The following is a 98696-nucleotide window of genomic DNA, read 5'->3' as shown; positions in this document are numbered from 1 at the left end:
GCTGGTGGAGCTACCCTGATCGACGTAGACGGTATCGACTACGCTACGGTCGAGGTTGGTGGTGATGCTGGCGATGGTGGTGAAGTTGGTACCGGCCAGGCCGGTGGCGCGCTGAATGCGGTACTGGTAGGGCCCGCCCAGATCGCCGGGCCGAAGGTCGAGAGGCCGGGCCCAGCGCAGGGTGATGCGGCCCCGGGTCTCGTTGGTAGAGTCGACGGTGACCTGGGTGATGACGGGCGTCAGGCGGGGTAGTTCGAGACAGGTCTGCTGGGAAGGCAGGCTGAGTCCACCGTTGTTGACGTCGCCGGGATTGCGGGCGACGATGACGTAGGAGTAGGTAACCCCGCGTCGGAGGGCGGTGGTGTCGGTGAAGGTGGTGGTGGTGAAGGGCACACGGCCGACCTCGACAAAGCCCAACCCGGCGGGTACACCGGTTGTGCAGGTTTGTGGTTGAACGGGCGAGCAACTGCCTTCGCGTCGGTAGACGATGAGTTGGGTCGTATCGGGTCCGAGTCCGGCATCGACGATACGCCCGCAGGTGTACGCGGCCCAGTTGAGCTGAATAGCCCGCCCGCCGGCCAGGGCGCTGGCCCGTCCGCTGAGGTTGCGCACGGCGGGGGCAATGACCCGTACGTTCAGCGTCGCAAACGACACCAGCGACGTGGTGCCACGCGGTACGATATCATTGACTTTCAGGGTAATATCATACGGCTGGTTGCGAACGTGATTGCAGTTGGTCTGCCAGTAAAACGTGGCTGTGCCGGGCTGGGGGAGGGGCGTGCCGCCGTTGATAAGTCGTGCATAGTCGGGGCTGATACTCAGCCCACTTGGCAAGGGCAATCCATCGGCCGTCAGGTTCAGCGGACCACCGAAGGCTGTTATGCTGACGCGCTGCCCGTCGGGGTCGGTAGCAGTGACGGGTTGCTGAATAAGCGTTCCCGCTTCCACACAAAGCGAGGCTCCCTCGATCAGCGGCCGTCGATTGGGCTGATCGACGACCACGATCTGCATATCGCGGGTGACCTCACCGATCTTGACGCCGTTCCGCCACTCTTCCACGATAAAGGCAAAATTAAACTGACCGGCCCTGTTGGGCGCATCCCAGCAAAGTTGCCCGGTTTTGGCGTCGATGGTAAAGGTAGGGGTGCCGCCCGATTCGCTGGTCGTGCTGTAGACGGTCGGGTCCTGGTACCTGGAGATAAACTGGCTACGGCAATTGCCTGTGCTTTCTTTAGGGCGGCTCAGGCGGTAGGCCAGGCTGTCGCCGTCGGCATCATAAGCCGCCGGATTATGGCAAAATTGCTGGCCAACACGCGCCGAATCAAGGGGTGGGTTGAGCAGTACAGGCGTAGAATTCAAGCCTAGATTCGTTGCAATCGATATGGTTGTGGAAACATAGAAGCTAATGTCCTCCGAACTTCCTGGCGGTGGTAGATTAATTGTTAGATTATTCCGATTGACAATAAATGCGCCTATTGTATAGGTGCCTGGGGCGGGAAATGTATGTACGGTACGGTAAATATTGATGGAGGATGTACCACCGTTTAAGAAGCGAATCGGGAGGAGTCGGGGAACCTTTTCGGTTGAGTTGTCGCCGAAGCAGAAGTCTACTTCTCTTGTCTCGGCAGCCGCGCTTTTGCCACGTTGTTCGTCAAAATAAGCGGTCAGGGTTATCTCGTACGTAAGCGAGGTGGCCGATAGCCGGCGGGTGGTAATTTCCCCAGCGCGAACGTGCGTGGCCCGGCTGGTTATTGGTATGAATAGTAACCCGAGGAGGAGGGCTATAAGCCCATACGTGTAGAGCCGGCGCATCGTCTTAACTGGTTTTTAAGACAACGTGGCAGTGCGAAAAAGTAGCGTTAGATATAAATTATACGGTAGCTAATTTAATGCCCCCTGTCTGGCGGCTGACTCGTCGCAAAACAGGGGGCAGGATATGCAGGAGAAAGACAAGCTTTCGGTAAGTAGACTATAATAGCAGACCCGCCAGCGTGGCCGACATATAGGAAGCTAACGTGCCACAAATCAGTGCCTTGAAGCCGAGCCGGGCCAGGTCGCGCCGGCGTTGTGGTGCCAGCTCGCCGATACCACCTACCTGAATGGCAATCGAGCTGAAGTTGGCGAAGCCGCACAACGCGAAACTGACAATGGCGATCGTCTTGGGACTTAGCGTATCCTTGATTTTCACCAGGTCGAGGTAAGCGACAAACTCGTTGACCACCATCTTCGTCCCCATCAGCGAACCCGCCTGCTGGATGTCTTTGGTCGGTACGCCCATGGCCCAGGCAAAAATTGAAAACACCTTGCCGAGCAGGAAATTCAGACTCAGGAAATCGATGCCGATGATGTAAAAGCCGATGCGGAAGAGGATACTGTCGAGCAGCGCGATCAGGGCGATAAAGCCGATCAGCATGGCTACTACGTTCAGGCCAACTTTCAGGCCCTCGCTGGCACCGGCGGCAATCGCGTCGAGCAGGTTCGCGTATACTTTTTTGATTTCGACTTTAACCACGCCCTGCGTCTCCGAAGGCTGCGTTTCGGGCATCACGATCTTGCTGATAACCAAGGCTCCCGGTGCCGCCATAATGCTGGCTGCCAGCAGGTAAGGGGCTGGTACACCCAGCGAAATGTACACGGCCAGTACGCCCCCGGCGATACAGGCAAACGAACCCGTCATGCTGGCCAGCAGCTCTGAATTGGTCATGCCGTTGAGGTACGGTTTAATCATGATCTGCGCTTCGACCTGTCCGACAAACGTACTGGCGACGTTCGATAAGGCTTCGGCTCCGCTAACGCCCATCAGTCCTTTCATCGCCCGCGCCATGATGGCGACGATCCGCTGCATGATGCCGAGGTGGTAGAAAATATTGACCAGTACGGCCACGAAAATGATCGTCGGGATGACTTTGAAAAAGAAGATAAAGTTGTTGCCCGGACCGAAGGCCCGTGTCAGCACGTCGGTGCGTACCAGCGACGAAAAAACGAACTCCGCACCAACGTTGGCTTTCTGGAGCAACCGGTCGACATAGTAGCCGAGTTTTTGAAACAGGCTCTGACCGAGGTCGGTCTTGAGCACGAATATGGCTAACCCAAACTGAAGCGCCAGACCGACGCCCACGGTACGAAAATTAATTGCCTTGCGGTTGTCTGACATCGCGAACGCAATGCCAAGGATAAGAACGATGCCAATGAGCCCGGTAAAACGATCCATTCAGACGTACAAATTGCGGTTAAGACGGCGAATATACGACAAAAGGGGTAATGACTGGCTGGCTAAAGCGGGGGATAAATGGGTAAACAAATGGGGTCGCACGATCGGATAGATCGTGCGACCCCATGAAGTCTATATGGCTCATGCATTCAGCGCGTTACTGGCCTGAACGTATGCAAGAAAGCGGATTATATGTTCGCGATGGCGCGTTCCGCGTTTTCCTGATACTCGTCTTCGAGCTGGGCAACGTCGGTCGGTTTTTGCTCGGTCTCGAACAGACGGGCTTCCATGGCGTCTTTCTCCGTAACCTCGAAAAAACGCTCGTGAATATTCACCGGCTGTTCATTCTCGCCAACCTCACATTTTTTGAAGTTGCCGTCTTCCATCAGCTCGTATGCGTTGACGTTGTCGCGCAGGTTATCCTGTAGAATCAGAATAGCCTGTTGTTTTACCCGGTCGTTGGCGAGATAAAACAGCGATTCGATACGCCGGTCGAAGCTGCGAACCATTACGTCGGCACTACCCCCGTATACTTTCGGGTCACCGTTGTTGTGGAAGTAATAGACGCGGGTATGCTCCAAAAAATCACCGACGATCGACCGGACGCTGATGTTTTCGCTCAGGCCAGCCCGCTTCGGCCGCAAACAGCAGATACTTCGTACGATTAGTCGGATCGGTACACCCGCCTGCGACGCTTTGTACAGTTCGTCAATCACCTGCTTGTCTTCCAGCGAGTTGACCTTGATGCAGATACCGCTTGTCAGGCCACGCCGGGCGTGTTCGGCCTCGGTCTGTATCAGGCGAATCAGCTGATCGCGCATGTCGCGCGGGGCCGTAATCAGGTAGTTGTATTCGTTGGGCAGCGAGTGACCGGTGATAACGTTGAAGAACTCCGAGATGTCGTGTGTGTACGTCTCGTTGGTCGTCAGCAAACCAATGTCGGTGTACAGTCTCGACGTATCTTCGTTGTAGTTACCTGTCGCCATGTGGGCGTAGCGCACTACCCGGCTACCTTCGTTGCGCACCACCAGTAACAGCTTTGTGTGCGTTTTGTAGCGGCTGATGCCGTAGATCACGAAGCAGCCGGCTTTCTGTAGCCGCTGGGCTTCGCGAATGTTGTTTTCTTCGTCGAAACGGGCTTTGACCTCGAACAGTACCGATACGTGCTTGCCGTTTTCGGCGGCTTTCAGCAAGGCTTCCGTCACCCGCGACCGTTTGGCCAGTCGGTAAACCGTGATCTTGATGGCCAGTACGTTCGGATCTTCTGCCGCCTGTTCCAGCAGTTGCAGAACCGGCTCGAAGTTGTTGTACGGGTGATGCAGCAGGATGTCGCGCTGCTTGATCGTCTCGAAAATGTCGTCGTTCTTCTCGCGATTGATGCCCATCGGCTGTACCGGCGGATGCTGACTCGGCATGTCGTCTTTGAATTCCGGATTGCCGATGATCTGCCAGAGCGACGTAAAATCCAGCAGCGTGGCTGACTCAAACACGTTCAACTCATCGATTTCCCACCGCTTTTTCAGCAGGTTCATCATCCAGGAAGCGCCTTCGTTGCCGTTGCAGTCGGTCTGCACCTCAACGCGCGTCACCCGGCCCAACCGCCGATTCTTGATCTTCTGCCGGACTTCGTCGATAAAGTCGACTTCGTCGTCATCGTTTTCTTCGAGCGTAAAATCACCATTCCGCGTAATGCGAAACAGGTTGACCGACTCGATTTCGACGTTGCGATACAGTTTTTTGATATTGTGTCGGACCACCTCTTCGATGGGCAGGAACAGGACAACGTCGTCGCGTTCGAACGTCAGGAAACGGGGCAGGTTGGCGGGAATCTGTACGAAGGAGAGCCGCTGCCGACTGTCTTCGTCTTCCGGGCGCAGGCTTTGCAGATTGGCCGCTTCGTTGTTATGCGTGACCACACCGAAGATCAATACCTTGGCCAGCAGCACCGGGAACGTATGCGTGTAGTCATACAGCATCGGTGTCAGCGTGGGATAGATCGCCTTATCGAAAAAGTCGGTGGCTTCCGCCTGTTCGTCGGCCGTCAGGTTTTCGAAGTCAGTGAGCTGAAGGCCGTTCTCGACAAAATGCGGCAACAGCTCTTCGTTGAATACCTGCTGCTGATCGCGCACGAACTGTTGAGCCGCTGACAGTAACGCCTTGCGGAACGGCACTTCGCGCAGACCCGAATAATCGACCCGTTGCTTGTGGTAGTCGAGGTAGTTATACAGGCTACCCACGCGAATCATGAAAAACTCGTCGAGGTTCGAGGCAGAGATGGCCAGGAACTTTAGCCGTTCCATGATCGTCCGGTTGCGCAGCGGAGCCTGCCGCTCGCGGGCCTGATCGAGCACACGTTCGTTGAACTTAAGCCAGCTCAGGTCGCGGCTCAGGTAGTTACTCTGATCGATAACGCTGGTAACCTTCTCGCTTACTTTAACGAGTTTGTCTTTATCAGCTGGGGGCGCGGTTGTCTGGGGTTCTGAATTGCGATGCGTTAAGCGTGATACCAGGCTACCTAGCATTGTTTTGTGAAGGTGTTGTGAATAGCGCATAGAGCTATAAAGTTAACGTAACAACAAAAAGGCGGGCTTGTGGGCCCGCCTAGTGTTATCATTCGGTTAAATATCCACCCGGGCGTATTTGGCGTTCCGTTCGATAAACTCACGCCGGGGCGCGACTTCATCGCCCATCAGCGTGGAGAACACGTGATCGGCGTCGGCCGCTGATTCGATCGTGACGACCTTCAGGCTGCGCGTATCCGGGTTCATCGTGGTGCTCCAGAGCTGCTCAGCGTTCATCTCGCCAAGGCCTTTGTACCGTTGCACACTCACATTTTCTTCCCGACCAGCGCCCGCCAGCTCTTTTACAGCCGCTTCGCGTTGGGCTTCACTCCAGCAATAGCGCTCCTCCTTGCCTTTCTTGATCAGATATAGCGGGGGCTGCGCAATATAGATGTAGCCATTGTCGATCAGCGGCTTCATGTTCCGGTAGAACAGCGTCAGGATCAGCGTGCGGATGTGGCTACCGTCGACGTCGGCATCGGTCATGATGATGATCTTGTGATAGCGGAGCCGTTCCAGATTCATCACCGTTTCATCGTCCTTCTTTTCTAGCCGAATTCCCAGCGCGGTCCAGATGTTTTTGATCTCTTCGTTTTCGTAGATCTTGTGCTCCATCGCCTTTTCGACGTTCAGGATCTTACCGCGCAGGGGCAGAATGGCCTGGAACGCCCGGTTCCGACCCTGTTTGGCCGTACCACCTGCCGAGTCACCCTCTACCAGATAAAGCTCGCACTTTTCCGGGTCAGTGTCCGAACAGTCAGCCAGTTTACCCGGCAGACCGGCACCGCCCATAAAGTCCTTGCGCTCACTCATGATGCGCTTGTAGGCCTGATCGGCGGCAATCCGTGCCTGCGCCGACACGAGTACTTTCTTGACGATGCCCTGTGCCGTCTTCGGATTTTCTTCCAGCCACGTTTCCAGCAGATCGGCCATGGCCTGACTAACGGCACTGACAACCTCCTGGTTACCCAGCTTCGTTTTCGTCTGACCTTCAAACTGCGGCTCCTGCACTTTCACCGAGATAACAGCGGTCAGTCCCTTCCGAAAATCTTCCCCGCTAAACGTCACTTTACCTGCGTTTTTGGGCAGCACGTTGGGGTTTTTATCGGCGTAGTTTTTCAGCACCCGCGTCAACGCCGACCGGAAGCCCTGTACGTGTGTACCGCCTTCGTGCGTGTTGATGTTGTTGACGTACGACAGCACATTCTCACCGGCTTCGTAGTTGTACACCAGCGCCACCTGTACGGGCGTCGACCCTTTGTCCGACTCCATGTAGACTGGCTTCATATTATCGAGCGAGGGGCGGGTTTGATCGAGGTATTCTACGAACTCGATCAGACCGCCTTCCGAAAAGAAATCGTCGTACCGTACAGGCTGACCATTCTCGTCGAGTTCGCGTAGGTCATTCAGGAAAATGTGAATGCCTTTGTTGAGGAACGCCAGTTCGCGCAGGCGTCCGGCTACCGTTTCGTACTTGTATTCGGTTTCGGTGAAGATACTGCCGTCGGGCTTAAAGTGCGTCCGGGTGCCGGTGTCGGCAGCCTCGCCAATAATGCGTACGTCGTACTGTGGAATCCCGATTTTGTATTCCTGTTCGAAGATTTTTCCTTCCCGGTGTACCTCTACCCGTACGTCGGTCGACAGGGCGTTGACGCAGGATACCCCCACGCCGTGCAAACCACCGGATACTTTATACGTGTCTTTGTCGAACTTACCGCCAGCGTGCAGTACCGTCATGGCAATCTCCAGCGCTGATTTGCCCGTTTTGGTATTTATGCCGGTAGGAATTCCCCGGCCATTGTCCTGTACGGTGACGGAATTATCCGGATTGATCGTTACGGTAATGGTATCGCAGTAACCCGCCAGGGCTTCGTCAATCGAATTGTCGACTACCTCCCAGATAAGGTGATGAAGCCCCCGGATACCCACATCGCCAATGTACATCGCCGGGCGTTTGCGAACAGCTTCCAGGCCTTCCAGGACGGTGATACTGTCGGCCCCATACTCCTTTTTTGGTTCGTCCGTTGCGAGTGCGTCTGCTTCAATCAATTCGTTGGTCATATTGGCTACAGGTAATATCAGAAACTCAATGTAGCAGGCTAAAAACAGTGGTCGTTAGCGCCTATTTACAGATGGTAAAAATACAAAAAAATGTCCACTTTACCTAGTAAACTTTATCCTGAAAAGCAATGTATTTTGTATGCTTCAATTGAAATACTATGTTCGATAAAGACGATAAAACGGCCCTGTTTGCTCAGAATAACGGTTCCTGGTGCAATCCTGACGTATAGCCGTTAGGGGACCTTAAAACCCGGTGCTCGTAATGGTACGTTCTTGAAAAAATAGAATTGACTTTGGCCGGGGCCACGCAAAAAGAAAGCCGGATTTTTGAATCCGGCTTTTACGCGAAGTAAGGGGCTAATACGCTTAATCTTCGGGGTACGGAATGTACACAAAACCCGCAAAATCACCGTGTACGACGAACAGACAGGCGTATTCATCAGCTTTCTTGAAATTCTCTTTCCAAAGCTCAATGGAATCTTCACCGATCAGCTCGCGCTGTACGAATTCATCGAATAGCGACGCACGGTAGTTCCACTTGTTGCCCATCTCATCGACGCCGATCAGCAACTGCCCAATCGGAACGTCGCGCCGGGACGCGACGAAAATCGGGAAGTCGGAAAAGCCGCGCTTGCGAATCTGATACGACGCTTCCTTGAGCGTGTCGGCTACGTTGACAAAGTCCGACGATATGATGCCCATCAGTTCTTTGTTGACGTCGTACGAGTTGGCATCGTCCAGCAGGACGTTTTCGTTGCTGTGATTAATCATCAGTAGTTGGTTTACGGTATTCAGTTTACGGTTTTCTGTGGGCGACAGGCGAGTCATTGAACTGCCGTAAATCGAAAACGGAACACCGTAAACCGAAAAGTTAAAAGCGGGCGGCCAACAGCAGGTCCAGTGCTTTAAAGCGCATGTTGAACTTCTGGGCAATGTACAGGTTCGTCAGCGTGCCTTTATGCGCATAAACACCTTTCATAAACCAGCGGTTCGCGTACAGCATCTGTTCGATACCGCCCGTCGTACCAGTTTCGAGCAGGAAGGGTAAAAAGATGTTACTCAGCGCCATACTGGCCGTATACGCCACGCGGGCGGCAATATTGGGTACGCAGTAGTGAATGACGTCGTGGTGGCGGAACGTGGGGGCTTTGTGCGTCGTCATGCGGGAGGTTTCGAAGTTGCCCCCCTGATCGATCGATACGTCGATGATGACAGAATCCGGCTTCATACGGCTGACCATATCGTCGGTTACCACGATTGGACTCAGGCCATCGTCTGCCCGCATCGCCCCGATGACGACATCGGCTCGTTGAATGGCTTCCGTCAGTGTATCAGAATCGATGATGGACGTGTAGACGTGCTGGCCGACGGCGTATTTCAGGCGTTGTAGCTTGTACAGTTGCTTGTCGAACACTTTCACGTCGGAGCCCATGCCGAGGGCCGTCCGCAGGGCGTATTCGGTCACCGTACCCGCGCCCAGCATCACCACCTTGGTGGGTGGAATACCGGTGATACCGCCCAGAATGACGCCCCGGCCGTTGTCGGCGTTGCTCAGGTATTCACCCGCGATCAGCATGACCGTACTACCCGCGATCTCACTCATCGAGCGAATAACGGTCATGTTGCCAGCCTTATCCTCGATGAATTCGTAGCCGATCATCGTCAGGTTCTTGTCGTTGATCCGTTTGAAGTAATCGCGGTTCCGCGCCGGCAGGTTAAGTGCCGAAATGACCGTGCTGCCTGCCTTGATGAACTCGAATTCGGCTTCGACCAGTGGCTCGACTTTCAGAATCAGGGTAGCCTCCTCGTAGACGTCTTTGGCTGAATACGCGATACGGGCACCCGCTTCGCTGTATTCGTTGTCCGTGAACTTGGCTTTCGTGCCCGCGCCCTGCTCGACGATGACTTCGTGGCCGTGCCGAACCAGAATGGCGACCGCTTCGGGGGTCAGCGCGATGCGGCTTTCCTGCAACGACACCTCTTTGGGTAACCCAATAAGCAGGCTATGCTGGCCCTGTTTGACAGCCAGCGGTGATTCTTTCGGGTAGAGGGCCGTTTGTTGGGCCAATTCCTCAAATCCAGTCAAGATGGTGGTTGGTTTTAGCGTCTGAGGCTATACGATAATAGGCAATGGATAGACACGATGGGTGGTTAGTCAGTCACCAGTCTGGCTTCGATCGTTCGCTGATCGTCGGCACCGGCGGTAAGCTGAACCTGAAAATAACGGGCCGGCCAGAGCGACACAACGCGTTCGGGCCATTCGATGAAGCAGTAATTGCCCGAAGCAAGGTATTCTTCAATACCGATGTCGAGCGCTTCGGCTTCGTTGCGGAGCCGGTAGCAGTCGAAATGGTAAACGGGATGCCCTTCGTGGGTGGTGTATTCGTTAACGATCGAATAGGTCGGGCTTTGCACAGGAGTCAGTACGCCCAATGCCCGGCAAAGAGCTTTAATCAGCGTGGTTTTACCCGCGCCCATGTCGCCCTCGAAAAGCCATACCGGCTGCTCGCGCCCTGCGGCCAGTAACCGGTGGGCTACTGAATCGATGTCATCGAGGTGTTTAAGCTCCAGCGTCATAGGCAAACTAAATCAGCCTGCGAAGATACAAAAAAGCCAGTAGTCGACTGAGCATACGGCAAACGTTGTTAAATCTTGATGCTGCGCGCGGTGTTAATACAAAGCCCGGCTACGTCAGACGCATCCGGGCTTCTCATCTATTGGTAGTTAGCGGATTAAGACAGCTTCAGATCGTCGATAACGCGCTGTACTTTGGCTTTCAGTTGTGCGTAGGTGTCGTCAAACGCTTCCTTGCTGGCGAGTGGCTCACGAACGCTGACGTAAAACTTAATCTTCGGCTCCGTACCCGATGGGCGTGCCGACACTTTTGTCCCGTCTTCGGTGAAGAACTGTAGTACGTTCGACGACTCGATTCCCATCTTACCGGCTTCGATTGCGGTCGCGTTACCCGACGCATCCGTCCGGGTGAGCGCCTTGTAATCGTCGATGCGAACGACGGTAGAACCGGCGATTTCTTTGGGCGGGTTGGCGCGGAAGTCAGCCATCATCTGCTGAATTTCTTCGGCACCGCTCTTGCCTTTTTTGGTCAGCGACACCAGGCTTTCGTAGTAAAAGCCGTTTTCCTGGTACATCGCCATCAGCATGTCGAACAGGCTTTGGCCGTTGTTCTTGGCGTAGGCGGTCAGTTCGGCAATCATGGCGCAGGAAGCGATGGCGTCTTTGTCGCGCACGAAATCGCCGATCAGGTAACCATAGCTTTCTTCACCACCTGCGATGAACTGCTCTTTCCCTTCCAGCTCGCGAATGACTTCGGCAATGTATTTAAAGCCGGTCAGCGTGTTGTAGCAGGTCACGTTATAGCGCTGACACATCGCGTCGATCAGGTCGGTCGTTACGATGGTCTTGGCGATGAATTCTTTCCCGGTCAGCTTCCCGGCATCTTTCCAGGCGTTGAGCAGGTAATAAATAATCAGACTGGCCATCTGATTACCGTTCAGCAGCTCAAACTCGCCGTGGTGATTGCGGGCACCAGCGCCTACGCGGTCGGCGTCGGGGTCGGTAGCCATTACGAGGTCGGCGTTCAGTTCGTTGGCCAGATCGAGCGCCAGTTGCATGGCGGCCCGCTCTTCCGGGTTCGGCGATTTAACCGTCGGGAAGTTGCCATCGGGGGTTGCCTGCTGTTCTACGATGTGAACGTTGGTGAAGCCCAGCGCGTCGAGGGCGCGGGGAACCAGCGTAATACCCGTGCCATGGATAGGCGTGTAAACGATGTTCAGATCGGCCTGCTTCTTGATTACGTCCGGGTTTACCGCGTTCGACTTGATCCGTTCGATATACGGTGCGTCGATTTCTTCATCGATCTGATGAATTCGCTCGGGAACACCCTCGAATTTGATGCTGTCGATCGACGTAATTTTGTTTACCTCCGCGATGATGTTCTTGTCGTGCGGGGCAACCACCTGCCCACCATCACCCCAGTACACCTTGTAGCCATTGTACTCCGGCGGATTGTGCGACGCCGTTACGACGATCCCACTCTGACAACCCAGTTGCCGAATGGCAAACGATAGTTCGGGCGTGGGGCGCAGGCTGCTGAACAGGTATACTTTGATACCGTTGGCCGAGAAAATATCCGCAACGAGCCGGGCGAATTCGGGACTCATCCGGCGGCTGTCGTGCGCAATGGCGACGCTGATATCGTCCTGACCGGGAAACGTTGCATTGATGTAGTTACAAAGGCCCTGCGTGGCAGCCCCCACCGTGTAGCGGTTCATCCGGTTCGAACCAACCCCCAGTACCCCACGCAGACCACCCGTGCCGAATTCCAGATCGCGGTAGAACGAGTCTGTCAGCTCGGTCGTATTTCCCGCGTCGATAAGTTGTTTGATCGCCGATTTGGTATCAGCATCGTAGTTGCCGTCGAGCCATTTGTCGACGCGCTCCTGGGTAGATGGGTCTAGTGTTGTGGTCATGAATGAAACAGACTGAAAAAGGATTGTTAAGTTGAAATGAGGTAGGCTGGTAGCGTATGATCAAGGGCGCGAATAAGTCAAAAATCCGCCCGCTGTAAGGTCTTCATCTAATTCTTCCCAGTGTATGCCGTAGCCTCCCGCTACTAAGTCGAATCGATTGCGTTGGGCCGGCGTTGCCTTCTGTAGACGGGGAAACCAGGCTAGTGGACTACCTATAATTCGGCCATCGTTCAGTTCGACATAGATGTGTTCAGCATCGAACCAAACTCGTTGTGTAGTGAACTGGTCTGTAGATCGAGGGTTTGGATAGTACATGGTTAACGAGCCAAAATTACACTTCTCTATCTGTCAACCAAGCCCGTTAGTTGGAATGAGAGTGTATGGGCAGAATTACAGAATTTTGGCGATACAGACCGTGGATATTGCAACCTGATAGAATCATGAAAATCCTGTAATCCTGTCAAAACCCTACACGTACCGTTCGGTGATGTGCGCGGTCTGTTCGGTTGTTTCGAGTAGCAATGGATGCCGGGGGTCCGCCAGGCCTGCTTCCAGCTCGGCAATGGTATCGCGGAACAGCAGATAAACCGGTACCGCGATCGACTCCGTCTGATTTCTCTGGTAAACCAGCTGCGGGCGAACCGTGCCGGAGGCCGCCAGTTCGTTGTACTGCTGTTTAGCCGCCAGCCACTGATCGTCGGTTGCGCCGAAGACCACCGATTGCTCGGGCAGGGGCGTCCGCTTGCGATCGACCAGCCGCTCATCCAGCCTAAACAGTAGCTGCTTCAGGTGCGCCGTGTCTTTTCCGGTGCGAATTCGCTCCCGCAGCGACTGCCGGATCAGGTACGTCAGCGCATTGGTTAGGTTCAGGCCGATCTCCGCCATTTGTTTGAAAATCAGCGATGAGGGCGACATGCCCGGAATCGTGTTCGGGTCGTGCAGCAGCACATCGCCCGCTGGCGTTAGGAAACCGTCGATGCGGGCGTATACGTTGATGCCCAGCCGCGTAAAAACTTCCGATACGGCCAGTTGAATCTTGCGGTTGTTTTCCAGACTTGTTTCGACGGGAATCCGCTTCTTCGTCGTGCTGAGTTTATACTTCGACTCGAAGTCGAAACTCGTTACGTTATAAATCTCGGTGGGGGGGAGGGCAATCGCCGTTTGATCGTCGTCCTGAATGACGCCACACGAAAATTCCTGTCCGCTGATAAACTCCTCGAACAGTACTTCGTCTTCCGCATTGACCGACGACAGCGTAATCCGGGGCGAACCGTCAGCCAGCAACTGATCGAGCGTCTGAACAAATTCCGCCGGGTGGTTGATCCGCTGCCCCGTTTGCTCGACGACAACGGGAAAACTGATACCGGCATCGAGACTGGTCATCTGCTGTGCTAGAGCCTCTTTTTCTGTGGCCGACAGCGATTGCCATTCGCCCAGTTTCGACCAGCCATCGGGCTGAACGGTCGTTGTGAAGAAGCATTGTTCGACGGCCCGACAAAACTGTGCCAGATCGTTTTCGCGCACAATGGCTACCCCGATGCTCGACCCCTGATGAGGTGCTTTCACAACGATAGGCAGGCCCAGATGCGCCGTGAGGGACTGGAAGAACTGTGCTTTGTCGGCCTGTACGTAGGCGTCACGGTTAATCGTCGCGGTCTTTTTCTGCTGACCGTTTGCCAGCGCGATCAGTTCGTTTTGCAGGATCTTGTTGATTCCCACCGCCGACCCAGCCAGCCCCGGTCCCGTATACGGCATTTTGTACCACTCAAGCAGGCCCTGAATCGCACCGTCTTCGCAGTCGGGACCGTGCATGGCCAGAAAGACCATGTCGAAATGATCGCGGAACTGTTCCGGGCGTAGTTCAGGCAGGGCTGCGTCGATGCGGTCGACCGGGCGTGATTCGTCGTAAACGGAAAAGCCGGTTTCGTCCTGCGGCAACACGTCGCGCAGGGCGTTTCCCTGTAAAAAATCAGCGTCTACGAGCCGGAACCGCCCCCGTCCGTCGACGAATACGAGTACGGGCTCGAACAAGCCTTTATCCAGATTTGCCAGTGCCGTGCGACCACCTGCATACGAAACTTCCCGCTCACGCGCCGGACCACCGAAGAAAATGCCAATTTTCACAGAATTGAAAGCCTTTGGTACTGACGCAAAGAAACAAAAAAGCCGTCTGAGTTTAGCAGACGGCTTTTTATTAGGGTCTTATTATGGTAGCTCCTGCGGGTAACGGTGCTTCCAACACAGCGAGTAGTTGCGGTATCACTGCCCGCAAAACTGGATATGCATTCGTGTGTGTATCCAACACGATGATTGGTGTGGGGTACCGGGAAAGATTTTGCTGAAAGCGCAAATTCTTATCGCAGGTGATCAACGCGTCGAAATTGAAGTCGACCAGGAACTGGAGAATTGTTTGATCCTCGTTGCCGTGCTGCTGTAGTTCCCTTACGGTGCAAACGTAATGACCAGGTACGTCTTGCTTAAGTTTTCTGGGAACATTCTCATCAAGCAGCAGCCTCATATATGGCGTTTAGATTCGACGCAGTTAATAAACGTTCCGCAATTTTCAACGTAGTAAGAACTTGTTCTTTTGAAACGCTGGGAAAGTCATCCAGAAAGTCATCGACTGAAATACCTAATTCCAGGTGATCGAACAGGGATTGTACTGGCACGCGTGTCCCTTTAAAAACAGGCACTCCACTCATGACGGCGGGGGTGCTGCTAATCACGTCTGGAATGGCTAACATAGCTTAAAATGCCGGGGTGATATTGACCGCTTCTACTTTCGAAATCTCAGGAACTGCTCTTAGTATCGCTTCTTCAAGCCCGCCCTTGAATGTCATCGCCGACATTGGGCACGAGCCGCACGAACCCATCAGTTCGAGCCGTACGGTCCGGTCTTCAGTCACTTCCAGTACTTTCACGTTCCCTCCGTCTGCCGCCAGGTAAGGCCGCATGCTGTCGAGGGCGCGATCTATCTTTGTAATCAGTTCGTCGTTGTTGACCACCGTCTCCATTTTGTCCTGTGATTTACCGTAAATTTACAGAGCGACGGCTTCTTACGCAACCACCACTCGCTTTGTCTGTTCAACTGCGCTGTTGCGAATCGCAACCTGCTGCGCCAGCGCCTGTGCCGCCGACTGAAACGCTTCGCCGACGATCGGATCGCTGACGTTGAAAGCCGGCCGACCGTCGTCACCTGCTTCCCGAATGCTCTGCACCAGCGGAATCTGCCCCAGCATCGGTACGTCAAACTGATTGGCCAGTTGCTGTCCTCCACCTTTTCCGAAGATGAAATACTGATGGTCGGGTAGTTCCGCCGGGGTAAAGTAGGACATGTTCTCGACTACGCCCAGTACCGGTACGTTGATCTGCGGCTGCCGGAACATAGCCAGCCCTTTCACGGCGTCGGCCAAGGCTACTTTCTGGGGTGTCGTGACAATGATGGCACCCGTCACCGGTACGGTTTGCACCAGCGTAAGGTGAATATCGCCCGTACCCGGCGGCAAGTCGATCAGCAGGTAATCGAGTTCACCCCAATCCGCGTCGGAGAAAAACTGCTGCAACGCCCGTCCGGCCATCGTACCCCGCCAGATGATCGCCTGCGTCGGGTCGACAAGAAAGCCCATCGACATAATTTTGATGCCGAACTGCTGTACCGGCTCCATCCGGTTTTGCCCGTCGACCTGAAAAATACGTGGTCGAATATCTTCGGCTCCGAACATAGTTGGCATTGACGGACCGTAAATATCGGCGTCGATAATGCCCACTTTCGCGCCGGATTTGTGCAAGGCAACCGCCAGGTTAGCCGTAACCGTCGACTTGCCAACGCCACCCTTACCGGAAGCCACAGCAATGATGTTCTTGACACCGGGTAGGGTTGGCGCGTTGTTACGCGTCGACGTTACGTCGGAAGTCATGTCGACCTGAACCGTAATCTGGGGGCTAATGTGGGTGTGAATCGCGTCTTCGCACCGTTTCCGGATAACTTCCTGCAACGGACAGGCAGGGGTTGTCAGTACAACGGTGAACCGAACTGAGTCGATACCCAGCGTAATGTCGCGTACCATGTTCAGCGACACAAGATCGCGCTTCAGGTCGGGCTCTTCAACGGTACTCAACGCCTGCAAGACGGCGTCTTTATGTAATCGATAATCAGACATAGTCAGTCAAGAAAGAGGCAGTTGAGAATCAGGCGTTCTGCCTGTCGAGTTCGTCGGTACAGCCTGCCGGTATACGTGCCAAACGGCTGCGTACATCGAGCAGTTCCACCGATGTATCGACGCGATCGGCCAGTTTTTCCAGCCGGGTTACCAGTCGGGTCAGAAACTGACGGTCAGCAAGGGTATTGCCGCCATGTAACGGACGGTGAGCCAGCGCCTGCCGCACGCTTTGCCAGTCCGTAACGAAGGCGCGAAGTTCGGCATCAAAGGCGCTCTCCGCAAACTTTCCGAAGATATAGTCATGCGCCTGCGCATTCGGGTGAACCAGATCTGCTTCGTAGAACCGATAGTCGCGCAGATCGTCGATCATCAGTTCGTAAGCGGGGAAGTAGTGAATGCCATCCCGCCATATGGTCAGCTCGTGCGCCAGTAGTCGCAGCATCGACTTACTTACCTGGTTGACGGGTAACGTATCGCGCGTGTGTCGTACCGGACTTACGGTTAGTACGATATGCAGTGCAGGGTTTGCCCGGCGTATCGTCCGAACAAGTGCCATCAGTTCATCTCGCAAATGATCGACCTGATACAGATACTTATCGAATAGTGACCCCGGCATTTTGTGGCAGTTAGCGACAACTTCGCCCGATTGCCGATGTCGGTATACAACGGCTGACCCCAGCGTAAGGAAGAGATAGTTGGCTTGTCGAATGGCTTCGCCTGTCTGTGACAATGTATGAAGCAGCCGCGATTTCAGCTCGTTGCGGCTGTATGCCCAAAGCGACGAGTGAAAATCGTAATGAAACCAGATGCCGTCACGCTCCAGATACCCGTTCTCATCGGGTTCGCTGCCACACAGCGCCATCGTAATGAGTTTGTTGATGGAAATGGGGTTGAATACCGTGCCGAACGGATTGATAAGCACCGGTAGTTTTGAATCGGCTAATCGGCCTCCCATGACATCGGCGAAGCATGAGCCAATCGTAACGATGCGGCTGGTTAAACTGATCCGCCGTGGAAAGGCGTCAGGTGTTAATTCGGTACGAAACTGCATACTAAATCAACAAAAAAGCGGCTCGGTTAGGTCCGATACAGTAAAACTTTGTTGCCTATAAATGGCTGATAATTAAGTGGAAAGAAGGGTAGCTAGTGTCTGCATATTCGCCGTTTCGTCAAACAGAGACAGGGTTGAAACAGCGAAGCCATTTACCTGTTGTGCTGTCAGTATGTCCTGTCCGGTATATGTGTTGATAAGCGCATACTCGTTCGTTGCTGCATCCAGCGTGTACTGTTCGACAAGTTGCTTGCTGGGGTTAACGATCCAGTATTCAGCGATGCCGTTTGCGGCATAGTCCGTAAACTTGATGCCCCGGTCTATACGGGCCGTACCTTTCGACAATACTTCAACGATCAGATCCGGCGCAGGAAATTTCATCTGATCGGCGGTGAACTGGGCGGCTTTCTCCTGCTTCCAGAAACAAACGTCCGGTTCATAATCATTTCGTTTTAAGGTAACAAGCGCCTTCTCCGACGCAACCCGGCCGAGTTTGTTCTTGATGACAAATGAACTTAACAGGCGGTAAATATTGCCCACAGCCGTCCAGTGCCGCTCTTTTACCGGTGAGTGCATGACAACTTGGCCGTTGATGAACTCAGCCTTAACGTCCTCCTTAAGCCAGGCATAAAATTCCTGCCGCTTACGGGCTTCTTCGCGTAACGCCCGCTGCGCCTGCTCGATGAGCTGGGGCAGGTTTGGCGCTTTCATAAGTTGTTCAAGTGCAATTGTAGCCATCTGGTGTGTCGTATACCCAAAGATATAAAAAAATCGGCCGGTCTATCCGAGGGAAGACCGGCCGATTGGCTACGTCATTAGCTGGGACTATTCAGCCGCAACAACGTCGATTTTAACTTTGTGCTTCACATCCTTGTGCAGGTCAAGCGAAGCTTCGTAGGTGCCCAGGTTCTTGATGTCGTCGATCGTGATTTTCTTCCGATCGATGTCGAAACCTTTTTCGCGCAGGGCGTCAGCTACCTGCGTGTTGGTCACACGGCCGAAGATTTTGCCGCTGTCACCTGCTTTCGCGGGGATGGTCAGCGTCAGGTCGCCGATGTTGTCAGCGGTTGCCTGCGCATCGTTTTTGATCTTCTCCGCTTTGTGAGCCGCCTGACGGATGTTTTCTGCAACGATCTTTTTGTTCGAATCAGTTGCCATCATGGCGTATCCCTGCGGGATAAGGTAATTACGGCCATAACCAGGCTTCACCGTTACGGTGTCGTTCTTATAGCCCAGGCCGGCGATATCGGTTTTGAGAATGATGTCCATTTTAAGAAAGGTTTTCGGTTTTCAGTTTTCGGTTTTCAGTTTCGGTCCGCCGGAACAGAATGTCAGCAAGCCGTAAACGGTAAACCATATACCGAAAACACTATTTCAGTGAATCGCCTACGTAGGGGAGGATGGCCAGGTGACGGGCACGCTTAACGGCCTGCGCCACTTTGCGCTGGTTTTTCAGGCTGGTACCGGTCAGACGGCGGGGCAGAATTTTGCCCTGCTCGTTGAGCAGTTTCAGCAGGAAGTTACCATCCTTGTAATCGATATATTTGATACCGGCTTTCTTAAAGCGGTCGTATTTTTTGCGGGTCTCGGTTTTTGAGACAGATTCGTTTTGCAGACTCATGATTACTTAGCCTCGTTTTCGGTTTGTTTTTTCTTGCCCACCAGTCCGTTGCGCTTACGATCGTTGTAGTCAACGGCATGCTTGTCGAGCGAAATCGTCAGGTGACGGATAACGCGTTCGTCGCGGAGATACTCGGTGTTGAGTTTCTCGATGATCGTGCCGGGAGCCTTAAACTCGAAGAGTTGGTAGTAACCCGTGTTTTTGTGCTGAATCGGATAGGCCAGCTTACGCAGACCCATGTTCTCTTCGTGAACCAGTTCCGCGCCATTTTCGGTCAGCACACTACGGAACTTATCAACGGCGTCCTTCATCTGAAGATCAGATAAAACGGGAGTTAAAATGAACACCGTTTCGTAATTATTGGGAAACATTGTGTAATTGGTTTGAAATGAGGGCGCAAAGGTACGAAAAAGTTATAGAGTTGTAAAGTCCTGTAGTTATAAAGTTGGCTGTCGCAAGCAACATCGGTGCTAGCCAACTCTATAACCCAAAAACTTTACAACTCTACGACTGTAAAACTCTACAACTTCGTAACGCCAGCCTATCGTACCGTAAATTCGCCCTCGCCGATGCGGAAGCCTTCGCAGTAGATCTCAACAACGTGCTTGCCTACGTTGAAGCGTTGGGCACCCCGATCATATAGGAAGGTAACGTCTTGTCGGTTGTTAGTGAACGTAAACGGCTGCTTGGCGGTGTAAATCATACCCTGTCCATTGTAAGTAAACTCGCCGGACCCCGTAGCCATATCGGAAATGACGGCACCGCTCGGGTCCAGGATGCGCATGTACAGTTCTTTCTCGTTCTGCTGGGCCAATCCGTTCGGGGCCAGTTTTACGGCTACTTTGATTTTTTCGATACGCTTGGCCTTATAGCTGCCGCCGTCTTTCTCTTTGCCGCGCCGGTTGATAGCGTCGATCGTAATGGATTCGGCCCGGAGGGCAGCCGCTATCGTTACCTTCTCGTTGAGTTCCCGATTGCGGGCTGAGTAGGAAGACACCGAATCGTTCAGACTTTGCCGCTCGGTACGCAACGTGTTGTTTTCCGTGCTAAGTGAATCGTTCTTAGCTACCAGAATACCGTTCTCTTCTTTAAGCCGGGCAATCTCCTGGTCTTTCTGGGCTAGCAGCGACTGGTAGTTTTTGATCTTCTGATCGTATTTCTTGCTGCTGAAGCTGGTCAGGTTGCGCAGTTCGCGCTTGTCGATTTCGAGTTGTGCCTTAACCTTCATGAGCGAGTCAACACTGCCACCCAGCCGCTGAATCTCGGCGATCTTGGCGTCCAGCTCATTGGAAATCGAATCAAGCCGGGTTTTTACCGTTAGCACTTCTTCCGTTTTTGCGGCAATCGTGGCGTCTTTGTTCTTGTTGAGCTGATGTTCCTGGTAATAGAAGTAAAGCAGCAGCACGTTTAGCGCAGCGAGTACGAGTAGCGCCACCAACAGGTAACTACGGCTGTTATTCGTCTGATTACGAGGTCTTGATTCCATGACAGGGGCGTTAGAATTAGTAGTAAAGATGTCGACACCAACAACGTCGCAGGCGTGATTCATTATTGCCGTATGGCTGATAATGTGCCTTAGCGGGCCAAAAACTACAGGATTCTGCGTAGTTCTCAAACCTATCTTTGCACAATATTAACGAATGGCTACGGCCGTATCCACTGAAAAACGACCATGATTGCAGAGCGTATTCAGGTAATTGAGCAGAAAATAAAGGGCCGCGCCCGACTGATTGCCGTCACGAAAACGAAGCCCGTAGCGATGTTACAGGAGGCTTATGAGGCTGGTGCGCGGCTATTTGGCGAGAATAAAGTGCAGGAGATGGCGGAGAAACAACCGCAACTGCCCGGCGACATTGACTGGCATCTGATCGGACACCTGCAAAGTAATAAGGTGAAATACATCGCGCCCTTTGTCAGCCTGATTCATTCGATTGATAGCCTCAAACTGCTACAGGAAGTAAACAAGCAGGCGCTGAAAAACGGCCGCGTTATCGACTGTCTGTTGCAGATTCACGTCGCTGATGAAGAAACCAAATTCGGCATGCTGGCTGAAGAAGCAGAAGCGCTGCTCCGGTCGGAGACGCTCAACGACTTACAAAACGTTCGTATCGTTGGCCTGATGGGTCTGGCGACAAATACCGACGATGAGGAGCAGATTCGTCGGGAGTTCCGTGGGTTAAAGCAACTGTTCGACAAGCTAGCCACCATACAAACAGCGCAGGTTCAGTTTAGCGAGTTATCGATGGGCATGAGTGGCGATTACGAAATCGCGGTTGAAGAGGGTAGTACCCTGGTCCGGGTAGGGAGCGCCATTTTTGGGGCGCGGTAGTCGGAACTGTGATTTTTGTGATTTTTGTGATTTCACTGATTTCAAAAAATCACACTTCATCAGCGTAATCAAATAAATCATAGTTCAAGACTAAATCACAGTTCAAGACAAATCACGATGAAATTTTTTATTCAGGCAGGGGCTATTTTAGGGTTAGTAGGTGTAGGGTTGGGTGCGTTCGGCGCACACGCGCTGCGGACTATGCTGGAATCGACGGGGCGGGCAGCTACGTTCGAGACGGCGGTCAAGTATCAGTTTTACCACGCCCTGGCATTGGTGCTGGTAGGCGTATTGATGCAACTGGTGGGGAACAATCCGGCCGCTGTCCGGCTGTTGGGCTGGGCAGGCTACTCATTTCTGGGGGGCGTTCTGATTTTCTCGGGTTCGCTTTACGTGCTGTGCTTTACCGGTATCACGTGGCTCGGCGCGATAACGCCACTTGGCGGAGTCGCTATGATTGCGGGCTGGGCGTTGCTATTCTGGGCGTTTTCGTAAAAAAAACAAGACGGACGCGTTACGTCAGATGCTGTCTTTCGTCCGAAAGGCCCAAAACCCAAGCAAAGCATGTACAGTCAAACCGACACCTACCAAATCATACTCTGTGTTGTAACATTAGGCGTAACGCTCACGGCCGGATTTCTAATGGGAATTCTGACGAGCGAGCAGTGGACCCGAAAAACGCGCCCGCAGAAAGTACGATCGCGCTTCTTGTAATACAGCCAATACGCTCATTATTCAACTGTTACATCAGGCCTGGCCGCATCCCCGCAGTCAGGCCTGACTTGTTTTACCGGTGTACATGCAGCAGGCAACTATCCTTACTTTTTCGTATCTTTGCTGCCTGATTCTGAGAATAATGCAAACGAATATACAGGCTGAAACCGCTCGTCGGCGGACGTTCGCCATCATCAGCCACCCTGACGCCGGTAAGACCACACTCACCGAAAAACTGCTGCTCTTCGGGGGCGCCATCCAGACGGCCGGGGCCGTGAAGTCAAACAAGATCAAGAAAACCGCCACGTCCGATTTCATGGAAATCGAGAAGCAGCGCGGTATCTCGGTCGCTACGTCGGTAATGACGTTCGAGTACAGCGATCTGAAAATAAACATTCTCGATACACCGGGCCACAAAGATTTCGCGGAAGATACGTATCGGACACTGACGGCTGTCGATAGTGTCATTCTGGTTATCGACTGCGTGAAAGGCGTTGAGGAACAGACCGAACGCCTGATGGAAGTATGCCGGATGCGTGATACGCCGGTTATTATTTTTATCAATAAGCTGGACCGCGAAGGGCAAAATCCCTTCGATCTGCTTGACGAACTGGAAGAGAAACTAAACATCCGTGTGCGGCCGATGACCTGGCCCGTCAATATGGGGTCTGACTTCAAAGGCGTCTACAGCCTGATCGAGAAAAAATTATATTTCTTCAAAGTCAACAAAACCAAAGTAGAAGACGATGTCCTGCCCATCGAACTGACTGATAGCCTACTGGATCAGAAAGTGGGTGCGCGTGATGCGGCTCAGCTCCGGGAAGACGTCGAACTGATCGAAGGGGTTTACGATGCGTTCGACCGGCAGGCTTATCTCGATGGTAAACTGGCCCCTGTGTTCTTTGGGTCGGCGGTCAATAATTTCGGCGTGAAGGAATTGCTGGAAGGTTTCTGCTCGATCTCGCCCGAGCCGATTGCCCGCCCGACCGACAAGCGGGAAGTGCTGCCGGAAGAAAAAAACTTCAGCGGTTTTGTCTTTAAAATTCACGCAAACCTCGACCCACGTCACCGCGACCGGATCGCCTTTTTGCGCATCTGCTCGGGCGTATTCGAGCGGGGTAAATTTTACCACCATACCCGGCTCGACAAGAACGTGCGCTTTGCCTCGCCGTTCAGCTTTATGGCCGACAGCAAAAGCGTCGTTGAAGAAGGATTTCCCGGCGATGTCGTGGGTTTGTATGATACCGGCACGTTCAAAATTGGCGATACGCTGACGGAAGGGGAGGAGTTACAGTTTCAGGGAATTCCGAGCTTTTCGCCGGAGATTTTTAAAGAGCTGATTAACCTCGACCCCATGAAGTCGAAGCAACTCGATAAAGGAATTCAGCAGCTGACTGACGAGGGTGTAGCGCAGCTGTTCACGCTGGAAATCGGTAATCGGAAAATCGTCGGTACGGTGGGCGAACTCCAATTTGAAGTCATTCAATACCGGCTCGAAAATGAGTACGGTGCCAAGTGCCGCTGGGTGGGTCTGAACTACACGAAAGCCTGCTGGATTACGTCGGATAATCCTGCCAAGCTGGCCGAATTCATTCGCCTGAAAGGCACTCAGATTGCGTACGACAAAGATAATCGACCGGTGTTCCTGGCTGAATCGGACTGGATGCTGCGCATGAATCAGCAGAATAACCCGGACGTACAGTTTCACCTGACGTCGGAGTTCGACGTGGCGGTCTAACCAGCGCCGGATATTCCCCGCTAATTTTCAAACCACTGGCAACGAGTGGCGTTATCATAGCAACGAACCTAAATCGCTCGCTATGAAAACGCCACTCTTTTCGTTTGCACTCTCGCTGCTGATCGGCTCAGCCGTGTTAGCCCAACAACCCACAAAGAAAAATAAATCGACCAGTAAAGCCGGTGGAACGATGTCGCAGATGGACGCTAAACGATCGAGCCAATCGGAATCAAACGCGCACGATGGACTGCCCGCCGGTACTGGCACGACAATGGAACAGACACAGGCTGCCAAAATGCCAACCCAGCCAACGACTACCGACGCACGCAGCAGCACGATGACTGGCCCCACTTCAGTGAAGGCGCGGATGAAAAATGTAAAGGGGGGCAACTAACGGAGTTTAATAAGCCTTTAACAACTTTTTAGCGATCATGTAGTTGTGGTTAATAATTACAAAATCAAACCACGTACACTCATGAAAAAAGTAATGCTTGCTCTTGTCGCTGTTGTCGCTATGTCCAGCGTTTCGCTTGCCCAGGACGATGCGAAAAAGGCGCACAAAGAAATGAAGAAAGAAGCTAAAGAAATGAAAAAGGAAGCTAAACGCGCTGGTGATGATACCAAAGCTGAAGCAGCCAAGGATATGAAAAAAATGCACAAAGAGATGAAGAAAGATGCCAAGAAAATGGACAAGTAATTTTTCTTCTCTGTAGCAAAAAGGCTTGCCAACAATGGCAAGCCTTTTTGCTTTTTATACGCACGTGCCTACAAACTTGTCAGTGCTGCGTCGTTGAATCGGTAGATATTCAAATTTGGTTCCAGATCCGCCAGCGATACTTTAGTATCGGTTAGTTGGCCGTTTGACAGGTCGTATACCCAGCCGTGAACTTTTATGTCCTGGCTTTCGAACAGCCGCTTTTGTACGAACGACAGTTTCATCACGTTCAGGCACTGTTCACGCACGTTTAATTCAACAAGTCGACGGTGCCGTTCTTCCGAATCCTCGATAGCGTCAAGCTCGTCGCGGTGGATACGGTACACGTCCTGAATATTGCGAAGCCAGGTATTCATGTACCCGTAATCATCGTGTGAAACCGATGCTTTCACACCACCACAACCGTAGTGACCACACACGATAACGTGCTTTACACGCAGGCTCTCGACAGCGTATTGAAGTACGGCCAGCGAACTGATGTCATTGTTTGGTACCAGGTTGGCGATATTCCGGTGAATGAATACGTCGCCGGGTTTGATACCCATAAAAGCGTCTGGCGACACCCGGCTGTCTGAGCAACCGATATACAGGAAGTCAGGTGCCTGGTTTTTGGCCATTTCAGAGAAGTAAGTCGGGTCGATGTCCAACTGCTTCTGTACCCATTCCTTGTTGTGACTAAACACTTTGTCGTATAAGCTCATAAAGTTTCCTTTGTTTTAACGCAAAATTAATGAGTTCCTTTGTCTAGACGGTTCATATGCTCCAGTCAACACCGAATTCGTTCGTTAATGGTCCTGCCTGTCAATGCTCGGGCAGTGCTGTAACGTCACGGGTGCTGACCAGGGCGGATGTCGCCGACGTATCTGCGGCTACCCTGTTTGGCAGGCAAACGCGAAACGTAGTTCCCTGACCGAGTGTCGACTCCACATCAATCGTTCCCTGGTGAATGTTGATAATTCGTTTTGTCAGTGCCAGCCCGATACCGTGTCCGCTGACGGTCATGGTTGAATCGGACCGATAAAAGGGTTCGAAAATATTGGGTAAATCCTGCGGTGGAATACCATACCCCTGATCGCTGACGGTAATCTGAACCTGTTGGGGCTGGAACGCAAGGCGCACCGTAACGGCATGGCTGGGCGAATATTTACAACCGTTCTCCATCAGATTCAGAAAAGCAGTCTGCAACAGCGATTCGTCGCCCATCACAACCAGGTCGTCTTCCTGATTTGGCAGGTCATCGAAATCGATATCGATCTGATAGTCCGATTTTTTGTGAATAAGCTGGCTTTGCGCCTGCCACAGCAACTCGTCCAGTCGAACCGGGTATTTAGGAAGCAGATTCGGAAAACCAGTGTTTGCCCGCGCCAGTTCAAGCAAACCATTGACCAGCCGGATCATGTTTTTTACTTCGTCAAGCAGCGCATCGAACGCGGTCTCATAGTCGGTGGTCGAGCGCGTCTGAAGTCGGGTAACCTCGATCTGCCCCATCATCACCGTCAGTGGGGTACGCAGTTCGTGCGATGCGTGTGAGACAAAGCTCTTCTGCGAGACGAATGCTTTTTCCAGTCGATCGAGCAGTTCATTGAACGTACCCGCCAGATCTGCCAGTTCGTCGCGCTGCCGCCCGACATGAAGTCGTTTGTGAATGTTCGTTGCCGAGATCGTATTGGCCTGATCAATCAGTTCGGCGACGGGGCGCAGTGCGTCGGAAGCAAACAGGTAACCGGCAATGGCGACGATGAACAGGCAGAGTAACCAGCCGAAGAGCAGTATAGTCCGCAGACGCTCCAGCTTGGAAAACCCGTACCGATCATAAGCCGAAGCCACCGACACCAACACCCGTTTACTCGCGCTGACATACCGGACGCCAATCGTCTCGCGGTCACCCTGCCGAATGTAAGGCGTCTGCCCCGCCGACACGTGCCGAAGAAAGGAAGGCGTTACCGGATACCGTCCCGACACTTTACCCAGGCTGAACAGTACCCGACCCTGTTGATCGTAGATGGTGATCTGTTCGTCGGCCAGGACGGGTAAGTCCCCCGCCGGTATATCGCCCACGTCGTCGCGCAGCCTGACCGTTGTTATCGCCCGTTCCACGAGTCGCTTCTGAAACTCCTGTTCCCGAAACTGATTATATAGGTAATAGACAGACACTGAGAACAGCATCAGAATCGAGCCAACGAGCAAGCCAAATAAGAGCGTCAGTCGAATGCGAATGGTCATGAGCCGAGCCGTAACATACCCCAGAGCGAACAGCCCTGATGCTATTCGTCTTTAAGCATGTACCCCATGCCAATTACGGTATGAATAAGCTTCTGCGGAAAGTCTTTGTCGATTTTCTTTCGCAGGAAGTTTACGTAAACGTCGATGACGTTGGTACCGGTATCGAAGTGGATATCCCAGACTTTCTCGGCAATGTCGATGCGCGACACCACGCGGCCCCGGTTACGCATGAGGTACTCCAGCAAACCGAATTCTTTGGCGGTAAGCTCAATGCGACGGTTGTCGCGCCGGGCCACTTTCTCGTTCAGGTCCAGTTCGAGGTCGGCTACTTTCAGTACGTTGGCCTGAATTCCGTTCTCGGTGCTCCGTTTCGTCAGCGCCCGCAGTCGAGCCATTAGCTCGCGAAACTCGAAGGGTTTTACCAGATAGTCGTCGGCACCCGATTCAAAGCCAGTCAGTTTATCGTCGACTGAACCCATTGCTGTCAGCATCAATACCGGCGTCTGATTTTTCTCCTGCCGGATTGCCTGCACTACGTCGAAGCCGTTTAGTTTGGGCAGATTCACGTCCAGTACAATCACATCGTAGGAATTGCTGAGCGCCATGTTACGGCCCATCTGACCGTCGTAGGCAACATCAACCTGACAGGATTGTTCCTCCAAACCTTTCTTAACAAATGACGCCAGCTTTGGCTCGTCTTCTACAACCAGTATTTTCATAATTCGCTACAAACAAAAAGTGGGGGGATATTACTAAGAACGCGCCAGTGCGCACTAGGTTTCAGGACTTTTTTAACTTTATTTTAAAAAGTAATCATCCATTCATATCATCCAGCTAACTGTATGTGACCCATTACAGACAAAAAAGCCGCTCCGAAATTCGGGGCGGCTTTCCGCTTCTATCCACACCATTTCGAGAAAACAAGCCAGATCGGCTCGTAATCCCGATTGTTCAACCTTCCCTTTGTAAAGGATTAATTGATAAACTAGACAACGCAAACTTAAGTTCAATGTGTAACAAAAGTTTATAGGAGCTGTTACGCCACCATGTCTGTTCAAGCAATCCATACTATAACGCTCCGGAACCTAAAGAACGTGTGTAGCACCGACTTATAATTCCAGAAATTTATGCCGGTAGAAAACGTAAAATATCAGCGGGAAAATAAAAAGCGTGAGCAGCGTTGCCGTAACCAGCCCACCAATGACAACGATAGCCAGGGGCCGGGCAGTCTCTGAACCGATACCGTGCGACATGGCTGCCGGAATCAGGCCAATACCGGCCATCATGGCGGTCATCACCACCGGTCGAATGCGCGAAACAACACCCTGTCGGATCGATTCACTGAGGGATAGCCGGTTGTGCAGGTTCTTTTTAAAGACCGAAATAAGGATGACGCCGTTTTGAATACAGATACCGAACAGAGCAATAAAACCAATACCGGCCGAGATGCTGAAGTTGACACCGGTCAGTAGTAAGGCTGCAATGCCACCAATGATCGCGAATGGTACGTTGACCAGTACCAGCCCGGCATCTTTCACGTTCCCAAACAGGACGAACAGAATAAAAAAGATAGCCAGCAAACTGATCGGGACCACCTGTTCGAGTCGTAGTGTAGCCCGCTGCTGATTCTCGAAGTCGCCTGCCCATTTGATCGTATAGCCGGGGGGAAGTTTTACGTTGTCCCGGACGTTTTGCTGGGCTTCGGCCACCGCTCCGCCCATATCACGCCCCCGAACGGAAAACTTCACCGCGCCGTAGCGTTGCCCGCCTTCCCGGAAAATCAGCACTGGGCCCGTCTGCGTATAGACCGTCGCGATCTCTTTGATCGGAATCATCGAGTTGTTTTGGGTGGGCACCATCAGGCGGCTGATCTGCTGCTCATTCGACCGGAAGGGTTGATCATAGCGGATGCGGAGATCGAACTTGCGCTCGCCCTCGTAAATCTGCGTCGCTGCTTTACCGCCGATCGCCATCTCGATTACGGCTTCGGCATCTGCTTTATCGACGCCATACCGGGCCAGCTTGCGTTCATCGAGTTCGATACGCATTTCGGGTTGGCCCGTCGTGCGGATCACACCCAGGTCAGCAATGCCCTGCACGCGGGCCAGCTGCTTCTGAACGTCGTAAGCTTTGCTTTCCAGAATCGATTGGTCGGGCCCATAAATTTTTACGGCAATCGAACCTTTTACGCCGGACACAGCCTCTTCCACGTTGTCCATAATGGGTTGCGAGAAGCCAAAATTAACGCCCGGAAATATGCGCAGCTTTTGCTGCATCTTCTCCACGAGTTCTTCTTTGGTGAGCTTACTTTTCCATTCGTCCTGCGGATAAATATCAACCAGGAATTCGATGTTGTAAAAGCCCGTTGGATCGGTGCCGTCGTTGGGGCGGCCGGTTTGTGAGATGACGCCCCGTACTTCGGGAAACTCCTGAAAAATGTGCCGCATCTGAATCGTTTCCTGCACCGATTCCGGCAAGGAAATACTCATCGGCATGGTGGCCCGTACGTATATGGAGCCTTCGTTCAGTTCGGGAAGAAATTCCGTACCCAGCAGCGGAAAGCCCGCTAGTCCGATCAGGACAATAACCGCCGTCGTAATCAGGCTGATACGTCGGTGCGAAAAGGTAAAGGCGAAAATGCGGGTCGCGTATTTCGTGATGAACGCAACGAAAGGATTGTGCTTTTCGCGGACATTTTTCTGGAGCAGAATACTGGCCAGGACGGGGACAAGCGTAAGCGTAAACAGCAGGGCTCCCAGCAGTGCAAAACCCAGTGTCCAGGCCAGCGGAGAGAATAGCTTACCTTCGACTTTCTGAAACGAGAAAATCGGAACCAGGCACGTGATGATGATGAGCTTGGAGAAGAAAATCGCTTTCCCCATCTCGGTACCCGTACGGCGTAGCAGCCCCATCTTGGCCAGCCGGTTGAATCGTGCCATACCGACCCGATGCGCCAATTCATCCATGGTGACGAAAATACCTTCGACCATCACAACGGCCCCGTCGACGATAATCCCAAAGTCGATGGCACCCATGCTGAGTAGGTTGGCCGACATGCCTTTCAGCCGCAGGCAGATAAACGCAAACAGCAGTGCCAGTGGAATGACAATCGACACCGTGAGCGTGGTGCGCCAGTCGGCCATGAACAGAAAGACGATGACCGTTACGAAGACGATACCTTCGATCAGGTTATGCGTGACCGTGTGCGTCGAAAAGTTGATCAGCGTCTCACGGTTATAGAACGTGTCGATCTGTACGTCGCCGGGCAGAATCTGCTCGTTCAGGTCGTTGATTTTTGTCTTGACGCGCTGAATGACTTCACCGGGATTCTCCCCCTTTCGCATGATTACGATGCACTCAACGACATCGTCAACCGGGCCACGTCCGGCCTGCCCCAGTCTCGGTAGAGCCGATTCCGATACGTGCGCGACGTTACCGACCATAATGGGTGTGCCATTGATGGTCTTGATGGTGATACTCTCGATATCGCGCTGATTTCGCAACAGGCCGATACCCCGCACGACGTATGACTGCGCGTTTTTATTGATGACATCGCCCCCGACGTTGACGTTTGACGAGGAAACCGCTTTGTACAGTTCGAGTGGCGTAATATCGTAATCGATCAGCCGGCGCGGGTCGAGCGATATTTCGTAGGTTTTCACTTCTCCGCCGAAACTAACGACTTCGGCGACCCCCGGAACGCCCTTCAATTGTCGTTCGATAACCCAGTCCTGTATCGTCTTCAGTTCGCGTGGACTACGGGTGGGCGAACGTAGCGTATACCGGAAAATCTCGCCCGTCGGTCCGTACGGAGGCTGTACGTCGGGGCGTATCCCTTCCGGCAACTCAATGCTGTTCAGGAGGTTGTTTACCTGTTGCCGGGCAAAGGTGTCGTCGACGCCATCATCGAAGATAATCTTGACGACCGACAGGCCGAACAGCGACGTCGAGCGAATGTCCGTTCGGCGCTGAACCGGATTCAGGCCGATTTCGATGGGTATCGTCACAAATTTCTCAACCTCTTCAGCCGACCGACCCGGCCATTGCGTGATGAGGGTGATTTGTGTGTTGGTGACGTCCGGGAAAGCCTCAATCGGCGTGTCGCGGTAACTGATAACCCCCGCTACCACGGCCAGAAACGTCAGGAAGAAAATGAAAAATTTATTCTTGAGCGAAAAGGACAGAATGCCTTTGATAAACTTGTTCATGCACGGTGGGTGAGAAGCAACTAGTTGCCCAGCGCGTTGTAGATCAACAGCTGATTGCGACTGACGACCCGGTCGCCGGGTGATAAGCCAGCCGTCAGGTACGTTTTATCACCGATGGTTCGGTATAAACTCACCTCCCGCACAATGGGATTGTTCTGCCGGTCAACGGCAACGACGTAGTTCCGATTCTTGTCGAAGACCACCGCGCGGGCTGGTATCGTGACACGCTCATCCTTACCCGCGTAGGTAACATTGACGTTGGCGAACATTTCGGGCTTCAGCCGATAATCTGCGTTGTCGAGCGTGACCCGGACTTTCATCGTCTTGCTGGCCGCATCGAGCACGTTGAATATCTTGTCGATGTGCCCTTTGAAGGCTTTGTCGGGGTAGGAGATGGTCGTAATCAGTGCCCGATCACCCTCGTGGACATGAGATAGGTCTGATTCGTAAACATTAGCCAGTACCCAGACCCGATCGAGATTGGAAATGGTGAAGAGATTTTCGGGATCATCGGACCGAAGTTCCATTCCGGCCGACGCCGATTTCTCGACGATAAAGCCGCTCATGGGGGCCTTGACGACGTAGGAAGAACCGCTACCGCCCAGAATTCGACGCCGTTCGGCCACGCGGTTTACTTCGCCCTTGGCTGCCTGTAACTGCTCACGACTGGCAACCATATCCCGATCAGAGCTGAACCCAGCTTTATTCATCCCCTCCGTCACCTGCATGTTCTTCTGAGCAACGGCCAGTTCACCTCGGGCCGTCACGGTAGCCTGCTCCAGGTCGGCCAGGTCACCAGACCGGATCACCGCCAGCACTTGTCCTTTTCGAACGTAATCACCCAGGTCCACTTTAAGCGCTTCAATGTGACCACCGACAAGCGGGAAAACCTTGACGACCTGATCCTGATTGAACGTTACTTTACCCGTAAGGCTGAGTTCATTGTTCGTCCGCTCCAATCGGGCAGTGTCAAGCGTTGCTGCTTTAAGCAGATTGATGTGATTGGTAGACCGTTTGGCAACGTGTTCTGGCTTTTCTGATGAGCCACAACTTCCCAGAAAAGTAGTAAGTAGTGAAAGGCAGAGCAGTTTGCCAACGGTATAGCCGACGGCTTTGTTGCGGGACCAGGTGGGATTGCAGACTGAAAGAGCAAAACTAGATGGCATCGAAGAATTAGTTGATCGTGGTGAAATAGACCACTTACAAATGTGACATCCCGTTGTTAAATATTACTTAAACAAGAATTAAAAGAATGTTAAAGCTCAATAAAGCAGCAGAGCCCGTTGACAGTCGTCAACGGGCTCTGCTGCTTTATTGAATCAGCTTGTTACTAGCTGGCTTTGAACGAGTTTCTTGCGTCGTCTACGCCTTCTTTCGCGCTGTCGGCAAGGTCATCTACCTTTGAATTGAACGTCGACTTTCCGCGCTCGAACTCTGACTTCGCTTCGTTCTTTGCAGTATCGAACTGCGACTTGGTTTGATCGACGTATTGGTTAACCTGCGTCTTCGCCTGATCAGCGTACTGGTTGACCTGGCTCTTCACCTGCTCATAACCTTCTTTCGCCTGAGCCACGCCCTTTTCCCATTGGTCTTTCAGGCCTTCGCTACGTTTGTTTGCCTCATCGACCAGCTTTTCGCGCGTCTCTTTGCCGCTACGTGGTGCCGTCAATAAGCCGATGACGACGCCCGTTATGATGCCTGTGAAGAAATCTCTTGTGCTTCTCATGATTGCTATTGTTTATCCGTTTTGCGGTTGTACTAGAATTTGGCTTTGCGTTTTACTTCGTCAGCGATGTCTTTCGACTTCGAACTCGCCTGATCGACGAAATCATCGTACTGACTTCTGATGCTGTCCAGACCAGACTGAAGCTGATCCTGCAGGTCGCTGAACAGTGAATCGGTTTCTGACGAAATCCGCTTGCGCGTTTTCTTTCCGCTCTCAGGAGCCAACAAAACACCGACAATAGCACCTACTGCCAAACCAACCAAAATTCCGGGTAACGCTCTCATTTCTCTGTTAATTTAGTGAGTGAACAAATACGGTTTTCACAGAGAGAATACCATACCAACGCAATTTTGTTAGATTAAATGATTGATATATAGAAAATTATAGTTGCATGTGCTGACGTTCGTTTACGGAATGATTGAGTAAAAATTTCCCCAGAATACCCTAACAATTCCTCACTGTGTCGATTTACAGGGCTGATTCGGCAGCAGTCGTTGATTGGCAGGGTACAAATAAAAATCCCTGCGCTCAAACTGGCGCAGGGATTCCGTACCCACCGTAACTTGTACTTAACCTAAAATCGTTATACCAGAGTGAACATTATGTTCTCTAACCGGCTATTTATGTTTGTCTTAAAGACAAGGAAACCTCTTTTCAAACTAACACGTCCGTGAATCGGATGTGTTGTGGCGATGACTACCAGCAGAACGCTTATCGACTACCGATGCTGAAACTATTAAGCCGTGTAAGTGCTGAGCTAACAGTATGCAACCGCGTAAAGAAGGTTTCCCATAACGTTCGTTCGAGTAAATCAGAATTGCCTCTTTCTATGTGCTGAAGTAGAAAAATGTGTGCCAGAAGCTGCATTAGCTATTGATACACAGTTTTATAAACGCAGGTCGCTGTAAATGAGTGTTTAAACAAACATATATGAAAAGAGCTGCGTATAGCCATTGGCGTTTGTTTAGCCTGTGTGTGTAGAAAATTTTCTACAACTGTAGAAAAGTCGTGGAAAATTGACACGGTATATACGTAAGATAATGCCCACACAGGCACCACTAAGAAGCCAGGGCCCGGTGTAAGCAATACGATTTTCCCTTTGGCACTATTTCCATATCCTTTTTTGGCCGTTTGAGTCATTAGATGACAAATTCGGCATAGAATTGTATGCGTTTGATGCAAGCGGGTTGACTGCTATACTACAATGGTACAAATGACGACGCGATATAATACCGGTTTTCAGCCCGGAATAGCCCCTGCAAAAGTGAATACAGTCTCCTCGAAGCGTGTACTGATTATTGATGACGAATCGGATATATGCCTGCTACTTTCGGGATTGCTGCGTAAATTAGGGTACATACCTACCTGTGCGCAGTACATCGAAGAAGGTCGCCAATGCTTACTTTCTCAACAGTATGACGCCATCTTTCTTGACCTCAACCTCCCCGACGGACTGGGCTTCGACCTATTACCGCTTATCCGGGAAGATCAGGTAAATGCACGGGTCATTATGATTAGTGCATTCGACGGACAGGCGGAACGGCGTCGGGCTGTCGACCAGGGAGCCGACTTTTTTGTGGGAAAACCGTTCACCCGTCTGTCAGTAGAGAAGGCCTTGCAAAGCACTCAGGTTTAAGTATCTTTGTTGAACAAGGAAAACGAACCAACCGCTTGTGGAAGCACCTTCCTTAACCTGTTACCGGCCTCAAAACCGGAAGGCCTTACTTCATGGAAAAAATTCTGATCGTTGACGATAATCATGATATCTGTCTGTTGCTCGAGCGATTTCTGAGCAAACAGGGATACAAAACGGCATCAGTTCAGCGGGGAGAAGATGGTCTGGCCTTATTACGAAAAGAAACCTTTGAACTAGTTATTTGTGATTTCAAGCTGCCTGATATCGACGGGCTGGAAATGCTTCGTCGAATAAAGGTGCTGAATCCGGCCACGGCCGTTATCATCATAACGGGCTATTCAGACGTTCGTATTGCCGTACAGAGTGTGAAGCATGGCGCGTATGATTACGTAACCAAACCGCTCTATCCAGACGAAATCCTGCTGACAATAAAAAGCGCCCTGGAACGGCGTGCCAAAACCCTCAAGCAGCAAACGACGGAGGGACCCGCTACCGCGCGACCTACTGCGACAAAGCCAGCTACGGGCAAAGTTGCCACCACCTCGGATGGAAAGCGGTTTATCTTCGGAAAAAGCCGCGTAGCCGACCAACTGCAAAAACACATTGATCTGATTGCCCCGACCGATATGTCGGTCATCATTACGGGTGAGACAGGAACCGGTAAAGAATTCGTTGCCAACGCCATCCACCTGCGCAGCAAGCGGGCTGATAAACCATTTGTCGCCATCGACTGTGGTGCGTTGAGTAAAGACCTGGCGGGCAGCGAGCTGTTCGGACACGTGAAGGGGGCCTTTACCGGAGCAATGTCCGACAAAGCCGGTAGCTTCGAATACGCAAACGGAGGAACGCTGTTTCTGGACGAAATCGGCAACCTGTCGTACGACAATCAGATCAAACTGCTGCGCGTATTACAGGAGCGAAAGATCCGCCGGATCGGTTCGAACCAAGATATCGCTGTCGACGTCAGGATTATTGCTGCTACCAACGAAGACCTGCGCGATGCGGTCCGGCAGGGCCGCTTCCGGGAGGATATTTACCACCGGATCGATGAGTTTGAGATTCACCTGTCACCGCTGCGCGACCGGAAGGCCGATATCATGATCTTTGCCGATCATTTTCTCGAACTGGCTAACCGGCAACTGGAAAAACAGATTGCTGGTTTCGACGAGGGGGCTCGGGAGAAATTGAAAGACTACTACTGGCATGGCAACCTGCGAGAACTTCAGAACGTGATCAAGCGATCAGTGCTGCTGACGCAGGGAGACATGATCGAAATGGACGTGCTGCCCCGGGAAATTGTGTCCCCGCAGTACCTTACGGTTGAGGATGCCGTGCCCAGTGCGCAGATCAGTGCTGAGCCGCTTCGGACCGGTGCGCCGGCAAACGGACAGGCCGGCGCTAACCTGAAATCCGTGTCGGAGAATGCCGAACGGGCCGCTATCCTGCGTGTTCTGGAAAAAACAGGCTACAACAAAACGAAGGCCGCTGAAGTGTTGAACATTGATCGGAAAACGCTGTACAACAAACTCAAAGCGTACGATATTCATCTGTAGCATACAATCGACCCCATAACGCACAAGGCCCGGTTCATCGCCGGGCCTTGTGCGTTATGGGGTCAGTCTGACTAGTTGATGCTGAAGCCAACGGATAACATACCCACCGAGTTTTTAGCATTGCCAAGCAGGGTAGATGCCGCACCACTGTTTGCGATTTTTTGCAGGCCCTGCCCGTAGCGGGCACCAATGAATGCTTTGCCGAAATAGAAGTTTATACCACCGGCAAGACCGTAGTCAAACCGATTGAAGTTATCCGCGTTGATGGCAGCTGTTCCTGTTCCAAACGAACCATTCGAATTCACGTTCGAATTGACCAGGTAGGCGGCATATGGACCCGCTTGTAACTCAACGGCTTGCCCTAGTTTAAACGTCAGCAGTACGGGCAACTCGGCGTAGTTGAGTCTAAACGTGTTGCGACCATTGAGACCAAGCACGTTGTAATCGGCAGATGCGCCTTTCGTTGTGTACAATAATTCAGGCTGAATGGCTAGAAATTCGCCCAGTGGTGCCTGAGCAAATACACCGAGGTTAAAGCCGATTCGTTCGTTCTTATTGGTTACTCCCTGATTATCATAAAATAGTGAACTGGCGTTTAAACCACCTTTCAAACCAATGCGAGCTGTACTCTGTGCGGCAACCTGTGAATTAGTGAAGAAAAGGGTGCCTGCGGTAAACAGCGTTGTAGCGATCAGTTTAGCTGAAAATTTCATAGTATTAGTGAATTGATGCATAGAAAACACGTTTCTACAATTCGCTCAGTGTTCGTAATATCATGCCATAGTAAGCGGAACTGGTTTTGCCAGAGCTGATGACCTGTAAATCAATTCAGTGTCAGAAAAAGTAGAATTGTAGCTTCTCTTTTATACTGCGGATTCAGCTCCACAACTTGGGGAACAACACAGTCAGTAAAACGAAAAATGGGCGTGCTTGAATAGCTTTCGTTTGTGCCGCTGGAATCAACGAAACACTTCGATGGGGGAGCAATTCGAATTCATCTGTACGCTTAACTGGAATTAATAGGTAGCACTTGCGATAGTCCGGTGTATTCCCGTTATTTTTGAAACAGGATTGGTTGCGGAATCGCATCCATCGTTGCCACGCGATCGCGCATCTGAGGTGGAAATGGATGCTTAGCACCGTTTATCAATTGTGCACAGCCACCACGCCCGTAGCAATACTTAGCTGAAGTTTATGGACCGTAAAGTGACAACAATTCTGATTGCCGACGACGACCAGGACGATCGCATGTTTCTCGAACAGGCGATGCGTAAATGCGGCTATTCGCAGAGCATCCACTTTGTCGATGACGGGGAAGAATTGATGAATTACCTCTACCGGCGGGGTAATTACACAGAAGACAATGCGCCCTGGCCCAGCTTGCTCATCCTTGATCTGAATATGCCCAGAAAGAACGGCTTTCAGGCTTTGAAAGAGATTAAGGATGATTTATCGCTGCGACGGTTGCCAGTGATCGTTATGACGACGTCGACGGCCGATGAGGACGTGGTTAAATCGTACAATCTGGGCGTAAATTCGTTTGTTACGAAGCCGTTTCATTTCAGTAAGCTAGTCGAAATGATCGGGGCGCTGAAAATGTACTGGATGGATATTGTAAAACTGCCTTAGCGCAGGATCTGACCTGATTGCTATTATCCTATGATGAGTAACGATTCGCTGCTTGATGCGCCGGTAAAACAAAACAAGATTAACGTACTGCTGGTCGAAGACGACGAAGACGATTACATGCTTACGCGGGCGCTGGTATCGTCGCGTGAGAATGCCAACATCCGACTCGACTGGGTCGATAGTTATGAACGGGCTATCGACATGATTATGACAGGTAAACACGACGTTTACCTGGTCGATTACCGCCTGGGGCCGCATACCGGCATTAATCTGATTCAGGAAGCAACACAGATGGGGTGCCGGGCACCCATGATTCTGCTGACTGGTCAGGACGATCTTACGGTCGATCAGTCGGCGCTGGAAATGGGGGCGGCTGATTACCTGGTGAAAGGTCGCATCGACGCGCAGTTGCTGGGCCGCAGCATCCGGTACGCACTCCGACAGGCCAGCGTACTGTCGGAAGTTGCCGATAAGGAAAACAAATACCGCTCGCTCTTCGAACGGTCGATCGACGCCATTTTTGTAATCGATCATGACCTTCGGTTTCAGGATGCCAATTCATCCGTCGAGCGGCTGTTGGGGTACACACGGGAACAGCTGTGCGGTATGAACCCGGCCCGTCTGTTTGCCGATCTGAACTGCCTGCGTGAACTGCGCTTTAACGTGCGCGAACACGGACAGATTAAGGATTTCGAAGCCATTCTGCTGACACGGGAAGGGCGAAAACGAATCTGTCAGTTGTCGATCTGGGCCGTGGACGATAGCCGGGGGCAACCCGAGTGGTTTCAGGGAATTGTACGCGACATCACCGAACAGAAAAAGGCGCAGCAGGACCTGATCCTGGCCGAGAAACTGAGCATGACGGGTAAAATTGCCCGAAGCATCGCGCACGAAGTACGCAATCCCCTGACGAACCTGAGTCTGGCGCTCGAACAGCTTAAAGACGAGCTGGAAGTAGATAATGAATACGTAACCATGTTTACCGATATCATCGGTCGCAACGTCGACCGGATAGGGCAACTGATTACGGAGATGCTCAATTCATCGAAACCGCGCGAACCGGAGCGTCGTCGGCAGGATTTCAATGAAGTCGTTCGCTCGACAGTAATGATGGTCAACGACCGTATCAAGCTGAAACGGATGCGGCTTGAGACGGATTACGTAGCCGGCGATTGCCAAACGCTGATCGACCGGGAGCAGATCAAGACGGCTATCCTCAACCTGCTGGTTAACGCTGTCGAAGCTATGGAAGAAGGCAAAGGCGTGTTGCAGGTGCGGACGGATTGTTCGGCTGACAAAGTATACGTGCAGATTACCGACAATGGTGGGGGAATCAGTCCTACGGTTCGGCAACGGCTGTTCGACCCGTTTTTTACCGGCAAATCAGGCGGTATGGGGCTTGGACTGACAGCAACGCAGAATATAGTCGGGAGTCACAAAGGATCGATCGAGGTGGAAAGTGAAGTAGGGCGGGGAACAACTTTCCGGCTTTCATTTCCCAAGTAGACCGGATCGCGTCACAAGAAGAGTCAGTCTACAAGGCTGACTCTTTTTTTGTGGAAAAATTCCTTGCTGAGTGAGTATTTTCTTACACACTGGTTCCGTTGATTTACGAAAAATGTATTAAGCAAATAATTTAATTTGCGCTGTATTTATTGACAATGTATTGATTTATAGGTGGTTGCTACCGCATATGAGTAGTGACTTGCTACCTAGCTACTATGTGGCACAAAAATCGAACACGATAGGTCAAACAAAGTATAAGTACGATTATGTGGACCCCAACTCACTTCCCGGCTGCTATGCGATCGCTTAATGCAACGACGCGGGCAAAGGCAATAGAACTTGCCAACCAACTGATTGGGCAGGGGTACACAGATAAAAACGAGATAATTCAGCACAGCGTATCGGAAGCCCGGCGCTGGGCGCGCGAGCATGCACAACGAAATGAACGCGTGTTCGTCTCTTCTCATTCCCAACGTACGTTCTGATGGCAAACGCGCAGTTGACATGCGACAAGGCGTTAACTGCCTGTGCCAGTGAGTGTCGTACAGTCGCTTACGAGCATTGTCGGGATGTTGACCATCGCAGCGAACTAATCATACTCAGTTTGGATTGCGCCGACTTGTGTCGGCAAACGTCGATGCTTTGGCGCAGCAAATCAGAAAAAACAAAGGCGATTGCTTTACAGTGCGTGGAAGCATGCGACCAACTAATCCGCCACTTGACGGATGATACAAGTGACTACGCGCACCGGCTGTCTGATTGCTGCCTGAAAGCCAAACGGTGTTGCAGCGAAATTGCAGCGCAGCCCTGGGTTAGTAGTCATTCGATCAGCTACCCGACAGCGACCGTTTGTTACGGAATAACACTACCCGCCAGCATTTATCGGGCGTAAGCCAAACAAGACCGCTTCTCGCCTGTTTTGTTGAATACACCAAGTTGATACTACACGTTATGAGCACGATTGCACAAGACCCAAAATCAATTGAGAAAGTTCTCGATCTCATCAAGGATATTCACGTTGCCATGATGACCACTGTCGACGAACAGCAAAACCTGGTTAGTCGCCCAATGGCCCTGATTCACGCGAGCGCCGATGGGTCGTTATGGTTTTTCACTAAGAAGTCATCGCCCAAAGTCGATCAGATTGAGGAAAACGACAGCCGTGTGAATATCGCATTCGCTGACACCGACAATTCGACCTACGTATCTGTATCGGGTACGGCATCGGAAGTCGATGACCGGGCAAAAATCGAGGAGTATTGGACCGAGGAAGCAAAACCTTGGTTTCCGGCGGGGAAGGAAGATCCCGAACTGGTGCTGCTGAAAGTGACTACCGAAATGGCCGAGTACTGGGACGCTAACTCAAGCCGCATCGTCCGGTTGTTCCAGATGGTTACCGGTGCCATCACCGGGACACCCCCGAAGATGGGCGAAAACGAAAAAGTATATAACTAAGTACCCCCAATGAAGAGTAAGGCAGGAGTTGCGCAGGTGGCTCCTGCCTTATTCGTTTATAGACCCCTATATGATTGTCAAACAGAGTGATACCGGTTGGCTGATTATCAATCAACCCGCACATGGACTACTGGCGTTTAGTCTGGCGTTGCAGTGGAGCGAATCGAAGCGCCCTGACTTCTGGCCTGAAACGCTGATTGCGCTAACCGAGCACGACGACGGCCAACCTGCCTGGGACGGACAAAACCACCTGACGGCTGCCGGTACACCGCTGGATTTCAAGATTCTGGCGTATTCCGCTGAGCAATGCCGTAATCTGATTGGGGTGGCGCTTCAGAAAAGCCGCTGGAACGCGCTGATGGCGTCGATGCACACGACATTCTTGTACGAGGAAAAACGCGGGACGGACAAAGAACTGGATGAGTTCCTGAATCAGCAGGCCGACAATCAGGAGAAGTGGCGTAAGCAGTACAAAGCAACGAAGAAAGCGGCTCAGTATGGCTACGACTTTGTGCAATGGTGCGATGCGCTATCGCTGATACTATGTCAGCAGTTGGTGCCGATGAACGGTCGGCGGCTGGAAATCAGCGTTGGTCCCGATGGTGTTCCGTACTACATTGCGCAACGGGATGATAGTACGTTAAACGTTGATCCCTGGCCGTTCGCGACGGATTCATTTACCGTGTACGTTGAAGCCTTCGCTGTTGCTCAGGTCGTGTTTACATCCGATGATGAGTTGTATCGGGCAATTCAGGACGCGCCGGTGCAGCGTTGCGAGTGGACGTTTAAACGCTGATGGCTGAACGGAGGTAGATGTTTGCAGGGTATAAAACGACTGGCCGCTGATAGTACCAGCGGCCAGTCGTTTTATGAAAAAATGGGCCCGTTGACAGCGACTTAGCTCAGGCTAAGCAGCACCGACGAACGGGACGGAATTACGTACTCATGACCGCCCAGCACGGGGTTCCACTCCGGATTGAACTCGCCCGTCGAGGTATCGACAACAACCTTCCAGTTTGACTTCTTACGGCCTATTTTGGGCAGCATAAACGGAATGTCCTCCCAATAGGCGTTCAACACCCAGATCAACTGCTCGTCGCCGACTTCCTGGCCGTCTTCCGTTTGCTCGTCAACCCGTACACCGTCGATGAACAGGGCCACGCAGCGGGTATCCGGATTTTGCAGGTCGTGTTCGTTCATTTCTGAGCCGTCCGGGCGCAGGAACGAAATCTGTTCGTTACCGTAGAATTTGCGACGACTTAGCAGCGGCATCTGTTGACGCAGGGCGGTCAACTGACTGGTGAAGTCGAACAGGGCCTGCTGTTTCTCATTCCAATCCCAGCTCATCCAGCTGATCTCGCTGTCTTGATTATATCCGTTGTTGTTGCCGTGTTGTGTACGGCCGCACTCATCACCCATAACAATCATCGGCGTTCCCTGACTCAGCAACAGTGTCGAGAGGAAATTGCGCTTCTGACGTTCACGAAGTTCGTTGACGGCCGGGTCGTCGGTTGGCCCTTCGGCGCCACAGTTCCAGCTCATATTATCGTTTGAGCCGTCGTTATTGTCTTCGCCGTTTGCTTCGTTGTGCTTTTCGTTGTAGCTGACAAGATCGTTCAGCGTAAAGCCGTCGTGCGCCGTAATGAGGTTGACACTGTTGGCCGGCGAGCGACCGTCGGATGCGTACAAATCGGGGCTACCCAGCATACGCAGCGTCACCTCGTTGGCCTTGCCTTCGTCACCTTTCCAGAACGCCCGGAAGGTGTCGCGGAATTTACCGTTCCATTCCGACCACTGTACCGGGAAGCCACCTACGTTGTACGATTCGATGTCCCAGGGTTCAGCGATAAGCTTCACGCGCGCCAGAATCGGGTCCTGCGCGACGGTATCAAGGAACGAGGAAATACGGCCGGCTTCTTCGTCGTCGCGCGTCAGCGTAGCGGCCAGGTCAAACCGGAATCCATCGACGTGCATTTCCGTCACCCAGTACCGCAGACTGTCCATTACCAGTTGCAATGTCCGTGGCTGAGTCAGGTCAAACGTATTACCCGTGCCGGTGAAGTCCCGATAGTACTCGGGTTTCTCACTCATCTGCCGGTAATACACTTTGTTGTCGATACCCTGGAACGACAGGGTAGGGCCGAGGTGGTTGCCTTCCGCCGTGTGGTTGTAGACAACGTCCAGAATGACTTCGATGCCGGCTTTGTGCAGATCTTTTACCATCTGCTTGAACTCCGTAACCTGCTGACCAGCCATCCCCGACGAGGAATACGTGTTTTGCGGTGCGAAGAAACCGATGCTGTTGTATCCCCAATAGCTTTCGTTCGTGAACTGATGAACGGGTAGCAGTTCAACCGCTGTGACGCCGAGCTTATTCAGATAGTCGGTGCTCTCGGGCGTACCCAGGGCCGCATACGTCCCCCGGATCGACTTATCGATGGTGGGGTGGAGGTGCGTGAAGCCTTTCACGTGCATTTCGTAAATCACCGAGCGATGCAGTGGGGTGTCAGGGGCCTTGTCGTCTTCCCAATCGAAGGTTGGATCGACAACTACGCACTTGGCCATGCCGGGACCGCTGTCTTCGGTGCTCATAACGAGGTGACGATCGTCGGCCTTGTGCTTGTAATCATAACCCAGGCGGCTGTTGTCGTCGTTGATCGGCGCATTGATAGCTTTCGCGTATGGGTCGAGCAGCAGCTTGTTCGGGTTGAAGAAATCACCTTCCTGTGGGTTGTACGGCCCTTCGACACGGAAACCGTATAACTGACCTGGCTGTAGGCCGTCGACGTAAACGTGGTATACCAGCTCGGTATACTCCATCATCGGGATACGGGCTATTTCCTTGTCGGGTTTAGCGGTGTCGTACAGGCACAGATAAGCACCGGTACCGTGTTCGCTGAACAGAGCGAAGTTTACGCCTTCGCCGTCGTACGTAGCACCAAGTGGATATGATTTACCGGGTTTTGTTGAGTAGTCTTGAGCCGCCTTTGGCTCGGCATGTCCAGCCATGTTAATCAGGTATGCGTTGTGAATGAATGTACCAATAGATAGCGTTTGAACCTGCTGAGAAAGTGTAATGTTTAGCGCGGTGCTGAAAAAGAAATCGCTGCTTCAACCAGGTCGAAGCAGCGATTCACTAGAAAAAGCCCACCCCCAACCGGAGGTGGCTTTCCGATCCCACCATTCACTACACTGTCATTGCCAGACGGGCCATCGACGCGTGGGCGCTATCGATGCTCTGCTTCTGGCGCAGCAGCAACTCGCGGGTGCTGGCTGCCAGATCGGTTTCCTGCAACACGTTGTTGTAAGTGTCCAGCGCTTCTTTATCGCCACGCTGGCACTCTTCTACGGTTGCTTTATCATCGTTCGATGTAAATACTGTTTTCAGGTTGATCCAGGCCCGGTGCAGATCGGCCGTGAAGCTGGTACCACCGTCGGGTTCGCCACCGAGTGCCCGGATTTCGCGGTCAAGTTCCGTAGCGAATTCGCCCCGCTGTTGGGCTTGCTTGCTAAGCAGGCTTTGCAGCTCGCTTTCTTTTACGTTTTTAGCCGCTTCCTGATAGCCTTCTTCAGAATCGTGGCTGATGGTCAACAGACGGTTAAGCTGATCGAGGATTTCACCCCGTGTTTCTTTGACATTCATGACGTTGAACTATTTAAGTTTAAAAAAAGTGAGTGTGTTCTGGTGCAACCGAATGTAGACACGCTGCTTTAGTAACTGGCTGTGGCAGTCAATTGTCTAATAAATCGCTAGAATTAATTCTCTAATTTACCATCTTTCGCGTCCCGTTGCATCTTTTTATTGGCAAAAACGGCAATGTCGACCCGACGGTTTTTCCGACGGCCCGCTTCGGTTGAATTATCGGCAACTGGTTGTTCTTCACCGTATCCGATTTCGTCGACCCGACCCGACGACACGCTCTGTGCCTGCAAGTAATCTCCCACCGCTTTCGCACGCTCACGCGATAGTTTCAGGTTGTAATCGTCCGGACCGGTTGCGTCAGCATGCCCCTCGATACGGATATCCGTGTCGGGGTATTTGTTCAGGGTCTGGGCGAACTCGGTGAGCTGGCGCTTTGTCTCGGGCTTCAATGCGTACGAGTTGACGTCGAACAGAATATCCGAGCCAAATGTGATCTTGATCCCTTCGCCGACACGCTCTACTTGAGCGTTGGGTAACTCGCGCTTCATTTCCTCTGCCTGCTTGTCCATCCGCCGACCGATAATCGCACCGGCGGCACCGCCGACTGTAGCACCGATAATTGCGCCGATGGCCGTGTTGCCCGTTTTACGGCCGATAATACCGCCTACTAGCGCACCACCACCGGCACCCACTGCGCCACCTTTCTGCGTCTTGTTCATCGGTTTGCCCGACTTACAGCTTGTTAGTACGTTTCCCGACAGCATGCTGACGGCCATCAGTACCAAAAAGGGTTTTGCATACATTGACTTCATGTTCATTTTCATGTGATATGAATGGTTAATCCGTGACCTGATCGGCCAAACCTTATACCAGTATAGAGTATAGTAGACGGTAGTGGGTTTAATAGTTGGCAGTAAGTGGTTGTAAGTCAGTGGCTTGTTAATATGAAAGAATTGTGAGGGCACGTTGATAGCCGTTTCTGTACGAGAATCAGCAAGTAGCCGGTGGGAAGTGAGAGACCTAATTTGTGGAACATGCTCCACACTGAATCGAGTGCGTAACGGAAAACAAACGAATTGAGTAGGTGTAGCGTTAATTGTGTACAATCACAACTCAGTCTACCGCTTTTCCAGATGCGTTTTTTTAAGACAAGTGTACTGTTGCTGCTAATGAGCAGCCTGTTGCTGCTGGCTCCCAGTAGTTGTAAAATGGCGGGTGGGGGCGACGCTGTCACGCCGAACGTGCCCAACACACTCGTTAGCAGTACCCTGATCGGCCAATTCACAACCGACCAGCTACGCAGCCGATTTACGGGGACTAACGTCGCGTTTCAGCTATTCATACGCTATCCGATCAGCGTATACCGTATAACGTACACAACAACCAACACCGACGGTAAGTCGATCACGGCGTCGGGGGCGCTGCTGATCCCAACGGTAAATGCCGGTACGAGTGTCCCCATGCTTAGCATTCAGCACGGAACAATTACCAGCGACGACGGGGCACCGTCGAATTACCAGTCGGGCAGTGAAGCATACACCTTCGGGTCGGTGTTTGCTTCGCAGGGTTATATCATCGCAGCCCCCGATTACATTGGCTACGGTGCCTCGAAAAACGTACCGCATACGTATGAGCACCGCAGCGGACTGGCCACGGCTTCGCTCGACATGCTCCGGGCCGCCCGCCAGGTTCTGACGAGTCAGAACGCCAACTGGGACAAACGATTGATGATTGCCGGCTATTCGGAGGGTGGCTATGCGACGCTGGCATTGCAGAAGAAAATTGAAGAAGAAACGGGGTCGGAGTTCAACCTGGTCGCGTCGAGTTGTGGGGCCGGGGCCTATGACAAACCGGCGTTTATGAAGCAGATTCTAAACAACACGACCAGTACGGACCCCAGTATCAGTCGGCTGTATTTGTGGGTGTTGCTGACCTACGACCGGATTTACAATTTGAACCGTCCGGCTACGTATTATTTCAAGGAACCGTATGCAACGCGGATTGCGGCCAGTGGCTACACGGCCAACCTTGGCGGACTAAGTTTCAATCAGGTCGTGACGGACAGCTTTAAGCAGGCCATCAACAACGGCACGGATACCGACTTCCTGAAGGCCGTGCAGGACAACGACATTCACGACTGGAAACCCCGTACCAACACACGGCTATACCACGGCGATGCCGACGACACGGTGCTGTTTTTGAACTCGCAGAATGCATACGATGCCATGCGGGCGCGCGGTGCAACCAACGTGCAACTGATCCGACTCAGCGGAGCCAATCATGCGACGGGTATTCTGGGGTATATCACTGGTACGTACGATTTCTTTAACTCGCTTCAATAACTTACGAAGGCAAACGACTGGCTGTCGGGCGACCAGCTTGGCACGTTGATCGTTCCCTGACCACCGGTAAAACGGGCCAATTCGCGGAGTTGGCCCGTTTTTACGTTCATGAGCCGCAGCATCACAGCCTTGTCGGCGGGATGATTCGAGCCCTGATCGACCAGGTAGCTGATGAACACCAGCCATTTTCCGTCGGGGGAGGGGTGGGCAAACCAGTTGGCGTAAGCGTCGTTAGTCAGCTGTTTGGGCTGCGAACCATCGGCCTGCATCCGCCAGAGCTGCATCCGGCCCGACCGCATCGAGTTGAAATAAATATAGGTGCCATCAGGCGAATACTCAGGACCGTCGTCGAGGCCCGGCGAGTGGGTCAGGCGAGTTTCGGGGCTACCCGTGCTGGCAATCGTGTAAATCTCGAAATCGGTTTTGCCTGCCGATTCGGTCTGTCGTTCGCCAACGAAGGCCAGCGTTTTTCCGTCGGGCGATACGCCGTGCCAGTAGGCGTGACCGACGGCCGGGTCGGTCAACTGCCGGGGCTGACCGCCGGTCAGGGGCAGCGTCATTACGGTTGAGGTGCTGCCTTTCCCGGCCGTGTTTTTAACGTTGTTGCTGATGATGATCGTTTTGCCGTCGGGTGTCAGACCGTGGTCATTGTTGCAGGCCGTCGCCGAACCGGTGTTGATCGTTGTTTTTAGCCCGTCGCTGATACGAACGCTATAAAGTAGTCCTTCCTGATTGATGATGAGCCGACCGTCGCGGGTCCAGTTGGGCGCTTCGAACCGAACACTGTCCTGCCGCACCACCCGACGGCTATTCGTAGCCAGATCGTAAATTTCCAGTCGACTAACGACTGGTTTCTGCGCGAATGCCGCTACCGACAGACCGGTAAGCAAACAGGCAGTTGCGAAATTTATCCGGCGGAATGTTGAGTGAGTAGACATAAGGCTGAGCAGGAGCGTTGTACAGCCGCAAAAGCCAGTCGATGCTTCTTTATACCGGTGTAGCGTGGATGTGGACCCGCGCTACGCGGTGGTACACGTCCAGGCTACATATGATGCTGACGATCTACGGGTGCGGGTCCATGTGCCCTTCACCCCAACTATGTCAGGAGGATACTCGATTGGGCGCTTCGCGCCCTCCAGACGTGGACGTCTAGGCTACACTATTTCACCGTAACAATCGTGTACGCTGCCTGATTGGCCTGCCGGACGCGCCGACCGACCCGCGTCTGGAAACGGTCGTCGTCGTGGATGAGCAGTAACCGGTCCTTGTCGAGGAAGGTCAGATCTTCGGCTTTGTGGTTAAAATGCAGCGGCTCACCGTTGACGGTACGAATCAGGCGAAACGGTTTGTTGGCAAACAGGTCATTTTTTGAAATAACCCACAAATACGCGTCAACCTGCCCCTTGATTTCCAGCGAGGTTAGCAGCCAGAAACAACGCCGGGCGGGGTCATATTCCAGACTCGACAGACCCAGCGGACGGGGTAGCTTTTCGTCAGCCGTTTCGGGTTTGAAATCGGCCACGACTTTCCAGTCGTTCTTCAGTTGAATCCGATCGCCGGCAACGGTGTACGATACCGCGACGATTTTGTCGACATGGCGGAAGTTGTCGAATGCCTTCCCGGCTTCCCGAACGCCGAATAGCAGTTTCGTCTCTGTCGCGGCCAAACCTTCGATCTTGAAATAGGGTAGCGAACCGGGGTATTCATCGTCGGCCAGAGCCGCAGCCAATGGTTTCCGCAGCGACACTGACGTACGGTCTGAATTGCCCAGCGATAATACGCGCGGGTGCTGCTCGTCGCCTTTACGCCAGTACAGAATCGTGTTGTAACTGTCCCAGCCGCCGTCCGGTTTGACGCGGTCGAAGGCCGTACTCAGCAACACAAATTTCTGGTCGGGTATCTGGGCAAAGTCTTCATATTTCGTCGCGTTGCTGAATGGCTGTTGCGGTTTGTACTCCGGCAATCGGGTCGAGTCGTCCAGCGTTGCCAGCGACTTCGTAAAAACCGGCGACTGGCCGGCAGGCATGTCTTTGTCGTTGGCGAAGAAAAGGTTGGAACCATCGAACCAGACCGCCGACGTTTCGCACCAGACCGGCTTCCCGCCAACTGCTGTACCGGGGGCGAAACAGGTTAGCAGCCCTTCCTGCGTGATTGCTCCCGCCGTGGGTAGCTTACGTGAAAAGGGGAGGTGGATGCGTTGACAGGCTACTGTCAGCAGCAGCAATGAAAGGGCAGTGAAACGGGTATACTGTGTCGTCATGGTTAGGTGTCGTGCTGTAAAAGCGAATGCCCGAAAATAAAGACAAACCCGATGGAGACAGCCGGGTTTGTTGTTGAGCGGGTACGTACTCGTATGAGGGGTCTTTATCGACGTAAAACGAAGCCAACCCCGTGGACGTTCTCGATGCGGATGGACGAATCGGTAGCCAGGCGTTTGCGCAGGCGGGAAATGAATACGTCCAGGCTGCGGCCCATAAAATAATCGTCGTCGCCCCAGACGGCCCGCAACATGTCGTCGCGCCGGATCAGCAGGTTGGGCCGGTCCAGCAGGTAAGCCAGTGTGGCGGCTTCCCGGTGGGTCAGTACCTGTGGTTGCCCATTGACCGATAGCGTCAGGTTGTCCCGGTCCAGCCAGGTACCGACCGGTACGGCGGGTGTCTGGCTGATGATCGTACGACGGAGAAAGACGTTGATCTTGAGAATCAGTTCGTCGATACTAAACGGCTTGGGCAGGTAGTCGTCAGCGCCGAGCCGCAAACCTTCCAGCCGGTCATCGCGGTCGGTCAGCGCACTGAGAAACAAAATCGGAATCTGCGTGTTGACGGCCCGTATCTGACGGGCCAGGGTAAAACCATCGGTTTGGGGCAGCATCACGTCGAGCAGGCACAGGTCGAAGGGCTGCGACTGAAACATAGCCCAGCCCGTTGGGCCGCTGGTACAGTGCGTGACCTGAAAGGGTACGTTTTCCAGCGTGTCGCGCACGACGAATCCCAGGTTAATATCGTCTTCGACAAACAGGATGCGGGCGGGACTCATACGGATAGCCGGAAAAAGCGTGAACCAGCCGGTGCCTGCTGGTATACCGAGAACGTGCTGCCCAGCCCCGGCGTACTGACAAGCCGGATGTGCCAGCCATGCGCGCTGATGACCTGCCGAACGTAATACAGCCCCAGCCCAAAACCGCTGGCCTGCTGCGTACGGCCCGACGGTACCCGAAAAAACTGCTGAAAAACGGCTTTCTGGTGAGCCGGTGCAATGCCGATTCCGTTGTCGCGCACCGACCAGACAAGGCCCGTTTTATCCTGTCGTGTCGCCAAGGTCACGCACGGCTGTTCGGTGCAGTACTTCAGCGCGTTGTCGATCAGGTTGTTCAGGGTTGTTTCGAGATGATACCGGTCCGTTTGAATACGAGCGTCCGGTGCCTGTAGATCGAGCCGGACGTGCGGAGCGTAGCGTTGGGCGGCTACCGTCATTAGCTCGTGCAGGTCGACATGCGTTAGCGCCATGGTAAGCCCCTGCCTTCGGGAACGGGCCAACTGTAAGACCGCGTGAATCTGCCGCTGTAAACGCTGACTTTCCTGACTGACGATCTGCGCGTACTGGTTGAGCCGGGCCGGCTGCTGACTGATGCTGTCTGACGCAAGCACGTCCGCAGCAATGCGAATAGTGGCTACGGGTGTTTGTAGCTCGTGCGTAATGTTGTTGATAAAATCGCGCTGTATTTCGGTCAGGCGTCGCTGTTTCAGCACGATCACCAGCGTATAGCCAAAGAAAATGACCAGCAGCAGTACCGCCCCCGTCGACCAGAAAAGACCCGTTAACTGACCCGCTATGAAACCCGACTGACTGGGGAATCGGATGCCGAAGTAATAGGTGTAGCGGGGGAATTTTGGCAGGTTGCGGGATTGGTGGGTCGAACTACTCAGACTGACATACGCCCCGTACATCATCCGGTCGGTTTCACAGTCGTAGATGCCGTATTCGTAATCGGTGAACAGCTTGTGCCGTTGCAATGACTGATCGATCAGTACTTCCAGGCTGTTGGGGTTGATCGGCGCATCCGTATTGACGATGAAGTAATCCGGCGATAACTGCGTGACGGCGTAGCGTTTGAGCGTAAACTGATTTTGCCGTGCAACCTCATTCGCCACTTCCTGTAAGGCAATGAACGCTGACTGCCGGAACTGTCGCTCCCGCAGGGCGTAGGCGTTGCGCAGCCATATCGCCTGCACGAGCAGAATACCGATGATGGACAAAACAGACAGGACAACCAGGATACGAATCAATCGGCGGGACATGGTGAATAGCGGTCAATTACCCAGCCGTAAAATACGCACTATTTATAGCTCCGCTCAATGGGCGAAAGGTCCGTTAACAACTCATTAACAAACGTTAGGCAGCCATTAACAGGCCTGGGCTGATTTGTCGAATAGGTTTGTCAGGTCGTTCGGGTGAACGATTTTCTACATCTTAAAACCAGTCTGTTTATGAAACGTATCCTGCTTGTTGCCCTGCCGTGTGTACTGTTGCTATCTGTTGCGATGACGCACACAACGGCTCTGTTCAACTGGAGTAAGACCAGCCACGATTTTGGCCGAATCGCGCAGAACAAACCAGTTACCGCCCGCTTTGCGTTTGTCAACAAGGGTGAACTGCCGCTAATAATCAGTTCGGCGAAAGGGTCCTGCGGCTGCACTGGTGTCGACTACCCCAAGGCGGCTGTGCTACCGGGACAATCGGGCGAGATAACGGCTACCTTTAACGCGGGTGTAGCGGGTGCGTTCAGCAAAAGCGTCACGGTCGAGTCGAATGCCGAAACGGGTGTGCAGATGCTATCGATCAAAGGCGAAGTGGTCGCGGAGCCGGTAGTGGCCCACTAGTATTGATGAACAAGCAAACGGGGCAGCGATCACTCCCTGCCCCGTTTAATTTACTTCCCGTCGAGTTCGTATTTCATTTCGCCCCGATCCTTCTCTACGGCCGTGCGCCCTTCTTTCATCCAGAGCGGCATGGGCGCATCTTTCAGATAGTAATCGAAGAACTGGTACAGGCGAACGCTCAGGTCTTTGGCGTTGTGACGCTGGGTCAGGTTGTGGCCTTCACCGTTGTACACCAGCATCCAGACGGGTTTATTCAACCGGCGGAGGGCCGAGTAAAACTCGATTCCCTGGTACCAGGGAACGGCCCCGTCGGCGTCATTGTGCGTCATCATCAGGGGCGTTTCGACCCGGTTGGCGTAGAACAACGGCGAGTTTTCGATGTAGTTCATGGGCCGATCCCAGAGTGTACCACCGATTCGGCTCTGCGTTTTTTCGTACTGAAACTGCCGCACGATTCCCGTTTCCCAGCGGATACCACCGTAAGCCGAGGTCATGTTGGCAACGGGTGCACCAGCTTCAGCCGCGCGGAACAGGTTGGTGCGGGTGATGAGGTAAGCCGTCTGGTAACCACCCCAGCTTTGCCCCTGAACACCCAGCCGGTCGCGGTCGACAAAGCCCCGATCGATCAGGCTCAACACGCCCGGTACGATACAATCGTAGGCGTTCGGTCCCGGCTGTCCGGTGGTGTAGACGATATCCGGCACGAAGACGAGGTAGCCGTTCGACACGCAGTACGGTATGTTGATGGTCGAGCGACTGGGCGACGGCGCGCGGTAGTCGTTCAGCGTTTCGGCATTGCGTTCGTAGAAGTACGTCAGCATGGGGTACTTTTTCTTGGCCGGGCCGCCGTTGCGGTCGAACCCTTCCGGTTTGAAGAGCAGTCCTTCCAGCGGTACGCCGTTCGTACCCATCCACTTTACCAGCTCGACCGAGCCCCAGCGGATGCTGTCCTGCTGCGGGTTGGTGCGGGTCAGCTGTACGGGCGAAGTCAATGTGGTGTCGGTGCGGAACAGGTTGGTCGATTCCTGAAAGTTGCCCCGATAGAAGGTCATCGTGCTGGCATTCTTCGCTTTGTTAAGTCCGAAGTACCGGTGGTTGCTATGGGTCAGCGTGGTCGGCTCGCTGGCAGTCAGTCCGTTTTTACTTTTCAGAATTCCCGTCGATTTATCGCTTTCCCAGATACCGGTCAGGAATAGTTCGGTTTTTGGGTCAATGGCTTTTTCGGGCGCAAACCGGCCCGGTGTGTCGTCGTTGTCGAGTTCGGCGTAGCGCAGCCGGACACGGTTTTTGCGGCCCCAGCCCGCCGTCAGGTTCAGCGGCTTTTCCCGGCCCGCCGGATCGATCTGCCAGATGTCATAACGATCGTACAGCCAGACATGCCTGTCGTCTTTAGTCCAGCCCGCCGATCCATACGCACCGGGCAGATTCGGTGTGTCGTGCTCTTCGTCGAAGAATTTGTTGGGTAGGCCTTTCGTCAGGTCGATGCGCTTGTTGGCAGCAATGTCCCAGGCGCGCCAGAGGGAGTCGCGCTCGTCGAACCAGTAGGCATACTTGCCACCCGGCGACAGCTTGGGCTGCGATGCCATCGCGTCATTGGCAATACGCTTTTTCTCGCCCGTCTGCGCGTCGATCAGGTACAGATCCGTATGGCCGGGGTCCCACGATGCCTGTACCTGGTATGGCAGGTCGCTCAGGCCCAGCAGGTAGCGGGCGTTGACTTTGGGATCGAACGAAACCGTAGGTACTTCGCGGCTGGCAAGCGGAATGGTTTTGCCCGTGGGTAAGTCGAACACCGTCAGGAAGCCGCGTTCTTTTTCTTCCTTGAGCCGCTTCTGTTGCATGGGTTGCAGCCGCGTGTCGGTCCAGCTCCAGATGTCCATCTTCACCTTCTCATCGTCGGGCGTCAGCGTATCCTTGGTTGGCTTAGGCGCAATGGGCGAGGTCGAGAAGTACAGCCGTTTGCCGTCGTCGGAAAATTTCGGCTCGCGGTACTCGTTTACCGACCAGCCTTTGGGCAACGCTTTCGTCGTCGTATCGGCCAGTATGCGGAAGGGCGCTTCGAGCGGAGTCATCTTCGCCCGCTTGCCTTTCGAAGGCGTGGCCGGCTGAAGATTTTTGTAGTACAGCGTAAACACTTTCACGTCGGAACCGGCACTGTCGGCCGAGGCCATCCACGCCAGTTGCTGTCCCGTCTTGTCGACCGTCAGCCCTTTGTAAATCTTACGGGTCGAACTCGTGTCGACCAGCGTCGTCTGCCCGGTTGCGGGCGAGAACATAAAGACGCCGGGAACGGGTGCGTCGCCGGTTTTGAGCGAGTCGCTGGCGGAATCTTTACTGTAGAAGATCACCCGGCCATTGTCGGCAACGGCTACGCCCGACACATAACGGGTGGTTCGGCGAGTGCCATCGGCCATATTGAGCAGGACCAGATCGTCGCCTTTAGGTTTGCGCGTGCTTTTTCGGGCCGTCGCCGTTGTCGATACGGGCGGCAGCGGATTCAGCGTGTCTTTCGTGTCCCGGCGTGGTGTCGGCCGGGCCGATGCTGATTCGCGTCCTGCCTTCTCGTCTTTACGCTCTTGCAACACCGCCACCCAGTTGCCGGCGTCCTTGCCCAGCGTAAACGACTTCACGTTGGGTAGTTTGGTGGTTTTACCCGTCGACAGGTTCAGGACAACCATACTATCGCGGGGTAGTTCGTCGGCTTTCTTCTTTTTCAGCTTCGCCTTGCGCGTGTCGGCATACGGTGCCTTTAGACGCATCACCAGAAACTGATTGTCGGGTGTAAACTGCGCCATGTAACCCCGTGCGAAGGTATACTTAGGGGTAGCCTGCCCCGCCGGTGTTACCTCCAGCCGACCATCGCCTTCCTGGACATCGATCTGGTAGGCGATCCAGCGGCCGTCGTTCGAGATTTTCTCTGCCCGAACGCTTTGCCAGCGATCGTAGTCAGACGCGTTGAGTGGCCGTTTCTGCGCTGTGACAAAAAGGGGAACCAACAGCAGGGCCAATAGAAGTCGTTGCATGAAGCGAATTCGGGTTAATGGGACGAAACAACCCGAAGCTACGAAAAAAGCCGCTTTTTGCCGGCGATTTGTTGCTGAATAGCCGGAATGACCGCCCGAATCTATGGTTCGTGCGGGCGAATCCGAGCTGGTTTATTCGGCGTGGCCGATCGCTCACCCTCGTACCAGTTCGGCTACACCAACGCCGGAGTCGGCTGCTCCGTAGTAGACCCAGATGCGACCGTCGGGCCAGCGTACCCAGCCGTTGGCAAAGACAACGTTGGGAAAAAAGCCTTCTTTCTCCCAGGGCAACTCGGGAAATAGCAGCGGGTGTTGTGAGCGATCGAGTACCACCGATGGATCGTCTTTATCGAGGAGGGCGAGTGCTAATGAATAGGCGTGTGTCGGGTCGGCACCATGGTAACAGACGAGCCAGCCTTCGTCGGTCAATAGCGGTTCGGAACCGGCCCCAATCTTACCACCTTCCCATTCGTAGCGGGCATCGACCAGACCACGCCCGCCAAACAGGAACTGGTGATTGCCCCAGTGAACACCGTCGGACGACTGCGCCAGCCATACCGAGGGCTTACCAATGTCGGATACCATCGGTCGATGCAGCAGGTAATACAACCCGTTGATACGTTGCGGAAATAAGGCTACGTCTTTGTTGGGTGGGGGAAGAATCATGCCGACTCGTTCGACGGTCTTGAAGTCGGTCGTGACGGCCAGCCCAACGCCGGGTCCATGCTCCGATACGGCCGTGTAGGTTATCCAGTACTTACCATCCAGCAGTGTAATCCGGGCATCTTCAATACCGAACGACTCATCCATCCGGGTCGGGAATAGAAATGGCTGATCGTCGATCGTGAAGTGAATGCCATCGGTGCTGCGAGCCAGGCGGAGGTGGCTCAGCGACGTTAGGTACACTTTCCCATCGAGCGTAATGACACGCGGATCATACGGCTGTTCGGGTTCGGGGAAGTGTTTTACAGTCAGTGTCGGCACGCCGTCGTGTTCTTCCAGCAGCGGTACGTTAATGTAGCCCTGCGTTGCCAGGGGCGCTTCGGCGACCCGCAGCAGCATAATTACTTCATTATTAACCAGGCACGTGGCCGGGTTGAATGCGCCAAGGACCTCGAAGCCTGCTACGGCCGGACGAACATCGCTTGTTTTTATGATTGGCTGGTCGGAAAGTCGGCGAAGTTTATAGTTTTGCATAGTAGTTAGTGCCTTCAGAACAGCGAAAAGTGCCGCTCAGTCAACGGAAACGTTGATTTGTAAACCAAAAACACCACTTGGAGTTTAATCTGCCGGGCCGTCTGCCTTACTTCCCCATTGCTGCTGGGTAAATTGCAGCGTACTTTCAATTATAACGAATCTGTTTAGCCATGAGAAACCAGCCTGCGTTTGACCGGGACGAAGACGTGCTGATGATGAACCCCGATCCAGAGACTGCCGCTTTCGAGGACGATGATGACGACGATTTCGATGGAGGTGCCGAGTTCGACGAACTTGGTTCAGGCGCTACCAGCGGTTACGGTGAAGATGACCTGGCCGATATCGAAGACGAAGAATTCGATGAAAGCGATCTGGAGGACGATCTGGATGATGACATCGACGACGATCTGGACGACGACGATAGCCTGTAGTGTACGGTCGAAACCGAACATCTGTCTGGTTTCGGTGTTTATTGGTTAATTAACGCAACAGCATTATGACACCCGAGGAAAAAGACGCTACGGAAGTAGAAAAGGTAGCCCCTGCATCGACAAACGATGGGCCGGACGGCACGGCACCTGATTCTGAAACACAATCGTCGGCTGCCAGTCAGGACGGCGATCGCACCGCTCCCGGCGGTTCCCGTGCGCCAAACGATCCGGCCGAAGGTGCTTAATCAGCCGTCACAAGCAAGAAACCCCGACCCTTCTCCCGACCAGGAGAGGGGTTTTGTTTTTAGGTACAACTGATTCGATGGACAGATTCGGCGAAGCGTGTCTACCTTGCGCCCAAAACCAACCATCATACGTATGAAAGTGATTAATGTACTGACCATGCTGTGCCTGCTACTGAGCTTTGTTTCAGCCGCGCAGGCCCAAACGACGACTGACGAACTGGTGAAGGAATGGGAGCGGGCCAGGGCGTACACTAAAGAATACCTGGATACGATGCCGGAGTCGGGCTATGGCCTGAAACCGACGCCCGACATGCGTTCCTTTGCCGATCAGATGCTCCACCTGACCGATGGTAACTACGGTATGGGTGCTGCGGCTACCGGTGTCAAAAGTCCGTATGGTATGGGTGAACTGGAAAAATCGACGACCGATAAGTCGAAGGCCAACGTAACAAAGGTTGTGCTGGCAGGCTACGATTTCGTCATCGATGGCATCAAAAAGATGACCCCGGCTCAACTGGCAGAACCCATAAAACTGTTCGGCCGCTTCGACATGACGCGGGGCATGGCCCTAGCCAAAGTGTTTGAACACCAGACCCACCACCGTGGACAGACAACCGTTTACCTCCGGTTGGCAGGCGTCAAACCACCACAGGAAAAGTTGTTCTAATCAAAGAAGGCGGCTACCAAATTAATTCGGTAGCCGCCTTCTTTGATATGGTAGCTGATCGTTACTCGTTCAGAACTGACAATAGTGTCTGACACTTCATTTCGGTCTCCTGCCATTCGCGCTCGGGAACCGAATCTTCAGTCAAGCCAGCACCCGCGTAGAGCGTTGCCAGTTTCCCCTCCAGTTTCATACAGCGCAGGTGCACAAATAAATGGCTGGCAGGACCGTCCTCACTCATCGGACAGTTGACAGGGCCAATGAAGCCCGCATACAGTTCGCGGTCGTGCGGTTCGTGCTGCTGAATAAAATCCATCGCTTTATCGCGGGGGGTGCCGCAAACGGCTGACGTCGGGTGTAGCAGCCGCAGCATGACCGTGCTCAACTGCGGGTAATGCACGGCCTGCGTATCGATGGTAAAGCAGGTGCTGAGGTGCATCAGGTTACCGGCAATGATCGTTTTTGGCCCTACTTCAAGGTATTCGCGTAGCCGGATTTTCTTGAAGCATTCGATAATGTATCGACACACCATCGCCTGTTCTTCAATCTCTTTCTGCGACCACATGGCTTCAGCCGGACGCTTGGGCGTACCATCAGGAAAGGTAGCTGACTGTGTTCCGGCCAGCGCCATCGTCTCGAAAATACCATCGGCCCGCTGGCTGATGAGCCGTTCGGGTGTTGCGCTCAACCAGATCTGACCAAGTTCAGGAATCGACACGGCCGAGACAAACGCAGTCGGGTATTTAACGCACAAACGATCAAACAAAGCAACGGCGTCCGGGACGTCGGCGAAATCGACCTGCTTCGTGCGCGACAGCACTACCTTCCGTAAACTACCCTGCTGCATGGCGTCGATTGCCTGCGTAACACCGTCGACATACGCAGCGTGCTGGGTGTCGGGGCGAACCGTCACGCGCGACGGAGCGGGGGTAGGGCGGAGGGGTGGGTGAGCTAATGATTGCTGAAAGGCGTGCGATGGCTGCGTCGTATAGTTTACCCGCGCCGGTCCGTCATCGGGAAAAATTGCCTGCACGTCGGCTCGTATAAACAGTGAGCGGGCGGGCTTGTCTGGCCCTTCATCCTGACTGTCGAACCGACTGACGACAAAACCGGCGGGCAGCTCATCCAGGTCGACAACAACGCGGGGTAGGGTCTCTTCGAACGAAACGATGCTATGTTTTTCACGCTGATTCGGTAACCGCCAGAGCGCAGCGGGCATACCCAGACTGCGGGCAGTTTCCCAAAGATCAACGGCGGTGGGCCGACTCGTTACGGTTGTATCGGTGGTTACGTCTACGTGCATGCTAAACAGCCGCCATTAGTAGACGGCCGATAGTGTAACAGCATGTATCGCATTTTTGTGCGGAAACAAGTCATTTCTTATGACTGTCCTTTACCGTTTGTTAAGTACTGTTCTGCTAACTCATAGAACTGGTGAGCGTGTTGGAGGAGTTGTATCGCTGTATCATCTGAAATGGTTGACTCAAAATCGTAGTCGCCCAGTTGGCGTAAGTTATAGGCGTCGCTAACCCACTTGGCCGTGACGATTAAACAGATCGTAGAATCATTGCTGCGCTCCTTTATGAGTTTTAGTGTGCGTGTTTTCAGAAAAGAATAGCGCGCATAAACAATAATACATACCATAGTAGGCGCGGTTGACTGCGGCTGTAACACGGCCATCAGCAAAGTTAAAATCGGCGTCTGAAAGCGAATCTGCTGCTTCTTCCAGGGCGAGTTGTGATTCGTGGACGGGGCTCATATCAGATACGGATACCTTCTGTGCGTATTGCTTGATAAACCGGGAAGGCTGATTGCTGGAGTTTGTTCGACGAAACGGGTAATATCGATACCGCAACGTGGTGCCGGATTCCGATTTCAGTACTGAATGGTGTGATACGTAGAATCTCCGCCGACGCAGAGAACGCGTCATCCTGTAGCACCACAGCAAAATCGACGTCAGATTCGTCGTGGAATGTATTCCGGGCGTAAGAGCCGAACAGGATCAGGTCGCTGAATCGGGGGCCATACAATTGCCGAAGAGCCAGCTTCAATTCATGACCAACTGTTGACGCAAGTACATTCATAGCCAAACTAGTTCAGACAAACATACGACATTTACGCACTGATAATCGCCACCGTCAGGCGGCTGATGCAGACCAGTTTACCTTGTTCGTCGGTGATGCGTATATCCCAGACGTGTGTGGTGCGACCGGTGTGAATCGGCGTGCAGCGGCCATACACCCATCCCGACCGGACAGCCCGCAGGTGGTTGGCATTGACTTCGAGTCCGACGGCCCGCTGCCTGGCCGGATCGTCGAGCAGCATCCATGACGCCACACTGCCTAGCGACTCCGCCAGCACCACGGAAGCCCCGCCGTGCAGGATGCCGAACGGCTGATGCGTACGCCCATCGACGGGCATGCGGGCCGTCAGATAGCCCTCACCAGCTTCGGTAAATTCAATGCCCAGGTGCTTGGTAATTGTGTCGATGTCGGCAAACTGAAGGCGACTTAAGTCAAAGCCTGTTTTCATAAAGGCGGGTTTTTGCGTAATTTCGTCTCCTGATTCCAGGATTGACAAATCTACAGGCTTGCAGCAAAAAACGATCTACCTGATTCGCCACGGCGAAACCGATTTCAACCGCCGGGGCGTGGTACAGGGCAGTGGCGTCGACTCCGACCTCAACGACATGGGCCGGGCGCAGGCACAGGCTTTTTTTCAGGCCTACCAGCACGTACCCTTCGAGAAGATATACGTGTCGGGCCTGAAACGGACCTACCAGACCGCCGAGCCGTTTATCAACCTGGGCATTCCCTACGAAAAACTGACGGGGCTGAATGAGATCAGCTGGGGCATCATGGAAGGCCGCGCGCCGGGAAATACCGACGACGAGTACTACCGGAGCCTGACCGATGCCTGGTCGTCGGGTAACACGGCCCGCACGACCGAGGGCGGAGAAAGCCCGGAGCAGGTTGTTGTCCGGCAACGCGAAGCAATGGACGTTATTCTGTCGCACCCTGACGAAAATCCCATTCTGATTGCCATGCACGGCCGGGCCATTCGGATACTGCTTTGCTGGCTGACAGGCCGTCCGCTGTCGGATATGGATCAGTTTGAACACAGCAACCTGTGCCTGTACCTGCTTCAGTATAACTACGAGACAAAAACGTTTACCGTCGAACTGGCCAACGATACCGCGCATCTGCTGTCGCTGGCCCTGGTCTGATCGGTTTCCTCCCTTTGACGTATTTACCCTTTCCTCCCCCTATATTTCCATTACTGTAAAAATGCCGGGTGTACGGTTCGATCGTTGTACATTCGCCTTTAGACTGGAAAACAGGAGCGTGTAGAAATGGGTATGTCGAAGCGAAAAATATACTGGACTTGTCAGATTTTTGGGTGGACACTCCTGATTCTGGTGGAGTATCTGGCCTATCTGTTCCAGGATGGTTTCGACCCAAATGCCCTGTACCTGGCCATTGCCAATATCGGACTGGGTATCTCCCTTACGCACCTGTACCGGCTGATGATCCGGCGGCTCAACTGGGTTCGGTTGCCGTTTCTGCAACTGGCACCCCGCGTGTTGCTGTCCGTGTTTGTACTGGCGCTCATCATGACCGCCGTCAACCTGCCCATCGACCGGATTATCGTTCCCACCTATTTCGCCGATGAACCCTGGATTGTGATGGGCTACATCATGACCTGGGGGAAAACCATGCTGGCGTGGGTCCTGAGCTATACCGTCTACCATTATGTGGAACGGACGCGCGACGCTGAAATCGAACAGATTCTGCTGAAAACGAGCATTCGGGATACCGAAGCAAAAGTCTTACGCTCGCAGCTGAACCCGCATTTTATGTTCAACGCGCTCAACAGCATCCGGGCGCTGGTCTACGAAAATCCCACCAAAGCGCAGCAAAGCATTACGCAGTTGTCGAATCTACTGCGTAATTCGCTGCTGGCCGACCGGCGTAAAACCGTTGAGCTGCGTGAAGAAATCAAGACCGTCGAAGATTACCTGTCATTGGAAAAGGTGCGGTACGAAGAGCGGTTGCAGTCGCATATCGAGCTGGACCCGCGTACGCTGTTCTGGCAGGTACCGCCGATGATGTTACAGACACTGGTCGAGAATGCAATCAAGCATGGCGTGTCGAAGGGCGTCAGCGGGGGCTTCGTCGACGTAACGTCGCGGCTCGATGACGAGAAACTTCACCTCTCGATTCGAAACACCGGCGTGCTGGGCGATAAGGAAGCGTCGGGCGGCTTCGGTCTGGCAAATACAGCACAGCGACTCGACCTGCTCTACGGTCCCGAAGCGACGTTTACCATCGGGCAGGAGGACGACACGACTGTCCGGGCCGATATTATCATTCCCATTCAATCCGATACCATCTTCCGCCGGCGGGAGGCCGCACTCCGGTGACCGGTTTTCGGTGCACAGTTTACAGAAGCCGACTTCCTTTAAACCGTATACTGTAAACCGGAAACAGAAACCTCAAACCAATCCTTATGAAAACACTTATCGTTGATGATGAACGGCTGGCGCGTAACGAACTGCGTCGATTGCTGGAAAATTTCCCTAAAATTCAGATTGTTGGTGAAGCGGCCAATGCCGACGAAGCCCTGCCGATGATTGACGAACTGGAGCCTGAACTGCTCTTTCTGGATATACAGATGCCCGGCAAAAACGGGTTCGAGTTGTTACAGTCTATCGAGGGAAAAGCGCCGGAAGTCATTTTTACGACGGCTTACGACGAATACGCGATCAAAGCTTTTGAGTTCAATGCGCTCGATTACCTGCTCAAGCCCGTCGAGCTGGCGCGGCTGTCGGAAGCGATTCACCGGGTTGAAGAAGAGCAGCACGCAACCGAGCCAAGCACATCGGCGGGTCAGTCGAGTGGGCATAAACTGCTCGGTGAAAACGATCAGGTGTTCGTAAAAGACGGCGAAAAATGCTGGTTTGTGAAGCTGGGGAAAGTGCGGCTGTTCGAGTCGATGGGTAACTATGTCCGGCTCTATTTCGACGATCAGAAACCGCTGGTACTGAAATCGCTGAACGCCCTGGAAGATCGGCTCGACCCGGTTACGTTCTTCCGGGCCAACCGGAAACATATCATTAATCTGCAATGGATCGAGAAGATCGAACCCTGGTTTAGCGGTGGTTTGCTGGTAACCCTACGCGGAGGAGATAAGATCGAAATTAGCCGACGGCAGGCGATTCGGTTCAAAGATTTATTAAGTTTGTAAAGAGGGCGGTCAGCGTACAGTCTGGCGAATCGATCGGTCCCTCAGCTCGCTATGCGGTACCGACAGCACGAGTTCGGATCGCTTCTTACCGTCAGTATGATTACGCTCTTCCGCCTGCTACCAGGCTGTTTCCTCTTTTTAGTTGCCTGCACGAATACACCCTCGGGACCACCTCAACTCAAACGCGAGCAGTATACGCTCGACAGTCCGTACCCTTGTGATACAACCACCAACAAGGGGATTGACGTGTCGGTGTCGTATTTTCAGCTGGTCGACGAGTCGGACGCGGGTCGGCGCATCAACGATAGTTTACAGCGGCTCAGTGCGGGCAGCGTGACAAGCTGGCTCGACAGTGCCGCGCTGGCGGGTAACCCCGACGCCCGTACGAATCTGGCAAAAGCAGGACAGCTGTTTCTGGCTGATTACAAACAGGTCGTTTCTGAACTGGACGGTATGGGCGGCTGCTGGGATCTTGAAACCAAGCTCGATACGCTGTATACCAGCCCGAAGGTGATGACGGTGCAACTGGACAACTACGCCTACACGGGCGGGGCGCACCCGAATTCCAACACCACGTTCATGAACTTCGACCGACGGACCGGTAATACGCTGACCCTGAACGATATGGTGTCGGATACGACCGCGTTACTGAAAATCGTGGAGCGGGCCTTCCGCAAAGAGCAGGGCCTGCTTCCCCAACACAATCTCGAAGAACGCGGCTACTTCCTGCGCGACGGTAAATTTTTCCTGCCTGCCAATGTCGGCATCGACCGGAAAGGACTGACGTTCTACTACAACCCATATGAGATAGCAGCCTATGCACTGGGCCCTATCGAAATAACAGTTCCCTACGAGCAGCTAAACGGCATTCTCCGCACGGGCTGGCGATAAGATCGGGTGAGTGGACCTGAGTGTCAATAAGTGAATCGATCAACGTCGATAGTACTAGTTGCAAGATTCTGAACCAGGCATCTACCGGTGGTGATGAAACAACCATACCGACGGATACAGGTAAGCAAGTACAACGTATACGCAAGCCGGCTTATGAACCCTATGTAAATCAGGCCATCCATGACCATTGACGAATTTCGCACATCGCTGTTACAGGCACAGCCCCCCGCCAACGTGTCGCCCCTGCTTCGGGCACTCTGGCACGACGCCAACGAACAGTGGGAAGAAGCCCATAACATTGCCCAAGCGCGGGAAGGGGAGGCTAATCACGACCGGTTGCACGCTTACCTGCACCGCAAAGAGGGCGACGACTGGAATGCTGGCTATTGGTACCGCCGGGCCAAAACCCCCGTATTTACCGGTTCGCTCGACGACGAATGGCTTGCGTTGGCGAAGCAGTGGTTGAAGGGGTAGAAGAAAGAAAACAGATAAGAGAAGCAAGAGGTAAGACACAGAAGTAAAGATGCTGGTGCAAACCGTCTTTCTCCTTGTGTCTTACCTCTTGCTTCTCAAGTCAAAAAAAAGGCCACTCCCGGTTGAGAGTGGCCATCGTCTGTCGATGAAAAAGTAATGCTATAATCAGGCTAACTCCGCTTCGCGGGTCAGCACGGAATTTACGTCGGTGAGGGGCAGGCCAAACGCTTCGGCTACGCCCTGGTACAGCACTTTGCCTTCGACCACGTTCAGACCCAGGCGCAGGTCCATATTGTCGCGGCAGGCCTGCTGCCAGCCTTTGTTGGCCAGTTGCAGCGCGTAGGGAAGCGTCGCGTTGGTCAGCGCCACCGTGCTCGTATAGGGTACCGCACCCGGCATGTTGGCGACACAGTAGTGGACGACATCGTCGATGATGAATGTCGGATCTTCGTGCGTCGTTGGGTGACAGGTTTCGATACAGCCGCCCTGATCGACAGCTACGTCAACCAGTACCGTACCCGCCCGCATCAGTTTCAGCATGTCGCGGGTGATGAGGTGAGGGGCTTTCGCACCCGGAATCAGTACTGCCCCGATAATCAGGTCACTCACCTTGATCATTTCCCGGATGTTGTACTCGTTCGACATCATTGTCTGCACGTTTGGCGGCATGATGTCCGACAGGTAGCGCAGCCGCGCCAGGCTTACGTCCATGATCGTCACGTGCGCGCCCAGACCAGCGGCCATCTTAGCGGCCTGTGTACCTACGATACCACCGCCGAGTATAAGTACGTTGCCTGGTTTTACGCCCGGCACGCCACCCAGCAGGATACCCCGGCCTTTCAGCGGTTTCTCCAGGTATTTAGCGCCTTCCTGCACCGCCATCCGGCCGGCTACTTCCGACATCGGCACGAGCAGCGGCAGGCTGCGGTCGGGCCGCTCAACGGTTTCGTAGGCCAGACAAACCGCTCCTTTTGCCAGCATTGCCCGCGTCAGTTCTTCCGACGACGCAAAGTGGAAATAGGTAAACAGCAACTGGTTTTCCTTGATGAGATCGTATTCCTGCGCAATCGGCTCCTTCACCTTCATGATCATCTCGGCGATTCCGTAGACCTCCTCGATGGTTGGTAACATCTGCGCACCGGCTGCGATGTATTCCGCATCCTCAAAACCGCTGCTCACACCGGCATTCACCTGTACATAGACGGTATGACCGTGCTTACGTAGTTCAGTGACGCCAGCAGGCGTTAACGCCACGCGGTTTTCGTTATTTTTTATCTCCTTGGGAACGCCGATAACCATGATGGTGGGCCGATTGGGGGTTGGTGACTTCTAACAGTACAAAAGTAGGTTGACTGTATTTATTTTCTAGCTACTGCCTTATTTTTGGGAAATACGTCTTATTGTTGCCTGTTTAAGAGGAATTATTCCCAATTGCTGGCTAATAATAGAGCGATCACCGTAAAATATCCCGCAACGTATGATTGACCGCATTGATCGGCAAATTCTGGACCTGCTTCAGCAGAACGCCCGCCTAACCATTCAGGAGATTGGTCAGCAGATAAATCTGTCGAAAACGCCCGTGCACGAACGCATCCGACGCCTTGAACGCGACGGTGTTATCGACCGGTATGTAACGATTCTGAACCGGAAGAAAATCGACAGTTCGTTGCTGGCCTATTGTCAGGTAACGCTCGACAAACAAACCCGCGACAGTTTCGAAACCTACGAAGCGGCTGTTCATATGTTGCCGAACGTGCTGGAGTGTAATCGCGTATCGGGCACGTTCGATTACTTGATCAAGATGGTAGCTCGTAACATGGACGACTATAACGATTTCTACCAGGAGCAGTTGTCGGTTATTCCCGGTACACTCCACATCAGTAGTTTTTTCGTCATCGCCGAAATCAAAAACTCGACTGTCGTTCCGGTTAATATGTAGCCCAGACCGCTTGGTCTGGAGGCCGACGAGCCAATTGTGTAACGCGGATACTTTGTTGGACGCTGCCGCGTCCTCCAGACCAAGTGGTCTGAGCTACACCGCAATTACCTCGCCGTGGGTTTGCTGCATCACCTGCCGCAGGGCCGGGCGCACGACGGAAAAAGCCGTCAGGGCCAGTTCAGACACCAGCGGACTACCGAACAGCTTCTGGATGCTACGACCTACCCACAATCGTCGGCCGAACTGCGCTGACCAATCGCGTTGGTAAGTCGTTTCCATCGCCTGACGCGATAACTGGCCGGCTAGAAAGGCACTGGTCAGTCGGCTGGCAAGCCGGGCTCCGTGAATGGCCATCGCCATACCGTTACCGCACAGGGGCGTAATCAGTCCGGCCGAATCGCCGGCCATCAGCATATGGTTTTCGACGGCCTTTTTGGGTGCGAACGAAATCTCGTTGATGACTTCTGGCTTGGCGTAGAGATGAACCGCGTCGGACAGGGCGGCTTTCAGATGCGGGTTCTGGTAAAGAATGGCCCGTTCCATCGCCGGAATGTTGCCGTGTTGCCGCAGGTTCCGGCGCGTTGTCAGGTAGCAGATGCAATACGCGTCATCTTCTATGGCCGACATGCCGCAGTAGCCATCCGAAAAGTTGTGCAGGGCAATCTGGTTGCGCGGGAAGTCCATCCGAACGTGGTATTTGATGCCCACATACGGCGACGGTTTCTGCATAAACGCCCGGCCAAGCGTTTTATCCAGCCGCGATCGTTTACCGAAGGCTCCAATTGCCTGTCGACACTGAACGGCACGTCCGTCACTGAGTGTCACGGTAAACTGGTTGTTTTGATAGCGAATATCATCGACGGCAAGGCCGGTCACAAAACGAACGCCCGCCTGCTGACCCAGCCCATACAGCGTATGGTCGAGCCGGTACCGGCTAAGGCCAAAACCACCCAGGTCGAGTGGGGCCGCTATCTGCCGACCCGACGGTGACGAGACGACAAACTCATTGATTTTAACAGCGCCAAGTGCCGCCAGATCGACGCCCAGCGATTCGAGGTATGGCCGTACTTCGTTGGAAATGTATTCGCCACAGACGCGGTGAAAAGGATACGTTTTTCGCTCAACCAGTGTTACCGCGTGCCCGGCCCGCGCTAGTTCAAGGGCTGCTACCAGGCCTGCCAGGCCACCGCCGACCACAACTACGTCTGCATCTATCATGTCCAGTTAAGGTTAGTAAAGTAGGCTATCAATCGGCTGATTTGCTCTATGCATAGGACAAGCGAGTAAGGCCTTTGGTTTTCTGAAAAGCGGTTTACATTTGCCATATGACTTATGATATGATTGACTTACAGGATCGCTGGCAGAAAAATTACGCCACCTACACGGCGGACTATCAGACTGGTCGAACGTCCTACATCGACCGGTTACCGCCCCAGACGGCTGTTCAATTATCGGTATACCAGATTCTGGATATGCTGCACAAGCGGTTGGGCAACGATACGCTTCGCCGGGCCCTCGATCCGCAGCAAACCATTGCCAGTCCTGTGAGTAATCAGCCCGACAGCACGTGGCTGAAGAAAAGTAACATGGTCGGTATCAACGTGCGAACGATTGGCTCGTTCTGGCGCGTGATCGGCTACACGCTGACGCTACCGGCTCACCACGACAGTATCCACCTGCTGCCGATCTGGGAGCCGGGCGTTGTCGGGAGTTTATATGGCATGGTAAGCTGGCAGATTAATCCCGAATTTTTCGACGTCGATCTGGCGCGGTACGTACCGGGGCTCGATACCGTAGAGAAGCAGTTACGGGCGGTCGTCAATCTGCTGCACGCGATGGGGCGCACGGTAGGCATGGACGTCATCCCGCACACCGATCGCTTTTCCGAGATGGTGCTGGCCAACCCATCGCTGTTTGAGTGGGTTCGGCGGGATGGCGATACACTGGCCGACCACAGCAGCTTCGTATACCGATACGTGGAGGAGTCGATCTGGCAGTTTCTCCGGTCGGCCGGGGCCGCCGATGGGTCGCCGATTTCGTTTGCACGGGAGGATTTCTTTTCAACCGATCTGGCGATGATGTCCAACGAACAGCGGTCACAGATTCTGTTTGGTTATCCGCATGATTACGGTGGACGACTATACCGGCGCATTCAGCTGATCCGGCATTTGACCAGCCAGGGTTTCGAGACGCTGCCGATGACGATGGCACCCCCGTATCGCGGTATTCACATCGACGCCGACGACTTTACGGTCGATGAATACGGGCAAACCTGGTATCAATACGCCTTCGACAAACCCGAAGCCATGTCGCGCGTATTCGGACCGCTGGCCCGCTATCGGTTCTACGAGTCGAAAAACGACAACCAGGACTGGGAACTGGATTTCGACAAGCCGAATCAGCCCGCCTGGACATACATTTGCCAGAAGGTGGCCGACTGCCAGAAAGCGTATAATTTCGATTTTATGCGGGGCGACATGGCCCATGTGCAGATGCGTCCGCAGGGTGCCCCGATCGACCTGACCGGTGACCTGGGCTACTACGATCCGCTGCGGGCCATCAAGCACTATGTGCAGCAGGCGGGCGTGCCGTACTTCGGTTTCTTCGCCGAAACGTTTCTGGCTCCGCCGGGCGTGATGGGCTACGGCGATGAAAACGATCACCTCGACGCGATCGACGCTGACTCGACACTGGGTGATTTGCAATCGATGGTCGTGACCGACCCCGAATTTAGTCAGCAGTTGAACCGGTACTATCAGCTGCTGAAGACGCGCCGGTTTGCCCCTAACTTTACGGTCATCACGGCCGATAAAGACGATCCCCGTTTCGACGAGTTTTACCGCACAGGAAACTTGTTTCGCTACTTCACCGCCTTATTTCTCACGGACATGCCCAGCTACATCGGGCTTGGCTTCGAAGTGCGGAATCTGCACCTGGAGCGGGGTGCCAATGAAGAGTATTCCAAACTATATGTATTTCAGATCGGCGACGACCGGCAACCGGACAAGGTTACGCATGGGCCGTTTGAGTGGGGACAGAATGCCGCGCAGTTCGAAGCCATCAGCCGGATACGCGCCTTCGCCGAACTGATCTGGCCCGCTATCGTCGGGCAAGCTACCCAATGGCTGATTGGTCCCGACCGGCAAACGAACGTACTGGCCTGGACGCACGTCGCGCCAACGGGCTATACCTTCGCGGTGGCGCTATCGGGTGAACTGCCTGCCTTTATTCCCGGCCTGGAGCCTGTTGGGAACGTCGTCTTCGAAGAGGTTGGTTGCCGAATCTGGCGTCAGGGCGAAACTGACTAATAACCAGCTTTTTTTACCGTATAATCAAAAAAAATAGCTAGCAATCCGGTAAAGGTATAGACTGCAAAAAAGTGTAGCTTTGGTAGCCCAAAGTCATTAGTGTGACTGGGCTGCCAACTACCCAACTATAAAAAATGAACATGGTCTCGAATGCACTGGCCCACCGCGCGCGCATGCTGGCTATCTGGCTATTTGCAATCGGACTCACGGGTATCCTGCTGGGTTACCAGACAACCCTACTGGTCGACCTGACGCCCAGTCAGCCGGAGGAACTGATGCTTTGGTTGACCAGCCGGGCCATGCTGGTGCTGACGATAGTGTGCGGCTATCTGGGGGCCCGTAGTTATCAGCGGCTACTCAAAAGCCGACCCGCACACGCCAATAGTATTGTCTGGTGCTGGTTGATTGTGCTGAGCGTAATGGCCATCGCATATTATCTGCTGACGGGCGATACCACTCTATTGAGTCTGACCATTGCCGGGACGTTATTAATTGCAATGGTAACTGTGCGAGCCCGCTGGGTGCTGCTACTGATCGCGTTGCTGGTGCTGAACGTTCCCGGTCAGCTTGGTCGATGGATACAGGCTAACCGGAACTACCCCATGCCTGTCTCCGAGCAGGTGAACGTGTATGAGACCAAGCACCGAACACTTCGCCATAAACGGTCCGTGGCTGCGCAGTACTGGCTCGACAGCGAGTACAAAGCGCTGGTTCGCTATTACGCGTCGGTATGGCCGGAGCAGTGGCTGGAACAAAGTAGTCGCTGGCTGGTGCTGATGGGTTCCGTACTGCTGGGGACGGGGCTGTGGCGCTGGCAACGACTGATTGTTCGGATGCTGAACACGCTACTGGTGAGTTTGTTAGGGTTATGTATCCTGACGACATTTCTGGAGCTTACCTCGGGTCGGGTGTATTCGGCGACGCTACAGCGGTATGCCGACAGCTACCGCTACCCCGGCTATTACGTATTCGACGTTCCCGACGCTTTGTACCTGACCGTGGCTGATCTGTCCTGTTTGAGTATGGCCCTGCTGGCAAGCACAGGTTTCTGGCTGGTTGTTCGCCTGCCGATGCCCCGATGGTTGCCCGTACGTCGCCCGGCGTTGTAGTCGACGAACAGGTAGCTGGCCACAGATACGCGTTGAACGGATTCGCATATCACTACCACGACGAATTCATCGTAAGTTTGCGACTGGTCATGCGTTGCCAGCCCACATATGAAGCACTGTTACGGTATCCTGTTGTTTGCAGGTTTGATAGTCACACAACTGGCCTGCCAGTCGAAAAAGCAGGAGAGTACACAGACGGCTGACTCGGTAGCTGTCACAAATAAAGTCGACCCGGCTACCGACTATGTACCCGAGCCGATGCCGCCCCAACTGGCCAATCTGGGGCTAACCCGCGACAGCCACTGGCGGGGTATTAATCTCGGCGACCCGTTTACCGCCGTGGCCGAACATGAGCCTGAGAAGCCATTTGAGCAGGATACCAATCATGTCGGCTACACCGTCGAATTCAAGAATCTGGAATCGGCAGACATGCTGTATTACCGGAAAAACGACAAGGTGTCGGGTATCGACGTCGACTTGTTTCTAAACAGTAAGCCTTCCGTAACGACCTATCAGCAGGAACTGACGCCTTATTTCACAACCCGGTACGGGCAGCCAAAGACCGCCGATGGAACAACGACCTGGACAGGTGCCGATGGCGCACAGGTGACGCTCAAAGATGTCTCGAAAGGAAAAGATTACGGCTTAAAGATCCGGTTTCGACCACTCTCACCAGTGCAGTAGCATACGAAGTACTTGATTCGTTACCGAAGCAAAGTAAGATGAGCAGTTGGAAAAGACTATTCGGTTGTTTCATTAATCAATTCCAGATACGTTTCTAGCTCGCCAGCTGTCAACGTTTCCTTTTCCGACTTGTCATAAAGTGCCAATAGGTAAACAGCGTCCTGAGTGATCTTAACGAAAGTGATTACCCGAGCACCACCTGACTTACCTTGTTTCTTGCTGGCAATGGCCATGCGTACTTTGTAACATCCTTTGCCGATGGCAGTGCCCTGCGTAGGGTCGAGCTGCAATGAATCGAATAAAGTCCGTAGGTCTGTTTTCAACGATGGGTACTTCTTAGCCAGTCGTTTGGCCTGCCGATCAAAGGTCGGCAGGCGCTTGATCTCATAACTCATCGAGCAGCGAGTAGGCATCAGCGGCCTGCGTTTTTCCGGCTAGCACGTCGTTCAGTTCGTCAATAGACTCTCCAAATTCAGCCAGAAACAGGGCCTTTTCATTCGAGGCTCCCGCAGGCAGGGGCGTAGCCTTGAGAAAGGTCAGGTTGCGGACCAGTTTCATGACGAAGCTGAACTGGTCGTCTGGAATGTCGAGGACGATTTTCATAAGAGCAAGATACGGCGTTTTAGGAATTTTCAGCTCAGTCACGCCCTGATCGGCCTGAGTGTAAATGTAAGCTTTACTTTTCCGTTGGTTGTATGCTAAACAGGCGAACTGTGCAGCTACCGACGGCTAAATGTCATCTTTAGCACTTCGGCAGCTCGATAGGGCCGCAATGAAAATCGGGTCACCACCGAACCTGCCCATCGCCGATGACGATCCATTTCTCGGTGACCAGTTTTTCGAGCGCAAACGGGCCACGGGCGTGCAGTTTCTGCGTCGATATGCCGATCTCCGCACCTAATCCGAATACACCGCCATCCGTAAAACGGGTCGATGCGTTGGCGTAAACGGCGGCTGCATCGACTTCCCGCAGAAACTGGTCGATCAATGGCTGACGTTGCGATAAAATGGCTTCCGAGTGCCGCGACGAATACACCTGAATGTGCGAAAGCGCTTCCTCGATACCCGATACAACCTTTACGGCACATTTATAATCCAGAAACTCCCGGCCAAAATCGTTGGGTTGCGCGTGCTGTAATTGCGCGTAACCTGCCTGCTTGAAAATGGCGTATGACGATTCGTCAGCAAACACCTCGACGTTCCATTTCTGGAAATCATCGACCAGCATGGGCAAAAACCGGGCAGCAATCGTTTCGTCGACCAGCACACAGTCGAGGCTATTACAGACTGACGGCCGCGATACTCGACCGTTGACGACAATCGCTACAGCCTTATCCAGATCGGCCGACGCTTCGACGTAGGCGTGACAGACACCCGCGCCGGTTTCAATCGTTGGTACGAGTGAATGTTGGCGAACATACTGAATGAGCGCATCGGACCCACGTGGAATGATAATGTCGACGTAGCGGGTTGCCGTGAGCAGTTCCGCGACTACGGCCCGGTCGGGGGGGAGGAGCGTAACGGCGGCTGTCGGCACATCGAACTCCGTCAGTACCGATTGAATCAGACCGACGAGATACCGATTGGATGAATCCGCTTCTTTGCCGCCTTTGAGCACGCAGGCATTACCCGACCGCAGGCAGAGCGATGCTACGTCGATCGTCACGTTGGGGCGGGCTTCGTAAATCACCCCTACAACGCCCAGCGGCACCGCAATCTTTTTAAGTTGTAGCCCCTGCTCAATTGTCCGGTCGATCAGCACTTCCCCCGCCGGGTCGGGCAACACGGCTACATCGCGCAGACTGGCAGCCAGGCCGTCGATACGCGCATCCGTGAGTTTGAGCCGGTCGTATTTCGGGTCGGACGGAGGCATCCGGTCGAGGTCGTGCTGATTCTCGGCCAGTACGGTGGTTTTGTGCTGGATCAGTACATCGGCAATCCGGTTGAGTAGTCCGGTTTTACGGCTTGGGCTAAGCCGCCGAACGGCCGCAGCGGCCTGTTGTGTTGCCTGTAGGAGTGGGGTTATGGACGTCATGGTTTGGTGGGTTGATTCAGGTATCGGCTGATGTAGTCCAAAACTTCCGTCAGCGTAATGTTATGACTGTCACCTACCGTTTCAGGCGTTGACCGGTAATCGTGCAGGTGGTGCGGGAACGTGGTAATCTGACGGTGATGCGGTGCATTATCCCAGCGCATGATTGCCCGATTGTCCATTGTTTGCCAATGGAACGAATAGTTTCTGACACCCCGAAGGATACGTTCGTGCGTAAACAAGGCAGATTGATCTGTGAGTGTGATACGTAATTTTAGTAGAAAATCCAGATCAGACGGGACGTATTCCAGAACGGTGAACGAGCTGACGATTGACTGATCGAACAGCAAGTCAGGTAGCAAATTAGTCATGCAAATGATGTAGCCGTAATGAGGACGGTGTCAGTGAGTTAGGCTTCCATCTGAATGTTACCCAGCTTTATTTCGCGAATCGTCTCGTTTACGTGAGCAAGAAATTCGACATAGGCTCCCCAGTCTATATAATCATCCCACTCTTCGAAAACTTCCTGATCAGTTGTTTCAATATGCTGTTCAAATTCGCTGTATGGTTTACCGTATTTTTTTTCGAAGTGGTTAATTTTTTCTTCGTACTGATTTTTTTTTGCCATACAGTCAATCAGCATCCATTGCTGTACGGCCTGTTTGCTTACCTGTACCATAATCGGCGCATTTACTGGTGATTCTTTATCGTCACAAAAGTACAATATCGCTGGCGTTGGCAACGTCAACGTTTTGTTGGTTAAGCTGTTGCTGAAGCTGCTCCGACGAGATACGGGTGCGGGCAACCGCTACGGGCGTCTGCTGCTCGTCCAGAATCTCGACCATCTCGCCAGCCGCAAACTCGCCGAGTATCGATCGGACGCCCACTGCCAGCAGGCTCCGGCGCTGCGTCAGGGCACGTACGGCCCCGGCATCGACCTGAATTCGGCCCACGACCAGCGAGCCACTCGCCAGCCAGCGGTTACGGGCGCTCAGGGCACTGGCGCTGGGCGGAAAGGCTGTTCCCGTTTCACCCAGTAAGGCCCGGCGCAGGCTGTCAGGTTCGTTCAACCCGAAAATAACGACCCGGATACCCATACGCGTGGCCAGCTTGGCAAACGTCAGTTTCGAGGCCATGCCCCCCAGTCCCAACGATGACTTGTCGGTCCGTACCACCCCGAATATGCGCTCATCGAACTGCTCTACGCGCCGGATAATCTGGTTGTTGGCGTCGAGCAGCCCGCCAACGGACGTACAGAGCATCAGCACCTCAGCACCGAAGCCAACGGCAATGAGCGTGGCCAGTTCGTCGTTGTCGGAGAATTTCAATTCGCGACTGCTGACAACGTCGTTCTCGTTGGCAATCGGAATCAGCTCATTGGCCCACAGTTCTTCGTAGGTCTGCTTGAGTTGCAGAAACTGGTCGCGGTTGGCGAAGTGCTGCCGTTCGCACAGGCTTTGGGCAATGTGAATACCGTAGATGGCAAAAAAACGCGAATACTGATTCAGTAACAGCAGATTCCCGACGGCGGCAGCGGCCTTGCGCTGGGTAATGTCGCCCCGATAGTCGCGAATACGGGCTTTCCCGGCACCCACCGCGCCCGACGATACCAGCACAATGCGGTAGTGTGGATGTAAGGTAGCAACCTGCCGGGCAATGTCGACCATGACCGGTTCATTGGGTTCACCAGACGGTTTTGTAATGGAGGCCGTGCCGAATTTAAGCACGAGAACGGGCTTACTCATGCCCGCAAAGATACAGCATCCGGCGTCAGCTGGTCGGACGGTCGCGAAACAGATGTTCGACAATTGGCTCGGTAAAGCGGGCTTTCTTGCGCAGGGCCGCTTTCAGCAGCTTGTGATAATCGGCTTTGGGTATTTCGATAGCCCCATATCGCCGTACATTGTCATTGATAAACTGCGTGTCGAGCAGTTCGAACCGCTGCTGCCGCAAGGTCATAATCAGGTAATGAAACGCCACCTTCGACGCGTCGCTGACGCGGTGGAACATCGATTCTCCGAAGAAGGCTGCCCCCAGCGACACACCGTACAAACCACCGACCAGTTCGTCGTTCTGGTACGTCTCGACGCTATGCGCCAGTCCCATTCGGTGCAGGTCGGTATAGGCTTGAACGATCTCATCTGAAATCCAGGTGCTGTCATCGGGCGAGCGGGGGAAGGAGCAGTACCGCATTACCTGCTCAAATTTCGTGTTGAGCCGAATCTCGAACCGGTTCTGGTTCAGCACGGGGCGCAGCGAGCGGGCGGGTTTGTAGGTGTCGATGGGAATGATGGCACGCGGATCGGGCGCGTACCAGTAGAGTGTATTGTCAGCGTCAGCCATCGGAAAGATACCGTTGATATACCCGTAAATCAGTTCGTCGGCTGTCAGTTTGCTCATCATCGCACGGAATACACCTTGCTGACAAATATTATAAAAAAAAGGCGACTTTCCTTCGTCTGTACGGTGCAAGTTTGTTGCCAGTTGACTAATAGTCAGATCGAGAAACCCGTCAAAGTACGTGCGCCTGTTGCAGCTGTTCGATAAACGGTTTCTTTATACGTTATCAGACTGCGGGTAGAAAGCCAGTCGGTAACGCGACACGTTCTGGCGTAACTGGTGTTTGTGAAACGTAATTAAACCAAACCCTTTGCCCCCTGTCGAACGTTTACCACGAAACGATTCACGCAAACCATGAAAAAAGTACTTGTCCTGAGCCTGCTGGCTCTACCACTGCTGCTGGCCAGCTGCGGTATCAATAAACAGATTTCGCAGGCTAAAACCCTTGGCGATTGCCGCTATAGCATTCTTTCCGCCGACAGTATTTACCTGTCAGGCATCGACGTACAAAAGCTGCGCAAGATCGAAGACCTCGACCCCGTGAAGTATCCCCGACTGGCCGCCGGACTGTTGACCCGCAACATACCGCTTGATGCCCGGCTAAACTTGCAAATCGTAAACCCGACCAATAAGCTGGCGGGTATCAATCAGCTGGAATACAAAGTGCTGCTGGCCGGACGGGAACTGTTCAACGGTTTTCTGAATCAGCGAATTGAAGTACAGCCGGGTGGTGGACGAACAGTGGTGCCGGTGCGGCTCAACACCAACGCCTACCAACTACTCACCGACGCGCAAACCCGCGATGCCTTCACGCAACTGGTGCAGAACCTGGCCGGTTCGCCCGATACCAAACCCTCAAAGCTGACTATCCGGATCAAGCCGACGCTGGACCTGGGCAGCAAGCAAATCAACTACCCCGGCTACATCACGATCGATCAGGATGTAACGAACAAGATACTGACGGGGCGCTAGATCGCTGAACGCAGCTTGCCCTCACTGAGCAATGCTATGGGTAATAAACAAGGAGCCCCGGCTTTTACAGCCGGGGCTTTTTTAGGCTCATACCGTTCCTTAACCGATTCACTATGCGCCAATTTTTTTCCGTTTGCTTGCTGCTGAGTATGGCCACACCCATGCTGGCGCAGAACCGTATTCAACTCACCCATGCCGAAGCGGACAAACGTGTCAGCGTGACCGTCGATGGAAAACCGTTCACGGCCTACATCTACCCCGGTCCCGACGTGCTGAAAAAACCGGTGCTGTACCCCATTCAGTCGGCAGGGGGGCACTTTATTACGCGGGGCTGGCCACTCGATCCCCGGCCCGGCGAACGCGTCGATCACCCGCACCACGTTGGCATGTGGTTCAACTACGGCGACGTCAATGGGCATGACTTCTGGAACAATTCGATCGACATCGGACCGGAGCACAAGGGGCCGTTCGGTACCATCGTACATACGGGCGTCAAGTCGATGAAGAGCGGCAAAGACAAAGCAGAACTAACAGTTACGGCCGATTGGCTCGACAAAGACGGGAAGCGGATGCTGGAAGAAACAACGACCTACGTCTTCCGGGGGGATGCTGCCAGTCGTACAATCGACCGCATAACAACGCTGAAAGCCGACGGTAAGGATGTGCTGTTCAAAGACAATAAAGAAGGCATGATTGCGCTACGGATGGCCCGGCAACTGGAGCAACCCTCGACGAAGCCGGAACTCTTCACGGATGCACAGGGCGTTCAAACAAAAGTGCCGGTGATGAACAACGAAGGGGTAACGGGTATGTACCGGAGCAGCGAAGGCGTGACGGGCGATGCCGTTTGGGGAACGCGTGGCAACTGGATGAGTCTCTCGGGAACCGTCGAGGGCGAGCCAATTTCGGTCGTCTTGTTCGACCACCCCAAAAACGTTGACTATCCGACGTATTGGCACGCCCGTGGCTACGGCTTGTTTGCGGCTAATCCGCTTGGTCGGTCGGTGTTGAGCAGTGGTAAAGAGCCCGCGTTGAATTACACGCTCCCGGCGGGCAAGTCCGTCACCTTCCGCCACCGCCTGCTGATTCAGTCTGGCAACGTTGATGAGACTGCTGTAACCAAACAGGTTGCCGAGTTCTCCCGGTGATGCTTTATTGGCGATTGGATCAAAAAGTCAAAACCCGGCTACGGTTTAAGTAGCCGGGTTTTGACTTTTTCGGGGAAACCAGTCACGTCGGTCAGGCGTAGTTGGCCAGTGGATTCCCCGGATTTATTCAATTCAGGTTTAATTTAGACAAACCAGTGCCGACCGATAAACGCGGGCGTTCTGTGCGTCCTGCCAGTGGCGTAGCGTCAGGCTTTCGTCAAGTGCCCGCCCCAATTCCGTGTCGATCTGCCGCAGCAGGAAAAACAGTTGGTGAACGTGCTGCCACTGCCGGGCCAGAATCTGCGCGTCGGCGGTGGCCTGTGTCGGCTGATGAACACTCTGTGTAAGCTGACGAAGGCTCATTTTCAGGTGATACCGCAAAATCGTCAGCCGACCCGCCATGCGCGTTTCTGCCGGGAAGCGTTCCAGGTGAGAAATGCTCCGCCCAAGCATGTTATTGCGTTGCTGAAGCTGATCCGAGACAACCATCCAGGCATGCTCGGCTTTCATTGACTCATAACTAACGTTTTTCATGGTCATTGTACAGTACGGATTATAGACGAATATACAATTTATGTCTGAAAAATTGGGCCAATACGAAAAATTGTAAAATTTTAATTTGTTGATTAGCTGTTGTTCCAATGGTTAGAGTATGTCGGAGGGCGTGGGTTTAATCGGAGGCCGCTAGTATGTAGGCTAACCTGGCCCGCTATCGGCTAATCGGTGGAAGGGCAATCATATAGCGGTGGCGGTAAAAAATGTAACTTGCGGTATGGACCCGATTTATAAGGTGCTGATTGTCTGCACCAGCCACACGCAATACCCGCTGCGTTCGCAAAAAACAGGACTCTGGCTGAGTGAGGTAACTCACTTCTGCGATGAAATGGCTGACCGGAACTTGCCCTATGACCTGGCTAGTCCGGAAGGGGGCGTGGTTTCTATTGACGAAAAAAGTGTCGACCGGCGCGACACCACTAACGAAAAGTGGACGCACAACCCAACGTTTCAGACCAAACTGGCTAACTCAATCCGCCTGAATGACGTCGATCCGAGTCAATACCAGATTCTGTACCTGGCGGGCGGGCATGGCAGCATGTGGGATTTCCCCCAAAATGAAGCACTACAGGCTATCGTCCGGCAGATTTATGAGCGGGGGGGGATGGTCGCGGCCGTGGGGCACGGGGTTAGCGGCTTGTTAAACGTAACCCTGTCCGACGGAACGGCGCTGATTAGCAATCGGCAGCTTACTGGGTTTTCCAATGTGGAGGAAAAAATAGCCCGACTCGACGATCAGGTGCCGTTTCTGCTGGAAGACAAGCTACGGGAAAAGAACTGCCTGTATAGCAAGGGCCTGATTCCGTTCCTGTCCCATATCGAAGTCGATGACCGGCTCGTGACCGGTCAAAATCCGCTATCGGCCCGCAAAGTAGGGCGGAAGGTGCTGGAGGAGATGTATGAAAAATAGGTTTACGGTGATTGACGCGTCTTGTGTAGCCTGGACCTCCAGGTCCGGGTGGCCGTCAGGCCAACTCCTGTAAGCGGCAGCTATTTGGCCGCTACGCGTCCACCCGGACCTGGAGGTCCAGGCTACACCTCGCGTCAACCACCGTAAACCGAACCTTACATCGCTACATGCGGAAATACTTCGCGCAGGGTAAGTAGCTGCTGATCTTTATCGGAAACGAGCGGGTCTTTGACGCCCCAGTCGATGTTCAGGTCGGGATCGTTCCAGATAATGCCCGACTCCGACGCTTTGTTGTACACGTTCGTACACTTATACGTAAAAATGCTGTCTTCGAGGGCTACGAAACCGTGTCCGAAGCCTTCAGGAATGTAGGCCATATTGGCCAGCTTGGCATCCAGCAGGAATGTTTCGTACTGGCCGAACGTAGGCGAGTCGGGGCGCAGGTCGACGGCGATGTCGAGCACCTGACCGCTGGACACCCGAACCAGTTTGCCTTGCGCGAAAGGCTCAGTCTGCATGTGTAGCCCCCGTAGTACCCCTTTTACCGAGAAAGACTGGTTGTCCTGCACGAAATCCATCGGCAGGCCGAGCGACGCAAACAACGGCTTGTTGTACGACTCGAAAAAGTAACCGCGTTCGTCTTCAAATACGCGGGGAATCAGTTCAATCAGGCCATCGATGGCGGTGTGCCGAACTTGCATAGTGGAAAAATGTACGTGACCTACGAGTTTGATAAAAATGATGTTACCGGACAAAACTACGAAAAAGTGCGCAGGCCATGCCTGACCGTCTACCTTTGCGGAATATTTACACCCCGATCCGTTGCCCACTGCCCATGACATTTGACGAACTGAGCCATCAGATTTTCAAAAAGCAATCCTACCTGTGCGTCGGTCTTGATACCGATCCGCGCAAACTGCCCGCCCATCTGCTGTCCGAACCCGATCCGGTGTTCGCGTTCAACAAAGCAATTATTGATGCCACCGCCGACGTTGCCGTGGCTTACAAGCCAAATATTGCGTTCTACGAAGCGCAGGGACCGAAAGGGTGGGAAAGCCTGCAAAAAACACTCGACTACATCCCCGCCGATTGTTTCACGATCGCCGATGCTAAGCGCGGAGATATTGGCAACACGTCGGGACTGTATGCCCGCGCCTTTTTCGACCCATCGGCCACCGGACTTGACTTCGATTCAGTAACGGTTGCGCCTTACATGGGCCACGATTCCGTAACGCCTTTTCTCGATTACCCCGGTAAATGGGTGATCCTGCTGGCCCTGACGTCCAATGCGGGCAGCGCCGACTTCCAGCGGTTGCCTACCGACCCCGACGGTACGAATGAACTGTTCGAGACGGTTATTCAGACGGCCAAAACCTGGGCCGACGCCGACCGGCTGATGTTTGTCGTTGGCGCGACACAGGCGGAGGTGTTCGGACGAATCCGGGCTATCGCGCCGGAGCATTTCCTGCTCGTGCCAGGCGTTGGAGCACAGGGGGGGAGTCTGGCCGACGTGTCGCGGTGTGGCCTGACCAAAGCGGGTGGACTGCTGGTCAATGCCTCGCGGAGCATTCTCTACGCGTCGGACGGACCTGATTTTGCCGATCGGGCGCGGGCGGAAGCACAGGCACTACAGGCTGAAATGGCGACTTACCTGAAAGCGTATACTTCCTGAGATGGACGATCCGATAATCAGTACTGCGACGGTAGCTGACGTTTCCGAGTTGAATCAGCTGGTCAACAGTGCGTACCGGGGCGATAGCTCACGACAGGGCTGGACAACCGAAGCCGACTTGCTCAGTGGGCTTCGCACAACGGAAGCCGATCTGTACGAATCGCTGGCAAATCCGCAGGCTCAGATCCTGACCTACCGCGCTGCAGGGCGGCTGCTGGGCTGCGTTTATTTGGAGCGAAAGGAAGCGGAACTATACATGGGTATGCTGACGGTGTCGCCCGACCATCAGACGGGCGGCATCGGTAAACGTCTGCTGGTGGCCGCTGAAGAAATGGCTAAGGGCTTTGGCTGTCAGATGATTACCATGACAGTCATTTCGCAACGCCACGAACTGATTGCATGGTATGAACGGCGCGGCTACCGGTCGACGGGCGTAACAAAACCGTTTCCGGACGACCCACGATTCGGCGTTCCTGCACAGCCGCTGACATTCGTCGTTATGGCAAAATCAATGGGTGAAGGACAGCCGCGATAATCATTTACGCCAAACAAACCGTCAGGCAGATGAGTTAATCTGGCTCGATTGATCAAGCATGTTGACTAAACCATACACAACGTTTGCTGTCTTAGTCACGTTACAATGTTTAACCTAATCGAGATAAGACCATGAAAACGATTCAAGTTTCTGCCGTACTTGTGCTGCTCACCATCCTGACCCTCGCCCAGTCTGTGCAGGCGCAGAACCGCCGTCGCTGGAGTCCGCAGGCTAAAGGAACCGCTATCGGAGCCGGGATTGGTGGCGCTGCCGGCGCTATTATCAATAAACGTAACCGGCTGGTCGGTGGTCTGATCGGCGGTGCCGTTGGTGGCGCTGCCGGGTACGCTATCGGCAAAAGCAAGGACAATAAAAACAAACGAGAAGCGGCTCGTATTGCAGCCGCGAATCGAGCTGCTGAGGAGCAGCGCTCGCGCGAAGCCGCAGCCAATGCAGCTGCCGAACGCGAACGCATTGCCGCCCGTGAAAAACCCAAGCACGGCCTCGGGGCAGTGTCGACCGTACCGGTGGCCGTTGCTGCCGCAGCTGCTGCGCCGATGGCATTAGCGTCGTCGACGGAAGTGATTGCTGCATCATTCCTGCCTAATCCCGCTTACGGTCAGCCGAATACGCCGTACGCGTCGTCGCAGTACCTCCGCCGGAGCTGGTAATTTCTTTTAGGTTTCAGGTTTATTGTTCAGGGTTTAAGGTCGCGCTTGAGGGCCATCGTTATACCTTGGACAGTAAAGCTGAGACCAAGCTTCACCATTCAATCAACACGGTTATGAAAACGATGATTTATACGCTGCTTGTTGGCGCTGCCTTGACAGGTTGTAACAAGCAGGAAGAATCCGCAAATGTGCAGTCGCTGAATCAGCAGTTTATAAGTGCCTGGAATAGCAAAGACGCCGGTAAGGTGACCGGAATGCTGGCCGACGACGTCGACTTCGTTCAAGGCGAAGTGCACTACAAAGGCAAATCTGAGGTGACCGAGAAATGGGTCAACGCGACGATGCCCACGACGAAAAGTTTGAAAACCAGCGTAATCAGTTCGGTAAACGACACGCAGACCGCCTACGAAGCGGGGACGTTTTCGGTCGACGTTTTACCACAGGCTGCCGGGGAGAAAGCCGGTTACGGTGAGGGGAACTATATGCTGCTCTGGAAAAAAGCAGCCGACGGAATCTGGAAACTCAGTTACGCGCAATTGGAAGATCTACCCGTACAGGTCAAGCAGTAAGGTCGACCAACGACCAAACGATGGCTACCAGTCAGGTTGCGCCCGTGCGTGACCTGATTGGTAGCCATTTCTGCATTTATAGCTCTGCATTGTCGTGCTCCCCGCGCACGATCTCAACGGCACGGTCAATAAGATCGTCGTCGACTCCGTCGATCATCAGGTTGTCGTTGGCTATATCGCTGACGATCGTGATCGCTGCAAGATTGATGTTGGGGTCTAGCTGGAGAAATGCGTCTCGAAACTGCTGTTCGATCTGACGATCCTGTATTTTGTTGGCTTCGTCTTCCAACTGACGGCCAATGTTTTCGTGGCTAATGTCTTGGTTCATGTCGAAAAAAGCCGTCTTGATTAGTAGTATCTGCTCGGACAGCCGGTTAAGAGTGAAAAAGATGGACTTTACGAACGGCTAAAGTAAGGGACCAGGCTTCGCGAAAAAAGCCGCTTACCTATTTTTTGCTGGGCTCACGAAGAAGCCGCGACGCAATACAGGGTCAGGGGGCTGGATTTGCCAGGGCCCAAACCGTTTGAAAGAGTAGCGTCGCTCGCTTCCGTAACACGTCATACCGGATACGTTTGGCGGTATCGGTAGGCCGGTGGTAGTCGCTGTGCGAGCCGTTAGTGAAAAAAAGAACCGGGATACCAAGTCGGGCAAAGCTGTACTGATCGGAACGACGGAAGAACTGTTCGGGATCATCGTCCGTGTTGTAACCTCCCCGATTCAAGATCAATTGTACCGTTTGTGCATTGACCTGTTCCACCGTTTTTTTCAGGCTACTCCCGTTGGCGTCTGTCAATACGTAGCAATAATCTGGTGCTCGTTTGTGGTCATCGTCAACCCGCCCGACCATATCCGCATTGAGTGCGCAGACGAATTGAGTCAGTGAAGCCGGCGGATGGGCGACAAAATAAGCCGACCCCAGCAGCCCGTCTTCCTCACCGGAAAACAGCACGAACAGCACCGTGCGCCGACTACGTAGTCCCTTTCGGGCCAGGCTGTCGAAAACGGCGGCTACACCCAGCACAGCCGCTGTTCCCGACGCGTTGTCGTCCGCACCATGATAAACCAATCCGCCGGAGGCTCCTACGTGATCGTAATGCGCCGATACGACGATAATCTCCTTTTTTAGATCAAGGCCGGGCAGAAGCCCCCCCAGATTGATGCCGAACAATGCACGACTGCTATCCTGATGTGATAAGGGGCCGTCGGCTAGTTCGGCCTGCCGATAGCTGGTACTGTTACCAGGCAGGCTACCGAACGTGGCTACATTCGTAAAGACAATGGGGAATGTTTGCCGGTATGAGGTTCGAACGGAATCCAGCTTGAAAACGGGCGTCAGATGACTTGCGCGCAACGCACGCTGGCAATAAGCGGCTGCCCGACGCTGCCCGATTGTACCGGTTCGACGGCCTTGCAAGCTATCGGCTGCCAGATTGTAGACATGCGCTCGCAGCAGTGAATCCGAAACGACAAGCTCACGTACGACTGGCTGGGATAGGCAAGTGGGAAGATCAACGACAAGGCTGCACAGTACAAGCCATAAAAAGCGACCGACGAAACAGGGCATGACGCGCAGACTGGGTAATTGGTTTGCAAAATAGGGCCTGAGCCCGTACATTTGGCTTAGTTTTAGGACAATCCGTAGGGTGTGTCGGCTAAAACTGAGCAAGTGGGTCCCGTAGCTCAGCTGGATAGAGCATCTGCCTTCTAAGCAGACGGTCAAGCGTTCGAATCGCTTCGGGGTCACAACGCCTAACTAGCTGTCAATCAGCTGACAAAGACTGCCCTCGTGGCCTTAACCGACTGACCAACCTGTACTACGGGTCTGTCATGGGTCGGTTTTTGGCTACGAGGGTCTTGCTTTATCTGCTCTGATTGTTAGTAAACGGTCATCTTTAGAACAACCAGTTTCCCGGTAAATTTGCTATCTTTGGTATAGAAATCCCAGCGGGACCTCTACTTCTTCTTTATTTTTCGGGTAGCTCTACCCCTTTTTTGGGACTCCATCCGGCCCGGATTCTGTCCCCGTCCTTTCTTCTTCACGGCCCTGCCAGCTCTTGACTGGTCTTTTTCTGCTATTTCCTGATGGCTCATATTGCCTATGCTCCTGGTGAACAGGTAGCTGATCTGACGATTCTGTCAGTCGAACTCCGGTATCCCAAATCCGGTAAGAGTAAATCTCCCAAAGTCTTCTACCACTGCCAGTGTATCTGTGGAAAACAACTGGAAACCGAAACCTACCGACTCCGTAACGGCCTACTGCTTTCCTGTGGCTGTAATGGGAAGAACCCGCCCAGAACCGATCGGCAGAAGCTCTACGACGTCTGGAAAGAAATGAAACGGCGGTGTTACAACCCCGGAAACAAGGATTACGGCCGGTATGGGGGTAAGGGAATTACCGTGGCCGAGGAATGGCATACGTTCGACACATTCTACCAGGATATGCTGCCGGGCTACGGGGAGAATCTGCAGATCGACCGGCGGGACTCCAAGGGTCCCTACAGCAGAGAAAACTGCCGCTGGGTTACCCGGTCTCAGAACCAGTGGAATACGACTCCTCGGAAAGCCGGTAACTCCAAATACCTGGGGGTTAACCTGGCTCATACGGGGAAAGGCTGGCGGGCCGCTATTTCTCACGAGGGAAAACGGTATATCCTACCGACTCAGCCGACTGAGAAGCTGGCTGCCATTGCCTACGATACTAAATGTCTGGAACTTCGGGGTGAGTTTGCCCAGTTGAACCGGGATCGATTCCCTGAAGACTTCAATCAAGCTGCTTAATGGTAGCCAACTTTAAACAGGGAGACTGGGTAATCTGTATTAATACTATAGGTTATTCCAGTCTCCTGGAAAACGGTAAATCCTACCAGGTTAAAGCAATACATGGTTACACATTTCAAATGTGTGAACTTAAAGGAGTAAGGGGAGAATTTACTGTCAATCGATTTCAACCCGAACATCCGTTCCAGACTAAGATCCGAGAAGCTAAAGCTAAACTTGAAAGACGTGATAAAGGAAAATGACTGGGTAATCTGTCGGGATAATTCTGATAGGGAAGAGGAGCTGGAAATGGATAAAATATATCAGGTTTCAGCTGTATTTTACGACGGAGAAAAACTGACAATAACCGGTAATCCCGAACTTTTCTGGTCTACCCGATTCGAACCACTCGATCTCTTCCGAGCCAAAATACTAACCACCAAATTACAACATGAAGCATGACTTTAAAGTAGGGGATTGGATTGTTTGTATTAGAAATCAGGGTCAAGAGGAAAATTTAACAATTGGTAAACTTTACAAAGTATACGGAATATCTGCTTATGGTAATCCAATTGTTATAGAAAACAGTGATATGGGTATGAGTTATATCCGATTTGAAAAAGAGGATCCCTTCCAGACTAAAGTTCGTCAGATCCGGGACGCTAACTTATCCAAACCATGAATCATCCGTTTGCCGTTGGAGACTGGGTAGTAGTTCTGGATGATATAACCCATCTCGATAAGGTTTTCAAGCAACTGACCAAAGGAGAAAGGTACCAGATATTGGATACCGATTTCGACGGTACTTACAACTGGGTAAAGTTGAATTTCACTACTGAAGAAAGACGTTGTTATTCACCTTGGATGTATACCAACTACTTTGAAAAAGAACACCCGTTTTTAACCAAAATCCGAACCATAAAAGAGCAACATGAGATCTGACTTTCAGGTAGGAGACTGGGTGTTCATTAAGCCGGGAGCTATTAACGAGGTATTTGTTGCCAAGCCTTACAAAATAATATACCGTGGTTTACATGCTGTACAAGTTAAAGGGTTGGAACGGTGGCTTATTCCTATGAAATACCTGACAAAGGAACACCCATTCCAAACCAAGGTCCGGCTAACCCGGGACCAACTATTACCTAAACCTGAAGCCGATGAATGACGAATTTAAAATAGGGGATTGGGTTCGAGTTACTAAGTCGGTTGATGATCCAAAGTTTGATAATAACCGTTCGTATCAGATTGCTCGATTGGGCTGGGCTTTTGTGAAGCTGTCTGGTTTGGAATGGCTTTACTTCCCCTATGAAAATCTGGTCAGAGAGAATCCTTTTTTAACAAAAATTAGAGAAGCTCGTAATAAGATGCCTGCTAAACCACCAACCGATGAACCATCAATTTAAACCGGGAGACTGGGTTCAGTGTGTGAACGTAGATGCCGAATTCTGTAATTCAACCATTCTGGAAGTAGGGGATATTTTTCAGATAACAGAGGTATCAGTTCTTGGTAACATAAGAGGTAGTCGAACCAAAAATAACGAAATAGTGGATGATCCATATTTATTCTGGATAAACCCTGTCTGTTTTATTCCCGTTGACCCGTTCCAAATCAAAGTAAAACAAATCAAGGATGAACTCGACAAATCCCTTCAAGCCCGGTGATTACGTGGTTTGTATTGATCCGGCTTATGGACTAGAGTACGGGAAGATTTATAAGGTTGAAGGTGTAAACGTCCGAACTCCCGGAATAGTAGATCTAGTAGGTATTTTTCAGGGTTTAGATGAATCCAGACTTCAATTGGTAGATCCCTTCCAACTAAAGGTTTATCAACTAGCAAAACAACATGCAACAATTGAACGTAGGTGACTGGGTTGTGTGTGTTGACTATGATCGAGCCGACCAACTATTAATTGAAAATAAGCTCTACAAAATCCGGGATGTCAGGGATGACAATTGGATAAAGGTTTACGGTGTAGATTATACTCCGGTAACTAGAACAGGTTTTATAAGCTGTGGACGGTTTAAACCAGTAGATTCATTCCAGTTAAAGGTACTACAGGCAAAACAGCAACTCGATGAACAGCTTTAAACCAGGAGATTGGGTTATAAGACAGCGGGAACCAAGAAAAGAATCGTTGAAAGAATTGTTTGACCTGCTTCAAGTGACTATTGGTTCGTGTCATCAGGTTGTTTGGTCAGACGGGAATTTTATTCGGGTTAAGAATCAATCTATAATCTTAGCTGCTGAGCTATTTGATAAGATTGACCCTTTTCAACTCAAAGTTTTACAAGCCAAACAACTACTCGACAATGGATAATCTGTTTTACGTACCCGCCGAACGAATTCTGTTCTGGATTACTGGGTATACAGCTTTCAACAATACCAGTAACCTAGCCGATAAAGTACGGTCGTTACTATCGGTAGGTGAGAAGTTTAGCCGGGGTGTTGGCGGAGATCTGGAACAGGTCAAAACCGATCTGATTACCAAATCCAGCCGGTATAAACACATGCAGGTATTCTGGCTGGAAGGAGCGGAGAATCACCCGGATGCTTTTGAATTGAACGGACACTGGACAATGTGGGAATGGATCGAGAATTAAAAGTCGGAGATTGGGTTATTTGTATTGAAAACGACAGTGTTGACCTGTTTATACGTATTGGAAGTCGGTACCAGGTTAGTATTGAAGAAGACGGCTATGTCCAATTACATGCCCCTACTACAGACCCTTGTCAGGGACACTGGTTTCGTAACAGTCGTTTCCAACGGGAAGATCCTTTTCAAACCAAAGTCAGAGAAGCCTATGAACGAATTAAAACCGGGGGATAAAGTACAGTTGCTGGATTTGTCTGACACAGATTTGCTAAAAATGGGAGCTGTTTTAAGCCAGATCTATACGGTAAAAGAAGTTACCGGACAGGGTTGGTTTTTACGAATTGAAGAATTGAAAAATAAAAGGGGTTGGAATACCATACTTGATAGTAAATGCTTCAAGCTAGTCGATCCGTTTCAGCTTAAAGTGTATCAGCTCTACCAGGAAAATAATAACGCCAATGGAGGACTTTAAAGTAGGAGATCGGGTTCAGGTGATTAGTTTGGATGATCCGGATCTGAATAATACAGTTGCTAAAGTAGGAGATATTTACACGGTACAAATGGCTGGTGTTGACTTGATTATATTGAAGGATTTGAAAAACCAGTCAATTGGTTCTCCAGCTTATTACAAAAAATGTTTCAGACTCGTTGATCCCTTCCAGGAAAAAGTCCTGGAAGCTCTGGCTAAACTCAATCAAACCAATGTACAAACTTGATCAAGTTCGTTCCGGAGGACAGTCAGGAATCGATACGATCGGAATCAGTGTAGCCAAGGCTTTGGGTTTCAAAACCGGGGGAACAGCTCCCAAAGGTTTTCGGACTGAATTTGGACCAAACCCACTCCTGGGTACCGTATTTGGACTGGTTGAATCGAATTCCCCGGACTATCCACCCCGGACCCGGCAGAACATCATCGACTCCGACGGAACCCTGTTACTGGGAGATTTGAACAGCCAGGGATCAAAGTTGACTACCCGGTTAGCCAAACAACTTAGTAAACCATTGTTCTCCGGTAGTCTGGGTTATATCGACGTCTGGGAAGTACTGGACTGGCTTCAGGCTAACAACATCCGGGTTCTGAATGTAGCTGGTAACCGGGAAACCAAACTGACTCCCGCTGAAATGGACGGATACACCCAATTCTTAACTGATCTATTCACCCAATGTACAAACTAACCCCTGAAAACCTTGTTCAGATCATGAGCCATGTGGACCACGTATCGGTTCAGTGGTGGCTTACCTTCGGTCTGGAACGAACCTTCTCCGATCAGCTTTACCTAGAATACTTCCTGCCCCGGAAGAACCTGGAACCCTGGGAGCGGATCAAAAGTGATTATCTCAAGTTAAACTGTATCAACTGTGGCTGATTTTGTAGTAGACCCAAAAGACCCCAAATATCTGGGTATTCCTAACATCAACTTTTCGTTGATCGATGATTCCCAGGATCTTTCTAAAGCTCGTCTGAGAAAGTACCAGAACCAGCGGATTAAACGGGGCTACGATGATACCGAAGCCTGGGATCTGGGACTAACTGTTGCCAAGTTTGTTCTACCCCGGCTGAAAACCTACAAAAAAAACAGTCATGTTTTCTTCCATGAACTCGGAGAGGAAGGAACCGAAAAACTACTGGACCACATGATTGAAGCGATGAAGCTGGTTATCAGCCGGGATTCCAGAGATCATGATGTCCTGGCCGACGAATACATGCAGGAAGGACTGTATCTGTTTGCCAAGTATTGGGTCCGGCTTTGGGACTAATTTTGATTTCTCCGGTGAATCCCCGTATCTTTGGACTCTTCACCAGTGAACCGGTATCCTGCCTTTCTCCCCCTGGAGATACGCCCCGTCGATCCGGTCTCCCTTACATTTGTTCCTGCTTTGCTGTACCCTGCTGCTCCAGCTGGTAAGTCCGTTTGATTCAGCCGTTCGGCTCGTTCAATCTCACCCGGCTATCCGCTACAAAGCCCTTACCGTAGCCCAGATGATTCATGAATCGGCCAACGGTCGATCCCGGTTATTCCGAAGACATCTGAACCCCTATGGTTTCATCCACGGAGCCTATTCGGATTACCGGGCCGGTAAATGGGCCGGCTATCGCTCGGTTGAATCATCTGTCAGTCATTTTGCCCGCTGGCAGCAAACCGTTATCCGTAAACACCGTCTCACCTCTTATTCCCGTTATTCCCATTGGATTTACCAAACCTACGCCCGGGATCCCCGGTACAGACAGAAACTGGCCCGGTTACTGAAACAGCCGGCAAACCAAAAAAACACAGCCCCTACAAATCGGCCGGTCCCTACAAACGGCCCCCGATTGACCGTTCGATTCCCAAAGAACCCAAAAAGGAATACCCCAGACACGAACCTGGCTCGGAAGCCTACTTCCGTACCCAGCGGGAGAAATTTTTGGACAAGCCCCGGACCTGGATTAACCCAGTTACCCTTAAATCCACCGAAGCCGTCTGGAAGCCCGTCGAGTTCACCCGGTTTAGTCACGCTATGTCCACTACGCTTGACCGCATCTTCGGTCGGGCTACCCGTGTCTCGGTTGCCGCTCCGGAAGATCTGAAGGAACTGGTCAGTCTGTTCGGTCAGATCAACCGGCCGACCCGGATGAGTTTGGTTCAGCTCTTTGAAAAAGGAGATCTGGCTTTCTACGGTCAGCAGACGGCTACCCAGAACACCCTGCAAGCCGGCGTCTGGCTGAACAACCGGTTTATCGGAGTCGAGCTGACGTATGACCACTGAAGAAAACAAACGGCTGGCTAAACTGGTCAAAGCCAAATTCGAGGGAAAATACATTCTCCACGGAGATGGACTTCACGATGACTCCGAAGCTTTTGATGTTTGGAGTGTAACCCCTGAACCAAAAACAAAACTAGTTTGGTCTACCGGTGAACCTGTAGTAGAGCCAATCATTTTTAAACGGTTTTGGATACCAGGCTCAAAATCTAAAGCTAAAGCATTAAGCGAAATTTTCGGCTCCGGTTCTTTTTCAAGTGTGATGAGAGACTGTGAGTTCAGTAATTCACCCAACAATCCTTTCCTAAAATCATGACCGTCACCTCACCAGCCGGGCTTCATCATCCAGGACAACTGGCCCGGGATTATCCCCAGCAGCTTCGGGATTACGAAGATCGTCGATCACTGACACTTCAGTTCTCGACGGCTATCTCGGTAGCCAATCCGAACCGGAATCAGTTCATGGTCGATCTGGCTAAGCTGCTGGCTGCTTATGAAGCCCGTTACTAACGGCAGGCTTTTTCTCTACCTGCTGTTCTATGGTCTGCTGTTGACGGTCTTCCACTACCTATGGCCGTAATCGATTACAATCCAACTATTTGCCTGGTCCACTGGGTCAAATTACCCCTCGACCATTACGCTTCCATCTGGATCAAGGATATTGATCTGACCACCCGGGAACTAACCTACAAGGTTCTTTCCCCCATGGGTGACACGCTTGAACCCCCGACCCGATCGGGCTGGACCTACCTGGGTGATACCGTGATCCTGAAAACCGTCCAGATTCCCCAGGAGTACCTTTCGACGGCTCTTCGTATTCTTTCCCCTGACGAACCCCTTCTTCAATGAACCTGTACTGGTTATTTTATTTGTTCTCGGTTGCCGACCGGTTGAATACCCTGTTTAAAGCCTTGGTAATTATATCAACCATTGGTTTGGTAGTGCTATCCCTGGTCCTACTATTCACTGATGACTACTCCAAATACAAAAGCCGTGGAGAAGGTACTTTGGAAGGCTGGTTTGCCAATACTCTGTTCTGGCAGCGATCCCTGCTGTTTCTTTGTCCCATCTTCTGGCTCCTGTTTATTGGAACCCCAACCCGGAAGGAAGCAGTCCTGATCGTGACCGGTGGTTATATCGGTTCTTTTATCCAGTCGGATTCCAATGCCCGGGCCTTGCCGGCCGATATTACCCGGTTTCTCCGGGTCCAGATTCAGCAGGCAGCCCGGGAAGCTGAACTGGGTGATCTGCTGGGTAATGCTACTCAGGCTAAAAAGGATTCATTACTGGCCCTTCCCAAGGAACAGCTGGTCAAACAACTCCTGGAATCGAAATAAATACACCCTTTAACCCTCAATTCGTATGTATTCACCCGAGATTGAAGCAATCCACCATGCTTTTCGTACGGCTGGTGACACGTTACTGGCTGAAAGCCAATTACTGATTGACGGGGTGGACCCGCAAAAAGTTGACAAAGTGACTCGACTGCAAAAGCTGGGATTCACGTCCAGTTCTCAGGTTGTTGATAGTCAGCAAGAACTGGAAAAACGGGAAAAGGCCGTTAAACAGGCCCGGATTATCCAGGATTATTCACTCCGATACCCAAATCAAAAATTTATCACAAAAGCCCAGGTTGAACAGATCTGTGAAAAGTATAAGCTGGTTTGTGGTCCCATCAAACAGTACACGGGTTTTGTGCCAGAGAAAAATCTGAAAGAAATCGAATCATTTCGATTGAATCGTACTGATGAACCTACTTTTTATCAGATTGATGAAGTCGGTACTCGTAGAGGAGCTAATATGAAAAAGTTGGTGGCTTATCTAAACAAAATCAATCATTTGATTGAACACGACGAGTTGGGAATAGGTAGTTATGATCTGACCAAGTATGGTTCAGGGTCGTACGGGAGCCATTACGTATTAGAACGTCTCCTAAAAGACCGAATCAATACTGAGCTTGGTGATCACGATTTAGTTCAGACTGTACGGTATTCGTCAGTTAATGCTCAATTCCAGATTTGTGCTCCTAGTAAAGACTTCAAACAGGAAAACACCAAAAAGACCGGGTTTTTTCTCAGTTTGATTCAACCTAAAGCTGTCATCCAGGAAATACTCGATCCCGTTGTACTCCAGCCAGTCAAAGGGGGTTATCTCGTACTGACAGCCTGGGGACCGGAAGCCAGTGATCCGATTGTCGTCAATCAGAAATTCAATTAATGGTAGTCGGTGAAATCATCCGGCTCTACCGGATCTACAAGGGCTACGTAGCCTACCACGAACTGCTGGACGAATCTCCTACTATCCGGCTCGAACAACTCCTGCTGCTGACTAACCAGATGGGACCTGCTGAGCAGGAGATTTACCTGAATCATTCCGTCCACCTGCCTGATCTGCTACTACCTGTAGTAAACGTATAGACCATACCGTTAGCTATGAAATACATTAGCTCACAAACGGATTTAGCCCGGCCGGTCCTTCCTCTGTCCACGTTAAGCGAGTTGATCGGCCGGGATGAGTTGTTTGCCGATCTGGAGGCCGACGGACTCGATCCCTACCGGCTATATCCGTACCTGCTTGGTATTTACGATCGGCAGGAGTATTACATCGTGGATCTGACCAGTTATTCAGAAACCGAAATCCAGCAGGCTCTGGAACCACTCCTGGGAGCCCGTTGGGTGTTTCACAACGTCAACTACGACTGGAAACTGCTGGCCTGTCGGTATCGAACTGCTCTATCCCGGATCTGGTGTACGATGCTGTCTTCTCAGGTGCTCTACAATGGCATGGATCTCAGCCACAGTCTGGATGCCTGTCTGGAACGACATTTCGGGGTAAAACTGGATAAGTCTGGTCGGTCTTCATTTATTAACCGGGATAAAGCTAAGCCCATCGAAGACGGAGAGATTGAATACCTGGTAAATGATTTACGGTATTTACCGGATCTGTACGACCGGCACCGGGAACGGGCGGAAAAGTGGAAGCTGATAGCCTGTATCGAACTAGAGAACCAGTACTTGCCCATCATCAGTCAGGTAGAACTGGAAGGTATCCGGTTGGACCGGGAAAAGTGGTTGGTTGCCAGTCAGGAGTTTGCCCGTCAAGCCGATGAAGCACTGACCCAGCTCCGGGGAGAAGTCGAACGGCTAAGCAATCTGTTTCCGGATCTGTTGGGAAGTGAAATCAGTCTGAAGCCCAAAAAGCGGGGAAAATACGAAGCCGAAAGTCAGCTGAATCTATTCTCGGAAACCGTCCTGCGGGAAACCATCTCGGAAAGCCGGGTTATCGAGAAGTTCAACGTGAACTCCACCCAGCAGATTCAGGCCATTTACAACCGATGCGGAGCTCCCCAGATTACTCAGACTGGTGAAGACCTCCTGCAACAGTATCTGATCGATAACCCGAACTCGGAACTTCGACGGTTCACGGAACTACTACTACAGTATCGGGGTATGGCCAAACTGGTATCGACCTACGGAGAGAACTTTTTTGCCTTCATCAATCCAGTAACAGGTCGGATTCATACCAGTTATTCCCAGTGTTTTACCGACACCGGACGATTGTCTTCGGGCTCACCAAATCTTCAAAATATCCCGAATCTGGATGAACTCCGGAGCTGTTTTGTCCCGGACTCAGAAGATTACGTGTTCGTCGACTGTGACTTTTCGGGTCAGGAACTTCGACTGGCCGCTTCTAATTCCCAGGATCCCATGCTGATGGCTTCCTTTACCGACGGGCTGGATTTACACTCCTACCTGGCTCAGGGTAGTTACCGGATTATTACGGGTAATCCGAATCTGATCGTGTCCAAGTCGGAAAACAAGAAGTATCGGAATGACCACAAGCCGGTTCTGTTCGGAGTTCTTTATGGGGCGGGTCCGGGTAGTATTGCTGGTACCTTGAATATTGACATGCCCACAGCCAAAAGGGTCTACCAGAACATTCTCAACAGTCTGCCCGAGCTAAGCCGTTACCAGCAGGGGATTAAGCAGCAAGGGGTACGAACCAAATCGGTTCGGGATGGTACCAAGTACAACCGGGTCAAGTGGTTTAACCAGCACGTCAAAAAGCTCAAGGAAGACCACCAGATCGAGCGGCAGGCCTGTAATTTTCCGATTCAGGCTGGGGCAGCCAGTATGGCTAAAGAAGCCGGTATCGAGCTAGATCGGTATTTCCGAACCAATAACCTGGATTGTAAAATTAAACTTCAGGTACACGACGAATACCTGGTTCAGATTCCCAAGGCTCAACCCGAACTGGGCCTGGAAATCAAGCGGATTATGGAAGAAGTCGGCTCCCGGTATTTAATCGGTATCCGCATGGAATCGGAGCTCATGACGGCTCCTTGCTGGGCACATTGACCCCTTTCATCATGCTACATCTGGTTGTGTTTCTGTACTGGCTAGCGGGCCGGTACCGGGTTATACTTTGTTACGGGCTCAGTCTGACGCTGGGTTACAAGCTGCTGGAGAACTGGTTAACCGGTGACTGGCTGCATTTTCTGGCCTGGATTTTCTTCGGCTTGATCTGTCTGATCGTCCAGCTCTACTGGGCCTTTCCGACCCTGACCGGTATCCGGTTCTTTCCCCACCGACGGGGACTTGGTTTTTCGGTCATTTCCGATACCTACCAGCGATCCCCGGCGGCTTACGGACTGCAGATCGGCTGGTTTCACTGGATCATTGAATTCTACTATCTATGAATTACCGAAGTCTGTTTCAACTGATTTACCTGATGTTTCTCATTGGTGGAACGGTTTACCTGATCTATTGGAAAGATGCTTCTCCGTGGATCTGGATCATTACGTTTCTGCTGATGCCAAGTTCGGATTCAAAAGACTGATTATGAAGTACAAAGTAATGAAGGGTAGTCAGGCGTATACTGACTTGACCCACATCAAAGACCGAATCCACCAATCCGATGAAGTCAGTAAACAACTGGTCGATGAACTGGGAGCCACTGAATGGCTGAACGGTGGATTTTCGTATCTGACCGGTGGAATGCTGGGGATTCGGTTTTCTAGTCAACCGGACGGGTGGAAACCGGTGTATACCAGTAAACACCAGAACTGTTTCTTTCCCAAAAAACTTAAGAAAAATGAAGCTTTGCTGACCCGGATCGAAGCGATTCCCAAAGTAACTATCTGGGAGTTGAATCAGGCTGTCGGTTACCAGCACCAGACCATTGGAGACCGGTTTATTGCTACCGTCGGGGTAACCTGGGGTACGGATTATCACCTGTTATCGGTGAAAGAAGACTGTGAATACACCCCGCTGGACGGTATGGAAGAAATCACGGTATCTGAATTTAACCGGCTAAAAGAAAAACTACACCATGACGTACAAGCTTAATTTAACAATCGGTGATTTCTCGGATGATGGTCACGGAAAAACCCAGCAAGTTTACCTGTCTAGTAATTACGACCGGGATTATGTCCGGGCGGCCATGTGGAAAGCACTGGATAAACAGGGACTAACTGAATTTCCCTGTACAGACTACGAAGACAATCTGCTCAGTCAGGAACAACTCCGTCAGCTGGGAATCGACAAACCACTCGAAGCCTATGAATCCATCTACTTAACCGTCGATGATGGTAAACTAGAGATGGATTCAGAATCGATTACCAACCTGTTCATCGACTTTATTCAAACTCACAGCCCGGAGATTCAGCTTACCGTCATCAAGGACGACTCAGAACCTATTTTCTTCTGTGGTCCGGATCAGAACGGTCGGCGTAGTCTTGGTCTTGGCTACGGTCTTTTCTATTAAGATTCATGAGCATTAAAACCACCCATCTGGTTACCCGGGAGTTTGCTATTGCGGCTATCAAGAAAACCAAGTACCGCAATCCCGAAAAGGTCAAACAACTGAAGGACGGTAGGAAACTCCGGGATATACCAAATGTTGACCTTGAATATATTCTGGAGAAGGCTATCCATAATGGATTCTACAATTTTTCAATTGTTGATCCAGAGTACTTCGAAGCAAATAAAAATCAACCTGTAGTCAAAGGTTCGGTTTGTGATTACTTTCCAGGGTATCCGTACCTGGACGACCTAGATCGTTTACCTGAGTTCAACGATGCTGACTAGCTCATTCCAAGAAGTAGACGGCAACCTGATCACTATGGCTCTGGCGGGTGAATTTGACGTTATCGCTCACGGTTGTAACTGTCAATGTGTACAGGGATCGGGTATAGCCAGACAAATGAATTATCAGTTCGGGACCAATAACCCAGCTAATTTTTCTTTGGAAGCTATTCAGTACAAGGGAGCCATTGACAAGCTGGGTCGAGTTCAGGTCCATCATATTCCTACGTACGGAAGAGAACGGGGTTTGTGGGTGTGTAACCTGTATACCCAGTACAACTACGGGGCAACTGCTGTTCAACTGGATTACGAGGCTCTAACTCTTTGTCTTCGTAAACTAAACCGACTCTACAAAGGCAAATACTTGGGATTACCCCTTATCGGGGGCGGACTGGCTGGTGGAGATCGCGACCGAATCAAACAGATTATGAAAGCTGAACTGACGGATTGTCACGTAACTCTTGTCCACTACAAACCATGACCAAACATTTTGTTGAATACCTGTATCCCGGTTCATTCTTTTCTGAATCGATAATTGAAGAAGTCCTAGTCCGGGACATTTTTCTACCGGTAAAAACCAATGGTTACCTGGGAGAACCTTTTGGCTACCGATTCTACGACCAGACGATTGTCAATACCAGTACTGAAACCTTAACGGGTAGTAAACAGAACGTGTCGGGTACGTACTATTTCGGTAAAACCTACAGCCAGGATGAGGTAAAATTGGTTGGTGGTACGGATATCCTGGTCGATAACATGCGGATGAACCGGTGGGAAAAAGTAGTTAAGACTAACCGGGGAAACTTCCAGCCGTTTGATTCAACCAAAGACTTTATCGTTCCGTCATGACGGCCAATGAACTTTATCAGTACCCGGTTGAATCAGAAAGCAAAGACCTGAATGATCTCCGGGGTTGTTACTATAACCATATTCCCGAGATTGATCAGTTCTGGAATTACCTGGACCAGGATGTGCTGGACAAAAACGACCGGGTTGTCATTAAAACCCTGAAATTTTTCAACTTCGACGGCCGCCGGTACTGGCAGCTGGCTACTGTCTGGTATCAGAATCAACCGGTAATGGTTATTCAGAATGCCGGCCGGGAAGGGGATGATCACGCCCGGCGGTTCATTACCAATCCAGAGCTGTACCGGGAAATGATCCTCTTTATCTATTCCCTGTTGCCGCTGACAATCCAGGATACCACCAACGATCTGATCGATCCAACAGTTGATAACCCGGCTCTGACATCGTTTTACCACAATACTTTAACCGGTCACTTTGAACGATTCTGATTATGACTGTTGAACAACTGACTACCGAACTGGAAACGGCCGGTAGTCTCACTCCTTTTCTGGCCAGCTTTCCGGCTGATACAGCCATTCTGATTGCCAATCCGTACGAGTCCAAGGACGGGAAACCCTATCTCAGGGTATCCCTGCTGGATCCGGACATCTTCACGGGTCGCTACCGGTATAATCAGGCTGGAGACATCGAGTTTGGTATGCACCCGGAATCACTGACCGATCAGGCCCGGGCCGAAGGCTGCTCGGAATCTGACGTTTTTGCCGACGGAAAACCCTGTCTGATCTTTTTTCCCAAACCACCGAATGCCATTTACCCAATCTCAACTGGAGAAAGCCAGCCCTCTATTGACCACCGTAGAATCAATGAATAACCCGGTTACCAAGGGTGATCTGGTTCGAATTGTTGATGATGTTGACGTCTGTAGTAACGAAGATTACCTGGGCCGATCCGGGGTTGTTATGCAGGTTGTAGAAGGTCTGGAAGCTCCGGATGACCAGCAGTACCAGGTAGCTTTTTCCGATGGTCACCGGCAACTGTTTTACCGGGAAGAATTAAGCCTGCGAACTACTGATTAAACTAAATGTTGAATCAATCATGAATTTTTGGGAATATTTAAAAACAGGACCAATTTATTACCTGGGCTTGTTTTTTGTTTGGTTCTGTTATCAGTATTGGGCCTTCCAAAGTACGTTTGGAAAACGTAAACCTTAATATCAAATGCTTGAAAGTCCACAAACCAGGCAAATGCCTGATGATACTTACCTTAAAATGATCAATGTGATTAAAGAGGTAGGTGATGAACGAAAGAGACAGTTTGTTAAGTGGGGAGACCAAAGTTTTCGTACTCAAACGGATTGGGTAGCTATAGCTGGAGAAGAGTTTGGTGAGGTGGCAAAGGAAGTAGTTGACTACTTTTTAGGTAACCAATATCCAACTATCGAACAGGCAAAGAGGCTTCGTAATGAATGGTTACAATTAGCTGCTGTAGCGGTTCAAGCCATAGAAATGCTGGATCGAGTAAAAATAGAAAAACCCTTTTTTGGTAAGTGATAACTGTACCGACCGCCTAAAGGCGGTGGCTTCACTAAAATTCGGCTAAAGCCGACTAAAGCAATATGGAACTCATAGAATATCAACGG

At 52.4% G+C, this 98696-nt stretch carries 120 protein-coding genes, 1 tRNA gene and 1 pseudogene; 67 read left to right on the top strand and 55 right to left on the bottom strand.

Annotated elements, in window-relative coordinates:
• The 20 genes and pseudogenes from CLV58_RS20135 to CLV58_RS20040 all read right to left on the bottom strand — a co-directional run.
• Positions 1-1359: pseudogene (locus CLV58_RS20135) on the bottom strand (gliding motility-associated C-terminal domain-containing protein); the annotation flags it as partial.
• 610 nt (positions 1360-1969) lie between these two features.
• Positions 1970-3211, bottom strand: a complete 1242-nt coding sequence (locus tag CLV58_RS20130) for a NupC/NupG family nucleoside CNT transporter (RefSeq protein ID WP_106139630.1) — start codon at positions 3209-3211, stop codon at positions 1970-1972.
• A 188-nt stretch (positions 3212-3399) separates the two neighbouring features.
• Positions 3400-5763, bottom strand: a complete 2364-nt coding sequence (ppk1, locus tag CLV58_RS20125; RefSeq protein WP_106139629.1) for a polyphosphate kinase 1 — start codon at positions 5761-5763, stop codon at positions 3400-3402.
• Positions 5764-5829: 66 nt separating this feature from the next.
• The gene (gyrB, locus tag CLV58_RS20120) at positions 5830-7833 is read right to left on the bottom strand and encodes a DNA topoisomerase (ATP-hydrolyzing) subunit B (protein WP_106139628.1); all 2004 of its coding nucleotides are present in this window, start codon (positions 7831-7833) and stop codon (positions 5830-5832) included.
• A 366-nt stretch (positions 7834-8199) separates the two neighbouring features.
• Positions 8200-8604, bottom strand: coding sequence for a hypothetical protein (locus CLV58_RS20115; RefSeq protein WP_106139635.1), 405 nt, complete (start codon positions 8602-8604; stop codon positions 8200-8202).
• 100 nt (positions 8605-8704) lie between these two features.
• Positions 8705-9919, bottom strand: coding sequence for an alanine dehydrogenase (locus CLV58_RS20110; RefSeq protein WP_106139627.1), 1215 nt, complete (start codon positions 9917-9919; stop codon positions 8705-8707).
• Positions 9920-9984: 65 nt separating this feature from the next.
• Entirely contained in the window at positions 9985-10410 is a 426-nt protein-coding gene (gene tsaE / locus CLV58_RS20105; protein ID WP_106139626.1) for a tRNA (adenosine(37)-N6)-threonylcarbamoyltransferase complex ATPase subunit type 1 TsaE, read from the bottom strand.
• Positions 10411-10565: 155 nt separating this feature from the next.
• Positions 10566-12323, bottom strand: a complete 1758-nt coding sequence (locus tag CLV58_RS20100; protein ID WP_106139625.1) for a phospho-sugar mutase — start codon at positions 12321-12323, stop codon at positions 10566-10568.
• 60 nt (positions 12324-12383) lie between these two features.
• Positions 12384-12638 carry a DUF2442 domain-containing protein gene (locus CLV58_RS20095; protein WP_106139624.1) on the bottom strand — a complete coding sequence of 85 codons (255 nt, stop codon included), beginning with the start codon at positions 12636-12638 and terminating at the stop codon, positions 12384-12386.
• A gap of 153 nt (positions 12639-12791) precedes the next feature.
• Positions 12792-14447 carry a D-alanine--D-alanine ligase family protein gene (locus CLV58_RS20090; RefSeq protein WP_106139623.1) on the bottom strand — a complete coding sequence of 552 codons (1656 nt, stop codon included), beginning with the start codon at positions 14445-14447 and terminating at the stop codon, positions 12792-12794.
• 70 nt (positions 14448-14517) lie between these two features.
• On the bottom strand, positions 14518-14841 hold the full coding sequence (locus CLV58_RS29210) for a DUF5615 family PIN-like protein (protein ID WP_106139622.1): 324 nt from the start codon (positions 14839-14841) through the stop codon (positions 14518-14520).
• On the bottom strand, positions 14825-15067 hold the full coding sequence (locus tag CLV58_RS20080; RefSeq protein WP_106139621.1) for a DUF433 domain-containing protein: 243 nt from the start codon (positions 15065-15067) through the stop codon (positions 14825-14827). The genes CLV58_RS29210 and CLV58_RS20080 overlap by 17 nt, the downstream gene beginning before the upstream one ends.
• Before the next feature lie 3 nt (positions 15068-15070).
• Complete coding sequence (locus tag CLV58_RS20075) at positions 15071-15337, bottom strand: NifU family protein (protein WP_106139620.1); 267 nt, start codon at positions 15335-15337, stop codon at positions 15071-15073.
• A 42-nt stretch (positions 15338-15379) separates the two neighbouring features.
• On the bottom strand, positions 15380-16483 hold the full coding sequence (locus CLV58_RS20070) for an Mrp/NBP35 family ATP-binding protein (RefSeq protein WP_106139619.1): 1104 nt from the start codon (positions 16481-16483) through the stop codon (positions 15380-15382).
• A 28-nt stretch (positions 16484-16511) separates the two neighbouring features.
• Positions 16512-17534: a GSCFA domain-containing protein gene (locus tag CLV58_RS20065; RefSeq protein WP_106139618.1), complete on the bottom strand. Its 1023-nt coding sequence runs from the start codon at positions 17532-17534 to the stop codon at positions 16512-16514.
• 72 nt (positions 17535-17606) lie between these two features.
• Positions 17607-18245 (bottom strand): Uma2 family endonuclease, encoded by a 639-nt coding sequence (locus tag CLV58_RS20060; protein WP_245882393.1) that lies wholly within the window; start codon positions 18243-18245, stop codon positions 17607-17609.
• Between the two features lie 114 nt (positions 18246-18359).
• The gene (gene rplI, locus CLV58_RS20055; protein WP_106139616.1) at positions 18360-18803 is read right to left on the bottom strand and encodes a 50S ribosomal protein L9; all 444 of its coding nucleotides are present in this window, start codon (positions 18801-18803) and stop codon (positions 18360-18362) included.
• A gap of 100 nt (positions 18804-18903) precedes the next feature.
• Positions 18904-19155 carry a 30S ribosomal protein S18 gene (gene rpsR, locus CLV58_RS20050; protein ID WP_106139615.1) on the bottom strand — a complete coding sequence of 84 codons (252 nt, stop codon included), beginning with the start codon at positions 19153-19155 and terminating at the stop codon, positions 18904-18906.
• A 2-nt stretch (positions 19156-19157) separates the two neighbouring features.
• Positions 19158-19526, bottom strand: coding sequence for a 30S ribosomal protein S6 (gene rpsF / locus CLV58_RS20045; RefSeq protein ID WP_106139614.1), 369 nt, complete (start codon positions 19524-19526; stop codon positions 19158-19160).
• A gap of 170 nt (positions 19527-19696) precedes the next feature.
• The gene (locus CLV58_RS20040) at positions 19697-20641 is read right to left on the bottom strand and encodes a hypothetical protein (RefSeq protein ID WP_106139613.1); all 945 of its coding nucleotides are present in this window, start codon (positions 20639-20641) and stop codon (positions 19697-19699) included.
• Positions 20642-20827: 186 nt separating this feature from the next.
• Between CLV58_RS20040 and CLV58_RS20035 the strand changes: the two genes are divergently transcribed.
• The 5 genes from CLV58_RS20035 (at position 20828) to CLV58_RS20015 (ending at position 24633) form a co-directional block, all read left to right on the top strand.
• A complete protein-coding gene (locus CLV58_RS20035; RefSeq protein WP_106139612.1) occupies positions 20828-21484 on the top strand; it encodes a YggS family pyridoxal phosphate-dependent enzyme in 657 nt (218 codons plus the stop codon).
• A 117-nt stretch (positions 21485-21601) separates the two neighbouring features.
• Positions 21602-21979, top strand: coding sequence for a DUF423 domain-containing protein (locus CLV58_RS20030; protein ID WP_106139611.1), 378 nt, complete (start codon positions 21602-21604; stop codon positions 21977-21979).
• Positions 21980-22340: 361 nt separating this feature from the next.
• Entirely contained in the window at positions 22341-23936 is a 1596-nt protein-coding gene (locus CLV58_RS20025; RefSeq protein WP_106139610.1) for a peptide chain release factor 3, read from the top strand.
• Positions 23937-24018: 82 nt separating this feature from the next.
• Positions 24019-24330 carry a hypothetical protein gene (locus CLV58_RS20020; protein WP_106139609.1) on the top strand — a complete coding sequence of 104 codons (312 nt, stop codon included), beginning with the start codon at positions 24019-24021 and terminating at the stop codon, positions 24328-24330.
• An 81-nt stretch (positions 24331-24411) separates the two neighbouring features.
• Positions 24412-24633 (top strand): hypothetical protein, encoded by a 222-nt coding sequence (locus CLV58_RS20015; RefSeq protein WP_106139608.1) that lies wholly within the window; start codon positions 24412-24414, stop codon positions 24631-24633.
• Between the two features lie 68 nt (positions 24634-24701).
• Here the strand turns inward: CLV58_RS20015 and CLV58_RS20010 are convergent, their stop codons facing one another.
• The 7 genes from CLV58_RS20010 to CLV58_RS19980 all read right to left on the bottom strand — a co-directional run bounded on the left by CLV58_RS20010 (position 24702) and on the right by CLV58_RS19980 (position 33092).
• A complete protein-coding gene (locus CLV58_RS20010) occupies positions 24702-25352 on the bottom strand; it encodes a carbonic anhydrase (RefSeq protein WP_106139607.1) in 651 nt (216 codons plus the stop codon).
• A 100-nt stretch (positions 25353-25452) separates the two neighbouring features.
• Positions 25453-26874, bottom strand: coding sequence for a sensor histidine kinase (locus CLV58_RS20005; protein WP_106139606.1), 1422 nt, complete (start codon positions 26872-26874; stop codon positions 25453-25455).
• Between the two features lie 41 nt (positions 26875-26915).
• Positions 26916-27593, bottom strand: a complete 678-nt coding sequence (locus CLV58_RS20000; RefSeq protein ID WP_106139605.1) for a response regulator — start codon at positions 27591-27593, stop codon at positions 26916-26918.
• 390 nt (positions 27594-27983) lie between these two features.
• The gene (locus CLV58_RS19995; protein WP_106139604.1) at positions 27984-31082 is read right to left on the bottom strand and encodes an efflux RND transporter permease subunit; all 3099 of its coding nucleotides are present in this window, start codon (positions 31080-31082) and stop codon (positions 27984-27986) included.
• 20 nt (positions 31083-31102) lie between these two features.
• Positions 31103-32248, bottom strand: coding sequence for an efflux RND transporter periplasmic adaptor subunit (locus CLV58_RS19990; RefSeq protein ID WP_106139603.1), 1146 nt, complete (start codon positions 32246-32248; stop codon positions 31103-31105).
• 164 nt (positions 32249-32412) lie between these two features.
• The gene (locus tag CLV58_RS19985) at positions 32413-32808 is read right to left on the bottom strand and encodes a YtxH domain-containing protein (RefSeq protein WP_106139602.1); all 396 of its coding nucleotides are present in this window, start codon (positions 32806-32808) and stop codon (positions 32413-32415) included.
• Positions 32809-32840: 32 nt separating this feature from the next.
• A complete protein-coding gene (locus CLV58_RS19980; RefSeq protein ID WP_106139601.1) occupies positions 32841-33092 on the bottom strand; it encodes a YtxH domain-containing protein in 252 nt (83 codons plus the stop codon).
• Between the two features lie 980 nt (positions 33093-34072).
• On the opposite strand from CLV58_RS19980, the gene CLV58_RS19975 reads away from it, so the two are divergent.
• A complete protein-coding gene (locus CLV58_RS19975; RefSeq protein ID WP_106139634.1) occupies positions 34073-34444 on the top strand; it encodes a response regulator transcription factor in 372 nt (123 codons plus the stop codon).
• A 92-nt stretch (positions 34445-34536) separates the two neighbouring features.
• Entirely contained in the window at positions 34537-35997 is a 1461-nt protein-coding gene (locus tag CLV58_RS19970) for a sigma-54-dependent transcriptional regulator (protein WP_106139600.1), read from the top strand.
• Between the two features lie 71 nt (positions 35998-36068).
• Here CLV58_RS19970 and CLV58_RS19965 read toward each other — a convergent pair whose 3' ends face one another.
• On the bottom strand, positions 36069-36710 hold the full coding sequence (locus tag CLV58_RS19965) for a porin family protein (RefSeq protein WP_106139599.1): 642 nt from the start codon (positions 36708-36710) through the stop codon (positions 36069-36071).
• A gap of 481 nt (positions 36711-37191) precedes the next feature.
• Between CLV58_RS19965 and CLV58_RS19960 the strand changes: the two genes are divergently transcribed.
• The 6 genes from CLV58_RS19960 to CLV58_RS19940 all read left to right on the top strand — a co-directional run bounded on the left by CLV58_RS19960 (position 37192) and on the right by CLV58_RS19940 (position 41383).
• Complete coding sequence (locus CLV58_RS19960; RefSeq protein WP_106139598.1) at positions 37192-37626, top strand: response regulator; 435 nt, start codon at positions 37192-37194, stop codon at positions 37624-37626.
• Between the two features lie 30 nt (positions 37627-37656).
• Positions 37657-39132, top strand: coding sequence for a hybrid sensor histidine kinase/response regulator (locus tag CLV58_RS19955; protein ID WP_106139597.1), 1476 nt, complete (start codon positions 37657-37659; stop codon positions 39130-39132).
• A gap of 296 nt (positions 39133-39428) precedes the next feature.
• Positions 39429-39617, top strand: coding sequence for a hypothetical protein (locus tag CLV58_RS19950; protein ID WP_245882392.1), 189 nt, complete (start codon positions 39429-39431; stop codon positions 39615-39617).
• Complete coding sequence (locus CLV58_RS29350) at positions 39617-40024, top strand: four-helix bundle copper-binding protein (RefSeq protein WP_483881773.1); 408 nt, start codon at positions 39617-39619, stop codon at positions 40022-40024. Before CLV58_RS19950 ends, CLV58_RS29350 begins: the two co-directional genes overlap by 1 nt.
• A 59-nt stretch (positions 40025-40083) precedes the next feature.
• A complete protein-coding gene (locus tag CLV58_RS19945) occupies positions 40084-40587 on the top strand; it encodes a pyridoxamine 5'-phosphate oxidase family protein (RefSeq protein WP_106139595.1) in 504 nt (167 codons plus the stop codon).
• Positions 40588-40657: 70 nt separating this feature from the next.
• Positions 40658-41383 carry a DUF3891 family protein gene (locus CLV58_RS19940; RefSeq protein ID WP_106139594.1) on the top strand — a complete coding sequence of 242 codons (726 nt, stop codon included), beginning with the start codon at positions 40658-40660 and terminating at the stop codon, positions 41381-41383.
• A 101-nt stretch (positions 41384-41484) separates the two neighbouring features.
• Here CLV58_RS19940 and glgX read toward each other — a convergent pair whose 3' ends face one another.
• The 3 genes from glgX to CLV58_RS19925 all read right to left on the bottom strand — a co-directional run bounded on the left by glgX (position 41485) and on the right by CLV58_RS19925 (position 45054).
• Positions 41485-43596 (bottom strand): glycogen debranching protein GlgX, encoded by a 2112-nt coding sequence (gene glgX / locus CLV58_RS19935; protein WP_106139593.1) that lies wholly within the window; start codon positions 43594-43596, stop codon positions 41485-41487.
• 178 nt (positions 43597-43774) lie between these two features.
• Positions 43775-44230: a ferritin-like domain-containing protein gene (locus tag CLV58_RS19930; RefSeq protein ID WP_106139592.1), complete on the bottom strand. Its 456-nt coding sequence runs from the start codon at positions 44228-44230 to the stop codon at positions 43775-43777.
• A 113-nt stretch (positions 44231-44343) separates the two neighbouring features.
• A complete protein-coding gene (locus CLV58_RS19925; RefSeq protein ID WP_106139591.1) occupies positions 44344-45054 on the bottom strand; it encodes a YiaD family glycine zipper/OmpA-like lipoprotein in 711 nt (236 codons plus the stop codon).
• 309 nt (positions 45055-45363) lie between these two features.
• On the opposite strand from CLV58_RS19925, the gene CLV58_RS19920 reads away from it, so the two are divergent.
• Complete coding sequence (locus CLV58_RS19920) at positions 45364-46572, top strand: alpha/beta hydrolase family protein (protein WP_106139590.1); 1209 nt, start codon at positions 45364-45366, stop codon at positions 46570-46572.
• Here the strand turns inward: CLV58_RS19920 and CLV58_RS19915 are convergent.
• From CLV58_RS19915 to CLV58_RS19900, 4 genes are all read right to left on the bottom strand, one after another.
• Positions 46566-47510, bottom strand: a complete 945-nt coding sequence (locus CLV58_RS19915; protein WP_106139589.1) for a TolB family protein — start codon at positions 47508-47510, stop codon at positions 46566-46568. The genes CLV58_RS19920 and CLV58_RS19915 overlap by 7 nt on opposite strands.
• A gap of 221 nt (positions 47511-47731) precedes the next feature.
• Positions 47732-48832, bottom strand: a complete 1101-nt coding sequence (locus CLV58_RS19910; RefSeq protein ID WP_106139588.1) for a hypothetical protein — start codon at positions 48830-48832, stop codon at positions 47732-47734.
• 104 nt (positions 48833-48936) lie between these two features.
• Positions 48937-49608: a response regulator transcription factor gene (locus CLV58_RS19905; RefSeq protein WP_106139587.1), complete on the bottom strand. Its 672-nt coding sequence runs from the start codon at positions 49606-49608 to the stop codon at positions 48937-48939.
• Positions 49605-50870, bottom strand: a complete 1266-nt coding sequence (locus tag CLV58_RS19900) for a sensor histidine kinase (protein WP_106139586.1) — start codon at positions 50868-50870, stop codon at positions 49605-49607. Before CLV58_RS19900 ends, CLV58_RS19905 begins: the two co-directional genes overlap by 4 nt.
• A 189-nt stretch (positions 50871-51059) precedes the next feature.
• Here CLV58_RS19900 and CLV58_RS19895 point away from each other — a divergent pair, with 189 nt between their 5' ends.
• A complete protein-coding gene (locus tag CLV58_RS19895) occupies positions 51060-51452 on the top strand; it encodes a DUF1573 domain-containing protein (RefSeq protein ID WP_106139585.1) in 393 nt (130 codons plus the stop codon).
• Positions 51453-51502: 50 nt separating this feature from the next.
• Here the strand turns inward: CLV58_RS19895 and CLV58_RS19890 are convergent, their stop codons facing one another.
• Positions 51503-54475 (bottom strand): S9 family peptidase, encoded by a 2973-nt coding sequence (locus CLV58_RS19890; RefSeq protein WP_106139584.1) that lies wholly within the window; start codon positions 54473-54475, stop codon positions 51503-51505.
• Positions 54476-54628: 153 nt separating this feature from the next.
• Positions 54629-55672, bottom strand: coding sequence for a glycoside hydrolase family 130 protein (locus CLV58_RS19885; protein WP_106139583.1), 1044 nt, complete (start codon positions 55670-55672; stop codon positions 54629-54631).
• 170 nt (positions 55673-55842) lie between these two features.
• On the opposite strand from CLV58_RS19885, the gene CLV58_RS19880 reads away from it, so the two are divergent.
• The 3 genes from CLV58_RS19880 (at position 55843) to CLV58_RS19870 (ending at position 57015) form a co-directional block, all read left to right on the top strand.
• Positions 55843-56103, top strand: coding sequence for an adhesin (locus CLV58_RS19880; protein WP_106139582.1), 261 nt, complete (start codon positions 55843-55845; stop codon positions 56101-56103).
• A 65-nt stretch (positions 56104-56168) separates the two neighbouring features.
• Positions 56169-56348, top strand: coding sequence for a hypothetical protein (locus tag CLV58_RS19875; protein ID WP_106139581.1), 180 nt, complete (start codon positions 56169-56171; stop codon positions 56346-56348).
• A gap of 133 nt (positions 56349-56481) precedes the next feature.
• Positions 56482-57015 (top strand): DinB family protein, encoded by a 534-nt coding sequence (locus tag CLV58_RS19870; RefSeq protein ID WP_106139580.1) that lies wholly within the window; start codon positions 56482-56484, stop codon positions 57013-57015.
• Between the two features lie 61 nt (positions 57016-57076).
• Here CLV58_RS19870 and CLV58_RS19865 read toward each other — a convergent pair whose 3' ends face one another.
• The 4 genes from CLV58_RS19865 to CLV58_RS19850 form a co-directional block, all read right to left on the bottom strand.
• Positions 57077-58315, bottom strand: coding sequence for a chorismate-binding protein (locus tag CLV58_RS19865; protein WP_106139579.1), 1239 nt, complete (start codon positions 58313-58315; stop codon positions 57077-57079).
• Positions 58316-58576: 261 nt separating this feature from the next.
• Entirely contained in the window at positions 58577-58771 is a 195-nt protein-coding gene (locus CLV58_RS28460) for a HEPN domain-containing protein (RefSeq protein WP_170108748.1), read from the bottom strand.
• Between the two features lies 1 nt (position 58772).
• Positions 58773-59096, bottom strand: coding sequence for a nucleotidyltransferase domain-containing protein (locus CLV58_RS19855; protein WP_106139577.1), 324 nt, complete (start codon positions 59094-59096; stop codon positions 58773-58775).
• Positions 59097-59127: 31 nt separating this feature from the next.
• A complete protein-coding gene (locus CLV58_RS19850) occupies positions 59128-59544 on the bottom strand; it encodes a hotdog fold thioesterase (protein ID WP_106139576.1) in 417 nt (138 codons plus the stop codon).
• A gap of 58 nt (positions 59545-59602) precedes the next feature.
• Here CLV58_RS19850 and CLV58_RS19845 point away from each other — a divergent pair, with 58 nt between their 5' ends.
• The 5 genes from CLV58_RS19845 (at position 59603) to CLV58_RS19825 (ending at position 63624) form a co-directional block, all read left to right on the top strand.
• On the top strand, positions 59603-60238 hold the full coding sequence (locus tag CLV58_RS19845; RefSeq protein ID WP_106139575.1) for a histidine phosphatase family protein: 636 nt from the start codon (positions 59603-59605) through the stop codon (positions 60236-60238).
• Positions 60239-60370: 132 nt separating this feature from the next.
• Positions 60371-61435, top strand: a complete 1065-nt coding sequence (locus CLV58_RS19840) for a sensor histidine kinase (RefSeq protein ID WP_106139633.1) — start codon at positions 60371-60373, stop codon at positions 61433-61435.
• An 86-nt stretch (positions 61436-61521) separates the two neighbouring features.
• Positions 61522-62259 (top strand): LytR/AlgR family response regulator transcription factor, encoded by a 738-nt coding sequence (locus CLV58_RS19835; RefSeq protein WP_106139574.1) that lies wholly within the window; start codon positions 61522-61524, stop codon positions 62257-62259.
• Between the two features lie 51 nt (positions 62260-62310).
• The gene (locus tag CLV58_RS19830; RefSeq protein WP_245882391.1) at positions 62311-63150 is read left to right on the top strand and encodes a DUF3298 and DUF4163 domain-containing protein; all 840 of its coding nucleotides are present in this window, start codon (positions 62311-62313) and stop codon (positions 63148-63150) included.
• Between the two features lie 180 nt (positions 63151-63330).
• Complete coding sequence (locus CLV58_RS19825; RefSeq protein ID WP_106139573.1) at positions 63331-63624, top strand: hypothetical protein; 294 nt, start codon at positions 63331-63333, stop codon at positions 63622-63624.
• A gap of 165 nt (positions 63625-63789) precedes the next feature.
• Here CLV58_RS19825 and ald read toward each other — a convergent pair whose 3' ends face one another.
• A complete protein-coding gene (gene ald / locus CLV58_RS19820; RefSeq protein WP_106139572.1) occupies positions 63790-64923 on the bottom strand; it encodes an alanine dehydrogenase in 1134 nt (377 codons plus the stop codon).
• A 178-nt stretch (positions 64924-65101) separates the two neighbouring features.
• Here ald and CLV58_RS19815 point away from each other — a divergent pair, with 178 nt between their 5' ends.
• Positions 65102-65563, top strand: a complete 462-nt coding sequence (locus tag CLV58_RS19815) for an Lrp/AsnC family transcriptional regulator (protein WP_106139571.1) — start codon at positions 65102-65104, stop codon at positions 65561-65563.
• Between the two features lie 93 nt (positions 65564-65656).
• Here CLV58_RS19815 and CLV58_RS19810 read toward each other — a convergent pair whose 3' ends face one another.
• The gene (locus tag CLV58_RS19810) at positions 65657-66781 is read right to left on the bottom strand and encodes an NAD(P)/FAD-dependent oxidoreductase (protein ID WP_106139570.1); all 1125 of its coding nucleotides are present in this window, start codon (positions 66779-66781) and stop codon (positions 65657-65659) included.
• Between the two features lie 107 nt (positions 66782-66888).
• On the opposite strand from CLV58_RS19810, the gene CLV58_RS19805 reads away from it, so the two are divergent.
• From CLV58_RS19805 to CLV58_RS19795, 3 genes are all read left to right on the top strand, one after another.
• Positions 66889-68871 carry an alpha-amylase family protein gene (locus tag CLV58_RS19805; protein ID WP_106139569.1) on the top strand — a complete coding sequence of 661 codons (1983 nt, stop codon included), beginning with the start codon at positions 66889-66891 and terminating at the stop codon, positions 68869-68871.
• A 134-nt stretch (positions 68872-69005) separates the two neighbouring features.
• Positions 69006-69980, top strand: a complete 975-nt coding sequence (locus tag CLV58_RS19800; protein WP_106139568.1) for a hypothetical protein — start codon at positions 69006-69008, stop codon at positions 69978-69980.
• Between the two features lie 108 nt (positions 69981-70088).
• Positions 70089-70664 (top strand): hypothetical protein, encoded by a 576-nt coding sequence (locus CLV58_RS19795; RefSeq protein ID WP_106139567.1) that lies wholly within the window; start codon positions 70089-70091, stop codon positions 70662-70664.
• 56 nt (positions 70665-70720) lie between these two features.
• Here CLV58_RS19795 and CLV58_RS19790 read toward each other — a convergent pair whose 3' ends face one another.
• The 7 genes from CLV58_RS19790 to aat form a co-directional block, all read right to left on the bottom strand.
• Positions 70721-71059 (bottom strand): type II toxin-antitoxin system RelE/ParE family toxin, encoded by a 339-nt coding sequence (locus tag CLV58_RS19790; RefSeq protein ID WP_106139566.1) that lies wholly within the window; start codon positions 71057-71059, stop codon positions 70721-70723.
• Positions 71049-71267: a hypothetical protein gene (locus CLV58_RS19785; RefSeq protein ID WP_106139565.1), complete on the bottom strand. Its 219-nt coding sequence runs from the start codon at positions 71265-71267 to the stop codon at positions 71049-71051. The genes CLV58_RS19790 and CLV58_RS19785 overlap by 11 nt, the downstream gene beginning before the upstream one ends.
• A gap of 181 nt (positions 71268-71448) precedes the next feature.
• Positions 71449-72699 (bottom strand): glutamate-5-semialdehyde dehydrogenase, encoded by a 1251-nt coding sequence (locus CLV58_RS19780; RefSeq protein WP_106139564.1) that lies wholly within the window; start codon positions 72697-72699, stop codon positions 71449-71451.
• Positions 72696-73067 (bottom strand): toxin-antitoxin system TumE family protein, encoded by a 372-nt coding sequence (locus CLV58_RS19775; protein WP_106139563.1) that lies wholly within the window; start codon positions 73065-73067, stop codon positions 72696-72698. Before CLV58_RS19775 ends, CLV58_RS19780 begins: the two co-directional genes overlap by 4 nt.
• Positions 73068-73105: 38 nt before the next feature.
• The gene (locus CLV58_RS19770) at positions 73106-73438 is read right to left on the bottom strand and encodes a hypothetical protein (RefSeq protein WP_245882389.1); all 333 of its coding nucleotides are present in this window, start codon (positions 73436-73438) and stop codon (positions 73106-73108) included.
• Positions 73407-74441 carry a glutamate 5-kinase gene (gene proB / locus CLV58_RS19765; protein ID WP_106139561.1) on the bottom strand — a complete coding sequence of 345 codons (1035 nt, stop codon included), beginning with the start codon at positions 74439-74441 and terminating at the stop codon, positions 73407-73409. Before proB ends, CLV58_RS19770 begins: the two co-directional genes overlap by 32 nt.
• Before the next feature lie 25 nt (positions 74442-74466).
• Positions 74467-75096, bottom strand: a complete 630-nt coding sequence (aat, locus tag CLV58_RS19760; RefSeq protein ID WP_106139560.1) for a leucyl/phenylalanyl-tRNA--protein transferase — start codon at positions 75094-75096, stop codon at positions 74467-74469.
• Between the two features lie 294 nt (positions 75097-75390).
• Here aat and CLV58_RS19755 point away from each other — a divergent pair, with 294 nt between their 5' ends.
• Entirely contained in the window at positions 75391-76008 is a 618-nt protein-coding gene (locus CLV58_RS19755; RefSeq protein ID WP_106139559.1) for an LEA/WHy family protein, read from the top strand.
• A 113-nt stretch (positions 76009-76121) separates the two neighbouring features.
• Positions 76122-77156 carry a DUF6807 domain-containing protein gene (locus CLV58_RS19750; protein ID WP_106139558.1) on the top strand — a complete coding sequence of 345 codons (1035 nt, stop codon included), beginning with the start codon at positions 76122-76124 and terminating at the stop codon, positions 77154-77156.
• 138 nt (positions 77157-77294) lie between these two features.
• Here the strand turns inward: CLV58_RS19750 and CLV58_RS19745 are convergent, their stop codons facing one another.
• Positions 77295-77690, bottom strand: coding sequence for a hypothetical protein (locus CLV58_RS19745; protein WP_106139631.1), 396 nt, complete (start codon positions 77688-77690; stop codon positions 77295-77297).
• Between the two features lie 238 nt (positions 77691-77928).
• Here CLV58_RS19745 and CLV58_RS19740 point away from each other — a divergent pair, with 238 nt between their 5' ends.
• Entirely contained in the window at positions 77929-78621 is a 693-nt protein-coding gene (locus tag CLV58_RS19740) for a type 1 glutamine amidotransferase domain-containing protein (RefSeq protein ID WP_106139557.1), read from the top strand.
• A 155-nt stretch (positions 78622-78776) separates the two neighbouring features.
• Here CLV58_RS19740 and rfbC read toward each other — a convergent pair whose 3' ends face one another.
• Entirely contained in the window at positions 78777-79322 is a 546-nt protein-coding gene (rfbC, locus tag CLV58_RS19735; protein WP_106139556.1) for a dTDP-4-dehydrorhamnose 3,5-epimerase, read from the bottom strand.
• A 134-nt stretch (positions 79323-79456) separates the two neighbouring features.
• Here rfbC and pyrF point away from each other — a divergent pair, with 134 nt between their 5' ends.
• The 4 genes from pyrF to CLV58_RS19715 all read left to right on the top strand — a co-directional run bounded on the left by pyrF (position 79457) and on the right by CLV58_RS19715 (position 82068).
• Complete coding sequence (gene pyrF / locus CLV58_RS19730; protein ID WP_106139555.1) at positions 79457-80293, top strand: orotidine-5'-phosphate decarboxylase; 837 nt, start codon at positions 79457-79459, stop codon at positions 80291-80293.
• Position 80294: 1 nt separating this feature from the next.
• Positions 80295-80828, top strand: coding sequence for a GNAT family N-acetyltransferase (locus tag CLV58_RS19725; protein ID WP_106139554.1), 534 nt, complete (start codon positions 80295-80297; stop codon positions 80826-80828).
• Positions 80829-80959: 131 nt separating this feature from the next.
• Positions 80960-81499 (top strand): YMGG-like glycine zipper-containing protein, encoded by a 540-nt coding sequence (locus CLV58_RS19720; protein WP_106139553.1) that lies wholly within the window; start codon positions 80960-80962, stop codon positions 81497-81499.
• 113 nt (positions 81500-81612) lie between these two features.
• Entirely contained in the window at positions 81613-82068 is a 456-nt protein-coding gene (locus tag CLV58_RS19715) for a YybH family protein (RefSeq protein ID WP_106139552.1), read from the top strand.
• 76 nt (positions 82069-82144) lie between these two features.
• Here CLV58_RS19715 and CLV58_RS19710 read toward each other — a convergent pair whose 3' ends face one another.
• Together CLV58_RS19710 and CLV58_RS19705 are read right to left on the bottom strand one after the other, a co-directional pair.
• The gene (locus tag CLV58_RS19710; protein WP_106139551.1) at positions 82145-82396 is read right to left on the bottom strand and encodes a hypothetical protein; all 252 of its coding nucleotides are present in this window, start codon (positions 82394-82396) and stop codon (positions 82145-82147) included.
• Positions 82397-82559: 163 nt separating this feature from the next.
• Positions 82560-83633 (bottom strand): M28 family peptidase, encoded by a 1074-nt coding sequence (locus CLV58_RS19705; protein WP_170108747.1) that lies wholly within the window; start codon positions 83631-83633, stop codon positions 82560-82562.
• 105 nt (positions 83634-83738) lie between these two features.
• Between CLV58_RS19705 and CLV58_RS19700 the strand changes: the two genes are divergently transcribed.
• The 32 genes from CLV58_RS19700 (at position 83739) to CLV58_RS19550 (ending at position 97927) form a co-directional block, all read left to right on the top strand.
• Positions 83739-83812: transfer RNA gene (locus CLV58_RS19700), tRNA-Arg, on the top strand.
• A gap of 339 nt (positions 83813-84151) precedes the next feature.
• The gene (locus CLV58_RS19695; RefSeq protein WP_106139549.1) at positions 84152-84847 is read left to right on the top strand and encodes an AP2/ERF family transcription factor; all 696 of its coding nucleotides are present in this window, start codon (positions 84152-84154) and stop codon (positions 84845-84847) included.
• 430 nt (positions 84848-85277) lie between these two features.
• On the top strand, positions 85278-85508 hold the full coding sequence (locus CLV58_RS19685) for a hypothetical protein (protein WP_106139547.1): 231 nt from the start codon (positions 85278-85280) through the stop codon (positions 85506-85508).
• Positions 85505-85768 (top strand): hypothetical protein, encoded by a 264-nt coding sequence (locus CLV58_RS19680; protein WP_106139546.1) that lies wholly within the window; start codon positions 85505-85507, stop codon positions 85766-85768. The genes CLV58_RS19685 and CLV58_RS19680 overlap by 4 nt, the downstream gene beginning before the upstream one ends.
• Before the next feature lie 215 nt (positions 85769-85983).
• Positions 85984-86229: a hypothetical protein gene (locus CLV58_RS28110; protein ID WP_146141489.1), complete on the top strand. Its 246-nt coding sequence runs from the start codon at positions 85984-85986 to the stop codon at positions 86227-86229.
• Positions 86213-86488 carry a hypothetical protein gene (locus tag CLV58_RS19670; protein WP_106139544.1) on the top strand — a complete coding sequence of 92 codons (276 nt, stop codon included), beginning with the start codon at positions 86213-86215 and terminating at the stop codon, positions 86486-86488. Before CLV58_RS28110 ends, CLV58_RS19670 begins: the two co-directional genes overlap by 17 nt.
• Positions 86489-86670: 182 nt before the next feature.
• Complete coding sequence (locus tag CLV58_RS19665) at positions 86671-86916, top strand: hypothetical protein (protein WP_106139543.1); 246 nt, start codon at positions 86671-86673, stop codon at positions 86914-86916.
• Positions 86903-87145, top strand: coding sequence for a hypothetical protein (locus CLV58_RS19660; RefSeq protein WP_106139542.1), 243 nt, complete (start codon positions 86903-86905; stop codon positions 87143-87145). The genes CLV58_RS19665 and CLV58_RS19660 overlap by 14 nt, the downstream gene beginning before the upstream one ends.
• On the top strand, positions 87138-87428 hold the full coding sequence (locus CLV58_RS19655) for a hypothetical protein (protein WP_106139541.1): 291 nt from the start codon (positions 87138-87140) through the stop codon (positions 87426-87428). The genes CLV58_RS19660 and CLV58_RS19655 overlap by 8 nt, the downstream gene beginning before the upstream one ends.
• 201 nt (positions 87429-87629) lie before the next feature.
• Positions 87630-87893: a hypothetical protein gene (locus tag CLV58_RS28105; RefSeq protein WP_146141488.1), complete on the top strand. Its 264-nt coding sequence runs from the start codon at positions 87630-87632 to the stop codon at positions 87891-87893.
• The gene (locus CLV58_RS19645; protein ID WP_106139539.1) at positions 87880-88137 is read left to right on the top strand and encodes a hypothetical protein; all 258 of its coding nucleotides are present in this window, start codon (positions 87880-87882) and stop codon (positions 88135-88137) included. Before CLV58_RS28105 ends, CLV58_RS19645 begins: the two co-directional genes overlap by 14 nt.
• Positions 88124-88597 carry a YpsA SLOG family protein gene (locus tag CLV58_RS19640; RefSeq protein WP_106139538.1) on the top strand — a complete coding sequence of 158 codons (474 nt, stop codon included), beginning with the start codon at positions 88124-88126 and terminating at the stop codon, positions 88595-88597. The genes CLV58_RS19645 and CLV58_RS19640 overlap by 14 nt, the downstream gene beginning before the upstream one ends.
• Positions 88585-88788 carry a hypothetical protein gene (locus tag CLV58_RS19635; protein WP_106139537.1) on the top strand — a complete coding sequence of 68 codons (204 nt, stop codon included), beginning with the start codon at positions 88585-88587 and terminating at the stop codon, positions 88786-88788. Before CLV58_RS19640 ends, CLV58_RS19635 begins: the two co-directional genes overlap by 13 nt.
• The gene (locus tag CLV58_RS19630) at positions 88781-89179 is read left to right on the top strand and encodes a hypothetical protein (RefSeq protein ID WP_106139536.1); all 399 of its coding nucleotides are present in this window, start codon (positions 88781-88783) and stop codon (positions 89177-89179) included. Before CLV58_RS19635 ends, CLV58_RS19630 begins: the two co-directional genes overlap by 8 nt.
• 109 nt (positions 89180-89288) lie before the next feature.
• Positions 89289-89990 carry a glucosaminidase domain-containing protein gene (locus tag CLV58_RS29205; protein WP_106139535.1) on the top strand — a complete coding sequence of 234 codons (702 nt, stop codon included), beginning with the start codon at positions 89289-89291 and terminating at the stop codon, positions 89988-89990.
• A complete protein-coding gene (locus tag CLV58_RS28100) occupies positions 89921-90169 on the top strand; it encodes a hypothetical protein (protein ID WP_146141486.1) in 249 nt (82 codons plus the stop codon). Before CLV58_RS29205 ends, CLV58_RS28100 begins: the two co-directional genes overlap by 70 nt.
• Positions 90159-90479 carry a hypothetical protein gene (locus CLV58_RS19620; RefSeq protein WP_106139534.1) on the top strand — a complete coding sequence of 107 codons (321 nt, stop codon included), beginning with the start codon at positions 90159-90161 and terminating at the stop codon, positions 90477-90479. The genes CLV58_RS28100 and CLV58_RS19620 overlap by 11 nt, the downstream gene beginning before the upstream one ends.
• Complete coding sequence (locus tag CLV58_RS19615; protein ID WP_106139533.1) at positions 90476-90673, top strand: hypothetical protein; 198 nt, start codon at positions 90476-90478, stop codon at positions 90671-90673. The genes CLV58_RS19620 and CLV58_RS19615 overlap by 4 nt, the downstream gene beginning before the upstream one ends.
• Before the next feature lie 60 nt (positions 90674-90733).
• Positions 90734-91012 carry a hypothetical protein gene (locus CLV58_RS19610; protein WP_106139532.1) on the top strand — a complete coding sequence of 93 codons (279 nt, stop codon included), beginning with the start codon at positions 90734-90736 and terminating at the stop codon, positions 91010-91012.
• The gene (locus CLV58_RS19605; protein ID WP_106139531.1) at positions 91009-91500 is read left to right on the top strand and encodes a hypothetical protein; all 492 of its coding nucleotides are present in this window, start codon (positions 91009-91011) and stop codon (positions 91498-91500) included. Before CLV58_RS19610 ends, CLV58_RS19605 begins: the two co-directional genes overlap by 4 nt.
• A 25-nt stretch (positions 91501-91525) precedes the next feature.
• Positions 91526-92380 (top strand): hypothetical protein, encoded by an 855-nt coding sequence (locus CLV58_RS19600; RefSeq protein ID WP_106139530.1) that lies wholly within the window; start codon positions 91526-91528, stop codon positions 92378-92380.
• Entirely contained in the window at positions 92380-92580 is a 201-nt protein-coding gene (locus CLV58_RS19595) for a hypothetical protein (protein WP_106139529.1), read from the top strand. Before CLV58_RS19600 ends, CLV58_RS19595 begins: the two co-directional genes overlap by 1 nt.
• Positions 92581-92595: 15 nt before the next feature.
• Entirely contained in the window at positions 92596-94521 is a 1926-nt protein-coding gene (locus tag CLV58_RS19590) for a DNA polymerase (RefSeq protein ID WP_106139528.1), read from the top strand.
• An 11-nt stretch (positions 94522-94532) separates the two neighbouring features.
• Positions 94533-94862 (top strand): hypothetical protein, encoded by a 330-nt coding sequence (locus CLV58_RS19585; protein WP_146141484.1) that lies wholly within the window; start codon positions 94533-94535, stop codon positions 94860-94862.
• Positions 94859-95002: a hypothetical protein gene (locus CLV58_RS28455; protein ID WP_170108746.1), complete on the top strand. Its 144-nt coding sequence runs from the start codon at positions 94859-94861 to the stop codon at positions 95000-95002. The genes CLV58_RS19585 and CLV58_RS28455 overlap by 4 nt, the downstream gene beginning before the upstream one ends.
• A 2-nt stretch (positions 95003-95004) precedes the next feature.
• A complete protein-coding gene (locus CLV58_RS19580; RefSeq protein WP_106139526.1) occupies positions 95005-95511 on the top strand; it encodes a hypothetical protein in 507 nt (168 codons plus the stop codon).
• Positions 95495-95929, top strand: a complete 435-nt coding sequence (locus tag CLV58_RS19575; protein ID WP_106139525.1) for a hypothetical protein — start codon at positions 95495-95497, stop codon at positions 95927-95929. Before CLV58_RS19580 ends, CLV58_RS19575 begins: the two co-directional genes overlap by 17 nt.
• 5 nt (positions 95930-95934) lie before the next feature.
• On the top strand, positions 95935-96252 hold the full coding sequence (locus tag CLV58_RS19570; RefSeq protein WP_106139524.1) for a hypothetical protein: 318 nt from the start codon (positions 95935-95937) through the stop codon (positions 96250-96252).
• Complete coding sequence (locus tag CLV58_RS28670; RefSeq protein WP_106139523.1) at positions 96242-96730, top strand: macro domain-containing protein; 489 nt, start codon at positions 96242-96244, stop codon at positions 96728-96730. The genes CLV58_RS19570 and CLV58_RS28670 overlap by 11 nt, the downstream gene beginning before the upstream one ends.
• Positions 96727-97098, top strand: a complete 372-nt coding sequence (locus CLV58_RS19560) for a hypothetical protein (protein WP_106139522.1) — start codon at positions 96727-96729, stop codon at positions 97096-97098. Before CLV58_RS28670 ends, CLV58_RS19560 begins: the two co-directional genes overlap by 4 nt.
• A complete protein-coding gene (locus CLV58_RS19555) occupies positions 97095-97544 on the top strand; it encodes a hypothetical protein (RefSeq protein ID WP_106139521.1) in 450 nt (149 codons plus the stop codon). Before CLV58_RS19560 ends, CLV58_RS19555 begins: the two co-directional genes overlap by 4 nt.
• Before the next feature lie 2 nt (positions 97545-97546).
• Positions 97547-97927, top strand: coding sequence for a hypothetical protein (locus CLV58_RS19550; RefSeq protein WP_106139520.1), 381 nt, complete (start codon positions 97547-97549; stop codon positions 97925-97927).
• On the opposite strand, the gene CLV58_RS28450 is transcribed toward CLV58_RS19550, so the two are convergent.
• Complete coding sequence (locus CLV58_RS28450; protein WP_170108745.1) at positions 97917-98084, bottom strand: hypothetical protein; 168 nt, start codon at positions 98082-98084, stop codon at positions 97917-97919. The genes CLV58_RS19550 and CLV58_RS28450 overlap by 11 nt on opposite strands.
• 190 nt (positions 98085-98274) lie before the next feature.
• Here CLV58_RS28450 and CLV58_RS19545 point away from each other — a divergent pair, with 190 nt between their 5' ends.
• On the top strand, positions 98275-98607 hold the full coding sequence (locus CLV58_RS19545) for a nucleoside triphosphate pyrophosphohydrolase family protein (RefSeq protein WP_146141483.1): 333 nt from the start codon (positions 98275-98277) through the stop codon (positions 98605-98607).
• The last annotated feature ends 89 nt before the right edge of the window (positions 98608-98696 follow it).

It is taken from the genome of Spirosoma oryzae (assembly GCF_003002825.1).
GTDB lineage: Bacteria > Bacteroidota > Bacteroidia > Cytophagales > Spirosomataceae > Spirosoma > Spirosoma oryzae.
Note: the sequence above shows the minus strand (reverse complement) of the source record. Positions and strands in the feature narration are given on the sequence as shown.

Coding starts and splice junctions, on each gene's coding strand:
- CLV58_RS20130 (WP_106139630.1), bottom strand. CDS start 3,211: ATGGATCGTTTTACCGGGCTCATTGGCATCGTTCTTATCCTTGGCATT.
- ppk1 (WP_106139629.1), bottom strand. CDS start 5,763: ATGCGCTATTCACAACACCTTCACAAAACAATGCTAGGTAGCCTGGTA.
- gyrB (WP_106139628.1), bottom strand. CDS start 7,833: ATGACCAACGAATTGATTGAAGCAGACGCACTCGCAACGGACGAACCA.
- CLV58_RS20115 (WP_106139635.1), bottom strand. CDS start 8,604: ATGATTAATCACAGCAACGAAAACGTCCTGCTGGACGATGCCAACTCG.
- tsaE (WP_106139626.1), bottom strand. CDS start 10,410: ATGACGCTGGAGCTTAAACACCTCGATGACATCGATTCAGTAGCCCAC.
- CLV58_RS20100 (WP_106139625.1), bottom strand. CDS start 12,323: ATGACCACAACACTAGACCCATCTACCCAGGAGCGCGTCGACAAATGG.
- CLV58_RS20095 (WP_106139624.1), bottom strand. CDS start 12,638: ATGTACTATCCAAACCCTCGATCTACAGACCAGTTCACTACACAACGA.
- CLV58_RS29210 (WP_106139622.1), bottom strand. CDS start 14,841: ATGAGGCTGCTGCTTGATGAGAATGTTCCCAGAAAACTTAAGCAAGAC.
- CLV58_RS20080 (WP_106139621.1), bottom strand. CDS start 15,067: ATGTTAGCCATTCCAGACGTGATTAGCAGCACCCCCGCCGTCATGAGT.
- CLV58_RS20075 (WP_106139620.1), bottom strand. CDS start 15,337: ATGGAGACGGTGGTCAACAACGACGAACTGATTACAAAGATAGATCGC.
- CLV58_RS20070 (WP_106139619.1), bottom strand. CDS start 16,483: ATGTCTGATTATCGATTACATAAAGACGCCGTCTTGCAGGCGTTGAGT.
- CLV58_RS20065 (WP_106139618.1), bottom strand. CDS start 17,534: ATGCAGTTTCGTACCGAATTAACACCTGACGCCTTTCCACGGCGGATC.
- CLV58_RS20060 (WP_245882393.1), bottom strand. CDS start 18,245: ATGAAAGCGCCAAACCTGCCCCAGCTCATCGAGCAGGCGCAGCGGGCG.
- rplI (WP_106139616.1), bottom strand. CDS start 18,803: ATGGACATCATTCTCAAAACCGATATCGCCGGCCTGGGCTATAAGAAC.
- rpsR (WP_106139615.1), bottom strand. CDS start 19,155: ATGAGTCTGCAAAACGAATCTGTCTCAAAAACCGAGACCCGCAAAAAA.
- rpsF (WP_106139614.1), bottom strand. CDS start 19,526: ATGTTTCCCAATAATTACGAAACGGTGTTCATTTTAACTCCCGTTTTA.
- CLV58_RS20040 (WP_106139613.1), bottom strand. CDS start 20,641: ATGGAATCAAGACCTCGTAATCAGACGAATAACAGCCGTAGTTACCTG.
- CLV58_RS20035 (WP_106139612.1), top strand. CDS start 20,828: ATGATTGCAGAGCGTATTCAGGTAATTGAGCAGAAAATAAAGGGCCGC.
- CLV58_RS20030 (WP_106139611.1), top strand. CDS start 21,602: ATGAAATTTTTTATTCAGGCAGGGGCTATTTTAGGGTTAGTAGGTGTA.
- CLV58_RS20025 (WP_106139610.1), top strand. CDS start 22,341: ATGCAAACGAATATACAGGCTGAAACCGCTCGTCGGCGGACGTTCGCC.
- CLV58_RS20020 (WP_106139609.1), top strand. CDS start 24,019: ATGAAAACGCCACTCTTTTCGTTTGCACTCTCGCTGCTGATCGGCTCA.
- CLV58_RS20015 (WP_106139608.1), top strand. CDS start 24,412: ATGAAAAAAGTAATGCTTGCTCTTGTCGCTGTTGTCGCTATGTCCAGC.
- CLV58_RS20010 (WP_106139607.1), bottom strand. CDS start 25,352: ATGAGCTTATACGACAAAGTGTTTAGTCACAACAAGGAATGGGTACAG.
- CLV58_RS20005 (WP_106139606.1), bottom strand. CDS start 26,874: ATGACCATTCGCATTCGACTGACGCTCTTATTTGGCTTGCTCGTTGGC.
- CLV58_RS20000 (WP_106139605.1), bottom strand. CDS start 27,593: ATGAAAATACTGGTTGTAGAAGACGAGCCAAAGCTGGCGTCATTTGTT.
- CLV58_RS19995 (WP_106139604.1), bottom strand. CDS start 31,082: ATGAACAAGTTTATCAAAGGCATTCTGTCCTTTTCGCTCAAGAATAAA.
- CLV58_RS19990 (WP_106139603.1), bottom strand. CDS start 32,248: ATGCCATCTAGTTTTGCTCTTTCAGTCTGCAATCCCACCTGGTCCCGC.
- CLV58_RS19985 (WP_106139602.1), bottom strand. CDS start 32,808: ATGAGAAGCACAAGAGATTTCTTCACAGGCATCATAACGGGCGTCGTC.
- CLV58_RS19980 (WP_106139601.1), bottom strand. CDS start 33,092: ATGAGAGCGTTACCCGGAATTTTGGTTGGTTTGGCAGTAGGTGCTATT.
- CLV58_RS19970 (WP_106139600.1), top strand. CDS start 34,537: ATGGAAAAAATTCTGATCGTTGACGATAATCATGATATCTGTCTGTTG.
- CLV58_RS19965 (WP_106139599.1), bottom strand. CDS start 36,710: ATGAAATTTTCAGCTAAACTGATCGCTACAACGCTGTTTACCGCAGGC.
- CLV58_RS19960 (WP_106139598.1), top strand. CDS start 37,192: ATGGACCGTAAAGTGACAACAATTCTGATTGCCGACGACGACCAGGAC.
- CLV58_RS19955 (WP_106139597.1), top strand. CDS start 37,657: ATGATGAGTAACGATTCGCTGCTTGATGCGCCGGTAAAACAAAACAAG.
- CLV58_RS19950 (WP_245882392.1), top strand. CDS start 39,429: ATGCGATCGCTTAATGCAACGACGCGGGCAAAGGCAATAGAACTTGCC.
- CLV58_RS29350 (WP_483881773.1), top strand. CDS start 39,617: ATGGCAAACGCGCAGTTGACATGCGACAAGGCGTTAACTGCCTGTGCC.
- CLV58_RS19945 (WP_106139595.1), top strand. CDS start 40,084: ATGAGCACGATTGCACAAGACCCAAAATCAATTGAGAAAGTTCTCGAT.
- CLV58_RS19940 (WP_106139594.1), top strand. CDS start 40,658: ATGATTGTCAAACAGAGTGATACCGGTTGGCTGATTATCAATCAACCC.
- glgX (WP_106139593.1), bottom strand. CDS start 43,596: ATGGCTGGACATGCCGAGCCAAAGGCGGCTCAAGACTACTCAACAAAA.
- CLV58_RS19930 (WP_106139592.1), bottom strand. CDS start 44,230: ATGAATGTCAAAGAAACACGGGGTGAAATCCTCGATCAGCTTAACCGT.
- CLV58_RS19925 (WP_106139591.1), bottom strand. CDS start 45,054: ATGAAAATGAACATGAAGTCAATGTATGCAAAACCCTTTTTGGTACTG.
- CLV58_RS19920 (WP_106139590.1), top strand. CDS start 45,364: ATGCGTTTTTTTAAGACAAGTGTACTGTTGCTGCTAATGAGCAGCCTG.
- CLV58_RS19915 (WP_106139589.1), bottom strand. CDS start 47,510: ATGTCTACTCACTCAACATTCCGCCGGATAAATTTCGCAACTGCCTGT.
- CLV58_RS19910 (WP_106139588.1), bottom strand. CDS start 48,832: ATGACGACACAGTATACCCGTTTCACTGCCCTTTCATTGCTGCTGCTG.
- CLV58_RS19905 (WP_106139587.1), bottom strand. CDS start 49,608: ATGAGTCCCGCCCGCATCCTGTTTGTCGAAGACGATATTAACCTGGGA.
- CLV58_RS19900 (WP_106139586.1), bottom strand. CDS start 50,870: ATGTCCCGCCGATTGATTCGTATCCTGGTTGTCCTGTCTGTTTTGTCC.
- CLV58_RS19895 (WP_106139585.1), top strand. CDS start 51,060: ATGAAACGTATCCTGCTTGTTGCCCTGCCGTGTGTACTGTTGCTATCT.
- CLV58_RS19890 (WP_106139584.1), bottom strand. CDS start 54,475: ATGCAACGACTTCTATTGGCCCTGCTGTTGGTTCCCCTTTTTGTCACA.
- CLV58_RS19885 (WP_106139583.1), bottom strand. CDS start 55,672: ATGCAAAACTATAAACTTCGCCGACTTTCCGACCAGCCAATCATAAAA.
- CLV58_RS19880 (WP_106139582.1), top strand. CDS start 55,843: ATGAGAAACCAGCCTGCGTTTGACCGGGACGAAGACGTGCTGATGATG.
- CLV58_RS19875 (WP_106139581.1), top strand. CDS start 56,169: ATGACACCCGAGGAAAAAGACGCTACGGAAGTAGAAAAGGTAGCCCCT.
- CLV58_RS19870 (WP_106139580.1), top strand. CDS start 56,482: ATGAAAGTGATTAATGTACTGACCATGCTGTGCCTGCTACTGAGCTTT.
- CLV58_RS19865 (WP_106139579.1), bottom strand. CDS start 58,315: ATGCACGTAGACGTAACCACCGATACAACCGTAACGAGTCGGCCCACC.
- CLV58_RS28460 (WP_170108748.1), bottom strand. CDS start 58,771: ATGAGCCCCGTCCACGAATCACAACTCGCCCTGGAAGAAGCAGCAGAT.
- CLV58_RS19855 (WP_106139577.1), bottom strand. CDS start 59,096: ATGAATGTACTTGCGTCAACAGTTGGTCATGAATTGAAGCTGGCTCTT.
- CLV58_RS19850 (WP_106139576.1), bottom strand. CDS start 59,544: ATGAAAACAGGCTTTGACTTAAGTCGCCTTCAGTTTGCCGACATCGAC.
- CLV58_RS19840 (WP_106139633.1), top strand. CDS start 60,371: ATGTCGAAGCGAAAAATATACTGGACTTGTCAGATTTTTGGGTGGACA.
- CLV58_RS19835 (WP_106139574.1), top strand. CDS start 61,522: ATGAAAACACTTATCGTTGATGATGAACGGCTGGCGCGTAACGAACTG.
- CLV58_RS19830 (WP_245882391.1), top strand. CDS start 62,311: ATGCGGTACCGACAGCACGAGTTCGGATCGCTTCTTACCGTCAGTATG.
- CLV58_RS19825 (WP_106139573.1), top strand. CDS start 63,331: ATGACCATTGACGAATTTCGCACATCGCTGTTACAGGCACAGCCCCCC.
- ald (WP_106139572.1), bottom strand. CDS start 64,923: ATGGTTATCGGCGTTCCCAAGGAGATAAAAAATAACGAAAACCGCGTG.
- CLV58_RS19815 (WP_106139571.1), top strand. CDS start 65,102: ATGATTGACCGCATTGATCGGCAAATTCTGGACCTGCTTCAGCAGAAC.
- CLV58_RS19810 (WP_106139570.1), bottom strand. CDS start 66,781: ATGATAGATGCAGACGTAGTTGTGGTCGGCGGTGGCCTGGCAGGCCTG.
- CLV58_RS19805 (WP_106139569.1), top strand. CDS start 66,889: ATGACTTATGATATGATTGACTTACAGGATCGCTGGCAGAAAAATTAC.
- CLV58_RS19800 (WP_106139568.1), top strand. CDS start 69,006: ATGAACATGGTCTCGAATGCACTGGCCCACCGCGCGCGCATGCTGGCT.
- CLV58_RS19795 (WP_106139567.1), top strand. CDS start 70,089: ATGAAGCACTGTTACGGTATCCTGTTGTTTGCAGGTTTGATAGTCACA.
- CLV58_RS19790 (WP_106139566.1), bottom strand. CDS start 71,059: ATGAGTTATGAGATCAAGCGCCTGCCGACCTTTGATCGGCAGGCCAAA.
- CLV58_RS19785 (WP_106139565.1), bottom strand. CDS start 71,267: ATGAAAATCGTCCTCGACATTCCAGACGACCAGTTCAGCTTCGTCATG.
- CLV58_RS19780 (WP_106139564.1), bottom strand. CDS start 72,699: ATGACGTCCATAACCCCACTCCTACAGGCAACACAACAGGCCGCTGCG.
- CLV58_RS19775 (WP_106139563.1), bottom strand. CDS start 73,067: ATGACTAATTTGCTACCTGACTTGCTGTTCGATCAGTCAATCGTCAGC.
- proB (WP_106139561.1), bottom strand. CDS start 74,441: ATGAGTAAGCCCGTTCTCGTGCTTAAATTCGGCACGGCCTCCATTACA.
- aat (WP_106139560.1), bottom strand. CDS start 75,096: ATGAGCAAACTGACAGCCGACGAACTGATTTACGGGTATATCAACGGT.
- CLV58_RS19755 (WP_106139559.1), top strand. CDS start 75,391: ATGAAAAAAGTACTTGTCCTGAGCCTGCTGGCTCTACCACTGCTGCTG.
- CLV58_RS19750 (WP_106139558.1), top strand. CDS start 76,122: ATGCGCCAATTTTTTTCCGTTTGCTTGCTGCTGAGTATGGCCACACCC.
- CLV58_RS19745 (WP_106139631.1), bottom strand. CDS start 77,690: ATGAAAAACGTTAGTTATGAGTCAATGAAAGCCGAGCATGCCTGGATG.
- CLV58_RS19740 (WP_106139557.1), top strand. CDS start 77,929: ATGGACCCGATTTATAAGGTGCTGATTGTCTGCACCAGCCACACGCAA.
- rfbC (WP_106139556.1), bottom strand. CDS start 79,322: ATGCAAGTTCGGCACACCGCCATCGATGGCCTGATTGAACTGATTCCC.
- pyrF (WP_106139555.1), top strand. CDS start 79,457: ATGACATTTGACGAACTGAGCCATCAGATTTTCAAAAAGCAATCCTAC.
- CLV58_RS19725 (WP_106139554.1), top strand. CDS start 80,295: ATGGACGATCCGATAATCAGTACTGCGACGGTAGCTGACGTTTCCGAG.
- CLV58_RS19720 (WP_106139553.1), top strand. CDS start 80,960: ATGAAAACGATTCAAGTTTCTGCCGTACTTGTGCTGCTCACCATCCTG.
- CLV58_RS19715 (WP_106139552.1), top strand. CDS start 81,613: ATGAAAACGATGATTTATACGCTGCTTGTTGGCGCTGCCTTGACAGGT.
- CLV58_RS19710 (WP_106139551.1), bottom strand. CDS start 82,396: ATGAACCAAGACATTAGCCACGAAAACATTGGCCGTCAGTTGGAAGAC.
- CLV58_RS19705 (WP_170108747.1), bottom strand. CDS start 83,633: ATGCCCTGTTTCGTCGGTCGCTTTTTATGGCTTGTACTGTGCAGCCTT.
- CLV58_RS19695 (WP_106139549.1), top strand. CDS start 84,152: ATGGCTCATATTGCCTATGCTCCTGGTGAACAGGTAGCTGATCTGACG.
- CLV58_RS19685 (WP_106139547.1), top strand. CDS start 85,278: ATGAAGCATGACTTTAAAGTAGGGGATTGGATTGTTTGTATTAGAAAT.
- CLV58_RS19680 (WP_106139546.1), top strand. CDS start 85,505: ATGAATCATCCGTTTGCCGTTGGAGACTGGGTAGTAGTTCTGGATGAT.
- CLV58_RS28110 (WP_146141489.1), top strand. CDS start 85,984: ATGAATGACGAATTTAAAATAGGGGATTGGGTTCGAGTTACTAAGTCG.
- CLV58_RS19670 (WP_106139544.1), top strand. CDS start 86,213: ATGAACCATCAATTTAAACCGGGAGACTGGGTTCAGTGTGTGAACGTA.
- CLV58_RS19665 (WP_106139543.1), top strand. CDS start 86,671: ATGCAACAATTGAACGTAGGTGACTGGGTTGTGTGTGTTGACTATGAT.
- CLV58_RS19660 (WP_106139542.1), top strand. CDS start 86,903: ATGAACAGCTTTAAACCAGGAGATTGGGTTATAAGACAGCGGGAACCA.
- CLV58_RS19655 (WP_106139541.1), top strand. CDS start 87,138: ATGGATAATCTGTTTTACGTACCCGCCGAACGAATTCTGTTCTGGATT.
- CLV58_RS28105 (WP_146141488.1), top strand. CDS start 87,630: ATGAACGAATTAAAACCGGGGGATAAAGTACAGTTGCTGGATTTGTCT.
- CLV58_RS19645 (WP_106139539.1), top strand. CDS start 87,880: ATGGAGGACTTTAAAGTAGGAGATCGGGTTCAGGTGATTAGTTTGGAT.
- CLV58_RS19640 (WP_106139538.1), top strand. CDS start 88,124: ATGTACAAACTTGATCAAGTTCGTTCCGGAGGACAGTCAGGAATCGAT.
- CLV58_RS19635 (WP_106139537.1), top strand. CDS start 88,585: ATGTACAAACTAACCCCTGAAAACCTTGTTCAGATCATGAGCCATGTG.
- CLV58_RS28100 (WP_146141486.1), top strand. CDS start 89,921: ATGTCCACTACGCTTGACCGCATCTTCGGTCGGGCTACCCGTGTCTCG.
- CLV58_RS19620 (WP_106139534.1), top strand. CDS start 90,159: ATGACCACTGAAGAAAACAAACGGCTGGCTAAACTGGTCAAAGCCAAA.
- CLV58_RS19615 (WP_106139533.1), top strand. CDS start 90,476: ATGACCGTCACCTCACCAGCCGGGCTTCATCATCCAGGACAACTGGCC.
- CLV58_RS19610 (WP_106139532.1), top strand. CDS start 90,734: ATGGCCGTAATCGATTACAATCCAACTATTTGCCTGGTCCACTGGGTC.
- CLV58_RS19605 (WP_106139531.1), top strand. CDS start 91,009: ATGAACCTGTACTGGTTATTTTATTTGTTCTCGGTTGCCGACCGGTTG.
- CLV58_RS19600 (WP_106139530.1), top strand. CDS start 91,526: ATGTATTCACCCGAGATTGAAGCAATCCACCATGCTTTTCGTACGGCT.
- CLV58_RS19595 (WP_106139529.1), top strand. CDS start 92,380: ATGGTAGTCGGTGAAATCATCCGGCTCTACCGGATCTACAAGGGCTAC.
- CLV58_RS19590 (WP_106139528.1), top strand. CDS start 92,596: ATGAAATACATTAGCTCACAAACGGATTTAGCCCGGCCGGTCCTTCCT.
- CLV58_RS19585 (WP_146141484.1), top strand. CDS start 94,533: ATGCTACATCTGGTTGTGTTTCTGTACTGGCTAGCGGGCCGGTACCGG.
- CLV58_RS28455 (WP_170108746.1), top strand. CDS start 94,859: ATGAATTACCGAAGTCTGTTTCAACTGATTTACCTGATGTTTCTCATT.
- CLV58_RS19580 (WP_106139526.1), top strand. CDS start 95,005: ATGAAGTACAAAGTAATGAAGGGTAGTCAGGCGTATACTGACTTGACC.
- CLV58_RS19575 (WP_106139525.1), top strand. CDS start 95,495: ATGACGTACAAGCTTAATTTAACAATCGGTGATTTCTCGGATGATGGT.
- CLV58_RS19570 (WP_106139524.1), top strand. CDS start 95,935: ATGAGCATTAAAACCACCCATCTGGTTACCCGGGAGTTTGCTATTGCG.
- CLV58_RS28670 (WP_106139523.1), top strand. CDS start 96,242: ATGCTGACTAGCTCATTCCAAGAAGTAGACGGCAACCTGATCACTATG.
- CLV58_RS19560 (WP_106139522.1), top strand. CDS start 96,727: ATGACCAAACATTTTGTTGAATACCTGTATCCCGGTTCATTCTTTTCT.
- CLV58_RS19555 (WP_106139521.1), top strand. CDS start 97,095: ATGACGGCCAATGAACTTTATCAGTACCCGGTTGAATCAGAAAGCAAA.
- CLV58_RS19550 (WP_106139520.1), top strand. CDS start 97,547: ATGACTGTTGAACAACTGACTACCGAACTGGAAACGGCCGGTAGTCTC.
- CLV58_RS19545 (WP_146141483.1), top strand. CDS start 98,275: ATGCTTGAAAGTCCACAAACCAGGCAAATGCCTGATGATACTTACCTT.